Annotated in this window: 111 protein-coding genes (2 of these 111 running past the window's edge); 66 read left to right on the top strand and 45 right to left on the bottom strand. The window is 70.4% G+C overall.

Annotated features, from left to right (window positions below; genetic code table 11):
* Positions 1-54, bottom strand: partial view of a bacteriorhodopsin gene (locus ABNG04_RS13220; RefSeq protein WP_371162870.1) — the 5' end (the start) only. Its footprint begins 726 nt before the window's first position; only the first 54 of its 780 coding nucleotides appear in the window; its start codon is at positions 52-54; the stop codon falls past the left edge of the window.
* A 178-nt stretch (positions 55-232) separates the two neighbouring features.
* Here ABNG04_RS13220 and ABNG04_RS13215 point away from each other — a divergent pair, with 178 nt between their 5' ends.
* The 3 genes from ABNG04_RS13215 (at position 233) to ABNG04_RS13205 (ending at position 2764) form a co-directional block, all read left to right on the top strand.
* Positions 233-613 carry a SlyX family protein gene (locus tag ABNG04_RS13215; protein ID WP_371162869.1) on the top strand — a complete coding sequence of 127 codons (381 nt, stop codon included), beginning with the start codon at positions 233-235 and terminating at the stop codon, positions 611-613.
* A gap of 255 nt (positions 614-868) precedes the next feature.
* A complete protein-coding gene (locus tag ABNG04_RS13210; protein ID WP_371162868.1) occupies positions 869-1921 on the top strand; it encodes a Brp/Blh family beta-carotene 15,15'-dioxygenase in 1053 nt (350 codons plus the stop codon).
* Positions 1922-2023: 102 nt separating this feature from the next.
* Positions 2024-2764, top strand: a complete 741-nt coding sequence (locus ABNG04_RS13205; protein ID WP_371162867.1) for a protein sorting system archaetidylserine synthase — start codon at positions 2024-2026, stop codon at positions 2762-2764.
* Positions 2765-2893: 129 nt separating this feature from the next.
* Here the strand turns inward: ABNG04_RS13205 and psmB are convergent, their stop codons facing one another.
* Both psmB and ABNG04_RS13195 read right to left on the bottom strand, forming a co-directional pair.
* Positions 2894-3625 (bottom strand): archaeal proteasome endopeptidase complex subunit beta, encoded by a 732-nt coding sequence (gene psmB, locus ABNG04_RS13200; RefSeq protein WP_371162866.1) that lies wholly within the window; start codon positions 3623-3625, stop codon positions 2894-2896.
* 257 nt (positions 3626-3882) lie between these two features.
* Positions 3883-4050 carry a hypothetical protein gene (locus ABNG04_RS13195; RefSeq protein WP_371162865.1) on the bottom strand — a complete coding sequence of 56 codons (168 nt, stop codon included), beginning with the start codon at positions 4048-4050 and terminating at the stop codon, positions 3883-3885.
* Positions 4051-4410: 360 nt separating this feature from the next.
* Between ABNG04_RS13195 and ABNG04_RS13190 the strand changes: the two genes are divergently transcribed.
* Entirely contained in the window at positions 4411-5091 is a 681-nt protein-coding gene (locus ABNG04_RS13190) for a uracil-DNA glycosylase family protein (RefSeq protein ID WP_371162864.1), read from the top strand.
* A gap of 259 nt (positions 5092-5350) precedes the next feature.
* Here the strand turns inward: ABNG04_RS13190 and ABNG04_RS13185 are convergent, their stop codons facing one another.
* From ABNG04_RS13185 to ABNG04_RS13170, 4 genes are all read right to left on the bottom strand, one after another.
* Positions 5351-6577: an asparagine synthase C-terminal domain-containing protein gene (locus ABNG04_RS13185; RefSeq protein WP_371162912.1), complete on the bottom strand. Its 1227-nt coding sequence runs from the start codon at positions 6575-6577 to the stop codon at positions 5351-5353.
* 5 nt (positions 6578-6582) lie between these two features.
* The gene (locus ABNG04_RS13180) at positions 6583-7266 is read right to left on the bottom strand and encodes a PHP domain-containing protein (protein ID WP_371162911.1); all 684 of its coding nucleotides are present in this window, start codon (positions 7264-7266) and stop codon (positions 6583-6585) included.
* 499 nt (positions 7267-7765) lie between these two features.
* Positions 7766-8038: a DUF7513 family protein gene (locus ABNG04_RS13175; protein WP_371162863.1), complete on the bottom strand. Its 273-nt coding sequence runs from the start codon at positions 8036-8038 to the stop codon at positions 7766-7768.
* Positions 8035-9600 carry a Na+/H+ antiporter NhaC family protein gene (locus ABNG04_RS13170; RefSeq protein WP_371162862.1) on the bottom strand — a complete coding sequence of 522 codons (1566 nt, stop codon included), beginning with the start codon at positions 9598-9600 and terminating at the stop codon, positions 8035-8037. Before ABNG04_RS13170 ends, ABNG04_RS13175 begins: the two co-directional genes overlap by 4 nt.
* A 354-nt stretch (positions 9601-9954) precedes the next feature.
* On the opposite strand from ABNG04_RS13170, the gene ABNG04_RS13165 reads away from it, so the two are divergent.
* The 4 genes from ABNG04_RS13165 to ABNG04_RS13150 are packed head-to-tail and all read left to right on the top strand — an operon-like array spanning position 9955 to position 12648.
* On the top strand, positions 9955-10422 hold the full coding sequence (locus tag ABNG04_RS13165; protein ID WP_026046173.1) for a 30S ribosomal protein S15: 468 nt from the start codon (positions 9955-9957) through the stop codon (positions 10420-10422).
* 36 nt (positions 10423-10458) lie between these two features.
* The gene (locus ABNG04_RS13160; protein ID WP_371162861.1) at positions 10459-11652 is read left to right on the top strand and encodes an exonuclease RecJ; all 1194 of its coding nucleotides are present in this window, start codon (positions 10459-10461) and stop codon (positions 11650-11652) included.
* A gap of 1 nt (position 11653) precedes the next feature.
* Positions 11654-12010: a KEOPS complex subunit Pcc1 gene (locus tag ABNG04_RS13155; protein WP_371162860.1), complete on the top strand. Its 357-nt coding sequence runs from the start codon at positions 11654-11656 to the stop codon at positions 12008-12010.
* Positions 12007-12648: a 30S ribosomal protein S3ae gene (locus tag ABNG04_RS13150; protein WP_006114322.1), complete on the top strand. Its 642-nt coding sequence runs from the start codon at positions 12007-12009 to the stop codon at positions 12646-12648. The genes ABNG04_RS13155 and ABNG04_RS13150 overlap by 4 nt, the downstream gene beginning before the upstream one ends.
* 61 nt (positions 12649-12709) lie before the next feature.
* On the opposite strand, the gene ABNG04_RS13145 is transcribed toward ABNG04_RS13150, so the two are convergent.
* On the bottom strand, positions 12710-13207 hold the full coding sequence (locus ABNG04_RS13145; RefSeq protein WP_371162859.1) for a GNAT family N-acetyltransferase: 498 nt from the start codon (positions 13205-13207) through the stop codon (positions 12710-12712).
* A gap of 5 nt (positions 13208-13212) precedes the next feature.
* Positions 13213-13782, bottom strand: coding sequence for a GNAT family N-acetyltransferase (locus tag ABNG04_RS13140; RefSeq protein WP_371162858.1), 570 nt, complete (start codon positions 13780-13782; stop codon positions 13213-13215).
* A gap of 113 nt (positions 13783-13895) precedes the next feature.
* On the opposite strand from ABNG04_RS13140, the gene ABNG04_RS13135 reads away from it, so the two are divergent.
* Positions 13896-14174, top strand: a complete 279-nt coding sequence (locus tag ABNG04_RS13135; RefSeq protein WP_149797199.1) for a DNA-directed RNA polymerase subunit L — start codon at positions 13896-13898, stop codon at positions 14172-14174.
* A 125-nt stretch (positions 14175-14299) separates the two neighbouring features.
* Positions 14300-15328 carry a glycosyltransferase family 4 protein gene (locus tag ABNG04_RS13130; RefSeq protein WP_371162910.1) on the top strand — a complete coding sequence of 343 codons (1029 nt, stop codon included), beginning with the start codon at positions 14300-14302 and terminating at the stop codon, positions 15326-15328.
* A gap of 33 nt (positions 15329-15361) precedes the next feature.
* On the opposite strand, the gene ABNG04_RS13125 is transcribed toward ABNG04_RS13130, so the two are convergent.
* Positions 15362-15685: a DUF7510 family protein gene (locus ABNG04_RS13125; RefSeq protein WP_371162857.1), complete on the bottom strand. Its 324-nt coding sequence runs from the start codon at positions 15683-15685 to the stop codon at positions 15362-15364.
* Between the two features lie 125 nt (positions 15686-15810).
* On the opposite strand from ABNG04_RS13125, the gene ABNG04_RS13120 reads away from it, so the two are divergent.
* The 4 genes from ABNG04_RS13120 to ABNG04_RS13105 all read left to right on the top strand — a co-directional run bounded on the left by ABNG04_RS13120 (position 15811) and on the right by ABNG04_RS13105 (position 20250).
* Positions 15811-17085: a Single-stranded DNA binding protein gene (locus ABNG04_RS13120; RefSeq protein ID WP_371162856.1), complete on the top strand. Its 1275-nt coding sequence runs from the start codon at positions 15811-15813 to the stop codon at positions 17083-17085.
* On the top strand, positions 17082-18821 hold the full coding sequence (locus ABNG04_RS13115) for an RPA family protein (RefSeq protein ID WP_371162855.1): 1740 nt from the start codon (positions 17082-17084) through the stop codon (positions 18819-18821). Before ABNG04_RS13120 ends, ABNG04_RS13115 begins: the two co-directional genes overlap by 4 nt.
* Complete coding sequence (locus tag ABNG04_RS13110; protein ID WP_371162854.1) at positions 18821-19594, top strand: metallophosphoesterase; 774 nt, start codon at positions 18821-18823, stop codon at positions 19592-19594. The genes ABNG04_RS13115 and ABNG04_RS13110 overlap by 1 nt, the downstream gene beginning before the upstream one ends.
* A gap of 77 nt (positions 19595-19671) precedes the next feature.
* Positions 19672-20250: a putative phosphothreonine lyase domain-containing protein gene (locus ABNG04_RS13105; protein ID WP_371162853.1), complete on the top strand. Its 579-nt coding sequence runs from the start codon at positions 19672-19674 to the stop codon at positions 20248-20250.
* A 33-nt stretch (positions 20251-20283) separates the two neighbouring features.
* Here the strand turns inward: ABNG04_RS13105 and ABNG04_RS13100 are convergent, their stop codons facing one another.
* From ABNG04_RS13100 to ABNG04_RS13075, 6 genes are all read right to left on the bottom strand, one after another.
* Entirely contained in the window at positions 20284-20760 is a 477-nt protein-coding gene (locus ABNG04_RS13100; protein WP_371162852.1) for a Zn-ribbon domain-containing OB-fold protein, read from the bottom strand.
* Entirely contained in the window at positions 20757-21917 is a 1161-nt protein-coding gene (locus ABNG04_RS13095) for a thiolase family protein (protein WP_371162851.1), read from the bottom strand. The genes ABNG04_RS13100 and ABNG04_RS13095 overlap by 4 nt, the downstream gene beginning before the upstream one ends.
* A gap of 121 nt (positions 21918-22038) precedes the next feature.
* Positions 22039-22782 carry a bacteriorhodopsin gene (locus ABNG04_RS13090; RefSeq protein ID WP_371162850.1) on the bottom strand — a complete coding sequence of 248 codons (744 nt, stop codon included), beginning with the start codon at positions 22780-22782 and terminating at the stop codon, positions 22039-22041.
* Positions 22779-24326, bottom strand: a complete 1548-nt coding sequence (locus ABNG04_RS13085; protein ID WP_371162849.1) for a methyl-accepting chemotaxis protein — start codon at positions 24324-24326, stop codon at positions 22779-22781. Before ABNG04_RS13085 ends, ABNG04_RS13090 begins: the two co-directional genes overlap by 4 nt.
* Positions 24327-24445: 119 nt before the next feature.
* Complete coding sequence (gene mutL / locus ABNG04_RS13080) at positions 24446-26788, bottom strand: DNA mismatch repair endonuclease MutL (RefSeq protein WP_371162848.1); 2343 nt, start codon at positions 26786-26788, stop codon at positions 24446-24448.
* A gap of 260 nt (positions 26789-27048) precedes the next feature.
* Positions 27049-28182: an ABC transporter ATP-binding protein gene (locus ABNG04_RS13075; RefSeq protein ID WP_371162847.1), complete on the bottom strand. Its 1134-nt coding sequence runs from the start codon at positions 28180-28182 to the stop codon at positions 27049-27051.
* A gap of 218 nt (positions 28183-28400) precedes the next feature.
* On the opposite strand from ABNG04_RS13075, the gene ABNG04_RS13070 reads away from it, so the two are divergent.
* Genes ABNG04_RS13070 through ABNG04_RS13060 form a run of 3 tightly spaced genes read left to right on the top strand, consistent with a single transcriptional unit; the run spans position 28401 to position 31787 of the window.
* A complete protein-coding gene (locus tag ABNG04_RS13070) occupies positions 28401-29696 on the top strand; it encodes an extracellular solute-binding protein (RefSeq protein WP_371162846.1) in 1296 nt (431 codons plus the stop codon).
* A gap of 16 nt (positions 29697-29712) precedes the next feature.
* Complete coding sequence (locus ABNG04_RS13065) at positions 29713-30708, top strand: carbohydrate ABC transporter permease (RefSeq protein WP_371162845.1); 996 nt, start codon at positions 29713-29715, stop codon at positions 30706-30708.
* Positions 30705-31787: a sugar ABC transporter permease gene (locus ABNG04_RS13060; RefSeq protein WP_371162844.1), complete on the top strand. Its 1083-nt coding sequence runs from the start codon at positions 30705-30707 to the stop codon at positions 31785-31787. The genes ABNG04_RS13065 and ABNG04_RS13060 overlap by 4 nt, the downstream gene beginning before the upstream one ends.
* 81 nt (positions 31788-31868) lie before the next feature.
* On the opposite strand, the gene ABNG04_RS13055 is transcribed toward ABNG04_RS13060, so the two are convergent.
* Complete coding sequence (locus ABNG04_RS13055; RefSeq protein ID WP_371162843.1) at positions 31869-32900, bottom strand: glutathione S-transferase family protein; 1032 nt, start codon at positions 32898-32900, stop codon at positions 31869-31871.
* A gap of 332 nt (positions 32901-33232) precedes the next feature.
* Between ABNG04_RS13055 and ABNG04_RS13050 the strand changes: the two genes are divergently transcribed.
* Positions 33233-34516 carry an NAD(P)/FAD-dependent oxidoreductase gene (locus ABNG04_RS13050; RefSeq protein WP_371162842.1) on the top strand — a complete coding sequence of 428 codons (1284 nt, stop codon included), beginning with the start codon at positions 33233-33235 and terminating at the stop codon, positions 34514-34516.
* Between the two features lie 40 nt (positions 34517-34556).
* Here ABNG04_RS13050 and ABNG04_RS13045 read toward each other — a convergent pair whose 3' ends face one another.
* The 3 genes from ABNG04_RS13045 to ABNG04_RS13035 form a co-directional block, all read right to left on the bottom strand.
* The gene (locus ABNG04_RS13045) at positions 34557-34973 is read right to left on the bottom strand and encodes an Hsp20/alpha crystallin family protein (protein WP_371162841.1); all 417 of its coding nucleotides are present in this window, start codon (positions 34971-34973) and stop codon (positions 34557-34559) included.
* A 3-nt stretch (positions 34974-34976) separates the two neighbouring features.
* Positions 34977-35132, bottom strand: a complete 156-nt coding sequence (locus tag ABNG04_RS13040) for a DUF7559 family protein (RefSeq protein WP_017342671.1) — start codon at positions 35130-35132, stop codon at positions 34977-34979.
* Between the two features lie 74 nt (positions 35133-35206).
* Positions 35207-35656: a hypothetical protein gene (locus tag ABNG04_RS13035; protein ID WP_371162840.1), complete on the bottom strand. Its 450-nt coding sequence runs from the start codon at positions 35654-35656 to the stop codon at positions 35207-35209.
* A gap of 93 nt (positions 35657-35749) precedes the next feature.
* Between ABNG04_RS13035 and ABNG04_RS13030 the strand changes: the two genes are divergently transcribed.
* Positions 35750-37603, top strand: a complete 1854-nt coding sequence (locus ABNG04_RS13030; protein ID WP_371162839.1) for a radical SAM protein — start codon at positions 35750-35752, stop codon at positions 37601-37603.
* 3 nt (positions 37604-37606) lie between these two features.
* The gene (locus ABNG04_RS13025) at positions 37607-38473 is read left to right on the top strand and encodes an MBL fold metallo-hydrolase (protein WP_371162838.1); all 867 of its coding nucleotides are present in this window, start codon (positions 37607-37609) and stop codon (positions 38471-38473) included.
* A 36-nt stretch (positions 38474-38509) separates the two neighbouring features.
* Here the strand turns inward: ABNG04_RS13025 and ABNG04_RS13020 are convergent, their stop codons facing one another.
* Both ABNG04_RS13020 and ABNG04_RS13015 read right to left on the bottom strand, forming a co-directional pair.
* Complete coding sequence (locus ABNG04_RS13020) at positions 38510-39130, bottom strand: HAD family hydrolase (RefSeq protein WP_371162837.1); 621 nt, start codon at positions 39128-39130, stop codon at positions 38510-38512.
* Between the two features lie 86 nt (positions 39131-39216).
* On the bottom strand, positions 39217-39699 hold the full coding sequence (locus ABNG04_RS13015; RefSeq protein ID WP_371162836.1) for a DUF7321 family protein: 483 nt from the start codon (positions 39697-39699) through the stop codon (positions 39217-39219).
* Positions 39700-39838: 139 nt separating this feature from the next.
* Between ABNG04_RS13015 and ABNG04_RS13010 the strand changes: the two genes are divergently transcribed.
* The 9 genes from ABNG04_RS13010 to ABNG04_RS12970 all read left to right on the top strand — a co-directional run bounded on the left by ABNG04_RS13010 (position 39839) and on the right by ABNG04_RS12970 (position 45590).
* On the top strand, positions 39839-40684 hold the full coding sequence (locus ABNG04_RS13010; RefSeq protein WP_371162835.1) for a DUF7319 domain-containing protein: 846 nt from the start codon (positions 39839-39841) through the stop codon (positions 40682-40684).
* Positions 40685-40779: 95 nt separating this feature from the next.
* Positions 40780-41430 carry a halocyanin domain-containing protein gene (locus tag ABNG04_RS13005; protein WP_371162834.1) on the top strand — a complete coding sequence of 217 codons (651 nt, stop codon included), beginning with the start codon at positions 40780-40782 and terminating at the stop codon, positions 41428-41430.
* The gene (locus ABNG04_RS13000) at positions 41427-41816 is read left to right on the top strand and encodes a DUF7318 family protein (RefSeq protein WP_371162833.1); all 390 of its coding nucleotides are present in this window, start codon (positions 41427-41429) and stop codon (positions 41814-41816) included. The genes ABNG04_RS13005 and ABNG04_RS13000 overlap by 4 nt, the downstream gene beginning before the upstream one ends.
* A 7-nt stretch (positions 41817-41823) precedes the next feature.
* Positions 41824-42633 (top strand): cytochrome b, encoded by an 810-nt coding sequence (locus ABNG04_RS12995; protein ID WP_049931295.1) that lies wholly within the window; start codon positions 41824-41826, stop codon positions 42631-42633.
* 4 nt (positions 42634-42637) lie between these two features.
* Positions 42638-43426 carry a cytochrome b family protein gene (locus tag ABNG04_RS12990; protein WP_371162832.1) on the top strand — a complete coding sequence of 263 codons (789 nt, stop codon included), beginning with the start codon at positions 42638-42640 and terminating at the stop codon, positions 43424-43426.
* Between the two features lie 75 nt (positions 43427-43501).
* A complete protein-coding gene (locus tag ABNG04_RS12985; RefSeq protein ID WP_371162831.1) occupies positions 43502-43933 on the top strand; it encodes a DUF7315 family membrane protein in 432 nt (143 codons plus the stop codon).
* 4 nt (positions 43934-43937) lie between these two features.
* Positions 43938-44216, top strand: coding sequence for a DUF7314 family protein (locus ABNG04_RS12980; RefSeq protein WP_371162830.1), 279 nt, complete (start codon positions 43938-43940; stop codon positions 44214-44216).
* Positions 44217-44328: 112 nt separating this feature from the next.
* The gene (locus tag ABNG04_RS12975; RefSeq protein ID WP_371162829.1) at positions 44329-45075 is read left to right on the top strand and encodes an NAD(+)/NADH kinase; all 747 of its coding nucleotides are present in this window, start codon (positions 44329-44331) and stop codon (positions 45073-45075) included.
* A gap of 71 nt (positions 45076-45146) precedes the next feature.
* Complete coding sequence (locus ABNG04_RS12970) at positions 45147-45590, top strand: DUF7313 family protein (protein WP_371162828.1); 444 nt, start codon at positions 45147-45149, stop codon at positions 45588-45590.
* 45 nt (positions 45591-45635) lie between these two features.
* On the opposite strand, the gene ABNG04_RS12965 is transcribed toward ABNG04_RS12970, so the two are convergent.
* The 5 genes from ABNG04_RS12965 to ABNG04_RS12945 all read right to left on the bottom strand — a co-directional run bounded on the left by ABNG04_RS12965 (position 45636) and on the right by ABNG04_RS12945 (position 50699).
* Positions 45636-46958: a M28 family peptidase gene (locus ABNG04_RS12965; RefSeq protein WP_371162827.1), complete on the bottom strand. Its 1323-nt coding sequence runs from the start codon at positions 46956-46958 to the stop codon at positions 45636-45638.
* A gap of 108 nt (positions 46959-47066) precedes the next feature.
* Entirely contained in the window at positions 47067-47726 is a 660-nt protein-coding gene (locus ABNG04_RS12960) for a DUF420 domain-containing protein (protein ID WP_371162826.1), read from the bottom strand.
* Between the two features lie 117 nt (positions 47727-47843).
* Positions 47844-48896 carry an NAD(P)-dependent glycerol-1-phosphate dehydrogenase gene (locus tag ABNG04_RS12955; protein WP_371162825.1) on the bottom strand — a complete coding sequence of 351 codons (1053 nt, stop codon included), beginning with the start codon at positions 48894-48896 and terminating at the stop codon, positions 47844-47846.
* Between the two features lie 91 nt (positions 48897-48987).
* Positions 48988-49686 (bottom strand): LysE family translocator, encoded by a 699-nt coding sequence (locus ABNG04_RS12950; protein WP_371162824.1) that lies wholly within the window; start codon positions 49684-49686, stop codon positions 48988-48990.
* Between the two features lie 197 nt (positions 49687-49883).
* On the bottom strand, positions 49884-50699 hold the full coding sequence (locus ABNG04_RS12945) for a DUF2103 domain-containing protein (RefSeq protein ID WP_371162823.1): 816 nt from the start codon (positions 50697-50699) through the stop codon (positions 49884-49886).
* A gap of 133 nt (positions 50700-50832) precedes the next feature.
* Here ABNG04_RS12945 and ABNG04_RS12940 point away from each other — a divergent pair, with 133 nt between their 5' ends.
* Together ABNG04_RS12940 and ABNG04_RS12935 are read left to right on the top strand one after the other, a co-directional pair.
* A complete protein-coding gene (locus ABNG04_RS12940; protein ID WP_371162822.1) occupies positions 50833-51522 on the top strand; it encodes a hypothetical protein in 690 nt (229 codons plus the stop codon).
* A complete protein-coding gene (locus tag ABNG04_RS12935) occupies positions 51519-52154 on the top strand; it encodes a DUF2238 domain-containing protein (protein ID WP_371162821.1) in 636 nt (211 codons plus the stop codon). The genes ABNG04_RS12940 and ABNG04_RS12935 overlap by 4 nt, the downstream gene beginning before the upstream one ends.
* A gap of 25 nt (positions 52155-52179) precedes the next feature.
* Here ABNG04_RS12935 and ABNG04_RS12930 read toward each other — a convergent pair whose 3' ends face one another.
* A complete protein-coding gene (locus ABNG04_RS12930; RefSeq protein WP_371162820.1) occupies positions 52180-53331 on the bottom strand; it encodes an ArsA family ATPase in 1152 nt (383 codons plus the stop codon).
* A 446-nt stretch (positions 53332-53777) separates the two neighbouring features.
* Positions 53778-55175 (bottom strand): 3-phosphoshikimate 1-carboxyvinyltransferase, encoded by a 1398-nt coding sequence (gene aroA / locus ABNG04_RS12925; RefSeq protein WP_371162819.1) that lies wholly within the window; start codon positions 55173-55175, stop codon positions 53778-53780.
* A gap of 125 nt (positions 55176-55300) precedes the next feature.
* On the opposite strand from aroA, the gene ABNG04_RS12920 reads away from it, so the two are divergent.
* Positions 55301-55828, top strand: coding sequence for a multiprotein bridging factor aMBF1 (locus ABNG04_RS12920; RefSeq protein WP_371162818.1), 528 nt, complete (start codon positions 55301-55303; stop codon positions 55826-55828).
* 45 nt (positions 55829-55873) lie between these two features.
* On the opposite strand, the gene ABNG04_RS12915 is transcribed toward ABNG04_RS12920, so the two are convergent.
* A complete protein-coding gene (locus ABNG04_RS12915) occupies positions 55874-56653 on the bottom strand; it encodes a DICT sensory domain-containing protein (RefSeq protein WP_371162817.1) in 780 nt (259 codons plus the stop codon).
* A 150-nt stretch (positions 56654-56803) separates the two neighbouring features.
* Here ABNG04_RS12915 and tpiA point away from each other — a divergent pair, with 150 nt between their 5' ends.
* The 5 genes from tpiA (at position 56804) to ABNG04_RS12890 (ending at position 62058) form a co-directional block, all read left to right on the top strand.
* Positions 56804-57448 (top strand): triose-phosphate isomerase, encoded by a 645-nt coding sequence (gene tpiA, locus ABNG04_RS12910; protein WP_371162816.1) that lies wholly within the window; start codon positions 56804-56806, stop codon positions 57446-57448.
* A gap of 213 nt (positions 57449-57661) precedes the next feature.
* A complete protein-coding gene (gene dnaK / locus ABNG04_RS12905; protein ID WP_371162815.1) occupies positions 57662-59578 on the top strand; it encodes a molecular chaperone DnaK in 1917 nt (638 codons plus the stop codon).
* Positions 59579-59660: 82 nt separating this feature from the next.
* Positions 59661-60827, top strand: coding sequence for a molecular chaperone DnaJ (gene dnaJ / locus ABNG04_RS12900; protein WP_371162814.1), 1167 nt, complete (start codon positions 59661-59663; stop codon positions 60825-60827).
* Positions 60828-60900: 73 nt separating this feature from the next.
* The gene (locus ABNG04_RS12895) at positions 60901-61221 is read left to right on the top strand and encodes a cupin domain-containing protein (RefSeq protein WP_371162813.1); all 321 of its coding nucleotides are present in this window, start codon (positions 60901-60903) and stop codon (positions 61219-61221) included.
* 84 nt (positions 61222-61305) lie between these two features.
* The gene (locus ABNG04_RS12890) at positions 61306-62058 is read left to right on the top strand and encodes an acyl-CoA synthetase family protein (RefSeq protein WP_371162812.1); all 753 of its coding nucleotides are present in this window, start codon (positions 61306-61308) and stop codon (positions 62056-62058) included.
* A gap of 27 nt (positions 62059-62085) precedes the next feature.
* Here the strand turns inward: ABNG04_RS12890 and ABNG04_RS12885 are convergent, their stop codons facing one another.
* From ABNG04_RS12885 to ABNG04_RS12865, 5 genes are read right to left on the bottom strand one after another with little or no spacing between them, the layout of a single operon-like run.
* Positions 62086-63420: an ABC transporter ATP-binding protein gene (locus ABNG04_RS12885; protein WP_371162811.1), complete on the bottom strand. Its 1335-nt coding sequence runs from the start codon at positions 63418-63420 to the stop codon at positions 62086-62088.
* Positions 63413-64477, bottom strand: coding sequence for an ABC transporter ATP-binding protein (locus ABNG04_RS12880; RefSeq protein ID WP_371162810.1), 1065 nt, complete (start codon positions 64475-64477; stop codon positions 63413-63415). Before ABNG04_RS12880 ends, ABNG04_RS12885 begins: the two co-directional genes overlap by 8 nt.
* Positions 64477-65661, bottom strand: a complete 1185-nt coding sequence (locus tag ABNG04_RS12875) for an ABC transporter permease (protein WP_371162809.1) — start codon at positions 65659-65661, stop codon at positions 64477-64479. Before ABNG04_RS12875 ends, ABNG04_RS12880 begins: the two co-directional genes overlap by 1 nt.
* A 14-nt stretch (positions 65662-65675) precedes the next feature.
* On the bottom strand, positions 65676-66650 hold the full coding sequence (locus ABNG04_RS12870) for an ABC transporter permease (RefSeq protein ID WP_371162808.1): 975 nt from the start codon (positions 66648-66650) through the stop codon (positions 65676-65678).
* 42 nt (positions 66651-66692) lie between these two features.
* Positions 66693-68591: an ABC transporter substrate-binding protein gene (locus tag ABNG04_RS12865; RefSeq protein ID WP_371162807.1), complete on the bottom strand. Its 1899-nt coding sequence runs from the start codon at positions 68589-68591 to the stop codon at positions 66693-66695.
* A gap of 687 nt (positions 68592-69278) precedes the next feature.
* Between ABNG04_RS12865 and ABNG04_RS12860 the strand changes: the two genes are divergently transcribed.
* The 6 genes from ABNG04_RS12860 to ABNG04_RS12835 all read left to right on the top strand — a co-directional run bounded on the left by ABNG04_RS12860 (position 69279) and on the right by ABNG04_RS12835 (position 76193).
* On the top strand, positions 69279-71036 hold the full coding sequence (locus ABNG04_RS12860) for an ABC transporter substrate-binding protein (protein ID WP_371162909.1): 1758 nt from the start codon (positions 69279-69281) through the stop codon (positions 71034-71036).
* An 87-nt stretch (positions 71037-71123) separates the two neighbouring features.
* Positions 71124-72080, top strand: a complete 957-nt coding sequence (locus ABNG04_RS12855; protein ID WP_371162806.1) for an ABC transporter permease — start codon at positions 71124-71126, stop codon at positions 72078-72080.
* A complete protein-coding gene (locus ABNG04_RS12850; RefSeq protein WP_371162805.1) occupies positions 72073-73125 on the top strand; it encodes an ABC transporter permease in 1053 nt (350 codons plus the stop codon). The genes ABNG04_RS12855 and ABNG04_RS12850 overlap by 8 nt, the downstream gene beginning before the upstream one ends.
* The gene (locus tag ABNG04_RS12845; RefSeq protein ID WP_371162804.1) at positions 73125-74201 is read left to right on the top strand and encodes an ABC transporter ATP-binding protein; all 1077 of its coding nucleotides are present in this window, start codon (positions 73125-73127) and stop codon (positions 74199-74201) included. The genes ABNG04_RS12850 and ABNG04_RS12845 overlap by 1 nt, the downstream gene beginning before the upstream one ends.
* A complete protein-coding gene (locus ABNG04_RS12840; RefSeq protein WP_371162803.1) occupies positions 74194-75519 on the top strand; it encodes an ABC transporter ATP-binding protein in 1326 nt (441 codons plus the stop codon). The genes ABNG04_RS12845 and ABNG04_RS12840 overlap by 8 nt, the downstream gene beginning before the upstream one ends.
* Before the next feature lie 134 nt (positions 75520-75653).
* Complete coding sequence (locus ABNG04_RS12835) at positions 75654-76193, top strand: DUF7974 family protein (RefSeq protein ID WP_371162802.1); 540 nt, start codon at positions 75654-75656, stop codon at positions 76191-76193.
* Between the two features lie 69 nt (positions 76194-76262).
* Here the strand turns inward: ABNG04_RS12835 and ABNG04_RS12830 are convergent, their stop codons facing one another.
* The 3 genes from ABNG04_RS12830 to ABNG04_RS12820 are packed head-to-tail and all read right to left on the bottom strand — an operon-like array spanning position 76263 to position 79908.
* Positions 76263-77588 (bottom strand): ABC transporter ATP-binding protein, encoded by a 1326-nt coding sequence (locus ABNG04_RS12830; RefSeq protein ID WP_371162801.1) that lies wholly within the window; start codon positions 77586-77588, stop codon positions 76263-76265.
* On the bottom strand, positions 77585-78700 hold the full coding sequence (locus tag ABNG04_RS12825) for an ABC transporter ATP-binding protein (RefSeq protein WP_371162800.1): 1116 nt from the start codon (positions 78698-78700) through the stop codon (positions 77585-77587). Before ABNG04_RS12825 ends, ABNG04_RS12830 begins: the two co-directional genes overlap by 4 nt.
* Complete coding sequence (locus ABNG04_RS12820) at positions 78697-79908, bottom strand: ABC transporter permease (RefSeq protein WP_371162799.1); 1212 nt, start codon at positions 79906-79908, stop codon at positions 78697-78699. The genes ABNG04_RS12825 and ABNG04_RS12820 overlap by 4 nt, the downstream gene beginning before the upstream one ends.
* Before the next feature lie 259 nt (positions 79909-80167).
* Here ABNG04_RS12820 and ABNG04_RS12815 point away from each other — a divergent pair, with 259 nt between their 5' ends.
* Complete coding sequence (locus tag ABNG04_RS12815; RefSeq protein ID WP_371162798.1) at positions 80168-81109, top strand: ABC transporter permease; 942 nt, start codon at positions 80168-80170, stop codon at positions 81107-81109.
* 16 nt (positions 81110-81125) lie between these two features.
* Here ABNG04_RS12815 and ABNG04_RS12810 read toward each other — a convergent pair whose 3' ends face one another.
* Both ABNG04_RS12810 and aglJ read right to left on the bottom strand, forming a co-directional pair.
* Positions 81126-82172 (bottom strand): DUF8054 domain-containing protein, encoded by a 1047-nt coding sequence (locus ABNG04_RS12810; RefSeq protein WP_371162797.1) that lies wholly within the window; start codon positions 82170-82172, stop codon positions 81126-81128.
* Positions 82173-82262: 90 nt separating this feature from the next.
* Positions 82263-83297, bottom strand: coding sequence for an S-layer glycoprotein N-glycosyltransferase AglJ (gene aglJ / locus ABNG04_RS12805; RefSeq protein ID WP_371162796.1), 1035 nt, complete (start codon positions 83295-83297; stop codon positions 82263-82265).
* Positions 83298-83404: 107 nt separating this feature from the next.
* On the opposite strand from aglJ, the gene ABNG04_RS12800 reads away from it, so the two are divergent.
* Positions 83405-83785 (top strand): DUF7522 family protein, encoded by a 381-nt coding sequence (locus ABNG04_RS12800; protein WP_371162795.1) that lies wholly within the window; start codon positions 83405-83407, stop codon positions 83783-83785.
* A gap of 51 nt (positions 83786-83836) precedes the next feature.
* Here ABNG04_RS12800 and ABNG04_RS12795 read toward each other — a convergent pair whose 3' ends face one another.
* Positions 83837-84196 carry a response regulator gene (locus tag ABNG04_RS12795; protein WP_371162794.1) on the bottom strand — a complete coding sequence of 120 codons (360 nt, stop codon included), beginning with the start codon at positions 84194-84196 and terminating at the stop codon, positions 83837-83839.
* A gap of 182 nt (positions 84197-84378) precedes the next feature.
* Between ABNG04_RS12795 and ABNG04_RS12790 the strand changes: the two genes are divergently transcribed.
* The 6 genes from ABNG04_RS12790 to ABNG04_RS12765 all read left to right on the top strand — a co-directional run bounded on the left by ABNG04_RS12790 (position 84379) and on the right by ABNG04_RS12765 (position 89161).
* On the top strand, positions 84379-85410 hold the full coding sequence (locus ABNG04_RS12790; RefSeq protein ID WP_371162793.1) for a PhoU domain-containing protein: 1032 nt from the start codon (positions 84379-84381) through the stop codon (positions 85408-85410).
* 124 nt (positions 85411-85534) lie between these two features.
* Complete coding sequence (locus ABNG04_RS12785) at positions 85535-85717, top strand: DUF7525 family protein (RefSeq protein WP_297886673.1); 183 nt, start codon at positions 85535-85537, stop codon at positions 85715-85717.
* A 147-nt stretch (positions 85718-85864) separates the two neighbouring features.
* Positions 85865-86092 (top strand): DUF7123 family protein, encoded by a 228-nt coding sequence (locus ABNG04_RS12780; RefSeq protein WP_004598402.1) that lies wholly within the window; start codon positions 85865-85867, stop codon positions 86090-86092.
* 114 nt (positions 86093-86206) lie between these two features.
* Positions 86207-86638: an SRPBCC family protein gene (locus tag ABNG04_RS12775; RefSeq protein ID WP_006112983.1), complete on the top strand. Its 432-nt coding sequence runs from the start codon at positions 86207-86209 to the stop codon at positions 86636-86638.
* Positions 86635-87441 (top strand): carbon-nitrogen family hydrolase, encoded by an 807-nt coding sequence (locus ABNG04_RS12770; RefSeq protein ID WP_371162792.1) that lies wholly within the window; start codon positions 86635-86637, stop codon positions 87439-87441. The genes ABNG04_RS12775 and ABNG04_RS12770 overlap by 4 nt, the downstream gene beginning before the upstream one ends.
* 676 nt (positions 87442-88117) lie before the next feature.
* Positions 88118-89161 carry a presenilin family intramembrane aspartyl protease PSH gene (locus ABNG04_RS12765; protein ID WP_371162791.1) on the top strand — a complete coding sequence of 348 codons (1044 nt, stop codon included), beginning with the start codon at positions 88118-88120 and terminating at the stop codon, positions 89159-89161.
* A 366-nt stretch (positions 89162-89527) separates the two neighbouring features.
* On the opposite strand, the gene ABNG04_RS12760 is transcribed toward ABNG04_RS12765, so the two are convergent.
* Together ABNG04_RS12760 and ABNG04_RS12755 are read right to left on the bottom strand one after the other, a co-directional pair.
* Positions 89528-90037, bottom strand: a complete 510-nt coding sequence (locus tag ABNG04_RS12760) for a PUA domain-containing protein (protein ID WP_371162790.1) — start codon at positions 90035-90037, stop codon at positions 89528-89530.
* Positions 90038-90086: 49 nt separating this feature from the next.
* Positions 90087-93905: a tetratricopeptide repeat protein gene (locus ABNG04_RS12755; protein WP_371162789.1), complete on the bottom strand. Its 3819-nt coding sequence runs from the start codon at positions 93903-93905 to the stop codon at positions 90087-90089.
* Positions 93906-94022: 117 nt separating this feature from the next.
* Between ABNG04_RS12755 and ABNG04_RS12750 the strand changes: the two genes are divergently transcribed.
* Positions 94023-95528, top strand: a complete 1506-nt coding sequence (locus tag ABNG04_RS12750; protein ID WP_371162788.1) for an aldehyde dehydrogenase family protein — start codon at positions 94023-94025, stop codon at positions 95526-95528.
* A 30-nt stretch (positions 95529-95558) separates the two neighbouring features.
* Here ABNG04_RS12750 and ABNG04_RS12745 read toward each other — a convergent pair whose 3' ends face one another.
* Positions 95559-96446: an HD domain-containing protein gene (locus ABNG04_RS12745; RefSeq protein ID WP_371162787.1), complete on the bottom strand. Its 888-nt coding sequence runs from the start codon at positions 96444-96446 to the stop codon at positions 95559-95561.
* A 127-nt stretch (positions 96447-96573) separates the two neighbouring features.
* Between ABNG04_RS12745 and ABNG04_RS12740 the strand changes: the two genes are divergently transcribed.
* From ABNG04_RS12740 to ABNG04_RS12710, 7 genes are all read left to right on the top strand, one after another.
* The gene (locus ABNG04_RS12740; protein ID WP_371162786.1) at positions 96574-97257 is read left to right on the top strand and encodes a haloacid dehalogenase type II; all 684 of its coding nucleotides are present in this window, start codon (positions 96574-96576) and stop codon (positions 97255-97257) included.
* A gap of 326 nt (positions 97258-97583) precedes the next feature.
* On the top strand, positions 97584-98585 hold the full coding sequence (dapA, locus tag ABNG04_RS12735) for a 4-hydroxy-tetrahydrodipicolinate synthase (protein ID WP_371162785.1): 1002 nt from the start codon (positions 97584-97586) through the stop codon (positions 98583-98585).
* On the top strand, positions 98582-99391 hold the full coding sequence (dapB, locus tag ABNG04_RS12730; protein WP_371162784.1) for a 4-hydroxy-tetrahydrodipicolinate reductase: 810 nt from the start codon (positions 98582-98584) through the stop codon (positions 99389-99391). The genes dapA and dapB overlap by 4 nt, the downstream gene beginning before the upstream one ends.
* Positions 99392-99448: 57 nt before the next feature.
* Entirely contained in the window at positions 99449-100288 is an 840-nt protein-coding gene (locus ABNG04_RS12725) for a 2,3,4,5-tetrahydropyridine-2,6-dicarboxylate N-succinyltransferase (RefSeq protein ID WP_371162783.1), read from the top strand.
* A complete protein-coding gene (lysA, locus tag ABNG04_RS12720; RefSeq protein WP_371162782.1) occupies positions 100285-101631 on the top strand; it encodes a diaminopimelate decarboxylase in 1347 nt (448 codons plus the stop codon). The genes ABNG04_RS12725 and lysA overlap by 4 nt, the downstream gene beginning before the upstream one ends.
* Complete coding sequence (dapF, locus tag ABNG04_RS12715) at positions 101628-102572, top strand: diaminopimelate epimerase (RefSeq protein ID WP_371162781.1); 945 nt, start codon at positions 101628-101630, stop codon at positions 102570-102572. The genes lysA and dapF overlap by 4 nt, the downstream gene beginning before the upstream one ends.
* On the top strand, positions 102569-103795 hold the full coding sequence (locus ABNG04_RS12710; RefSeq protein ID WP_371162780.1) for a M20/M25/M40 family metallo-hydrolase: 1227 nt from the start codon (positions 102569-102571) through the stop codon (positions 103793-103795). The genes dapF and ABNG04_RS12710 overlap by 4 nt, the downstream gene beginning before the upstream one ends.
* An 81-nt stretch (positions 103796-103876) precedes the next feature.
* Here ABNG04_RS12710 and ABNG04_RS12705 read toward each other — a convergent pair whose 3' ends face one another.
* A complete protein-coding gene (locus tag ABNG04_RS12705) occupies positions 103877-104374 on the bottom strand; it encodes a LabA-like NYN domain-containing protein (RefSeq protein WP_371162779.1) in 498 nt (165 codons plus the stop codon).
* Between the two features lie 107 nt (positions 104375-104481).
* On the opposite strand from ABNG04_RS12705, the gene ABNG04_RS12700 reads away from it, so the two are divergent.
* The 7 genes from ABNG04_RS12700 to ABNG04_RS12670 form a co-directional block, all read left to right on the top strand.
* Positions 104482-105585 (top strand): AI-2E family transporter, encoded by a 1104-nt coding sequence (locus tag ABNG04_RS12700; protein WP_371162778.1) that lies wholly within the window; start codon positions 104482-104484, stop codon positions 105583-105585.
* A gap of 114 nt (positions 105586-105699) precedes the next feature.
* Positions 105700-106848, top strand: a complete 1149-nt coding sequence (locus ABNG04_RS12695; RefSeq protein ID WP_371162777.1) for an FtsZ/tubulin family protein — start codon at positions 105700-105702, stop codon at positions 106846-106848.
* A 75-nt stretch (positions 106849-106923) separates the two neighbouring features.
* Complete coding sequence (locus ABNG04_RS12690; protein WP_371162776.1) at positions 106924-107658, top strand: profilin-fold protein; 735 nt, start codon at positions 106924-106926, stop codon at positions 107656-107658.
* 135 nt (positions 107659-107793) lie between these two features.
* Complete coding sequence (gene purK, locus ABNG04_RS12685) at positions 107794-108972, top strand: 5-(carboxyamino)imidazole ribonucleotide synthase (protein ID WP_371162775.1); 1179 nt, start codon at positions 107794-107796, stop codon at positions 108970-108972.
* Positions 108973-109083: 111 nt separating this feature from the next.
* Complete coding sequence (purE, locus tag ABNG04_RS12680) at positions 109084-109692, top strand: 5-(carboxyamino)imidazole ribonucleotide mutase (RefSeq protein ID WP_371162774.1); 609 nt, start codon at positions 109084-109086, stop codon at positions 109690-109692.
* Between the two features lie 202 nt (positions 109693-109894).
* A complete protein-coding gene (locus tag ABNG04_RS12675; RefSeq protein WP_371162773.1) occupies positions 109895-110311 on the top strand; it encodes an NADH-quinone oxidoreductase subunit A in 417 nt (138 codons plus the stop codon).
* On the top strand, positions 110311-110675 hold the 5' portion of the coding sequence (locus tag ABNG04_RS12670; protein WP_371162772.1) for an NADH-quinone oxidoreductase subunit B. It continues 334 nt past the right edge of the window; only the first 365 of its 699 coding nucleotides appear in the window; the start codon lies at positions 110311-110313; its stop codon lies off the right edge, out of view. The genes ABNG04_RS12675 and ABNG04_RS12670 overlap by 1 nt, the downstream gene beginning before the upstream one ends.

Genomic DNA, 110675 nt, shown 5'->3' with positions numbered 1-110675 from the left:
GGGACGACCATCGCCGAGGAGGTCGAATCCCGCCTGTAGCGCTATCGGGTCCATACCCACTTCTACATATAGCATATACCCTATTTAGATCGATGCCAACCCAGTCAGGTATGGCCGTCCCCCGGCGACCGATCGCGGGGGTGCTTCGGCGGTCGCGTCCCCCGGCGCACCACCTACCGAGGGGAACGTAGTCGGCCCGAAAGTAATGACCCTGGGGCACATCTACTCTCGTATGGCAGACAACGACACCGAGGCGGAAGCGGAATCGACCACGGAGACTACCACGGAGCGAGAGGCCGAGACGGAGACGGCCGACGACGTCACCATCGACGTCGAGGCGATCGACGCGTACGAGCAGCGCATCGACGAGCTGTCCACCGCGGTCGAAGAGCGCGACGAGACCATCGAGGAGCTCCAGTCCGTCGTCGAGGAGCAGTCGGAGCAGATCGACAAGCTCGAAGACCAGTTCCTCGACCTGTCCGCCCGCGTCGCCGACGGTCGGAACCTCGGCGTCTGCCCCGAGTGTAACGGCCCCACCGAGAAGAAGGAGCGCCTGTTCAGGTCGGACACGATCGAGTGTAACCGCTGCGGCGAAGTGATCCATACGTACTGATCGCGTCCGCGTGTGGCGTTCAAACGAGGACCGCTCGATCGACCAGTACCCTCCGTCGACTAGCACCGTCCTTTCGGGCCGTCGGCCGCTCCAACTCGGCCGATCGACTGTCCCGACTGAGGTCATCGACCGTCCCGACTGAGGCCGTCGACCGTCCCGGTTCGGGCTCTCGGCGTTGACCACCGCGGCGCAGTCTTATAAAAAACCGAATAATGGCGACGAGGCCCTAACCCCGTAACGACCGTACGTGCGACCATGGCTACGTCGACGGCGAGTCCGGTGCGGCGGCTTCTCGGAGAACCGGAACGGACGGCAATCGGCGCGTCGCGCGCGGCGTTGCTCCTGCTCGCGGTCGGGTTCGGCGCGCTGTCCGCGGCCGGGACCGAACTGTCGCTCCGGACCCAGATGATCGCCTACCTCGTTGGGATGGTCGCCCTGAACCTCCCGCACGGGGGATACGAACACTTCTCGAACCTCCGCCGGCGGGGGCTCCCGTTCGGCGCGCGGTACGTCGGGCTCTACATCGGCTTCGTCGCGTCGTTCGTGGCGCTGTTCGTCGTCGCGCCGCTGCCCGCGCTCGCGCTCGCGTTCGGCACGGCGGTCGCGAAGGGAGGGCACGGCGACCTCCGCGTGATGGACGCGCTGGTCGGCACCGAGCACCTCCCGACCAAGCCGCAGCGGGCGCTTGCCGCCCTGATCCGCGGCGGGGCCGTGATGATCGTCCCCGCCGTCTTCTGGACCGAGACCTACTACAGCTTCACCGGCATCATGCTGGGCGTCTTCGACGGTCGGCTGGCCGGCCCGGCCGCCTCAAACCCCGAGACCTTCACCACCGCGCTCGGCGCGGTCTTCGGGCTCGGCGTGGTCACGCACCTCGGCGGCGGCCTCGTCACCAGCCTGCGCTCGACCGGGGGCGTCAGCCGGTCGTGGCTCCTCGACGCCGCCGAGACGCTGCTGCTCGTCGCGTACTTCGCGCTCGTGCCCGTCGTGGTCGCCATCGGGCTCTACTTCCCGCTGTGGTACTCGCTCCGGCAGTCGGCGCGGAGCATGGTCGTCGAACAGGAGCAGCCGGACCGGACCGAGGGCGTCTCGCTCGTCGTCGCGTGGGGGGTCCTCGTCGTCGGCGCGCTGGTCACGGCGACCGTCGCAGCCGCCCTGTGGACCGTCGCGCCGAACCCCCTCGCCGGCGGGTCGCTGCTCTCCGGCGCGGTCGCCTTCTACACCATCTTCGTCTGCGTCATCGCGATGCCGCACGTCGTCGTGGGCGAGTGGCTCGACTTCGGGCGCGGCATCTGGTACGTGCCCTGAACGCGGACGGACGCGCCAGCGGAACGCGCGTTCCTCCGACGCGAACGGCCCGCGGTCGACGAGATAACAAGCCCTAAAACCCGGCTCGTCGACCGATACGGTATGCCTCTGCGGTTCGCTCGGCGGCTCGGGCTCGCGGACGCGGTGACCGTGGCCAACGCCGCCGTCGGCTTCCTCGCCGTCGTCGCCGCGACGGTCGACGTCGCGCTCGCGGCCCGGCTCGTCCTCCTCGCCGCGGTCGCGGACGGGCTCGACGGCGTCGTCGCCCGCCACCGCGGGTCGACGCCGGCCGGCCCGTACCTCGACTCGCTGGCCGATGTGGCTTCCTTCGGTGTCGCCCCCGCCGCGCTCGTGGCGGCGGTCGTCCGCGACGGGCGCTCGTTCGCGACTGACCCCGTCCTCGTCGCCGCCGGCCTCGGTGCGGGCGGCCTGTTCGTCGCCGCCGCTGTCGCCCGGCTCGGGCTCTACACGGTCGACGAAGACGGGGCGCGAGAGACGGTCGGCGTTCCCACCACGCTGGCCGCGACGGTGCTCGCGGCGGCCGTCATCGCGGGCTACACCGCCCCGCCGCTCCTCGTCGCGGCGACGGCGGCGTTCGCGCTGCTCATGGGGTCGACGGTGCGGTACCCGGACCTCCACGCGCAGGACGCGCTCGTGATGGGCGTCGTCCAGGCGGCGGTGATCCTCACCCCCGCCGGCCACATGGCGACGAGCGCGCTCCCGGCGTGGATCGGCGAGGGGTTCGCGTTCGCGCTGCTGTTCCTCTCTTCCGGCTACCTCCTCCTCGGCCCGCGCTTCTACTGGGGCGACGGCATCCAGGCCCCGCCGAGTCTCCGCCGGTGAGCCCGGTCCGGTGCGGCGACCGGCATTTGTCGGCGTCGATACAGCGCAGAAATGGACGGCGCTTCCGCTCGTCGGAGTAAATCAAAGATCGAAGAGACGGGGATTCGACGGGTCTGCGTCGCCGAGCGCTTACAGGAGGTCGTCGAACTCCTTGTACCGGGTGATGTCGACGCCGTCGTCGGTGACGACCGCGACGTTGATCCCGTTGCCGGAGGCGAGGTCGCGCTCGACGGCGGACTGGATCGCCTTCGCGGCGATGGTCTTCGCCTCGTCGATGGTGACGTCGTCGTCGTACTCCTGCTCTAAGACACCGAGCGCGTACTGGGAGCCGGAGCCGGTGACGGTGTACTCCTCCTCGGTCGTGCCGCCGAGGGCGTCGATGGAGTAGATGTGCGCGCCCTCGTCGTCGACGCCGCCCAGGATGGGCTGGACGACGAAGAAGGCCCCGGAGCGGAGCAGGTTCCCGGTGAGGGTCGACAGCGCCTCCATCGACATGTCTTTGCCGCGGCGGGCCTCGTAGAGGCTCGTCTCGGCGCGGAGCGTCGAGATGAGGTTCTGGGCCGCCGAGACGGAGCCGGCGATGGTCAAGGCCCCGCGCGGGTGGATCTCCTCGACCTTCTGGACGTCCTTCGAGGAGACCATGCCGCCGAGGGAAGCGCGCATGTCGGTCGCCATCACGACGCCGTCTTCGGCCTTGATGCCGACGGTCGTGGTCCCCGTCTTCATCTCGCCTTCGCCGTCCGCCTTCGCGGCGCGGCGTTCGCTGTGTTCGAACTCGCCGAGCTCAGGTCCGAAGACGGGCTGGTCGCGGCCGAGGTCGGCTGCGGGCCCGTCGGAGAGGTCGCCAGTCGGTGTTCGCATTACGCCTACATTCGCCCGGCGCGCTGATAAAGGCAACCCTTCGGGGACCGCCGACCGGTTCCGACGGGCCTATCCGTCGCCGGGTGAGGACCGGCGGACTGCGGCGGGAGAGGCCGGAGCACGGCGGACCTCGGAGCGGGCGCTGTGGGGGCACGGCGGGCGCGAGGAGCGCGGTGTGGGATCGCGGCTCGAAGAACGGCTTCGCGGTCGCTCGGCGTTGGGTCGGTCGCGGAGAACGAGCTACTGTCGGCGCGGGGTCACTCCTCGTCGACGGCCTCGGTGGTCGTCTCGACAAGCCGACCGATGGGGACGTTGACGCCGAGGTGCTGACGCGCGAAGACGGCCACCGGGAACAGCGAGATTCCGACGGCGACGGACGCTTGGTGCAGCCCGAAGAGGGCCGCGGTACGGATGCGGTCGAACATTGAACTTCTGTCACACCCCAGTGGAGGGGTATATAAATATCTTCCGTGCCCGGCGCCGCACTCGATCCGCCGCTGTCTTGCGGTTTCCGGTCGTTGATTAACGATCCTGAAACTTCCATCGCTCCGGGCCGATCGACGCGTACCCCAAGCCGGTCGGACGACGTTCATTCGCATAACTTATGAGAATCCACGAGGGCTCATGCGCCTCGCATCAGCGTCTCTGGGACGGCGCGGTGGGACCCGGTCTAGCGGGTGCGGAGCGACCCGCCTGGCGGGCCCGGCGCGACCCGCTGAGCCGGATGCGGACCGGGTCGCCCCGGACCGAACGGGATTTAACCGAATGCGCACCTACCGTGTCGCGTGAAGAACGTCACGGACCAGATCCGGAACCCATTCGGGATGCGTCCCGACTGCCCCTCGTTCGTCCCGGGCTACGGCGACGCCAACGCCGACTTCCACGTCGTGGGCGACCGTCCCGGCGTCCACGGTGGGACCGCGGCGGGAGTCCCCTTCACCGGCGAGCCGTGGTCGCCCGCGTTCCTGTCGGCGCTCTCCGAGGCCGGACTGATCGCGGGGCTCGCCCCCGGCGTCGCCCCCGACGGCGTCGCGACCGACGGCGACCCGACCGCGGTCGACCCCGTCCGGACCGACCGGACGTTCCTCTCGTACCTCCACATGTGCGCGGGCGAGTCGGCCCCGGACGAGGAGTCGTACGACGACATGGAGCGGTTCTTCGACGCGGAGCTCCGCGCCATCGCGGCCCACGTCCTGCTCCCGGTGGGCGCGCGAGCGACCGAACACGTCTTGGAGAGCTACACCGCGCGGGCGTGGAAGACCGAGGTCGACATGGACGCGCTCCACGGCGACGAGCTGCTCGGCGCGGGCTGGCTCGTCGTGCCGGTGAAACACCCCGGCGACTGGACCGACGGCGACGCCGACCGGCTCGTCGACTCGCTCCGGGAGCTCCGGTCGACGGACTTCCGCCGCGAGAGTGACCTCGGTCGCTTCGTCGCGGGCCACGACCCGTACCTCGTCCGCTGACGCCGCGATCGCCTCAGGTCACCGCGGACCGGTCGGTTTCCGCTCGGATGGACGTGCGCTTTCTCCGGCAAAGGGTGTCGCCAATGCGCCGATCCGGCAGTAATCGGTCGGCTCCGCGACCGATCGTTTTCTGCCTGCCGCCGAACGTGTCATATTTGTCGCTACTGCTCGGATTTTATATCCGTCCTGTCGATCTGTACACAGACGCCCGAACGATCGGGCGTCGGCCGCAGGACTGGTACTCCCCGCGGCGACTTGGTCAGTTCCGGCCCTCACCGGCCGGTTTTTCCTCGCTACACAGCGCGTCGATGTACTTGCCGACGTGGTCGTCTATCCGTCGCTTGTAACCGGCCCGCCGCGCGAGCCGGTCGAGTTCGCGGGAGACGTACGTGCCGTACTGGACCGCCTTCTTATCCGCGGTCCGGACGGACTCCGGGACGCGCCCGGCCGCGACGCGCCGGAGCGCGACCTTGCGCTCGTCGCCGTCGACGAGCAGGTCGTCCGGGAGCGCCAGCGCGGCGGCGACCACGCGGTCGTCGAGCAGCGGCGTCACGGGCTCGACCCCGGCGGCGCGGAGCGCGAGCACGTCCCGCGCCAGCTGGTCGGGCAGCGTGCGGACGGTCTCGGTCCGCGCGCCGCGGACCGTGTCGGCCTCGACGCGGGGGTCCTCGGCGGGGTCGACGACCTTGCTGTAGCCGCCGAACAGCTCGTCGGCGCCCTGGCCGACGGCGAGCCGGTCGAACCCGTCGGCCGCGGCCGCCTCGGCCGTCAGGAACAGCGGCACCGCGATGGCGACGTCCATCGGGTTCCGCCGACCGGTCGCGCCCGCGACCGCGCGGACGGCGCGGGTGAGGTCGTCGTGCGTGATATCGACGACCCGGAGGTCGCGCTCCATCGCCTCCGCGGCCGCGCGCGCCGCATCGACGTCGTGGCTCCCCTCGAAGCCCGCGACGTAGCAGGGTGCTTCGGGCGCTGCGGCCGCGACGAGCCCGGAGTCGACGCCGCCGGAGAAGGCCATCGCGAGGTCGCCGCCGTCGGTCTCGGCGGTATTCGCTCCGGGGACGAGGTCGTCGAGTGCCGCGCTCACGGCGTCCTCGACCGCCGCCAGCGCCGACTCCCGGTCCGCGGTCGCCGCCGGCTCCGGGAGCCGCCAGACGCGCTCGGTGCCGGCAGTCGAGACGACGCCGCCGGCCGGGACCGGCTCCGGGTCGTCGAGCGCGTCGCGGTCGAAGTCCCACGCGCCGGGCGCGGTCGGCCGGTGCTCAGTCGCCGGATCCAGAGCGTCACGCTCGACGAACAGCGGCTGGCGGCCGAGGACGTCGCGGACGAGGACCGGTCCCTCGCGGTCCGGCGGGTCGGCCAGCAGCCCGGCGAAGCCGCATCCTCCGGGGAGGGGGTCGCCGTCGCGGAGGGCGGCGCGGACGCGGTCCGGGGGGAGTCCGCGGAGGGTCGAGCCGCCGTCGGCCGCGAAGTGCTGCGGCGACATCGGGGTCACCGGATCGCGTCGATGGCGCGGAGCGCGCGGCGCTTCGCTCCCCCGCCAAACTGCCGCAGCGAGACGCGCCACGGTGTGCGCTTGCCGACGACGCTCGTCCGGCCGTCGGCGATGCCGTCGAGGATCGCGGCCGCGGAGCGCTCGTCCGCGCCCACTTCCGTCACCGCCTGACCGACCATCTCGGAGATGTGGGCGTCGCTGCCGGCGGTCATCGGGACGCCGTTGCGCACGGCGAACTTCTCCGCCTGCCGGTTCGAGCGCCCGGTGAACAGCCGGGAGTTGTACACTTCGAGGGCGTCGGCGCTCGCGAGCTGCGCCTCGCTGATGTGCGCGGCGACGCCGTGGCGGGACTTCTGGAAGGGGTGGGGGACGACCGCGATCCCGCCCTGCTCGCGGATCCGGTCGAGGGTCTCGTCGAAGGGGAGGCCGCTCTCGACGCGCTCCTCGATGCCGAACGCGAGGACGTGGCCGACCGCCGAGGTCACCTCCATGCCGACGATGCCGACGAGGCCGTAGTCGGGGGCCTTCTCGGCCGCCTCGACGCTGGCGTCGATCTCGTCGTGGTCGGTGACGGCGAGCGCGTCGAGCCCGACCGCGGCCGCCTGCTCCAAGAGGAGGTCGACCGGGTCGCGCCCGTCGTACGACAGCGCGGAGTGCGCGTGGAGCTCGACCGATAGCACGTCCGTTAGTTCGAGCGTGGTCATAAAAAGCGCCCCGGTTCGAGCCCGTTCCGGTCGGTTCGCGGCGGCTGAACCCCAATACGACGATGTGATAGTTAAGCGTCCATCGCGGTGGCGCGTGCCGCCGAGCGGCCGTCGAAGGCGGCCGTGAGGAGCACGCGCGCGGTCGCCGGCGCGTAGCGCCGGCTGCCAGAGGGACCTCTGGTCCCTCGCTGGACGCGGTGAGCGCTCGCAGAGCGCGAACCGCGAGGTTGGGGCGGCGCGAGGCGCGGTTGCTGTGCGGTCGCGGTCGGGGTGGGACTCGAAGGGGCAGCCGCGAGAACGAAGACGCGCGACGCAAGGACCGCAGGCGCGAACACAGTGAGCGCCGAGGACCACGGCGAGCGCATCGAGTCCTCACGGCTGGGGCTTTGGCGGCGTTCGCGGTCGATCCGCAATCGGCCATCTACAAGGGAACCGCGAAACCCACGAGACGAAATCCAAAAATGTCGAATCTCGATTAGAACGCGCTCTCGCCCACGGTCTTCCGGTACGTCGCCCGCCCGGCGTGCGCCGAGCCGTCCCACGACTCCACCTCGACGACGACCCGCGTGTTCACCGCGTCCGCCGGCGCGTCGGCGATCCGCAGCGTCGAGTCGCCGATGCGGGCGACGACCTCGTCGGGTCGGTCGCCGTCGCCGGTCACCATCACCTCGATCACGTCGCCGGCGGCGTACTCCGGCGTCGACCCGCGGAACGACCAGCCCGCGAGGAACTTGTCGAAGACGCTCACGCGCGCGACACCTCCTCGGAGGCGCGGTCGGGAATGTACTCCCGCCCGAAGCCGGTGATCGCGGCGAGGATGAAGATGGCGAGGAGGAACCAGCCGTGGAAGACGTACGGTACGACCTCGATCGGGTTGACGACCATCTCGGGGCCGTACTCGGCCCCGAGCCCGTCGGGGCCGACCATCACCTGATACCCCACCAACACGCCGCCCGCCCACGGGAAGATGTAGCCGAGCGCGGAGGTGTTGGCGTCCAAGATGTTCGCGCGCCGGTAGCCGTTGATGTTGAACTTCTCGCCGATACGGGCGACGTACGGGGCGATCGCGATCTCCGCCGCGGTGTTTATCGTGATCATTCCGTTGATCGTCGCGGTGCCGAGGACCATCGTCAGCTCCGCCCGGCGGACGGTCGTCGCGACGCGGTCGAGGAGCGCCGTCTGGATCGCCTCGAAGCCGCCGCCGCGGATCATGATCTGTGCCATCGCGACGATGAGGAGGGTGAGGACGATGAGCGGGAAGAACCCGACCGCGCCGGCGTAGAGGCTGCCACCGACGCCGGCCGTCTCGCCCACCTCGACGACCGGGAGCCCGGAGAGCGCGCCGGCCTCCGTGACGGTGAACGCGACGATGTCGCTCGCGCTCGCGAGGCCGAACAGGAGGTTGAACGCGATCGCCACGAGCAGCCCCCACGAGATCGCCTCGACGATGTGGCGGCCCGCGACCGCGGTGACGATGACGGTCCCCATCGAGAGCAGGTGGACCAGCCCGAGGGCGTTCGCGGACTCGCGGAGCGCGACGGCCCCCTCAAGAGCCACGCCGGACATGACCGACCCCGCGATCAGGTACGCGGCCAGCGCGGGGACCGCAGCCGAGATGGCGTACTTGAACCGCGAGGCGACCACCCCGCCGATGTCGGCGTCCTGCGTGACCGCGCTCACGATCGTCGTGTCGCTGACCGGCGCGAGGTTGTCGCCGAACACGGCCCCGGAGAGGATGGCGGCGAACAGCAGCACCGGGTTCGCGCCGATGAGGACGCCGGCCGGGAAGAAGAGCGTCACGAACGCGACGGTCGCCCCGTACCCCGTCCCGATGCCGGTCGCGAGGAGCCCGCAGAGGACGAACGCCGCCGCGGGGAACGTCGCGGCCCCGACGTTGAGCGCGTCGGCCGCGAAGATGAGCCCCTCGACGAAGCCGCCGACCTGGAGCGTCTCGGCGAACATCCCGGCCCACAGCCACGCCACGATGGCGGTCGCGGCCACGCGTTGGGTCATCCCCTCGAAGATCGTGTCGGCGTACGCCTTCCAGTCGCCGCGGACGAGGAACATCCCGAGCGTCGTCCCGACCAGCGCGCCCACGACGAGCCCGTTGGTGTCGCCGATCCCGAGGACGCCGCTCTGGAAGATCGCCCAGCAGATGAAGAAGACGAGCGGGACCGTGCTCGCCCACTTCCCCCCGCGGAACTCGATCCGCGGGTCGTCGCTCGCTTCGTCGCCGACGCCGAACTCGCTGCCGTCCGGGGGGTCACCGCCGTCGGTCGCGGGCGGGGCCCCGGCTCTCGTCTCAGTCATTTGTCGCTCACACCCCTCCGCAGACCGACGCCCCACGTAAATCCCTGTGTCCGCTCCGTCAGACGGTATGGGGGACGGTCGCCCGACGGAGCCGCTCCGCCGCGGGACAAGAACACGCTTAAGACCCCCGACGGCGACCGTCTCAACGGGAACAGCACAGCTGTAGATCCGACTCGCCGGGGCCCTTTCGCCCGCGGCTTGGGAATGTAGCAGTGCGCCGACGCCTCCGGCGTCGCGGTCGGGCGGCCCGCTCGCGCGGGTCGTCCGGTCGGATCGCTCGTCCGCGAGCGGTCCGTAGCCGCGCCGCGCGGAGTCGCGGTCACGTTGCGGTTGTGCCGTTCCAACCAACAGACAATGGCACGAATGCACACGCGCCGTCGCGGTTCGTCCGGTTCGGACAAACCGGCGACGGACGAGACCCCGGAGTGGAGCGACGTCGACGCCGAGGACATCGAGTCCCGCGTCGTCGAACTGGCGGAGCAGGGCCACGACCCCAGCGTCATCGGCCTCAAGCTGCGCGACGAGGGCGTCAAGGGCGTCCCGGTCCCCGACGTGAAGCTGGCGACCGGCAAGAAGGTCACCGAGATCCTCGAGGAACACGACGCCGACGCCGACATCCCGGAAGACCTCCGCAACCTCATGTCGCAGGCGATCCGCCTGCGCGAGCACATGGAGGAGAACGGGCAGGACCACCAGAACAAGCGCGCGCTCCAGAACACGGAGTCGAAGATCCGCCGCCTCGCGAACTACTACCGCGGCGACGAGATCGACGAGGAGTTCACGTACACCTACGAGAACGCCGTCGAGTACCTCGAGGAGTAAGCGGCCAACGCGGCGACAGGAGATCACGACACCACCATGACCGAAGCGACGTCCGCCACGCCCGCCCCCGACGCGCTCGCCGGCGTCCTCGCAGACGCGCCGTTCGTCCGGCTCGTCGCGACCGACGACGGCGACGCGCTGGCAGCCGCGGGGCTGCTCGCGCGAGCGCTCCGAGCGGCCGGCACGCCGTTCCAGGCGCGGGTCGACCGCGATCCGGTCCCGGCGGACGTCGACGACGGCGTCGCGGTGACGGTCGGCGTCGACCGCGGCCCGCACGCGATCCCCGGGACGGGGCGACCGGCGAGCACGGCGGCCTTCGCGGTCGCCCGCGCGCTCGGCGTCGACCCCGACCCCGTGGTCGCGCTCGCCGGCGTCGTCGCGGCCGGGTCCATCCCCGGCGCCGACGGCTCCGGTGACGCGCTCGACGCCGCGGAACGCGCCGGTCGCGTCGAGCGACGGCCCGGCGTCGCGCTTCCGGTTTCGGGCGACGACGGCGCCGAGGCCACGCCCTCGCGGCCCGAGGCCCTCGCGGCCTCGACGCTCGCTCGCACGCGGTACTCCGGCGACCCCGAGGGGGCGCACGACGCACTCGCTCCCCTCGGACTGCCCGCTGACCCGGACGCCGACGACCGGCGGCGCTTCGCGTCGCTGGTCGCGGTCGACGCGGTCGACGGCGACGACGCGAGCGAGCGCTCGGCCGCGGCGGTCGAGCGCGCGCTCCGCCCGTACGCGACGGACGGCCCGTTCGAGACGGTCGGCGGCTACGCCGACGTGCTCGACGCGCTCGCTCGGGAGGCGCCCGGGACGGGCGTCGCGCTCGCGCTCGCGAGCGACCCCGACCCGTCGCTCCGGACGGCCGCGCTCGACGCTTGGCACCGCCACGGACTGGCGGCGCACCGGGCGCTCGACGACGCGACGATCGGCCGGTACGACGGCTGCGTCGTCGCCCGCGTCGACGCGGTCCCGGTGGTCCTGCCGACGGTCGCCCGGCTCGTCCGGGACTTCCGGTCGCCGGAGCCCGTCGCGGTCGCGCTCGACGAGGGCACGGGCCGGCTCGCGGCCGGAGCCACCGAACCGGTCGGGCTCGGCGACGCCTGCCGGACCGCCGCCGGCGAGGTCGGCGGCGACGGCTGGGGGACCCCCGCTCGCGGCGGGATCGCCGTCGAGACCGACGCACCCGGCGACACCGACATCACGGCGGCGCTCGCCGCGCTCCGGGAGGCGATCTGAGATGGGCGACGACGCCCCCGGAACGGCCGACGACGCCGACCGGACCGCGACGGTCCGCACCGAACACGCCGACGCCGCGACCGTCGCGGCCGCGCTCGGCCCGGACGAGACCGACTCGATGCGTACACGCGTCGACGGCGACGTCGTCGCCTGTACCGTCGCGCGACCGACGACCGGCGGGCTCCAGTCGACGCTGGACGACCACCTCGTGAACCTCCGCGTCGCGGACCGCGTCGTCGAACGCGCACGGGCACACGCCGCCCGCGACGACGCGCACTCCGACGCCGCGAACGAACCGCACTCCGACGCCACGGACGAACCGCAGACGACCGACACCGACACACACACCGACACATGAGCGAACGATCCGTATCCAAGAGCAGAGAACAGAAGCGCTGGTACTCCGTGCTGGCGCCCGAACAGTTCGACCGACAGGAGCTCGGGGAGACCCTCGCCGAGGAGCCCCAGCAGGTCGTCGGCCGCACGATCACGACGACGCTCGACGAGCTGACGGGCGACTCCAACGCGAACAACACGAAGCTGACCTTCAAGATCACCGACGTCGGCAGCGACTCGGCGTACACCGAGTTCATCAAGTACGAGCTGACGCGCGACTACCTGCGCTCGCTCGTCCGCCGCGGCGCCTCGAAGGTCGAGGCGTCGATCACGGTGCTGACGACGGACGACTACCGCATCCGCGTCCAGCCCGTCGCCCTGACCACGAAGAAGGCTGACCGGTCCCAGGAGAAGGCGATCCGGCGCGTCATGATCGACAAGGTCCACGCGGCCGCCGAGGAGCGCACCTTCGAGGCGTTCGTCGACGCGATCGTCGACGGGAACCTCTCGTCGGCCATCTACGGCGACGCCAAGGAGATCTACCCGCTGCGCCGCGTCGAGGTCCAGAAGCTGACCCTCGAAGCGCGTCCGCGCGAGGTCGCCGCAGAGGAGGAGGCGTCCGTCGACGTCGACGCCGACGAAGTCGCGGTCGACGAGTAACCGCGTCGCCCGCCGCAGGCCGTTCTCCGTTTATTCCCGCCGCCAGCGGCGGCGCCGTGGCTCACGCCTCGTCGACGCGGTCGACCATCCGGTGGCGCGCCACGGAGAACCCTAGCTTCTCGTAGAACGCCTTGGCGCGCTCGTTGCCGACGTCCACGTCGAGCGTCACGCGCTCACAGCCGCGGGCCGCGGCCGCCGCGTCGACCCGGTCGAGCAGGTCGCCGGCGACGCCCTCGCCGCGGTGCGGCTCGCGGACGTACAGCTCGCCAACGTGGAGCCGGTCGCCCGCCGCGAACACGGGCGCGGACGACGCGACGCTTGCGGCGATGTAGCCGACGAGGCGGCCGTCGTCGCCCGTTCCGCCCTCGGCGACGGCGACCCACGTCACCGCCTCGTCGTCGTCGAGCCGGTCCCGCCGGTGCTCGACGCCCGCCGCGACGAGGTCGACGTCGTCCGCGAGCGCGTTCCGCTCGGCGATCGGTTCCATCTCCCGGGCGAACGGCAGCCACAGGTCCTCGACCAGCGGTCGCACGTCCCCCTCGCGAAGCCGCCTGACCATCGGAGTCACTGGGCCTCCACCCCCATCATCATCTGCTTGCGGTAGTCCTCGAACCCCATCCGCTCGTAGAACGCTCGGGCCCGCTCGTTGTCGACGTCGACGTCGAGCCGGAGCTGTTCGCAGCCGTGGTCGTGGGCGTCGGCGACCGCGCGCTCGACGAACCGGTCGGCGAGGCCGGTGCCGCGGTACGGCTCCGCGACGTATATCTCGCCGATCACCAGCCGGTCCGGGCGGTCAAACGGGTCGGGACACTCGTCGACGCTCGTCATCAGCAGTCCGACGAGGTCGAGGCCGGGGTCGGTCACGTCGGCGGTCGCGGGGTCGACCGCGGCGCCGTCCGCGCACTCGGCGGCGGTCACGGCGATCCAGCCGCGACTCCCCACCTCGTCCAGTCGGTTCCGCGCGAACTCCACGTGTCGCTCGACGAATCGCTCCTCGGGCCAGTCCGCGAGGTCGTGGGCCGCCACGGCGTCGGCGAGGTCGCGGTTGTACGGGAGCCATAGGTCGGCCGTATACCGGCGGAGGGCGCCGTCATCGGACGGCAGGCGTCGGATCGCGGGTCGATCGGTGGACATACCCGGCGTCTCGGTCGGCGATGGAAGTGTTTTCCGGCCGCGTGCGATCCGTCCGCATCCGGCGAGAACCGGGAGACGAAACCTTGAAACGCCGCTCGCCCGACCTCACGGGTATGGAACTGCGGGTCATCGAGAAGACCGACACGGAACTCCACATCGAGATCGCGGGCGAGGATCACACGTTCATGAACGTGCTAAAGGGCGCCCTGCTGGAGTCGGACGACGTCGCGGCCGCGACCTACGACATGAACCCCGAGCAGTCCGGGGGACAGACCGAGCCCGTCCTCACGGTCAAGGCCGCCGAGGGCGACCCGCTCGACGTGCTCGCGGACGCCGCCGGCTCTATCACGGAGCGTACGGACGCGCTGCGCGACGCGGTCCGCGCGGCCTGACCCGGTCTCCTTCTCTCTCCGAGCGGTCGCGCCGCCCGAGCGCCCGCCGCTGCTCCCCGCATCTCACGAGGGGCATACCTAAGTAGCGACTCCCGAAACGGGGGTGTATGCCGCCGAGCGTACTCATGCTGGGGTGGGGGTTCCCGCCGAACATCACCGGCGGGCTCGACGTCCACGTAGGGGAACTGTTCACCGGGCTCCGCGACGAACTCGGCGTCAACGCCACGCTCGTGTTGCCGGCGGAGTTCGCCCCCGACGACGAGCCGGGGCTCGAACCCGTCGAGACCGGCGGGGGAGACGTCGCGGCCCGCGTCGGGGAGCTCTCCGATCGCTTCGCCGAGCTCGCGCCCGAGCACGACGTGATCCACACGCACGACTGGTTCGGGTACGGGCCCGGCCGCGCCGCCGCCCGGGAGTCCGACGCGACGTGGGTCTCCTCGTTCCACTCGCTGGCGAGCGACCGCAACATCGACCCGCCGAGCCGCGAGGTCGAGACCGAGCGCCGGCTCGCGAACGCCGCGGACACCAACATCGCGGTCAGCGAGCTCGTCCGCGAGGACATCCGAGAGCTGTACGACGCGGATTCGCGGGTCGTGTACAACGGCTTCTCGACGCCGACGTTCTCCGGCAAGGACGTCCGCGAGGACCTCGGCATCGACGGCGAGATGCTGTTCTTCGTCGGCCGCCACACCGACCAGAAGGGGATCTCGCACCTCCTGTACGCGACCAAGAAGCTGCGCGGCCGCGACGTGACCCTCGTCGTCGGCGGGTCGGGCCACCAGACCGAGCAGCTGAAGCGATTCGCCGAGCTCCTCGGCATCGAGGACCGCGTCGAGTTCGTCGGCTACGTCCCGGAGGCGGAGCTCGGCGACTACTACGCCGCCGCGGACGCGTTCGTCTCGCCCTCGTACGCTGAACCGTTCGGGATCACGATCACGGAGGCGCTGGAGGCGGGCACGCAGGTCGTCGCGACCCCGTCGGGCGTCGCCGAGGTGCTCCCCGACGGCTGCCTCGTCGAGGTCGAAACGGACTCGGAGTCGATCGTCGACGGGCTCATCGAGGCGCTCGACCGCGAGGAGCCGCCGGAGTACGAGCGCCGCGAGTGGCTGGACGTGGCCGAGGACACGCTCGCCGTGTACGAAGACGTCGCGTAACCCGTCCGAACCTCTTCTCCCCGAGACCTTCCTTCAGTCCCCGTCGCCCCGGAACACGTCGAACTCGCTCACCGGCTCCGGGTGCGTGACCCGGAACCCGTCCGCGGTCTCCATCACGCCGCGCGTGCTGGCGGTCGCGCCGCCGTAGGGGCTCTCCTCGCCGCCGGCGCCCGCGCCCTGGTACGGCGACGTGTACGGCGACCCGCCGACCGGGTCGTCGAACCCCTCCGGCGGGAGGTAGACCCGCTCGCCGCCCTCGGACCGCACGACGACCGCGACGTCCCTCGTCCCGGTCACGTCGATGACCGTGCGGTCCTCGGCGATCCGCGCGTCGACGTCGATGTCGGTGTCGTCCATGTAGGGGCCTGCGACGGGGAGCGGTTTAGCCCTACCGGCGGCGCGCCGGCGGTCGCGGCGCCTCGGACTCGGGCCAGCCGGCCGGTGGTGAATCCTTTTGTGCGGCCGCGCCGAATCTCGCACCGATGGACGTCAACAGCCATGCCGAGGAACTCGCCTCCGACCTCGGCGTCGACAAAGAGGAGGTCAAAGCCGACCTACAGAATCTACTGGAGTACAGCGTCCCTGTCGATGAGGCGAAACAGAGCGTCCGTCGGAAACACGGTGGCGGCGGTGGCGGGTCGACCCCGACGCCCGACGCCGTCGACGTGGACGAGATCACCACCGACCACGACGGCGTGACGGTCACCGTCCGCGTGCTGACGCAGGGGACGCGCACGATCCGGTACCAGGGCGACGACCTCACGATCCGGGAGGGAGAGATCGCCGACGAGACCGGCGTCATCTCCTACACCGCGTGGCAGGACTTCGGCTTCGAGCCGGGCGACTCGCTGACGATCGGCAACGCCGGCGTCCGCGAGTGGGAGGGGGAGCCGGAGCTGAACCTCAACGACTCGACGACGGTCGCCATCGCCGACGAGGAAGTGGATGTCGACCGCGAGGTTGGCGGCGACCGTAGCCTCGTCGACATCGCGGCGGGCGACCGCGGGCGCAACGTGGAGGTCCGCGTGCTGGAGGTCGACGAGAAGACCATCTCCGGGCGCGACGGCGAGACGGAGATCCTGGAGGGCGTCGTCGGCGACGAGACGGCGAAGCTCCCCTTCACCGACTGGCAGCCGCGCCCCGAGATCGAGGCCGGTGCGGACCTCCGGATCGAGGACGTGTACGTCCGCGAGTTCCGCGGCGTCCCCTCGATCAACCTCACCGAGTTCTCGGCGGTGACCCCCCTCCCCGACCCCGTCGAGGTTGCCGAGGACGCCCCGCGGCTGTCTGTCGCCGACGCGGTCGGCTCCGGCGGGATGTTCGACGTTGAGGTCGTCGGAAACGTGCTGGAGGTCCGCGACGGCTCCGGGCTCATCGAGCGCTGTCCGGAGTGCGGCCGCGTCGTCCAGAACGGCCAGTGTCGGAGCCACGGGGACGTCGACGGCGAGGACGACCTGCGGGTGAAGGCGATCCTCGACGACGGCACCGACACGGTCACCGTCGTCCTCGACGACGAGCTCACCGCCGAGGTGTACGGCGGCGGCCTCGACGACGCGCTCGCGGCGGCGAAGGACGCGATGGACAAGGCGGTCGTCGCCGACGACATCGCCGACTCGCTGGTCGGGCGCGCCTACCGCGTCCGCGGGAACCTCTCGGTCGACGACTACGGCGCGACCCTCGACGCGGTCGAGTTCGAGATCGCCGCCGACGACCCGGCCGCCCACGCCCGCGCCGCGCTCGCGGAGGTGGGCGAATGAGCGACGACGGCCCGGGCACGCGGGAGGTCGCCTACCGGGTGTTCGCCGCCGAGTTCGACGACGCCTCGCTGTCGTCCTCCGAGAGCGACGAGGAGCGCGCCCCGAACTACGTCGTCACGCCGACCGGCGCGCGGGTGAACCGCCTGTTCACCGCGGGCGTGCTCACCGAGGTCGAGCGCGTCAACGACGAGACGCGGCGCGGCCGCGTCGTCGACCCCTCCGGCGCGTTCGTCACCTACGCGGGCCAGTACCAGCCGGAGGCGCAGACCTTCCTCGAACGCGCCGACCCGCCGGCGTTCGTCGCGCTCACCGGCAAGGCGCGCACCTTCGAGCCCGAGGACTCCGACCGCGTCTTCACTTCCGTCCGCCCGGAGAGCCTCAACGAGGTCGACGCCGACACCCGCGACCGCTGGGTCGTCTCCGCCGCGGAGGCGACGCTCGACCGCCTCGCGGTGTTCGCGATCGCCCTCGATTCCGACTTGCGTGGCGACGACCTCCGCGCAGCACTGGAGACGGGCGGCGCGCCGGCCCCGCTGGCCGCCGGGATCCCGAGGGTGCTCGACCACTACGGCACGACCGCGGCCTACGTCGAGGCGGTCCGCCGGCTCGCGGTCGACGCGCTGGAGCTGATCGCGGGCGACCGCGACGAGGTGCGGTCGCTCGACCTCGCGCCCGACGAGGGGGACGCGACCGCGATCGGTCCGCTCCCCGACACCGACGTGACGATCGCTGAACCGGCGGCGACGCCCGAGGCCGACGCGGCCACGGCTGCGGACGTCGGCTCCGACCCGGAACCCGCCGCCGGCGAGAGCGAGGCCGAACCGACCGCTGACGCTACCCCGTCGACCGCGGATGCCGACTCGTCGGCCGGTGCCGCCGGATCGACCGCCGAGGCCGAGTCGCTGCTCGACGACGCGGCCGACACGGAGAGCGCCGGATCCGCGGAATCCTCGGAAAACGAGACGGCCGAAGCGGAGGCGACCGCGACCCCCGACACGGAATTGCTCGGCGATGCGGGCGACTCCACCGAGCCGATGGAAGAGCGTACCGCGACAGACGACAGCGTCACCACCGACGAAGGTGCCGTGGCCGACGACGGCGGCCTCGGCGACTTCGACGCCGGCGACGACGGAGACGACATCGGTGACTTCGACGCGGGCGGCGATGACGACATCGGGGACCTCGAGGCCGGGGGCGACGAGGGCGCGAGCGCCGCCCCCGATCCGGACGCCGACCCGGACGACATGTACCAGCTCGACGACGAGGAGCGCGAGGAGATCGAGTCGGAGTTCGGCACCGACTTCGCGACCGGGACCGAGGTCGACGAGCCGGGCGAGGCCGACATCGATGTCCCCGAGCCGGAGGAGATGGTCGAGGAGCCGGTCGGCGACGCCGCGGCGGCCGCGGCCGACGAGAGCGAGACCGCTGCGGTCGCGACCGGCGAGGACGACACGGTCGACTCCGCGACCCAAGCCGACGACCCGGCCGACGGCGACGCCGGAGCCGACGCGGACGCGGCGTCCGACGGCGACGCCGAGGACGTCGACCTCGAGGCCGCGGCGGTCGCGGCGATGGACGATCTCGACGACGGCGACGGCGCGCCGCGCGAGGCGGTCGTCGAGCGCGTCGCGGGCGACCACGGGGTCGAGCCCGACGCGGTCGAGGACGCCATCCAGGACGCGCTGATGAGCGGGCAGTGTTACGAGCCCGGCGACGGGCTGCTCAAGCCGATCTGATGGCGCGGGTCGAGCCGGTCGTCGGCGAGCCGGCGGCCGTGGCCGACCTCGGCGGGGAGCGCGCGCTGCTCGTCGCCGACGTTCACGCCGGCATCGAGGTCGGTTTGCGCTACGAGCGCGGCGTCGAACTCGACTCCCGGGCCGACGCCCGCCGCGAGCGCCTCTGCGGGCTCGTCGCGGAGACCGACGCCGACCGGCTCGTCGTCCTCGGCGACCTCGCGCACCGCATCTCCGCGCCGGACGGCGACGAGCGCGCGGAGCTGGAAACCCTGATCCGGGCCGTGACCGACCGCGTCCCGATGACGCTCGTCGAGGGGAACCACGACGCGGGCGTCGCGGAGGCGTTCGCGGACGACATCGACGTGATCGGGCCGACGGGCGCGACGCTGAGCGACGGCTCGGCGTCCGCCGTCGCGGTCTGTCACGGCCACACCTGGCCCGACCCCGCGCTCGTCGAGGCCGACGTGATCTGTACCGGCCACGAACACCCGCAGGTGCGGCTGGAGGACGCGGTGGGCGGCTCGCGCGTCGAGCGCGCCTGGCTCCGCGGAGCGCTCGACCCCGCGGCGTTCACCGAGTCGGGCGAAACGCCCGACCGGACGGGGGACCCCCCCGAGCTGGTCGTCTTCCCGGCGTTCAACGAGCGGTCCGGGGGGACGTGGGTGAACGTCGACGGGCAGTCGTTCCTCGCGCCGTACCTCCCCGCGGCGCTGCCCGACGCGGACGCCTACCTCCTCAATGGGACGCGGCTCGGCGACTACCGGCGAGTCTGATCGCCGATCGCCGCGGGCAACACCCGCAGTCCCCCGACCGGCGAGACAGTTTTGACCGCCGACCCGGAACCGACATCATGGTCACCGACCGCTCGCCGACCGCGATTGACGACTCCGGATGGAACTGGCTCCGGGTCAAACACGCGACCGGGTTCCCGCGGCAGGCCCGTGACGGCTACTTCCCGGAACACGGCGTGACGCGGCCGGCGGCGACGACCGAGACCGACCTCCCTCCGGTCGATGCGGAGGCGGCGTCGTCGCCTGTGGCCGACCCCGAGACCGTCCGCGACGCCGACCCGCTCGCGCTGGAGACGACCTACCTGAGCGGGAAGTGGCTCGCCGAGCGGCCGCCGGAGACGGTGGACGACATCTGGGAGGCGGTGGTCGAAGACGTCGCGGCCGGGCAGTTCTGGGACGCGAAGGTCACGACCGCCGCCGGCCGCGAGGCGTTCGGCGAGACCGACCACGCGGTGCTCGTGTTCACGCCGAACTACTTCGACCACGAGGACGTCGACCGCGTCCGGCGTCGGCTCAGGGAGGGACACGGCGTGACCGAGCCGATCCGCTACCGCCCTGACGTGTACACGCTCGACGGGGTCCACGAGGAAGTCCTCGGGGAACTCACCGATTCCGACGCGTCGCGGTTCCGGGTCTGACCGAGCAAAAACGAGACCGGGGCGGCAGGCGGACTACTCGACCGGCCGGAACCGGAACCCGTCCCAGTCCTGGCTGGCGGGCTCGCGGATGCCGGCACCGGGCTCGCGGAGCTCGTCCCCGTACACCGGCTCGACGCGGTCGCCGATCTCGACGTCGAACTGCTCGCCGCCGTCGCCGCCGTCGGTCTCTTCGGCTTCGCCGCGCTCGGCAATCTGGCCGAGCGCGCGGACCGGCGGCCCGTCGTAGCCGTCGCCCATCTCGAACTCAACGATCGCGAGGGTGTTCGGCTCGCGGACGCCCGGCGGCGTCGCGGTCGAGGTCGTCCACGTGACGACCCGCCCCTCGCGCTCGCGAAGGTCGACCGTGCCGACGCGCTCCGCGCCGTTCGGGCTCACGGTGTGTGGCGGGTGCGTGACGGTGCCGTCCGCGTACTCCGCCGCCTCGAAGGTCGGTTCGGCGCTGTCCCCCTGCCCGTCCGCGTCGGTGTCGGTCGTCTCGTGGTCGCTCATTGGCTTCCCTCCAAGATGGTGGTGGTCACGCAGTTCCCGAACCCGCCGACGTTACAGGCGAGCCCCGTGCCGGCCTCGACCTGCCGCGGCCCGGCGTCGCCCGTGACCTGCTTGAATATCTCGTACACCTGCGCGACGCCGCTGGCCCCGAGCGGGTGCCCCTTCGATTTGAGTCCGCCGGAGGTGTTGATCGGGAGCTCGCCGTCGCGGTCGGTGACGCCCTCCTCGACCGCCTTCCACCCCTCGCCCTTCTCGAAGAAGCCGAGGTCCTCGCTCTGGAGGAACTCCAGGATGGTGAACATGTCGTGGAGCTCGGCCACGTCGACATCGTCCGGACCGATCCCGGCCATCTCGTAGGCGACCTCGGAGGAGTCGACGACGCCGCCCATCGTCGTCGGGTCCGCGCGCTCGTGGACGACGTGGGTGTCGGTCGCGCCGCCGATGCCCGAGATCACGGCGTAGCTTTCCTCGGGCGCGTGCTCCTCGGCGACGGACTCCGGACAGAACACGAGCGCCGCGGAGCCGTCCGTGATCGGACAGAAGTCGTACAGCCGGAGCGGGTCGGCGACGATCGGCGAGTCGAGGACGGTGTCGAGGTCGACCTCCTTCCGGAACTGCGCGTGAGGGTTGTCCACACCGTTCTCGTGATTCTTCACCGCGACCTTGCCGAGGCTCTCGCGGGGCGCGTCGTACTCGTCGAGGTACAGGCGCGCGGTGAGCCCCGCGAACGAGGGGAGCGTCACGCCGTGTTTGTACTCGACCGGATGGGTGAGCGACGCGATCACGTCGGTCGCCTCCGACGTGGTCCGGTGGGTCATCTTCTCGCCGCCGACGAGCATCGTGAGGTCGCTCGCGCCGGAGGCGACCGACTGCCACGCGGCGTACACGCCCGCCCCGCCCGACGAGGAGGTCTGGTCGATCCGCGCGGTGTAGGCCGGCTGGGCCGCTAGGTCGTGGGCGAGCGCGTTCGGGACGCCGGTCTGTCCCTCGAACTCGCCGCTCGCCATGTTCGAGACGTACAGGTGGTCGAGGTCGTCGCCGTCGATGCCGGCGTCGTCGAGCGCGGCCGCGCCCGCCTCCGCCAGGAGCTCCCGCACCCAGGCGTCGCGCTGCCCGAACCGGGTCATCGACGCGCCGACGATCGCTACACGTTCCATACGAGCGGGTCCGTCGCGGTCGCCTAAAACGTACCTCTCTGCGGTCGGGCGTTCGAAACTCGCCCACTCTCATCGGCGACTCGTCTCGCACCGGGATCGGTATAAAAGTGGTCCGTTCCGCTCAGTCGGCCGTAGTCGGCGCGTCGTCGCGGAGCGCGTCGGACGCGTCGTCCTTGGCCGCCGCCCGCGACGCCGTCACGTCGATGAACGCCTGCCGCCGGGCGTAGAAGAAGTAGACGTACGGCACCTTCGCCAGCACGTCGAGGAAGGCGTACGTCAGCGCCGTGCCCACCGCGCCGGTGAAGGCGATTCCTGCCGGGCCCATCAGCCAGACGAACGGGTACGCGAGCCACAGCAGGCCGACGTGGTTCTTCAGTAGGCTGAACAGCCCTCGCTGCATCGGGTCGTCCGGGAGTCCGCGCGGGAAGATGACGTACAGATACGCGAACAGCGAGAGGTGGAACAGCGAGGAGACGCCGAACAGCACCCACTTGAGCGTCCCGCCGGTCGCGACCGCGGCCGCCCCGAACGCGATCATCAGCGCGTCGGCGACCATCACGCCGGCGATGGCGCGACGCGACGCGCCGGCGGCGTAGCCGATGAACCCGACCAGCAGCGGCGTGGTGACGATCCAGTCCACGTAGCGGAGGCCGACCAGTTCGCTGCCGTTGATCGTCACCGTCCCGATCCCGAGCGCCATCCCGACGTAACAGATCCCGGCGAAGCCGGGGATCGCAGCCAGCGCGGCCAGCCGGCTACGCTCTCGCGACCCCTCTAGTTTCGTGTACAGGACCGCCGTGATCCCGACGCCGACGAGGAAGGCGACCGCCGCCAGCCAGTACGCGCCGCTGACCGGGTCGGTCATCGCGCACCCCCGTCAGTCGTCGCCCGCGAGTGCGGGGTTCCGCTCCCCGCGGCCGGGGCGTCGGGCGCGGACTCTCCCTCCTCGACGGTGAACGCCGCGACGCGGTCTTGGAGGGTCGTCACGGCGTCGGTCTGGAACTCCCGCAGCGAGTCGGAGACCGCCTCGACCACCGACTGTCCCTCCTCTATCTCCGCCGCCACCTGCTCCGCCGTCTCGGCCGTCTCCGTGCTGAGGTCCGTGATGCCGTCGACGGAGCTCGCCGTGTCCTGTACGGTGTCCGCCTGGTCAGATGTCGTCCGGCGGATCTCCGCGAGCGACCCGCTGATCTCGTCGACGGAGTCCGCGATCGCCTCGATGTCGCTCAGGGTCGACTCGACCGTGTCGGTCCCGGTCTGGACGCGCTCCTGCGTCGACCGGATCGACACGGTCACCTCCTCGGTCTGGTCGGCGATGTCGTCTATCATCTTATCTATCTCGTTCGCGCGCGACTGGGTCTCCTCCGCGAGCCCCTTCACCTCCTCCGCGACCACGCTGAAGCCGTCGCCGGAGCCGTCCGCGCGGGCCGCCTCGATCGAGGCGTTCAGCGCGAGCATGTTGGTCTGTTCGGCGATCTCGCCGATGATGTCGACGATCTCGGTGATCTCCTCCATCCCGTCTTGGAGCTGCTCGACGCGGTCGACGGCCTGCTCCGCCTCCGCCTCGACCTCCGCCATCTCGTCGAGCGCGCTCTGCGAGGAGCTGCGGGCGTCGTCGCTCGTGGCCGCGACGGTCTCGCTCCGCTCAGACAGGTCGTCGACGGTCGCCGCGATCTCCTCGGCCGACGCGCTGACCGTCTCGATGTCGGCCGCGATGGACTCCAGCTCGGCGCGCTGGTCGCTCGCCTGCCCGCGGATCGACCCCGCGCTCCCCGTCGCGCTGGCGACGCGCTGCTCGACCTCGTTGCTCATCTCCGCCATCTCGCCCGCGTCGGCCTCGATCCGGTCGGCCATCTCCCGGACCGTCTCGACCGTCCCCTGGAGGTCGTCCATCATCCGGTTGAACGACTCGCCGACGGTCGCGAGGCTCTCGTCGGTCTCGTCGACGTCGACGCGGCGCGTGAGGTCGCCGGTCGCCGCCTCCTCCATCACTTCGGCGTACCGCTCGGCGGTCCGTCGGTACCGGTCCGCCATCTCTGTCGCCTCCGTCCGCGCGTCCTCCAGCTCGTCTTGCGTCCGTTCCATCTCGGCCAGTCGGTCCTTCAGCGACACGCGCATCTGCTCGATCGACCCCGCCAGCTCGCCGAACTCGTCCGTCCGGGTGGATCGTACTTCGTTGTCGATATCCCCGTTCGCGACGCGGCGGGTCTGGGCCCCGATCTCGGTGACGCTGGCGAGCGTCTCGGCCGCGTTGATCGATCCCAACGTCAGGAGTCCCGCGACGGCCGCGACGATCGTCGCGTTCGCGTCGTTGGTGACCAGCCCGACGGCGACGATGAACGCCCCTGTCGCGACGTACCCGACGCCCAACTTCGCCCCGTAGCTGTTTTTCACCGCTGTGAACGTCATATGTAATTCAATATGAGAAACCACCGTGTTAAACGGCCCCCCGCTGCTATCAGACATGATATCTGTGGCTGGCCGGGTGCCAATTCGCCCGAATGGAGCGGGGGAGCGTCCTCGAACTCTCACTCCGCTCGTCGTCCGCCGTGACCCGGATAGTCGCGTTCGAACCGCGATTCGATCTCCTCGCGGTCCAGCCGGATGATAACCGGTCGCCCGTGCGGACAGGCGTAGGGGTTCTCGCAGTCGTCGAGCCGTTCGAGGAGGTCGACGACCCGCCCCTCGGTCAGCGAGGTGTTCCCCGTGACCGAGGGGTAGCAGGCGAGGTCGGCGAGCAGCTCGTCGACGACGTCCGCGACCGGCTCGTCGCCGGCGGCGGCGTCGTCGACCAGCGCCGACAGCACGTCCCGCAGGAGGTCGGGGTCGAGCGCGGCGTCGAAGACGGCCGGCACCGCCGTCACCGCGACCGCGCGGTCGCCCGTGCGCTCGGCCCGGAACCCGATCTCGGCGAGGTCGTCGACGAACTCTTCGAACAGCGCCGCCTCGCGCGCGGTCAACTCGATCCGGACCGGCTCCGCGAGCGCCTGCGCGTCCGCCCCGTCCGCGAAGACCGCCTTCAGCCGCTCGTAGTTGACCCGCTCGTCGGCCGCGTGCTGGTCGATCAGCGCGAGCCCGTCCGGCCCCTCGGCGACGACGTACGTCTCGTGGAGCTGTCCGAGCACCCGCAGCGACGGCAGCGAGTCGAACTCGCGCTCGCTCTCGGTCGACTCACCGTCGAGGGTCCGCTGCCGCGTCGGAGACCGAGTCGAGGAGTCCGCCCGCGTCGCGGTCGACCGCGGGCCCCGTTCGTCGCTTCCCCTCGCTTTGTCGCTGCCGGTGTTCGTTCCGCCGGCGGCCGGGGAGTCGCTCTCGATCGGCGCGTCTCGCACCGTCGACGCGCGCGAGTCGCGGTCGACCGCGTCGGCAAGCGTCTCGGTCTCATCGTCGGCCTCGGCTTCTGCGTCGCCCGTCTCGGCCACCGGGGACGCGTCCGCCGCCGGGGACTCCGCCTGCCAGCTTCGCGGAGATGGTCGCGCGTCGCCGCCCGCGTCGGCGTCTTGCTCGTGCGCCGTCGGTCCGTCGGTCGGATCGCGTTCCGCTCCTCCCTCGCCGCCCACGCCCTCGACGGCCCACGCGTCGTCGTCGGCCGGATCCGCCTCGGTCGGCACCGACGGGTCATCGTCATCGCCGCCGACCCCCACAGTTCCATCCCCCTCGCCGGCGGTCGACTCGGGGTCCGCCGACTCCGCCGACGGCGCGGGCTCGCGCCCCTCGCGCGCGGCGCGCTCGTGGTCGGTGCTCGCCCCGCCAACTGCCTCGGTGTCCGGCGTCTCGGGCTGGACGACCGTCTCGTCGGGCGCGGACCGCCCCCGGGGCGCCGTCGACCGGATCAGCCCGTAGTCGAGCAGGGCCTCCTCGACGGCCGATTCGACCGCGTCCCTGACGGCAGGCTCCTCGTCGAAGCGGACCTCCAGCTTCCGGGGGTGGACGTTAACATCCACGTCGCCGGCCGGCACCTCGACGAAGAGGACCGCGAAGGGGTAGCGGTCGGGGGCCAGCTGGCCGCCGTAGGCCGCTAGCGTCGCCTCGCGGAGCGCGCTCGCAGTGACATACCGCCCGTTGACGTACGTCGAGAGGTACTCGCGGGTGGAGCGGGTCGTCTCGGGGTGGGAGACGAGGCCCGTGACCCGCTGGACGGGCGCGTCGTCGACGACGCCTCCCGCCTCAGCTCCGTCCGGCGTCCACGCCACGTCGATCATCGACTCGGCGACCTCCCGGCCGTAGACGGCGAGGACGGCGGAGCGGAGGTCGCCGTTCCCCTCGGTCGCGAACGTCTCGCGGCCGTCGTGCTCCAGCGAGACGGCGACGTCCGGGTTCGCCAGCGCGTAGCCCGTCACCACGGTGTTCACGTGGTCGAACTCGGTCGCCGTCCGCTTGAGGAACTTCTCGCGGGCGGGCGTGTTGTAGAAGAGGTCGTCGACCTCGACGGTCGTGCCGGCGGGGCAGCCCGCCGGTCGGACCTCTCCCACGTCGCCGCCCGCGACGGTGATCTCCGCGCCCGCCTGGGCGTCCGGGGGGCGTGACCGGACGGTGAGCCGCGAGACGGCGCCGACGGTGTACAATGCCTCGCCGCGGAAGCCGAGCGTGGCGACGCCTCGGTCGAGATCCTCGATGTCGCCGATCTTCGAGGTGGCGTGCTCCGCGACGGCCGCCTCCAACTGGTCGTCGGGGATGCCGACGCCGTCGTCGCGGACGCGGATCCCCTCCGTCCCGCCCGCCTCGACCGAGACGGCGACGCGGCTCGCGCCCGCGTCGAGGCTGTTCTCGACCAGCTCCTTCACGACGCTCGCGGGCCGCTCGACGACCTCGCCCGCCGCGATCCGCTGGACGGTCCGCTCGTCCAACCGCTCAATGTCTGGCGGCTCCATTCGTACGCTCCGTCTGACGAGCGCGCACTTGAAGCCGTTGTCGGGCGGGGTGGCACCGTGGCAGGAATTCTGACGGCGCTCATCACGGCCGGATCACGACGGTGCGCGCCGACGAGCGCCCGTAGGCGCGAGCCGCACGCGTGGTGCGGCATGGCTTCGGTGGTGCCCGCCGCGATCTATTGACCTCCGAGCATGGCACGCAGAGAAAGTACGAACGATCGGTTCACAGCCGAGAGGGCCGGCTCGGAGACCGGCTCTAATTACGCGATCGCCGCCGCGATCTCCTCGTCGGTGAGGAACACGTCCTCGCCGGTCTCGGCGTCGAACAGGTGGAGGTCCGCCTCGTCGAAGACGACGCCGACCTCGTCGCCGGCCTCGGGCCTGACGTCCGCCGGCGAGCGCGCGAGGAAGTCGTCGTTCACGCTGAGGTGGACGTAGTTGTCGGAGCCGATCGGTTCGACGACCTCGACCGTCGCGGTGAGCGTCTCGTCGCCGGTCGGCTCCTCGACGACCCCGATGTTCTCGGGCCGGATGCCGAGCGTGTACGGGGCGTTCTCGACATCGTGGCCCGCCACGTAGTCGCGGCTGAGCGTGAGCGCGAGCCCCGACGACTCGTCGCGGATCGTCGCCGTCGTCCCGTCGGTCTCCACGTCGACGTCGAGGAAGTTCATCGACGGCGAGCCGATGAAGCCGGCCACGAACTCGTTGACCGGGTTCTGATACACCTCGGTCGGCTTCCCGACCTGCTGGAGCTCGCCGTCGTTGAGGATCGCGAGGCGGTCGCCCATCGTCATCGCCTCCTCCTGGTCGTGGGTTACGTACATCGCGGTGACGCCGAACTCCTTCTGGAGCTTCTGGATCTCTGCGCGCATCTCCGTGCGGAGCTTCGCGTCGAGGTTCGAGAGCGGTTCGTCGAAGAGAAACACCTCGGGCTCGCGCGCGATGGCGCGACCGAGGGCGACGCGCTGCTTCTGTCCGCCGGAGAGCTCGTCGGGCTTGTCGTCGAGGAGGTCCTCGATGCCCATCATCTCCGCCATCTCGCGGACGCGCTCGTGGCGCTCCTCCTTGGTCATCTCCGTGCTCATCTTGAGCCCGAACGCCATGTTCTGCCGGACCGTCTTGTGCGGGTACAGCGCGTAGTTCTGGAACACCATCGCGACCGGGCGCTCCTTCGCGTGGATGTCGGTGACGTCCTCGTCGTCGAAGCTGACGGTGCCCGACGTCGGCTCCTCGAGCCCGGCGACCATCCGGAGCGTCGTCGTCTTCCCGCACCCGGAGGGCCCGACAACGGTCACGAACTCCCCGTCGTCTATCTCCAGGTCCAGATCGTCGACGGCGACGACGGTTCCTCGGTCGAACTCCTTCCGGAGCGTATCGAGCGTGACGCGTGCCATTTCCCTGAAGACGGGTCCGATGGCATATGAGTTCTTTGCTGTTTTCTTGATATATGGTGAAAAATCTCTTCTCAAATGTCGGCCGTTCAGTGCGGCCGCAACGACGGGTTCGATCGACGATGAATCGTTCCGGATCGACCCGGATCAATCCCGATCGATCGGAACGTACCCCAAATACTAAATGTATGAAAATATAATTCATCATTTGTTCTAGCCACATGAACGAGAAACGTAGAACGCTGCTCAAGGCGATGGGGGGAACGACTGCGCTCGCGGGCCTCGCGGGCTGTATCAGCACCGGCGGCGACGGAGGCGACGGGTCGGACGGCTCCGACGGCTCCGACGGTGGCGACAGTTCGGACGGATCGGACAGCTCTGACAGCGGGTCCACCGGGTCCTCGCGGCTGTGGGTGGACCTCTCCGACGCCGAGGACGAGGCGCTGACCGGCTACATCGATCAGTACGAGTCCGACACGGGCAACACCATCAACAAGGAGGCCCCCGGCGGGGACCTCGACCAGCAACTCGAGACCGCGATTCCGGCCGGCGACGGCCCCGACTCGTGGATCTGGGCGCACGACTGGGTGGGCCGGTTCGCCGTCCGCGAGGACCCGCCGTTCCTCTACGACGCGAGCGACGACGTCGATGTCTCGCTCGATAGCTACACGCAGGCGGCCCGCGAGGCCGCACAGTTCAACGGCTCGCTGTACGGGCTTCCGTTCGCCTCCGAGACCGTCGCGCTGTTCTACAACGAGGACATGGTCGACGAGCCGCCGGAGACGATGGAGGAGATGGTCTCGATCATGGAGGAGTACCACGACCCGGAGAACGGGGAGTACGGACTCTCCTACCCCGTGACCGACCCCTACTTCACCAGCGGCTTCATCCAGGCGTACGGCGGGGACATCTTCGACGAGGGGAACCTCGAAGTCGGCGTCGACAGCGACGCGTGTAAGAACGGGATGGACGCGCTCGAGACCCTGTCCGACTACGTCCCCGCCGACCCCGGCTACGAGTCGCAGATCGTCGCGTTCGCCGACGGGCTCGCGCCGTTCGCGATCAACGGTCCGTGGGAGCTCGGCAACCTCAACGAGGAGATCGAGAACCTCGGCGTCACGACGCTGCCGACCGTCGACGGGAACCACCCGCGCTCGTACTCGGGCATCCAGCTGTTCTACTTTAGTTCGATGCTGGCGGACGCGGACCAGTCCACGGTCGACGCCGCGACCGGACTCGCCGAGTGGTACACCACCAACGAGGACGTCGTCCAGACCAACGCCGAGGAGCAGGGGTACATCCCCGTGCTCGCCGACGTGGTCGAGAACGACGACCTCTCCAGCGAGGTCAAGGCCTTCGCCGAGCAGGTCAACCACGGGGTCCCCATCCCGACGCACCCGGACATGGACAGCGTCTGGACGCCCGTGACCGACGCGCTCGAGCGCGTGTTCAACGACGAGCAGGACAGCGACGCCGCGCTCGACCAGGCCGCCTCCGAGATCCGGGAGGCGCTGTAGGCCCCTTCTCGGAGCGATGGCCTCTTCGCAACCCGGAACCGGCGTGAGCGGACTGGCGCGCCTCCGGTCGGCGCTGCCGTTCACCAGTCGCGACTGGGGGCTGCTCCTCGTCGCGCCCGGCGTGCTGCTCTTCTCGAGTTTCATGCTGTACCCCATCTTCTACCTCTTCTACATCTCGCTCACCGACGCGACGTTCGCCGGGTCGGTGATCGGGGGCGGCGCCGAGCTGATCGGGCTGGCGAACTACGTCCAGCTAATCGGCGACTCGCAGTTCTGGACGTCGATGACGACGACGTGGCTGTTCGTCGCCGTCTCGCTCGTACTGAAGGTGATCCTCGCGGTGGGGATCGCCCTCCTGCTGAACCACGTGCGCGTCGCCGGGAAGCGCTACATGCGCGCGGCCGTGATCGTCCCGTTAGGGTTCCCCGGCATCTTCACGATCACCGTCTGGCGCGGCATGTTCAGCGACGCGCGCTTCGGCGTGTTCAATACGATCCTCGGCCGGTACAACGACCTCATGGCGTCGCTGTCCGCGCCGCAGAGCCTGCTCTTCGACGTACCGGTCGGCTTCCTCAGCGGTCGGTGGGAGGCGTTCTTCGCGTACGTCACCACGGAGGTGTGGCTGGCGTACCCCTTCATGGTGATCATCATCGTGAGCGCGCTCCAGGACGTTCCTCGGTCGCTCCACGAGGCCGCGATGGTCGACGGGGCGGGGGCGCTCCAGCGGTTCCGCACCGTGACGCTGCCGGCGATCAAGGGGCCGGTCCTGTTCGCGTCGATCCTCACGGCGGCCACGTCGTTCCAGCAGTTCCTGATCCCGTGGGTGTTCAACCAGGGCGGGCCGTCGAGACAGAACGAGCTGATCATCGTGTACGGCTACCGCGAGGCGATCACGTTCAACCAGTTCGGCCTGTCGGCGGCGATCCTGATCGTCGGGATCTCGTTCGTCGGGCTGTTCATGTACGTCGCCGTGCGCTACGGCGGCCTCGCCGAGGGGGTGGGTGACGAATGAACCCCCTCGACTCCGCCGCCGCGCTGGTCGGCTCGGTCGCGGCGCTCGTCCGCTCGAAGCTGACCGCGCTCGCGACCGCGCCGAAGCGACTCTCAGTGCTGATCCGGCGGGCGGTCTACGACGTCCGCACCGGGAAGCGAAGCTCGTGGGACGTAACGAAGAGCGTCCTGATGACGCTGTTCGGGCTCGGGATGGTGCTCGTGTTACTGTTCCCGCTGTTCTGGATCACGACCGCGTCGCTCGCGGAGGGGACTCGACTGTTCAACACGAGCGGCATCTTCCCGGACCCGTCGACGTACAACCTCGACGCGTACCGGTGGGTGATCTTCGAGTCCGACTTCTTCTTCGTCGACGGCGACTGGGGGTACCCCCAGCTCGTCCTCGGCGGGAGCGGCGGTCTGGTCAGCTTCCGATGGGCCGGCACCGAGACCGGTCCGGGCGCGGTATTCAACAGCCTCTACATCGTCAGCGTGACGCTCGCGGCCGGGTTCGGCATGATCGTCCCGGCGGCGTACGCGTTCTCGCGCCGGCAGTTTGTGGGACGCAAGCGCATCCTCTACGGCTACGTCCTCTTCACGCAGATCGGTGCCGGACTGTCGATCGCGACGCTCGTGGCGCTGTACTCGCTGTTCAGCTCCTACGGGCTCACGAACAACCTGTTCGTCCTCGGGTTGTTCTACGCCGCGTCAGCGATCCCGTTCAACACCTGGCTGCTGAAGACGTACATGGACAACATCCCCGTCTCCTACGAGGAGGCGGCGATGGTCGACGGCGCGAGCTTCCTGGAGACGATCCGGGAGGTGATCATCCCGCTGACGAAGCCGGGGCTCGCCGTCGTGCTCATCTTCGTCTGGCTGGCCGGGTGGAACGAGTTCATCATCGCGCAGACGCTGCTGCGCCCGGAGAACTACCCGCTCTCGGTGGAGCTGTACAACATCGCGACCGAGGGCCGGTTCTCGACGCCGTGGACCCGCTTCGCGGCGTTCGCGAACCTGTTCGCGCTGCCGGTCGCGATCGTCTACTTCGCGGCCCAGCGCTCCGTCGAGGACGGTCTCTCGTTCGGCGGGATGGAAGGCTGAGACGCTTTCCGACTCGTCTTCCCCCTTCTCTCGTTCCGCTCTTTTTGATCACCCGGTACGCGCTCCCGAGCCCGCTCGCGATCAGTCGTCCGCGGTCGGCGTCGGCGGCGTTCCGGTGAGCCGGCCGCGGTCGTGTTCGGCCTCGAAGTCGAGCTCCGGGCCGCGCGCGATGATTCCCGTGGGGGTCACGTCGGGGTGCGTGGTGTAGTAGTGCTCCTTGATGTGGGCCATGTTCACCGTCTCGGCGACGCCGTCGGTCTGGTAGACGTCGCGCAGGTACGGCCAGAGGTTCTCGTACTGGTGGATGAACTTCCGGTTACACATGAAGTGCGTGTGGTACACCTGATCGAAGCGGATCAGGGTGGTGAACATACAGATATCCGCCTCCGTCAAGGAGTCGCCGACGAGGTAGCGCTGATCGGCGAGGTGCTCGTCGTAGCGGTCGAGCGCGTCGAAGAGGTCGTCGATCGCCTCGTCGTAGGCGCCCTGCGAGGTGGCGAACCCTGCGCGGTAGACGCCGTTGTTGATCGGCTCGTAGATGTCGGTGATGACCTCGTCGACCTCGGCGACGGTCGCCTCGTCGTCCGCGTCGGGGAGCAGCGAGACGCCGTTGCCGAGGTCCGCGAACGCGGTCGAGAGCATCCGGAGGATCTCCCGCGACTCGTTGTTGACGATGGTCTCCTCCTCGGTGTCGTACAGCACGGGGACGGTCACGCGGCAGGTGGCGTCGGGGTCGGCCGCGACGTACAGCTCGCGCAGGTAGTCGCTGTCGTGGAGGTGGTCGCGCGTACAGCCCGCCTTCTCGGGGCTGAACTGCCAGCCGCCCTCGCCGCGCCACGGGTCGACGACCGAGACGCCGATTGCGTCTTCGAGGCCCAGGAGCGACCGCGCGAGCAGGGTGCGGTGCGCCCACGGGCACGCGTACGAGACGTACAGGTGATAGCGGCCCGCCTCCGGCTGGAAGCGCTCGTCCGGCTCCGCGTCGACGTGATCCGGCACGTCGCTGCCGGTGACCCAGTTCCGGAACGTGGTCTCGCCGCGCTGGAACGCGCCCTCCTCGTCGGTCGTCTCGTAGGTGTCCGTTCGCCACTCGCCGTTCACGAGCTGATTCATACGCGATCCTTGGGCTTCGACCCCTATAACGTGGCCGGGGACACGCGTGTCACCCGCTATATGTTGTGTGTGAGGGCATATCCCGATCTGCTCATTCACAACCGAGAGGCGGTGGATCGACGGCGAACACCTCCAAAGCCCCACCCACCGCGACCGCAGCCTCACGCCTCCCCAGCCTCGCGGTTCGCGCTCTCCGAGCGCTCACCGCTCCCTCGCGCGTGCTCCTCGCGGCCGCCGCTTCGCTCCGGCCGCTCGCACGTACGCGCCATTACAGCCGGTCTATCCTCTCGTCGTCCCGGTGGCTTTTCCTCGTCGCTCGCGTGTCCCGACGCATGACCAACGCAGACGAGGCAGCGCCGACGGTCGCGGTCGTCGGCGGCGGCGCGGTCGGCGTCACGACCGCGCACGACCTCGCGGCGCGCGGCGCTGACGTGACCCTCTACGAGCGCGGTGGCCTGGCGGCCGCGAGCTCCGGCCGCGCGGCCGGGCTCCTCTACGACGCCTACGCCGAGGACGTCGACGCCGCGGTCGGCGCCCGCTCGATCGAGCGGTTCCGCGCGTTCGATCGATCGCTGCCCGGCTTCTCGTTTTCGCCGTGCCCGTACGTGATCGCGGTGCGTGAGGGCGACCCCGACGCCGACGCCGTCCCGGCGATGGTCGATCGCATGCGCGACCACGGCCGCGACGTCACGCTCGTCGACCCCGCCGCGCTCGGCGAACGGTTCCCGTCGCTCCGCACCGACGACCTCGCCGTCGCCGCCGTCGCCGAGGGGGCCGGCTGGACCGACCCGCCGAGTTACGTCCGCGCGCTCGCCGAGCGCGCCGCCGGCGAGGGGGTCGCGGTCGAGACGGACACCGCCGTCGCGCTCGGACCATGGACCGACGCGGGACGGGAAGTCCGAGTCCGCGACGCTGGAACCGACGAAAGTTCGGGGGCCGAAACGCGCGCCTTCGACGCGGTCGTCGTCGCCGCCGGGGCGCACACGCGGTCGCTCCTCGCGGACGCCGGCGTCTCCGTCCCCGTCGTGTCCTACCGCGTTCAGGCGCTCGTGGCTCGGAGCGACTACGCGGGGCCGATGGTCTACGACGCCACCGCGGAGGCGTACCTCCGCCCGCACCCGGAGGGTCTGCTCGCGGGCGACGGCACCGAGCCGGTCCCGGCCGACCCGGACGACTACCGCCGGGAGGCGGACGACTGGTTCCGCGAGGACGCTGCCGGCGTCCTCGACGAGCGCCTCGCTCGCGTCGCCCGCCCCGACGACGCCGGACAGCCCGACCGCGGCGAACGGATTGGCCACGACCTCGACGACGCGCGGGCGTGGGCCGGGCTTTGTACCGCGACGCCCGACGGCGACCCGCTCGTCGGGCCGGTCGACGCAGAGGAAGGGGACGCGACGCTCTTCGTCGCCGCGGGCTGGCAGGGCCACGGGTTCATGCGCGCGCCGGCCGTCGGAGAGGTGGTCGCCGAGGGCGTGCTCGCGTCGCTCGCGGGCGTCGCGCTCGACGGTCCGGACTCGCCGTGGACCGGCGCGTTCGACCCTCGGCGGTTCGACGGGACCGAGTCGTTCGAGATCGTCGAGGGGATGTCGCTGTCGAGCCGGACCGAGGAGGAGTGAAAAAAGCGGAGTCGGCGGGGCGAGGCCGGCCAAGCGGCGGTCAGTCGTCCTCTTCGACGACGTCGACGTCGCCGGAACCGCCGCGTTTGGGGATCTCGACGTGGAGCGTCCCGTTGCGCGTGAGCGTCGCGTTCGCGCCCTCTGGCGTCACGTCGGCGTCGCGGGGGAGGTCGACGCTGCCGGACAGCGAGACGCCGCGGCCCGGGAACACGAGGTCGTGGCCGTCGTAGAAGTCGCGGAAGCGTTCGAGGGAGACCTCGACGGTGCGGTCGAGGAAGGTGACGTCGACGTCCTCGCCGCGGACGCCGGGGGCGTCGAAGACCACGAGGTAGGCGTCGTCGCTCTCGAGGAGGTCGTGCGAGAGCGGGCGGCGCTCCTGGACGCGGCCCCACCCGCGACCGAGGCGTTCGAGGGCGCTACGGAGCGCGGACCGACCGCTTTCGACGAGTCCGCTCACCGCTCACACCTCGATTTCGACGAGGTCGCTCCCGCCGCAGTACGGACACGAGAGGTCCTCGACCGCGTGGTCGTCGGGCACGTCGTACGTGTAGTGATTCTCGAACATGTCGAGCTCGCAGTCGTCGCTGACGCACTTGACCTCCATCGTCGATGGCATGCGCAGACGTAGTATCGGCGACGGCTTAAACGGCGTGGCGGCGGCGAGGCGGGACCCGGACCGCGGCGCGGTGATCAGACGCCCGCACCTCGCATTCGCTCCGGAACGACGGTCCGCTCGGCGACAGCGACGACCCCCATGCCAAACGTGACGCCGGCGAGGAACCCGGGACCGTACGGGCGATACGGGACTCCGAACGCAAGCGCGACGCCCAACCCGGCCGAGATTCCGAGGATCGCCCCACCGAAGGCGACGTACGTCAGCGTCTCGTAGCGCTCCGGCGAGAGACGGTTGCGGACGAGCCACGCGACCGGTCCGAGGGCGACCGCGGTCGCCGCGGCCCAGCCGGCGGCAAGCCCCCACGGCTTGGGGTCGGTACCTAGGAACTCCATCGCGGCGAGCGCAACGACCGCGGCGAACGAGACGTAATTTCCGGCTCGCTGCCAGCGGGAGGGCTCGTCGCCGGCGGCGGGCGCGTCGCCGTCCGATCGCGTCTCATCGGTCGCGCGCGTCTCGAAGGGCACAGCCGACGTGTCAGCGCGTTCACGGATAAGTGATGGGGCGTCCACTAGCTGTTCCGCACGCTTTTCCCCCCTCGGCCGCCTACTCCGGGTAACATGACCGATTCGCCCGCGTCGGCCCGGGGGTCGCTCCCGGCCGACCCGAACGACCTCTCCGTCACCGTCGTCGACGGGTACGTCGACGAGCCGGCCCACTTCGGCGTCCCGCCGTACCTCTCGACGTACCCCCGGTACACGGCGGGCGCGCTCGTCGACGCCGGCGTCCCGGAGTCGCAGATCACCTACCACACCATCGACGAGCTCCGCGACGACCGGAGCAAGCACGCCGACGTGGCAGACGCCGATCTCATGGTCTACGTCGGCGGGATGACGGTCCCCGGAAAGTACGTCGGCGGCACCCCCGCCGAGCCGGACGAGGTGCGCGAGCTCGGCTGGACCGCGGACGGCGTGACGCTGCTCGGCGGCCCCGTGCGGTTCGGCGTCGGCGAGGAGAACGCGGGCGCACAGGAGACCCAGCGCGACGACCTCGACTACGACTTCGTCGCGATGGGCGACGTGGAGGCCGCGGCCCACGACCTCGTCCGCGAGGGGTTAGAGGGGTACGGCAACCGGATGCGGACGAACGAGGAGGTCGACCGGTGGGCGCGGCAGGGGGCGTTCGTCGTCGAGCAGCACCCGAACCACCCCGACTACCTCATCTGCGAGATGGAGACCTCCCGCGGATGCGCGTACCGCTGCTCGTTCTGTACGGAGCCGCTGTACGGCGACCCGGCGTTCCGCGCGGCGCGGTCGGTCGTCGACGAGGTCGACGCGCTCTCGAATCGCGGTGTCAGACACTTCCGGCTCGGGCGCCAGGCCGACATCCTCGCGTTCGGCGGCGACGGCGAGGCGCCGAACCCCGACGCCCTCCGAGAGTTGTACGGCGGGATCCGCGAGGTCGCGCCCGACCTCCGGACGCTCCACCTCGACAACATGAACCCGGTGACAATCACGGACTACCCGGAGACGTCCCGGGAGGCGATCCGCGTCATCGCCGAGCACAACACGCCGGGCGACACGGCCGCGTTCGGGCTCGAGTCGGCCGACCCGGTCGTCCAGGAGGAGAACAACCTCCTCGTCACCGCCGAAGAGTGCCTGGAGGCCGTCCGCGTCGTCAACGAGGAGGGCGGCTGGCGGCCGGGCGACGGTCCCGAGACGACGCCCGGCGACGCGAGCCGCGTCACGGGGCCGTCGACCGGGCCGGACGCCTCGCCGCGGCTGCCGAAGCTCCTCCCGGGTATCAACCTCGTCCACGGGCTGACGGGCGAGCGGCCGGAGACGTACGAGCACAACAAGCGCTTCCTCCAGACGGTGTACGACGAGGGGCTGATGCTCCGCCGGATCAACATCCGGCAGGTGATGGCGTTCGCGGGCACGGAGATGGCCGAGACCGGGGCCGAGGTCGCTCAGGAGCACAAAGACCAGTTCCAGGCGTACAAACGCGAGGTGCGCGAGACCATCGACAACCCGATGCTCGACCGCGTGGTGCCGCCGGGGACCGTCCTCCCGGACGTGTACCTGGAGTACCACCAGGACGGCAAGACGTTCGGCCGCCAGCTCGGTACCTACGCGCTCCTCGTCGCGGTCCCGGGCGAGCGCGAGCTCGGCACCAGCATCGACGTGGCGATCACGGAACACGGCTACCGCTCCGTCACGGGCGTCCCGTACCCGCTCGACGTCAACAGGGCGTCGATGGACGAGCTCACGGCGATTCCGGGGATCAACCGGAGCCGGGCCGGCGATATCGTCGTCGGCCGCCCCTACGACTCAGTCGCCGCGGTCGACGCCGGGGTCGCCGACCTCGGGGCGTACGCGGTCGCCGGCGACACCGACGTGCCGATCCCCGGCCGCGAGCGTCCCGGGTCCGGCCCCGGCCCGGCAGCGCGGTCGTCGCTCGGTCGCGGGGACTGAGCGATGTCCGGCGACGATCCGGCCGACGCCGACCGCCTCGACGACCCCGCGGTCACCCGCGTCGAGGTGCCGGTCGACACACGCGCCCCGGGCGGCACGACGAACGCGTACCTGCTCGACGGCCTCCTCGTCGATCCGGCGGCTCGGACCGACGCGCTCGACGCAGCGCTCGCGGAGCGCGGCTCGGCCGACGCGGACGCCCCGTCCGTCGAGGCGATCGCGGTCACCCACGCCCACCCCGACCACGTCGGCGCGGTCGCCGACTACGCCGCACTGACGGACGCGACGGTCGTCGCCCGCGAGGGCCACGCGGACCGGTTCGCCGCGGCCGCCGGGATCGACCCGGACGAGACGGTCGCGCCGGGCGAGACGGTCGCCGACACGGCGGTTCGCGCGGTCGACACGCCCGGGCACGCGCCCGACCACCTCGCGTTCGCTGCGGGCGGCGACGCGGCTGCGGGATCGGAGCGATCGGTGCTGTGTTGCGGCGACCTCGCCGTCGCCGAGGGGAGCGTCGCGGTCGCCGCGCCCGAGGGGGACCTCGCCGCGTACTTCGCGAGCCTCGAACGCGTGCTTGACGCCGGCTACGACCGCCTCCTCCCCGGACACGGCCCGGCGATCGACGACCCGACGGCGACCTGTCGACGGCTGATGGAGCACAGGCTGGACCGCGAGCGCGACGTGATCGCCGCGATCGACGGCGGTGCCGCGGACATCGACGCCGTCGTCGACGGCGCCTACGAGAAGGACCTCTCCGGCGTGCGGGACCTCGCGCGGGCGACGGTCGCCGCGCACGTCGAGAAGCTGGTCGTCGAGGGGCGGATCGACGGGGCGTGGCGCGCCCGCCTGACGGACGCCGGTCTCGACTGATCCGCCCGTCGTTCCGACCGCTTCCGCGGGACCGGGCTACGGTTCCGCTTCGAGCTCGCTAACGACCTCAGAAAGCGGCGTCTCCGTCACGTCGACGAAGCGGCCGCCAGCGGCGACGATCCCCCCGTCGGTCTCCGCGTCGTCGCCGACGTGGACGAGCCCGGTCGTCGTGGTCCCGAGCGCCTCCGCCCCGGCCTCGAACGCGGAGGGGTGCGGTTTGCGCCAGCCGCAGCCGACGCTCGTCGTGACCGCGTCGAACTCGCCGCGGAGCCCGGCGCGGATCAGCGTCCGCGGGACGAGCTCCGGGACGGCGCAGTTGGAGAGTAGCCCGACCGGCCCGCGCTCGGCCGCGCCGCGGACCGCGTCGAGCGCGCCGTCGCGTCGGGTCACGTCCGGGTCGAACGCCGCGATCACGGCGTGCCTGGCGACGTTCCGCTCCGCGTCGACGTCGCGGGAGTCGAGCGCGCGGGCGACGTGCGGCGGGAGGGGGACCTCCGCGCCGGCCGGCGCTTCGACGTGTTTCTCGCCGTACGCGACGTGCCAGTCGTCGGGGACCGCCACGCCGCGGGACTCCAGTTCGCGCGCGACCGCTTCCGCCGGGTCGGACGGGTACTCGACGTCGACGAGGGTCCCGAAGAGATCGAAGGTGACTGCCACGATACCACCGTTAGGGACAAACCCGGATTGAACCTGTCGGTCGGCGGAACGCGTGCCGACGCCGGTCGTTCGCGGCGCCGTCGCCCTCAGAACAGGGAGCCGAAGTGGAGCGTGACCAGCCGGTAGAGTCCGGTCACCCACGCGCACAGCCACAACAGCATGAAGCCCGCGACGCCGGCCCGGAGCCGCTTCCGCCAGTGGCCCATGTCCTCGTGGATCTCGTCGATGTCGACGTCGAGGTCCTCGTAGGCGTCGGCGTTGCGCTTCGCTTGGAAGATGCGCACGATCCCGGTGAGCGCGAACGCGAGCAGGGCGTACGCCTGAACGCCGAAGAATGCGTGGAGGATCGCCAGCCCGCTCACCTGCTCGAGGACCCGCGGGACCATCCACGTGACGATCGGCGTCGTCGTGAGGACCAGTCCGACGACGATGTACCGCAGGTGTCGCATCAACACGTTCCACGACACCGTCTCCGCGTCGATCATGATCCAGGCGCCGTACAGCAAGAACGGGAAGCTCGCCGTCACGGACAGCCCGGCGACCGCCGCGATGACCGACTCGTCGACCATATCGACGGTACGTCCTCCGGCGCGTAAAGCCCCCCGATCCGCGTCCGTCGAGGGGTCCGCCCGACGCGCGGTGCCCGGGTTCCCGACCCCGGAGCGCGGACGAAAACAGTTAGCGTCAGGAGCACGTACCGACGACGTAATGGAAGACACCTCGACGCGGTCGGAGCCGGAGTCGCCGCCCCCGGAGTCCGCCGACCCGGCGGCAGACGGCCCGGACGGCGCCGATCCGGAGGCCGAAGCCGGCGACGACGACATCGAGGCGCTCCGCGAGCGGGTCGAGTCCGAGTACGACTTCGACGACTTCGGCCCGTCGGACATGGCCCAGATGAGCGCCGAGGAGTGGGACGCGGCCTTCGACCCCGACACGTGGATCACCGGCGACCGGCTCCTCGACCGGGTCGACGCCGAGCTGAAGTCGCGGATCGCGACCCGGGACGTGTTCGGCGTGTTAGAGCGGGTCCGCGAGGACGGGGAGGAGCGCATCCTCGTCTACTCCGACGAGGGGTACGCGATCATCCGCCCCACGGGCGAGGTACGCGGCGAGGGGACGGTGCTCCGGGACATCGAGCCGGTCGTCGCGCTGGCGGCGATGGACTCGTACGAGGTCCCCGAGCCGCCGGACAACTGGTCGCTCCCCCACCCCGACAGCGTTCCGGAGGGGTCGGGCGAGTTCGGCAACCTCCTGATACAGGTCGTCGCCGGGGTCCAGGTGCTCGCCGGCGCGGCGCTCCTCGTCGCGACCGCCGTGACCGACCTCGGGACCATCGTCGCGCCGGCGATGGGGATCGTGTTCCTGCTCGTCGGCGTCTTCCTGTTCGCGATGGTGGCGAACGCGCGGCTCTCCGACCGGTTCCGATCGGAGGAGTACCGGGACCGGCTGCGGGCGCTCCGCGAGGCGAAAGAGCGGCCCGAGTTCGTCCCCGTCGAGGACGGCGTCGTGACCGACGAGAAGGGCGCTGGGACCGACCGCGACCGGGACAAGTAATCCGCCGATTTCGACGGTCTCAGGCCCTACAGACACCTCCACGTCGGCGGGTTCAGTCGGTGGGTTTAAGCGCACCCCGTCCTGAGTAAAACTGTATGAAAAGGCGGGACTTCGTGCGGACGGCCGGCGGCGCGACCGCCGCCGTCGCGGCCTCCGCCGGGGCGACCGGAACGGCGGCTGCGCAGGAGGTACAGCCCGACTGGCCGAGCGGCGCTTCGAGCGGCAACGGCGGGTCGTACACCGACGCCCGCGGCCAAGACGAGGTAACAATCTCCGTCGGGGCCGGGAGCAACGGTCTCGCGTTCGACCCGACGCTGGTGTGGGTCGACGAGGGGACGACGATCACCTGGGAGTGGACCGGCGCCGGCGGCGACCACAACGTCCAGACGGTCGACGATGGCGGCCCGGCCAGCCTCGACAGCGGGAGCCCCGTCGGCGAGGAGGGAGCCACCTACGAGTACGAGACGTCGAGCGAGGACGCGGGTATCACCCACTACCACTGCGTCCCCCACACCGCAGTCGGCATGCACGGCGGCATCGCCGTCGGCGAGGACGTCGCCACCGTTGAGGTCGGCGGCGGTGCCAACACCGGGTGGCCCGAAGACATCGCGCACGTCGGCGTCCCGCTTCACGCCCACTGGGTCGGGATCTCCGCGATCCTCGGTATCGGCCTGACGTTCGTCTTCACCTTCTACATGCTCAAGTACGGTGAGTCGGCCCACACCGGCCACGGGGGTGCCAGATGAGCTCCGGAAACTCGTCGTACGGTGACATCCACCGGTACGAGCCGGCCCGCGAGAGTACGGCGGCCGCGATCGCGATCGTCCTGCTCACCGTCATCGAGGTCGTGTTCGTCGCGCTGTTCACCTACGGACTGATGTCGGCGTGGGCGTCGACGGAGGCCGGGAACATGTTCGTCGGCGCGCTGCTGGCGCTCATCTTCATCGACCTCGCGTTCATCCTACTGCTCTACCGGAAGGAGTTCCTGCCGGACGTCATGATCGTGAAGAAACGCCGCCGCAAGTGGGAGGACCTGTACGTCCGCGAGGAGGACAAGGACGGCAAGACCTTCGACACCGGCGGTCTCGCGGACACGCTGAAGCGCGCGGTGTACCCGTACTACAAGAAGTGATTCGACAATGAGTCTGAAAAAACAAGACGACATGGACCACAACGCGTGGCTCAAGAGTCAGGACCTCACGGCCATCGAGACGGCCTTCCTGACGACGCTCATCTGGCTTGACAAGCGGCTCCGCATCGTCGACTACCTCGAGCTGCTCGAGACGATGTACTACCGCGCGAACCTCCAGATGCCGAAGAGCCACACCGAACAGTACGACCTCGACAACAAGTTCTGGTACTGGTACCCGCTGTACTCCCTCGGGTCTCTCTCTATCATCGCGTACCTGCTCGCGGCGGTGTCCGGGGCACTCCTCGGCTTCTACTACGCGCCGTCGACCGCCGGCGCGGCCGCGCAGGGCGACCCGACAGCCGCGTACGACTCGATGGTGATGATCATGACGGACGTCCAGTTCGGCTTCATGCTCCGGGCCATCCACCGCTGGGCGGCGCAGTTCATGGTGGCCGCGGTGTTCCTCCACATGCTCCGGGTCTACTTCACCGGGGCGTACAAGGAGCCGCGCGAGGTCAACTGGATCCTCGGCGTCGTGCTCATCGCCCTGACGCTGCTGTTCGGCTTCTCCGGGTACGTCCTCCCGTGGAAGCAGCTGTCCTTCTGGGCGGCGCAGATCGGCGTCGAGCTGGCTCTCGCGACCCCCATCGTCGGCGAGTGGGCGGCCCAGCTCCTGTTCGGCGGCTTCACCCTCGGACAGGCGACGCTCGTGAGAATGTACATCCTGCACGTGTTCGTGCTCCCGTTCGTGGTCACCGCGCTCATCGCGGTCCACGTGGGCATCGTCTGGGTGCAGGGCATCGCGGAACCGCACTAATCCGATGACCGACGACACCACTCCCATGACCGACGGAGGCACCGACGACGAGGCGCGGACCGACGGCGGCCCGCCGGCGACCGTCCCGCCGGACGACGAGACGCCGACCTGGTCCGAGCGCAAGGAGCGCAGCCAGGGGCTCGCACAGCTCACCTACCAGTACTTCGAGCGCTCGCGGCGCGAGGACGAGGACCTGCGCACGGAGTCGACCTACGTCGAGCGCGACGTGCTCGGCTTCCCGACGTGGCCCCACGAGACGATCCGGAACCTCGCGATCACGTCGTTCTTCCTCGGGATCATGCTGCTCGTGGCCTCGATCCTGCCGGGCCACTTCGGTGACCCGGCGAACCCCGGCTCCACGCCGGCGATCATCCTGCCCGACTGGTACCTTTACTGGTCGTTCGGCCTACTGAAGCTCGACCCGATCAACCCGGACCTCGCGGTCCTGGGCGGGGACATCATCATGTCCAACGAGCTGCTGGGCCTCATCGCGCACGGCGCGATCTTCGGCGTCATCACGCTCGTGCCCTTCCTCAACAAGGGGAACGCGCGGCGTCCCGTCGAGGAGCCGGGCTGGGCGGCGCTCGGCGTGGCCGGGGTCATCCTCGCGTTCACGCTGGCCGTGCTCGCCATCCAGAACTTCTTCCCGATCCAGCTCGAGCTGCTGTTCTCGCTCACGTTCATGCTGCCGATCGCCGGGGGCGTGATCACCTACGCGGTGTTGAAGACGATGCGGGAGGGGTACATGTACGACCTCAACCGCCGCTACTTCATGCTGCGGCCGCCGAAGTAACGCCGACGAGACCCCCGCCGCGGCCGTGCGACCGACGCGCGGTCGCGGCCGCCGTTCCCGACGTTCCGTAACCTCATGTCATCATCAACAGACGGCAACGCGTCGCAGTCGTTCGACGAGACGGGCGACCCGATCGCGGCCGACGACGACGCCGACCCGCGAAACGAGCCGACGGGCCCGCGCGACGGACCGAGCGGCCGGGAAGTGGTCGTGCCGTTCCGGCTGTACAAGGCCGTCACCGTCTTCTCGACGCTCGCCGCGGTCGTCACCTACTTCGTCGGGTTCACGCTCATCGACGCCGCGACGCTCCAGATCAGCTTCGTCCGGGTGACCATCGTCTACCTGCTCGACAGCGCCGGAATCCTGCCGCCCGAAGACGTCTTGGTGGCGTTGTTAGCGATCACCGGCGTCGGCTTCATTATCCTCGGGACCACGGTGTACGTGCTCGGGACCCGGTTCCGCGGACAGGGGATGGGAAAGTCTCAAGACGACTCCAGCGAAACGTGAGATAATGGCAGACGAGTTCATCAAGGGCTTCGCCTTGTTCGCGATCGGCGGCCTCGGGTGGATCACCTTCGGCGGCTGGTACCGCACGCCGTCGTACTACGACGTGGTACAGCTCGTGAACCCGGCGGAGGGCGTGGACACGGCGTACGGCGAGATCGGCCTCGTCGCGGGCGACGTGTTCTTCTGGCTGATGGTCCTCGGCGCGTTGACGTTCTGGGTCCTCATCCCGGTCAGCCGGCAGCTCCGGGACGCGCTCAACGACGACGACGCGACCGCGAACTGAACTCGACCCTTTCGTCTCGCTTCTGCGGTCCCTCTCGACGATCGCCGAGCGACGCGTCCGCACCCGCCGACGAACCGGGAGCTTTTCACCGCCGCTCGCCCGAGGCTGGCGCATGAGCGAGCCGACGCCCCGCCTCGCTATCCTCGGCGACGCCGACCCGACGGCGGTGGTCCGATCGGCGGTGAGCGCCGCGGATGCCCGCCTCGCGGACCCCGCCGAGGCCGACGGAATCGTCGCCGTCGGGGACGCCGCGTTGCGGGAGGCGATGCGCGCGGTCGCGAGCGGCGAAGTGCGGTCGGTGCCGATCCTCCCGATCGGCGACGGCCGTCACGCGCTCGATCCGGAGTCCGCGACCGAGCTGCTCGCGGACGTCGTCGACGGGTTGGGGGCGTCGCCCGCCGCGATCGACGGGTTCTCTCGCGTCGCGCACCCGGTCCTCTCGGTCGAGGCGGGCAGCGACGACACTGGGCCGCTTGCGGCCGCGGACGTCGCGTTCGTGACGGCGGAGCCGGCCCGGATCTCGGAGTACGGGATCGCCTTCTCCGACGGCGACGAGGTCTCGATGCGGGCGGACGGCGCGGTGGTCGCCACGCCGCTCGGCAGCGGCGGCTATGCGGCGGCGGCCGGCGGTCCCGTGGTGTCGCCCGGCGGCGGGCTCTCGGTCGTCCCGATTTCGCCGTTCACCACCCGCCCGGACACGTGGGTCGCCTCCGACGGGCTCCGGGTCACCGTCAAGCGCGGCGAGGAGCCCGTCGCGCTGGTGGTCGACGGCGTCCGCAGCGGGACCATCGCGCCGCACTGCCCGGTCCGGATCGAGACCGCGGCGACGGTCGAGCTGCTCGCGCCGACGGCCGAGTGAGGCGGTCCGGGCCGTCTCGCGGGCGCGGCGATCGGAAACACTCTAATACGTCGTGAACGGAAGTGGTGGATATGGACCCACTGCAGTTCCTCGTTCCCCTCGACTGGCTGGCCGCCGTCGGGCCGGTGCTGCCGTACGCGATCTTCGTGATGACCGTCGCGAACCTCGCCACGCGCCACCTCGCGCACAGGCGGCACGTCGAGGAGGGGCAGGAGGCGGACAGCGTGGAGGCGTACACGCCGCACGTGTTCACCAACGTCGGCCTCGTCCTCCTCTCGTTCCTGTTCATCCTCGACTCGCCGGTGAGCGGCACGATCCTGTCGGTGCTCGTGCTCGCGATGTTCATCGCCGACTTCTTCGAACTGGAGGCGCGCAACGTCGAGGCGCGCAACGACATGACGATCGAGGCGCCGAAGAGCTCGATCGCCGCCTCGCTCGTCGTGCTGGTGTGGTCGTCGTACTACGCGCTGTTCTTCGTCATCGAAGGGATCTGGAACCAGTTCGTCGTCGCCTGACGACCCCCGCCCCCGACCGCGGTTTCTCCGGCCGCTCGCCGCTCGCTAGAACGGCCAGTCGCCGGTGAGCTTCATTCCCGTCGCCTTCCCCTCCGCCTCGAGCGCCGCGGCGATCTCGTCGGCGTCGCGGCGCGGGATCGACACGTCGGCGGCCGCGAGGTCGACGACGAGCTCGGTCAGGAGGATCGCCTGCTCCCGGAGGTTCCGCGACTCCAGCTTGTCGAGCGTGTCGGCGTGGGTGTGGCCCCAGCCGCGACCGCGGCCCTCGGTCTCGCCCGAGATCATGTACCCCGGGATCCCGCGCTTCACGAAGGGCCAGTGGTCGCTGTGGGGAACCAGCTCCTCGCCGGTCGCGATCGGGTGGTCGAAGCGGTCGCTCACGCGCTCGGCGGCCGCCGCCAGCGCGTCGAAGTCGTGGTGGTCGAGCCGAAGCGTCCGGCCGAACACGTTGCTGTCGACGTTGACGACGGCGCGGACCGCCTCCCTGTCGGCCGCCTCGGCGGCCACCGACGAGCCGACGAGGCCGACCTCCTCGGCGCCGAACGCGGCGAACCGGACCTTCACGTCGAGTTCGTCTTCGCGCGCCGCGAGCGCCCGCGCGATCTCGACGATGGTCGCGGTCCCGGCGCCGTTGTCCATCGCGCCCTCCGCGAGATCGTGGGCGTCGACGTGCGAGGAGACGATCAGATGTTCGTCGGTGTCCGGCCCAAGCTCGGCGACGGCGTTCCCGCTCGTCGCCGCCGGCGTCTCGCAGTCCACCGCGACAGTCAGCTCGTCGCCCTCGCGCCGCCGCGCGAGGCGCGCGCCGGCCTCCTTCGAGACGCCGACCGCGGGAATGTCGCCGATGGGCGCGTCCGCGGTCCCGACGCTTCCGGTCGGCGGGAGCGTCCCCTCGACGTGGTTGACGAAGACGAAGGCGGCCGCGCCGGCGTCGACCGCGCGGTAGTACTTCTCCCGACGGTGGACGAACCGGTCGACGGAGTCGGGCGTGTCCGACGACACCATCACGACCTTCCCTTCCACGTCGGCATCGAAGTCCTCGGGGATCCCGTACCCGAGGTCGACGAACTCGCCGGTCGCCTCGGCGCTCGGGCTCCGCGGCAGCGCGATACAGGCGTTCGGGCCGACGGCGACGGCGTCGCCGGTCGCCGCGTCGCGGATCGCGCTGTCGCCGCGCTCCCAGCCCTGGATATCGAACTCCTCGACGGTCGCGTTCCGCGCGCCCGCGTCGGCGAACCCGTCGCGGGTCAGCTCCAGCGCCTCGCGCTCGCCCGGCGACCCGGCCATCCGATCGCCGACGTCGACGAGGTCGAGGAGGTGGTTCCAGCCCGCGTCGCTCGTGAACGTCTCGCCGATCCAGTCGGTCATGCGTGTGCGTGTCGCGGCCGCCGGTCAAGCGTTTCGGTGGCGGCGGGGGCGGCCGGAAGCGGGCGGGAGGGGAATCGACGGCTTGCGCCGGGAGCGGTGGTCGAGCGCTCAGACCGGCACGGCCGGCAGGAGGACCGCCGCGGCCTCGGCGGCCGCGAACGTCGAGTCGTACAGGTGGTTGAGGAGGAGGTAGGTGACGACCCCGAGGACGAGCGAGAGGATCCACGCGCTCGCCGCGATCCGCCCCACGCGCCGGTGGGGCGTCTCGTTCCGCAGCTCGCGTTCGGTGTGGGTGAGCCCGAGGACGATGGCGTAGAGGACGACCGGGACGGAGACGACGGAGAGGACGATGTGGATCGCGAGCATGAGCAGGTACGCCGGGTACACCCAGTCCCACAGCGGGACCCACGCGTACGCCGAGTCTAACACGAACTCCTTGGTCCCGCCGCCCGCGACCTTCGGGAGGTACATCGCGAGGAAGAGGAGGATGAGCCCGAACGACGTCGTCATCGCCGCGGCGTGCTTTTTCACCTCGTCGTTGCGGATCCAGTACCACCCGAGCGAGAGCGTGATCACGGTGACCGTGTTGACGGCGGCGATGGCGTGCGCGAGGAGGTCGACGGTCCCCTTCGTGAGCGTCGGGAATAGCGCCTGGAACTCGGGGACGAGGAACACCCCGCCGACGGCCCCGTAGCCGACGACCGTGAGGAGGGCGGTTATCGCCCGCGGGTGGTCTCCGGCCCTGTCGCGAACACTGGCGGTGGACATACCAGACCTACTGCCGGGAGCGTTATTGTCCTTTCGAGGTCGCCTCGACCGCGGGGCTTGGTCGGTGCGATCGGCCCGCCGCGAGCGGCTCGGCGACGCGCCGCGTCGAGCGCGCGATCAGTTCTCGATGACGCCCGTCGCGGTCGCGACCTCCACCGCCGCCTCCTCGTTGATCCCGCCCTGGAGGATGGTGTAGCGGTCGCGGATCTCGTGGGCACTGGTGAGGGCGGCGATCAGCTCGGCGTCGTCGACGCCCAGCTCGGCCGCGGTCGTCGGGGCGTCGAGCTCGGCGAGCGCGTCGCGGATCGCCGCCCACCGCCCGTTCTCGCCGCTGTGGAGGAACTCCGTCATGATCGACGCCACGCCGACCTGGTGGCCGTGAAGCGCCTTCCCCGGCGCGATGCGGTCGAGCTGGTGCGAGATGAGGTGTTCCGCGCCGGAGGCGGGCCGCGAGGAGCCGGCGATCGACATCGCGACCCCGGAGGAGACGAGTGCCTTCACGACGACCCACGCCGACTCCTCTAAGCCCGGGCGAATCATGTCGGCGTTCTCGACGAGCAGCTCCGCCGTCATCTCCGAGAGCGCGCCCGCGTACTCGCTGTACTCGACGTTGCGCAGGCGGCGGGCCAGTCGCCAGTCCTTCACCGCGGTGTAGTTGGAGATGATGTCCGCACAGCCCGCGGTGGTGAGCCGCCACGGGGCGTTCGCGAGCAGCGTCGTGTCCGCCACGACGGCCAGCGGCGGGTCGGCGGCGACGGAGTGGCGCGTGTCGCCCTCGGGGATCGAGGAGCGCCCCGAGACGATGCCGTCGTGGGAGGCGACCGTCGGCACGGAAACGAAACCGACATCGAGGTGGTCGGCGGCCATCTTCGCGATGTCGATCGGCTTTCCGCCGCCGAGCGCGATGAGGTAGCCGGGGTCGACCGCCTCCGCTGTCTCTTTCAGGTCCTCGACGGCCGCGAAAGAGGCGTTCTCCACGACGGCGGTCGCGGGGTCGTCGAACTGGGCTCTGACGCGGTCGCCGGCGATCTCGTTCGGCGTCGGGCTCGTCACGATCAGCGGCCGCCCGGTGAGGTAGAGCTCGCCGACCGCCTCCCCGAGGTCGTCGAGGACGTCGTGTCCCACGAGGACGTTCCGCGGGAGCTTGATCCACGTCGTCTTCTCGAACATACGGGACGGTCACGCCGACGGGTCAAAGCCGTTGTCCATGTGGATCGCACGCGGCCGCCACGGGGCCGCCGTCTCCCCGCGCCCGCTCCGGCTACGCCCCGAGCGCCGCTAGGGTCGTCGCCGCGTCGTAGAGGAAGTAGACGCCGGAGCCGGCGAGCACGACCGCGGAGGCGACGGCGACGAGCGGGGCGAACGTCTCGATCCGGCGCTCGGCGGCGACGAGCCCCGTCGGGAAGCCGACGATCCAGACCAGCACGCCGAGGAAGAACCCGCCGATGAGCGCGGGCGAGCCCGTGGCGACCACGAGCGCCCCGGCGAGGTCGGCCCCGACGACCGGGAGCCGAGACAACACGTCGAGCTCGCCCGGCCGGAGCAGGCCGACGCCGATCGTCAGCCAGAACAGCACCTGGTACGGGTTCGTCAGGGCGAGTACCAGCGCCTTGCGGAACCCCTTCCCCTCCGCCGCGATCGTCTCCTCTCCGGATGTCGGGCGAAACGACGCCCGCGCGCCTTGGGCCGCGCCGACGGCGAAGTACAGCATGAGGACGCCGCCGATCGCGACCATGGCGCCCTGTAACAGCGGGAACGACTCCACGACCGCGACGACGCCGATGTACGCGAGAACAAAGAAGATCGCGTCGGCGGTCGCCGCGCCGAGCCCGGCGCGGAAGCCGGCGAAGCGACCGCGGAGGACGGCCTCCTCGGCGATCACCGCGTTCATCGGACCGGGCGGCGCGGCGAGCGCCAGTCCGAAGACGACGCCCGCGCCGAGCGTGACGAGGGTACTCACACCGCCCGCAACGCCCGGTTTCGTGAAAAACCCCGCGACAGTAGCGCGCCCGAGAGTGACCGCTTCCGGACGCTGCGACCGGGATCTAGACACCGGGCGCCAGACCCGCACACGCCCGGTGCGCCCGGAGCGACGACCCGCGGGCGGGGACCGGCGATCACGGCGGAGCGAGCGCGTCCGTCCCGAGACGCCCGGGGCTAGACGTCTTGGAGCTCCGCGTCGCGGAGCGCCTCGTTGAGGTCCTCGCGGACGCGCTCGCCGGTCTCGCGGTCCATCGCCGTGGTGACGATCCGGTTCTCCTGGACGCTGGAGCCGTCCCGTAAGAGCAGGCGGACGTTGCCGTTGGTCCCCGCCCGCGTCGCCTTCGCGCGGAGGCCGGTCCGCGACCCCGTCCCGCCGGCGTCGATGGGGCCGGGGACGATCTTCTTGACGTGCGGGTGTTCCGCGACCGTTTGGACGGCCTTCCGCCCCTTTCGGTCGCCGATGAGCGTCGAGTGCGACCCGCCGATCTTCTCGCGGGGCGGGGTCTCGACCACCGCCAGCGACCGGTCGCCCCGGCGGTCGAGGACCCACTGAACGACCGGGCTCGCGTCCGCTCCGTCGTCGTCGGGAGCGCTGTCGCTTCCCGTACCACCGCTTCCTCCGGTTGGTCCGCCGCCGCTCCCGCTCGCGCCCCCGTCGGGGACGCGGTAGAACTCGTGGTGGAGCTGGGCGCGGGTCTCGCGGAGGGGTTCGCGCTCGCCGGCGGCGTAGACGGTCTCCGGGCGCTTCCGCCGGATCTCGTCGGCGACGCGCCCCGCGAAGTTCCGCAGCTGGACCTCGGTCAGCCGCTCGGCGTCCTCCGGCCGCGTGGTGATCGTCGTCTCGCCGACGACGGCGTCCTCGTCCAGCATCGTCAGCCGCGCGCGGTCGACGTCGAACTCGGCGACGACCGCGTCCGCGTTGGCGGTGTTACAGGTCAGACAGTAGTCCCCCGGCTTCTGTAACGGGGTCCCACACCGCCGGCAGTTCATATCGATCAAACGGTCGTGGAAGATAAAAGGGCGTCCGTTCGGCGGCCGTTTCGGCCACCTCCGGTGACTCGGCCGGAGTTCCCCGCCGATCCCGAGCGACATCTTATAACCCTCCCCGTCCCCCGTACTGGACATGGACGGAGATCGCCGCCGCGACGCCGAGACCGGCTCCGAGGCGGACGTCGGCGACGGGGAGTCCAGCGAGGATCTGGCCGGCACGCTGGGGGCCGTCGAGGACCGACTGACGCGGCTGGTCCGCGACGGCCGGCTCAACGCGGTCGCCGCGTGGGCGATGATCGCGGTCCTGGCCGGCGTCCTCGTCGAGAGCGCGCTCGACTACGACGTGCTGTCGGCGGTGATTATCAGCGGCCTCGGCGCGGTGGTGCTCGCCCCGACCGCGGCGGCCCGGGACTGGCGGGCGATGCTCCCGGCGGAGCTGGTCGGTCTCGCGCTGCTTCCGGTCCTCGTTCGCGCGCTTTTCGGCGGCGAGCCGGGGACGTTCGCGACGTACGTCGCCATCGCGGCGCTGGCGCTCGTGATCGCCGTCGACCTCCACATGTTCACGACGCTGCGGCTCACCCACTGGTTCGCGGTCGGCTTCGTCGTGATGGCCACGCTGGCGACGGCGGCGGTGTGGACGGTGCTGCGCTGGAACCTCGACCAGCGCGTCGGCACCGCGTACCTGACGACGAACGACGCGCTGATGATCGAGTGGATGTACGTCACGCTGGCCGGGCTCGTGGCCGGACTCCTCTTCGACGGCTACTTCCGGGGGCGGGGACGCCGCCTGCGTCGGGTCATCCGCCGGGTGGTGCGGCGATGACGCTGCTCCCGCGGCCGTCGCTCACGTCGCAGCGCCGGCTCACGGGCGCGATGCAGGTACTCCTCGTCGCCATCGTTATCTACGGGTACCTCGCGGGCGAGCAGAAGGCGATCAGCAACGGGATCATCGCGCTCCTCGTCACGCTGGTCCCCGCGACGCTCGAACGTCGGTACGACCTCCCGCTCGACCCGTGGCTGGCCCTGTGGATCACGACAGCCGTGTTCCTCCACACGGTCGGGTCGGCGGGGTTCTACGCCCGGGTCGAGTGGTGGGACCACATGACCCACGCGCTATCGGCCTCGCTGGTCGCCGCGGCCGGGTACACGACGCTCCGGGCGGTCGACCTCCACAGCGACGGGATCCGGATCCCGTCGCAGTTCGCGTTCGTCTTCATCGTGCTCATCGTCCTCGCGTTCGGCGTGCTCTGGGAGCTGTTCGAGTTCGGCTTGGACGTCGTCGCGACCGAGACCGGCATCGACATGCCGCTCGCGCAGTACGGGCTCGACGACACCGTGCTCGACCTGATGTACAACACCGCGGGCGCGGTGCTCGTCGGGCTCTTCGGACAGGCGCATCTCACGGGCGTCGCTGAGTTGGTCCGAGACCGACTGCTGGGGAGCGCGGCCGAGTAAGGTCAGCGCGCCGGTGTCGGGACGCTCAGTCCAGACAGGCCGCCACGACCCGCAGCGCGGCCTCGCCCCGCACTTCGTTCGCGAGCAGCGGGACCCGCTTCACCTCGCGGGCGCGGAACAGGTCGGTCGCCTCCCGGAGCGCGTTCTGTTGGACTTCCCACCGTCGCGCGCAGAACTCGCAGGTGTCGGGGTTCGGCTCGACCACCCAGTCGGGGTCGATCCCGGCCCCGTCCTCGCCGGTGACGTCGCCGACCCCCTCCATCACGCGGTTGACGACGAGCGTGTTCACCGGAATGCCGAACTCGTCGAGCCGCGCGACGAGCCGCTCGGACTCCACGACGCTCATCTCTTCGGGGATCATCACGACGCGGAAGTCGGTCTTCGCCGGGTCGCGCAGGACCGCGCGGAGCCGCTCGATGCGCTCGCGCAGCTCCTCGAGGTCGGCGGAGGGGTCTGGGTCGTCGTCGCCACCGCCGAACATCCCCTTGATCCCGTCCATCATCCCGGAGAAGCGCTGGCGGAGCTTCATCACGCGGCCGAGCATCGAGTCCATGATCTCCGGCAGCTGGAGCAGGCGGAGCGTGTGGCCGGTCGGCGCGGTGTCGACGACGACGCGGTCGAACCGGGGGTCGTCGAGGTACTCCAGCAGCTGGCGCATCGCCGCGGCCTCGTCCGCGCCGGGCATCGTCCCGCCGAGGAGCCCGCCGAGCCCCTCCTCGCCGTCAGCCGCGCCGTCGCCGCCCATGCCGCCCATCGCGTCGCCCATCTCGCCGAGGCCGCCGAGCGGGTCGCCGTCCGCCCCGAACATCCCCTCGTCGACCGCAGCGTCGGGGTCGATCTCGGCGGCGTACAGGGGTACGTCCTCGCGGATCCGCGCCGGCTCGGCCGGGATCTCGGTCTCGTAGGTGTCGGACAGCGAGTGGGCCGGGTCCGTGGAGACGACGAGCGTCCGGACGCCGCCCGCGGCCGAGGCGAGCCCCGTCGCGGCCGCCATCGTCGTCTTCCCCACGCCGCCCTTCCCGCCGTACAGCACGTAGTCGGGTGCGTCGACGCCAGCGGGGAGGTCGGCGAGCTCATCGTCGACGGTCAGTGCCTCGTCCGTCTCCGCGGGCTCGACTGTGCCCTCACCTTCGGGCTCGTCGACGCGGTCGACGGGCTCGACGTCGATGTCGTCCATGTCTGCGTGTCGTTCCGGCGGGCTTGTGTACCCGTCGGTCCCGATGGGACGCGGTCCCCGTAGTAACGGTATTCGAGTTTCCAGCCGGTCGGCCATAGGCAGTGGCGTGCGGATCGACGGAGAACACTGCCAAAGCCCCAGCCGCGAGGCGGGCACACGCTCGCTGTGCGCTTCAGTCGCTCACTGCGTTCGCTCCCTCCAGTGCTTGCGTCGCCTGTGCCCGCCTCGCGGTTGCCCCTTTCAGTCCACCCCCCACCGCACAGCAACCGCACCTCACGCCTCCCCAGCCTCGCGGTTCGCGCTCTTCGAGCGCTCACCTCGTCCAGCGAGGGACCAGAGGTCCCTCTGGCAGCCGGCGCGTAGCGCCGGCGACCTCGTGCGTGCGACTCGCGCCCTGTGGGCCCTCGTCGGCACGCGCCATTGTACTTCAGTTTAGCTCCCGGTCGTTACTCGCCCGCGCCGTCGCGCTCCACGCCCATCCCGAGGTCGGCCACCGCGTCGAAGAAGCCGGGGAACGAGACGTCGACGTGCTCGGCGCCCCGGACCATCGTCGTCCCCTCCGCGGCGAGCGCGGCGACGGACAGCGCCATCACGATCCGGTGGTCGGCGCGGCCGTCGACGGTCGCGCCCCGGAGGTCGCTCTCGCCGCCGTGGACCGTGAGCACGTCCCGCTCCTCGGTCGTCTCGGCGCCCATGGCCGCCAGCTCCTCGGCCATCGCGGAGACGCGATCCGTCTCCTTGTAGCGGACGTGTTCGCAGTTCTCGATGCGCGTCTCGCCGTCGGCGACCGCACCGAGCGCGGCGATCGTCGGGAGCAGGTCGGGCGTGTCACCCACGTCGACGGTGACCCCGGAGAGCTCGGCGCGCTCGACCGCGATCTCGCCGGCCTCCCGGTCCCACTCCACGGGCGCGCCCATGCGCTCAACGATCTCGACGATCGCGGCGTCGCCCTGCGCGCTGGGCCGCGCGCCCTCGATCCGAAGCGACTCGCCGGGGGCGGCCGCGACCGCGCCCGCGCCGAGCAGGTACGAGATGGAGGAGAAGTCGCCGGGGACCGCGTACGTCCCGTCAGTCGGGGCGTACGTCTGGCCGCCGGGGACGGTGAAGCCGGCGGCCCCCGCGGCCCCGTCGAGTGGGTCGCCCGCCTCGTCGACCGGCGTCGCCTCGACCCCGAAATCGGCGAGCAGTTCGAGCGTGATGTCGACGTACGGCGCGGACTTGAGCGGCGTCGTGAGGTCGACTTCGACCCCGTCGTCGGTGACCGCGCCGGCCATCAGCAGCGCGGTGACGTACTGCGAGGAGACGTCGCCCGGGATCGCGACCTCGCCGCCGCCGAGGGGGCCGGCGACGACGAGCGGAGCCTGCCCGTTCGACCGCGTCGACTCCGCGCGGACGCCGAGGTCGGCGAGCGCGTCGAGCAGGGGGCCCTGCGGCCGCGAGCGGAGCGACCCGTCGCCGGTCAGCACCGTCGCCCCGTCGGCGAGCGCGGCCGCGGCGGTGACGAGCCGCATCGTCGTCCCCGAGTTCGCGCAGTCGATTACGTCGTCAGGGACCGCGGGCCGGCCGCCGAACCCCTCGACCGCCAGCGCGTCGGCGTCCGTCAGATCGAGGTCGGCCGCCTGGGTCGCCGCCGCGCCGTCCCCGGCACCGTCGGCGGGCGCGACGGACCCGCCGAAGGCGGCCACGGCCCGGGCAGTCGCCCGCGTGTCGGCGGAGACCAGCGGCGATTCGACGGTCGCCCCGTCGCTGTAGCCCGCCGCGAGCAGCGCGCGGTGGGTGTAGCTCTTCGACGGCGGCGCGCGGGCGGTCCCTCTGAGCGTCGAGCGCGTGACGCGGACGTCCATACGCTCCTTGCCCGCCGCGGCGACAAGTCGGTACCGACCGCGGCACGATTGCGACGCCGGCCGGGCGGGCCGCGCCGCGAGGCCGCGGCACACCCTTTATACCACCGGGAACGTTACCCTCGCGTATGCCCCAGTGTGAGATGTGTGGCGCCGAGGAGGCCTCGCTGACGACGACGAAGGTCGAAGGCGCCGAACTGGAGCTCTGTAGCTCGTGTACGGACTTCGGCACCGAGGTCCGCGACGAGTCGACGAGCTCCGGCGGCGGCAAGTACTCCACCAGCTCCAGCACCGGGAAGTCGTCCTCGTCGTCCGGGTCCTCCGGCTCCGGCGGCTCGTCGGGGAGCTCGACTCGCCCCCGCGACATGTTCGACGACATGGACGAGATCGCCACCGACTACGACGAGCTGATTCGCGAGGCCCGCGAGTCGCGGGGGTTGAGCCAGGAGGAACTGGCCGACCAGCTCAACGAGAAGGCGAGCCTCATCCGCAAGCTCGAACGCGCCGACACGCTCCCGACCGACGAGGTCCAGCGCAAGCTCGAGCGCGCGCTCGACATCTCGCTGGTCGAGGGGCAGTCGACCGACGACGCCGACTGGGAGACGGACGACGCCGGCACGATGACGCTCGGCGACGTCGTCAAGCGGAAGGACTGAGCCGCGACGACGCTCCGACCCTGCCGTACTCGTTATTCCCGGTCCTCAGACGGTCGCGCCGCCGTCGTCCGTCTGCTCCGATCCGCCGTACCGCTCGGTCAGGTAGTCGATGATGTAGTCGACGGTCTCGGGATCGTAGCTCCAGAACCCGTAGAACTCGCCGGGCGCGCGCTCCTCGGCGAGCAGCGCGCACTTCGCGTCCTCGTAGCCGCCCCCGTCGTACGCGACGAACCACGTCTCGCGGATCTCGGCGGTCTCGCCGACGTGGACGGTGTAGGTGCCGACGTCCGGCGCGTCGCCCTCGCCGGCGGCGTACGCGTGGACGTCGAGCCGGTCCTTCTCGCCGAGCAGGTCGTAGGTGTCCGCCTCCCCGGTGAGGACGTCGAGGGTCTGGAACCCCGCGTGGAGCTCCCCGTCGCCGACTCGCCAGGCGCGGTCCTCGATCTCTCTCGAGGCGGCGACCATGTCCTCGCGGGAGTAGGAGGTAAACATCGTCTCGTCGAGGTGGTCCAACACCGGGCTCCCGACGCGCTCGCCGCCGTGTCGTCCGGTTTCGGACTCGTCGCCTCCCTTGGACGACCCGGCCTCTCCGTCGTCGCCCCGGCCGGGCAGCAGTTCGTCGACGGTCACGCCCGTGACGAACTCGCCGTCCCGCGCCAACACGGCGAACTCCTCCGGCCCGGAGGCGGTCTGGTCGTCGACGATCCGGACGTTGCGGTCGGCGAAATACTCCCGGAGCTCCTCCGTAACCGCCGGATCTGCGTTGAACACGGTCAGCGTGGCCTCGTGGGCTTCCACGCCGGCGATGAGCTCGATGAGGGACATCCCTTGCCGGACCCACAACAGCGGGGTATAAGGTCGTTTCTGCTCTCCGGGCCGTGAGCGCGCCTCCGGCTCCGGGGCGCGCCGCAGGTGTCGACGGGGAACGCGCCGCGAAGCACGAACATATTTGCGCTGCGCCGTCCGAGTGAGCGTATGTTCATCCTGGTGAACCTCAAGGCGTACCCGTGCGATCCGATCGAGGTAGCGACCGCGGCCCGCGACGTGGCCGAGGCGTCCGGCGCGCGCATCGCCGTCTCCCCGCAGGCGGCCGACCTCGCTCGCGTCGCTGAGACGGGCGTCGAGACGTGGGCGCAGCACGTCTCGCCGAACGAACACGGGTCGCACACGGGGTCGACGCTCGCCGAGGCAGCGGCCGACAACGGCGCCGAGGGAACCCTGATCAACCACTCGGAGAAGCGCCTGAAGCTGGCCGACATCGACGGCTCCGTTCAGGCGGGGGAGCGCGCCGACCTCGAGACGATCGTCTGCGGGAACAACCCCGCCCAGATCGGCGCCGCCGCCGCCCTCGGTCCCGACGCGGTCGCCGTCGAGCCGCCGGCGCTCATCGGCGGCGACGTCTCCGTCGCCACCGCCGACCCCGGGATCGTCGAGGACGCGGTCGCGGCCGCGGAGGCGGTCGACGACGACGTCGACGTGTTCTGCGGCGCGGGCGTCTCGACCGGCGAGGACGTCGCGGCCGCCGGCGACCTCGGCGCGGCCGGCGTTCTGCTGGCCTCCGGCGTCGCGAAGGCCGACGATCCGGCGGCCGTGCTCGAGGACCTCGTTTCCGGCATCTGAGCCGGCGATCGCGGGTCGGTTCGCGTCCGCACTCCGGTGCGATCCCCCATCAGTGAGTTCGGACCGGCGCTGCCTTTGCGGATCGGCATAAAAACATCGATGTGAGCGAGTCACACGATCGAGAAACCGCACGACTGCGGCGGCTTTCTTCTCCCGGAGAGATCGCGGCGTCTAGTAACCTTTAACCGAAACAAGCCGCTATCTGTGACCAAGATGGCGAGCAACAAAATTCTCGGTATCGACCTCGGTACCACCAACTCCGCGTTCGCGGTGATGGAGGGCGACGAGCCCGAGATCATCGCCAACGCCGAGGGCGACCGGACGACGCCCTCGGTCGTCGCGTTCGCCGACGACGACGAGCGTCTCGTCGGCAAGCCGGCGAAGAACCAGGCCGTCCAGAACCCGGACCGCACGATCCAGTCGATCAAGCGGCACATGGGCGAGGACGACTACACCGTCGAGATCGGCGACGAGGAGTACACCCCAGAGCAGGTCTCGGCGATGATCCTCCAGAAGATCAAACGCGACGCCGAGGAGTACCTCGGCGACGATGTCGAGAAGGCGGTCATCACCGTCCCCGCGTACTTCAACGACAAGCAGCGCCAGGCGACGAAAGACGCCGGCGAGATCGCCGGCTTCGACGTCGAGCGCATCGTCAACGAGCCGACGGCCGCCTCCATGGCGTACGGGCTCGACGACGAGTCCGACCAGACCGTCCTCGTGTACGACCTCGGGGGCGGCACGTTCGACGTGTCCGTCCTCGACCTGGGCGGCGGCGTCTACGAGGTCGTCGCCACCAACGGCGACAACGACCTCGGCGGCGACGACTGGGACGAGGCGCTCATCGACCACCTCGCCGACGAGTTCCAGAACGACCACGGGATCGACCTCCGCGACGACCGGCAGGCGCTCCAGCGCCTGAAGGACGCCGCTGAGGAGGCGAAGATTGAGCTGTCGAACAAGAAGGAGACCACGGTCAACCTCCCGTTCATCACCGCGACCGACAGCGGCCCGGTCCACCTCGAGCAGTCCGTCACCCGCGCGACGTTCGAGAACCTTACCTCCGACCTCATCGACCGCACCGTCGAGCCGACCGAGCAGGCGCTCGCCGACGCCGACTACGCGAAGTCGGACATCGACGAGGTCATCCTCGTCGGCGGTTCGACCCGGATGCCGCAGGTCCAGGAGAAGGTCGAGGAGCTCGTCGGGCAGGAGCCGAAGAAGAACGTCAACCCCGACGAGGCGGTCGCGCTCGGCGCGGCGGTCCAGGGCGGTGTGCTCTCCGGCGACGTCGACGACATCGTGCTGCTCGACGTGACCCCGCTCTCGCTCGGGATCGAGGTGAAGGGCGGCCTCTTTGAGCGGCTCATCGAGAAGAACACCACCATCCCGACCGAGGAGTCGAAGGTGTTCACCACGGCCGCGGACAACCAGACCTCCGTCAACGTCCGCGTCTTCCAGGGCGAACGCGAGATCGCCGAGGAGAACGAGCTGCTCGGCGCGTTCCAGCTCTCCGGTATCCCGCCGGCGCCGGCCGGGACCCCGCAGATCGAAGTCTCGTTCAACATCGACGAGAACGGCATCGTCAACGTCGAGGCCGAGGACCAAGGCTCGGGCAACGCCGAGTCGATCACCATAGAGGGCGGCGTCGGCCTCTCCGACGACGAGATCGAGGAGATGCAAGAGGAGGCCGAGAAGCACGCCGAGGAGGACGAAGCCCGCCGCGAGCGGATCGAGGCCCGCAACGAGGCCGAGACGACGATCCAGCGCGCCGAGACCCTCCTCGAGGAGAACGAAGAAGAGCTCGACGACGACGAGCTCGTCGCCGACATCGAGGCGGCCATCGAGGACGTCGAGGACGTGCTCGAAGACGAGGACGCCGAGACCGACGAGATCGAGTCCGTCACCGAGGCGCTCACCGAGGAGCTCCAAGAGATCGGCAAGCAGATGTACGAGGGACAGGCCGCGCAGGCCGGTCCGGGCGGCGCGGGCGGCGCCGGCCCCGGCGGCATGGGCGGTGCCGGTCCGGGCGGTGCGGCGGGCCCCGGCGGCGCCGGTCCCGGCGCCGACGCAGACGACGAGGAGTACGTCGACGCCGACTTCGAGGACGTGGACGACGACGAGGAGTAACCCCCTCCGACCCGCTCCCCGGACGTCCGACCCTGCCGCTTAAACCGACCCGTCGATCAACACAACCTAACGAACGTAACGCATGAGCGAAGATTTCTACGATGTCCTCGGCGTGTCGCGGGACGCCAGCGAGGAGGAGATAAAGAAGGCGTACCGCAAGCAGGCCGCAGAACACCACCCCGACGTCAGCGACGACGAGAACGCCGAGGAGCGATTCAAGAAGATCCAGAAGGCCAAGGAGGTGCTCACCGACGAGCAGAAGCGCCAGCAGTACGACCAGATGGGCCACGATCGGTTCACGCAGGCCGACAAGCGCGGCGCGACCGGCGGCGGCGCCGGTCCGGGCGGGGCCGGCGGTCCCTTCGGCGGCGCCGGCGGGGCCGGTGGCGCCGGCGGGTTCGAGGACATCTTCAACCAGTTCTTCGGCGGCGGTCGCGGCCGCGGCGGCGGTGGCGGCGGCAACCGCCCGCGGCAGGGCCGCGACCTCAAGACCGGCCTGACGATCGACCTCGAGGAGGCGTTCCACGGGGCGACCAAGGAAGTCACGCTCACGCGACCGACCGAGTGCGACACCTGCGACGGCGCGGGCCACCCCCCGGACGCCGACGTCGAGACGTGTCCGCAGTGTAACGGTCGCGGACAGGTCCAGCAGGTCCAACAGACGCCGCTCGGCCGCGTCCAGCAGACGTCGACCTGTCCCCGCTGCGAGGGCGAGGGCGAACTGTACAGCGAGGACTGCGCCGACTGCGGCGGCGACGGCGTCGTCCGCGAGGAGGCGACGCTGTCGGTCGAGATCCCGGCGGGGATCCGCTCCGGGCAGAGCCTCCGCATGGAGCGCGAGGGCGCGCCGGGCGAGAACGGCGGCCCGAAGGGCGACCTGCTCATCGAGGTCGACGTCGACGTCGGCGACCGGTTCGAGCGCGATGGCGACGACCTCCGCGTCAACGAGGCAATCTCCTTCCCGCAGGCCGTCTTCGGCGACACGGTCGAGGTGGAGACGGTCGACAGCACCGTGGAGATGGACGTCCCCGCCGGTACACAGAGCGGCGAGACGTTCCGGCTTCAGGGCAAGGGGATGCCGCGGCTTCGCCGTCGCGGCCACGGCGACCTCTACGTTCAAGTCGCCGTCGTCGTCCCCGAGTCGCTCAACGACGAACAGCGCGAGGCGCTGGAGACGTTCGCGGAGGCTGGCGGCGAGGACATCGATGTCGGCGGCGGCTTCTTCGAGAAGCTGAAGAGCTCTTTCTGAGCACCGTTCGCGGCGTCGCGCCTCTTCTCCCGCGGCCCGTAGCTTTTCCGTCCCTCGCGACGACGGCCGACGCATGGGCTACGACACGACGGCCTACAGCGACGTGGGACCGCGCGCGCCCGGGATGTTCTTCCTCCGGGAGGCGCTCGACTGCGAGCGGCTCGGCGCGACCGTCGTTGAGGCCGACGATGGCTGGGAGGGAGTAGAACACGATCACGGCGACGCCGACCACGAGGAAGTGTACCTGCTGCTCCACGGGGAGGCGACGCTCACCGTGGACGGGGACGCCGTCGACCTCGCGCCCGGCAACGCGGTCCGGGTCGACCCGGGGTCCACCCGCGACCTCGCCTTCTCGGCCGACGGCTCGAAGATGGTGATCGCCGGCGCGCCCTGACGGCGCCCCGACGCGGTCCGGCCGGGCCGCGGGGTCCCTCCGCGACGCCGTAGCGTTAAGACGCGCGGCGTTCGAAGATCGGACATGGACCTCGTCGGCGATCTCCTCGCGCGTGACCGGCGCACCCGCGACCCGGCGCTCGTGACCCCGGACGGCCGGGAGCGGACCTACCACGATCTGATCACGAACGGCTACAAGGCGGCGAACGTGCTCCGGTACCTCGGCGTCCGGGCCGGCGCGACCGTCGCTGTCGAGCCGACGGCCGGGTTCCACACGACCCTTGCGTTCCTCGGCGCCGCCGCCGTCGGCGCCCCGGTCCGGTTCGACCCGGAAGCGGGAATCGACGCTGGCGACCGCGTCGTCCTCGCTCCGGTCGCGACCGCCGACGCGCTCGATCCGGCCCCCGGGACGAACCTCGCCGCGTTCGGCGGCCCGCCGGACCGCCCCGACACGACGCACTGGGAGAAGGAGCTGTGGAGCGAGAACCCGGGGATGCCGCCGAGCGAGGTCGCCCCCGACGACCCCGCCGTCCGCGGCGCGGACGGGGACGTCAGCCACCGCGACCTGTGTTCGCTCGCCGCCGCCGCGGTCGAGACCGCCGACATCGGCGACGAGACGCACGTCGTCCTCAGAATCCCCTTCTCCGACCCCTCGGCGCTCGCCGCCGGCCTCGTCGCCCCGCTCTCCGCCGGCGGAACGGCGGTGCTCGCGGCGGCTGGTGACGAAGAAGCGAAGAGCGACGACTCCCGCGGCGACGTGGCGATCGCCCCGGCGGCCGCGACGGTGCCGGAGCCGCGGCGGCTCGACCCCGCGTCGATAGCGCCGACAGCGGAGTGACCGGCCTCGACTCCGGCCGGCGTCGAGTCAGTCGTCCGCCGGGTTCGGCTCCGCGGCCGCCCGTCCCTCGTGCCGGAGACAGGCGGACTCGTGGCCGGGCGCGTGGACCGTCTGTTCGGGTTCGCGCTCGGCACACGGCGTCGTGATCGCGTCTGACAGAATCGTTCCGGCCTGCTCCGAGTCGCCCTCGATCAGGAGGTCGAGCGCCTCCGAGAGCGTCCGTTCGAGGTCCGGGTCGCTGACCGTCTCGCTGATGTCGAACTCGCGGCGGATCTCCGCTCGGACCTCGGAGTCGGTCGGCTCGGCCCCAGATCCGGCGATGTTCTCTCGCACCTGTTCGACGTCGACCTGGTCGATGCCGACCTTGTCGCGGAAATTCAACAGCCCCCGCCAGTCGTCCTGATCGATGTCCAGCCCGTCGGGCTGGATCACCTTGTGACACCGCGTGTGGAACCGGCAGCCGCTCGGCGGGTTCGTCGGGCTGGGGACGGTGCCCTTCAGCTCGATGCCGCCGACGCTGGCCCGCGGGTCCGGCGTCGGAATCGAGGACAGCAGCGCCTCGGTGTAGGGGTGTTGCGGGTCGGTGAAGATCTCCTCGACCGGCCCGATCTCGACGATCTCGCCGAGGTACATCACCGCCACGCGGTCACAGACCTGACGGATCACGGACATGTCGTGGCTGATGAACAGCAGCGACAGGCCGAACTCATCTTGAAGATCGTTGATGAGCGAGAGGATCTCCGCCTGGATGGAGACGTCGAGGGCGCTCACCGGCTCGTCGGCGATGATCAGGTCCGGGTTCAACACCAGCGCCCTGGCGAGCGCGATCCGCTGCTTCTGCCCGCCGGAGAACTCGTGCGGGTACCGGTCGAGGTCGTTCGCCGAGAGCCCGACGCGCTCGAGTAAGTCCTCGACGATGGCGCGACGCCGGTGACGGTCGCTCATCCCGTGGATCTTGAGGAGCTCGCCGACCGCGTTCCCCACAGACACCCGCGGGTCGAAGCTCGAGGACGGGTCTTGGAAGATCATCTGGGCGCCCCGCCGGAACTCCATCATCTCGTCGTCGTCGAACTCCGTCACGTCGTTGGGGTGGGTTCCGTCGGGGTCGCGCGTCGCGCCCTCGCGACCGTTCCCGTTGAAGATGACCTCTCCCGCGGTCGGCTTCTCCAAGTGGATGACGGAGCTCGCGGCGGTCGACTTCCCGCAGCCGGACTCGCCGACGAGCCCGAGCGTCTCGCCCTCCTCGATGTCGAAGCTGATCCCGTCGACGGCGCGGGCGGCGCCGACCTTCCGGTTGAACAGCCCCTTCCGGATCGGGTAGTGCTTCTTCAGGTCGCGCACCGAGAGCAGCGGCTCAGTCATCGGCGGAACCCACCTCGCTGTCGCCGTCGGCCGCTCCCGTCTCGTCGCCGGGGCCGAGCCCCTCGCTGCGGACTATCGAGGGGTTGCCGCCCGGTCCGTAGTGGACGCAGGAGACCTCTTGGCCCGGCGCGACCTCTATCCCCTCCGGCTGCTCGCCGGTGCGGCACGCCTCCTCGGCGTACTCGCAGCGGGGCGCGAACCGACAGCCGTCCGGCGGGTCGTGCGGGTCGGGGAGCGTCCCCGGTATTCCGCCGCCCGTGCCGCCGAACTCCGGGAGACACTCCAACAGCTGCTGGGTGTACGGGTGTCCCGGGTGGTCGAAGATGTCGAGGACGTCGCCCCGCTCCATCACCTTCCCGGCGTACATCACGACGATCCGGTCGGCGATCTCCGCCACGACGCCGAGGTCGTGCGTGACGAACAGGACCCCCATCTCGAACTCCTCTTGGAGGTCGTCGAGGAGGCGCAGGATCTGCGCCTGGACGGTCACGTCGAGCGCGGTCGTCGGCTCGTCGGCGATGAGCAGGTCTGGGTCCCCGACAAGCGCCATCGCGATCATCACGCGCTGTTTCTGCCCGCCGGAGAACTCGTGCGGATAGTCGTCGAACCGCGAACTGGCGTTCGCGATCCCGACGCGGTCCATCAGGTCCACCGCCTTCGCGCGGGCCTCGTCGTTGGAGACGTCCTGGTGGATCTGGAGCGCCTCGGTGATCTGCCACCCGACGGTGTAGCAGTGGTTCATCGCCTCCTGCGGGTTCTGGAAGATGTGTGCGATCTCGTTGCCCCGGATCTGCCGGAGCTCCGACTCGGGGATCGACAGCAGGTCGCGGCGCTTGTACCGCACGGTGCCCTCGATCTCTCCCGGCGGCGTGTTGATGATCTTGGTGATCGACTCCGTCGCGACCGTCTTGCCGGAGCCCGACTCGCCGACGATACAGACCGTCTCGCCGGTGTTGACGGTGAAGCCGACCCTGTCGACGGCGGTGAGGGTTCCGTTGTCGGTGCTGAACTTCGTCGTGAGGTTCTCGACCTCGAGTAGTGGTTGGTCGTCGGCCATTATTCGCTCTCAGCCTCCGCTTCGGGGTTCAGCGCGTCCAACAGCGCGTCGCCGAGGAAGTTGAACGCGAGGATGGTGAAGAACAGCACGATACCGGGCGCGAGCACGATCCACGGGGCGAACGAGAGGTCGCTCCGGCCCGCGGAGATGAGCTGTCCCCACGAGGGGACCGCCGAGTCGCCGATCCCGAGGAAGGCGAGCTGCGCCTCGGCGAGCAGGAAGCCGGGGATGAGCAGCGTGAGCTGCGTGATGATGCTGCTCGCCGCGTTCGGCACGACGTGTCCCCGGATCACTTGATAGGTGCTTGCGCCGCTGATGCGGCTCGCCTTGATGAACTCCTCCTCGGATATCGACAGCGACTTGCTCCGGATGTAGCGCGCGGTCCCGCCCCAGGCGAACAGCGAGAACACGACGATGAACATCCCGAGCCCCGCGCCGTAGATGTACAGGATGAGCAGGAACATCAGGAACGTCGGGAACGAGAGGATGATGTCGACGAACCGCATCATGATCTCGTCGATCCATCCGCCCGCGTACGCGCTCAGCGTCCCGAACGAGATTCCGATCGTGGCAACGATTGTCGTCGTGATGAACGCGATCTGCATGCTGATCGTCATGCCGTAGACGATCATCGTGAACACGTCCTTCCCGCCTTGCGTGGTCCCGAGCGGATGCTGCCACGTGCCGTAACACCGCCCGTTCATCACCTCGCCGACGCAGGTCGCCGGCGTCGTGTCGACGACGGAGGTGAACACCGGCGGCTGGTAGCCGATGAGCAGTTGCTGCTGGGGCGGGTCCATGATCAGCGGGCCGACGAGCCCGCCGACGAACACGATGCCGAGCCAACCGAGGCTCACGACCGCCGGTCGGTTCCGCTTGAACTCCTTCCAGTAGTACCGCGTCATCCGCGGGTTCTGGTACAGCGGCAAGGCGAGGTACCAGAAGGCCAACAGCAGCGTGAAAATGAAGAAGAAGTCAAGACTCTCCAAGTTCCGCTCGAGGCCGATGAACTCGAAGGTCGCGGTGCGTGGCCCGGTGAACCCCCAGCTGTACACACCGAGCAGCGTGAGCGGGAGGGCGGTCAGCAGCATCCCGATCGAGTTTATCGATAGATCGAACCGTCCCGACCGCGAGAGGTCGTTCCAGTCCACGTTGTCGAACCGTTCGGACTCTTCAGTTGCCATTGTTCTCGGTTATGTTACCTGTCATCGTAGCTGATCCGCGGGTCGAGTACGGTGAACACGAGGTCCTCGATCAGGTTCCCGATGACGGCGACGAAAGTGAAGAACAGCGTCGTCCCCAACACGAGGTTCGTGTCCTGTGCGAGCAGCGCCTCGTATGTCATCCGTCCGAGCCCCGGGATCGAGAACACGACCTCGACGAGCAGCGACGCGCCGAGGAACAGCGCGAGGAGCTGCCCGACGAGCGTCGTCGAGAGCGGGACGAGCGTCGGCCGCATGACGTGGTACGCGTACGCGCGGAGGGGTGAGACCCCCTTCGCTTTCGCGGTCTTCATGAAGTCGGCGTTCTGGAACTCCGCGGACTCGTTCCGCGAGACGCGCATCACAGCGCCGATCGACCCGGTGACCAACACGAACACCGGGATCGCCAACTGGATCGCGTTCTGTATGCTGAACACTGGGACGCCCGTCTTGTAGGTGATCGGGATCCACTCCAGCCACACGCCGAAGATCAGCAGCAGAATGATCCCGAAGAAGAAGTTCGGGATGGCGTAGCCGAAGAACGCGAACCCGGTGGCCGCGTGGTCCTTCCAGCTGTACATGTTCGCGGCCGAGTAGACGCCGACGAGCGGCCCCAAGATGACCGTGAGGATCGTCCAGGGGATCGAGTACTGCGCGGTGTAGTACAGCGCCTGCGTGACGGCTTCCATCACCGGCTGACTGCGGCTCACGGACCAGCCCCACTCGAGCGTGTACACGTTCCGGATGAAGTCGAAGTACCGGACGTAGAGCGGCTGGTCGAGCCCGCGTAGCTCGCGTACCCGCTCGGCCGCCTCCGTCGGATCGCCGCCTTGGAGCGCCGCCTGCGTCGCCGCCCGCTGGACGGCCGGGTTCGGCGCGGCCGAGAGCAGCAGGAACGTGACCGTAACGATGATGAGCGATACAACTGCTGCCCAGAGAACCCGAGCGGTGACGTACCTTCCAAATCCCATGTGATGTGTAAGTCGATAGGGTGAGAACGGGGTGGCTCGATCTTACTCGTCCGTCGACGGGTAGAACTCGGACCAGCGGGGCTGCCAGGTGAAGTGAGAGGAGGCGAGTCCGCGGTAGACCCCTTGGATCAGCTCCTCTTTCCCGATCGCCGCCGCCATCGCCTGACGGAACGGAACGAGCTGGAACATGTTTCCCGGACCGGTGTTCCACCCGTTCGCGCGCTGGTTCACGGAGATGATCGTGTTGTACGGCGTGGGAACCTGTCGGACCGTCACGTTATCGTCTTCGCTGTACGACTCGTACTGCTCGGGCGGGATCGCGGCGGAGTCGGCCTCGCCGGTCTCCAAGGCACCGAGACGGGACGCCTGCTCCTTGACGACGCTGATCGACGCCTCCTCGAACAGCGGCCCCTCGGAGAACAGGTCGGGCCCCTCGTCGATGTCACGGAGGTAGTACTCGTCGTTGCGGACGTACTCGGTACCCGAGCCGCGGTTCCACTCGGTGAGCTCGAACGCGCCGAGGTTCCCGGTGAACTGGAGTTCGAGCAGCTCCTCGTCCTGCTGGAGCCCCTCGACGTCCTCCTCCTCCACGTACGGTTCGAGGAGGTCGCGCGGAATCGGGTAGAGGTACGGGTCGTACGTCTGGGGCCACAGCACGTTCGACGTTTCCAGCGTCGCCTCGAATTCGAGTTCGCCGGTCTGCTCGACCTCGACGCCCTCCCAGCTGTCCGAATCGGCGGTGTTCGCCCAATCGGCCTGCTGGACCTCCTGGATCTGATAGACGAAGTCTTCGGCGGTGACCTGCCCGTACGGCTCGCTGAACTGGAGGTTATCGCGGAGTTCGAACGTCCACACCTTGCCGTCCTCCGTGGACATGTCGTACAGCAGCGGGAAGTACTCCTGATCCTCGTCGAATGTGTAGCCAGGGTCAATCGCGCGCTCGATGGCCGTTCCGGCCCCGGACTCGTTGTTGTACAGCGGATTCAGCGTGTTGAAACTGGCTCCCGTGACCGTGTCGTACGAGCCCGACACGCTGGGGTCGTCGATGTGCCACGCCGGAAGGTTCCAGCCGTTCGAGAAGTTCTCGATCGGACCGGTAAGGTCGGGGTTGTACCCGATGAGATCGTCGCCCAGCGTGAGCATGATGTAGGGCTGTTCGCGCGCGAGGTTCGCGAAGATGTCCACGAACGCCTGCCGGATCTCGTCCCGACTCGTCGCCTGCCTCGCCTGCTCAAACAGAGACTCGACGTCGAACTGCGGGTAGTAGCCGACCGGGTTGAAGTTTGCGTTCGCCCCGTCGAAGAACGTCTGGTTCGTGAGGGGGTTGAGCGGGTACGTGTTCAGCCCGAAGTTGACCGACATGTCCCACGCCTCGTTGCTCGTGACCGAGCGCGGTCCCGGATTCCGCGGTCCGGGGTTCGACCACTCCACCTCTTCGCCGTTAACCGTATCCGTCCCGCCCTGGGGCTCGCCTGAGTAGTACTCGTTACTGAACCGAGTCCCGTCGATCGCTTCCGGAGTGACGCTGGCCCCGAGGTTGTTCTCGAGCTCCTGTGCGATGAACTCCGCGAGGAGCTTGTTGGTCTCTGAGGCGGCGCTGTGATAGATGTCGATCTCGACTTGGTCTCCTTCGGGGTTGATCATGGTGTCCCCGTCGAAGCCGTAGTCGTATTCCGACTCCTCGAACGCCTCCCGCGCCAGGTTGCGGGCGACCTCCGGTCCGTAGAGGTCGCCGACCCCGAACCGGGGGAAGTCGGGAACCTCGACTTCGCCGCCCTCGCCGCCACCGCCGTCGCCGCCGTCCGTTCCGTCGGAGCCGTCGCCGCCGTTTCCGGAACAGCCGGCCAGCGTCACCGCGCCCGCGAGGCCGAGTGCGGAGAGCCACTGTCGCCGGCCGACGTGCCGGGAATCGTTGCGATCTTCCATGCCGCGACGTAACATACCACATGCTATGGACGAGCATACAAAAAGCTTCAGACACCGTACCATATACCCGTCATATCCGTCGAATTCGGCCAAACCTGAGCACTCAGTAGCCTCAGTTCGACGTTTCGAAGCTGTGTTGTGTGGGGAACTCTCACATCGGCCGTCTCGAACCGCACGACGGGGCGCCTGCCAGTACGGCCGTCTTCGCTCCCCCCGAACCCGACATCGCCACACACCACCCGCGTCAGACAGAAATCAGGTGGCGTCACGCTCGTGACCGCACCGCTCTCATTTCAGATCGTAAATATTATTTCAATCCGTAATTATTGTTCATGTTTTATTTTCACTCTGTGAGTACAAAAGATTGTACTTCAAAACCATAATTGGAGAATAAATTGAACTTATCCAATTATGTGCCCCTCACGCCGTTCACCGACGTATCGCAACATATTACAACAATCAGTTGTAGCATGTTGTATGCCAAGCCGGCACAACTCATCGGACAGTAATCGACAGATAAATCGCCGAAACGTCATCGCCACCATCGGAGCGGCCGGGGCGGCCAGCCTGGCCGGGTGCGGCGGCCAGTCGGGCGGTGACGGCGGCGACGGTTCCGACGGCGGCGACGGCGGTGACGGGAGCGAGCTCTTCCCCCTCGACGTTCAGCTCGAGGTCAACGCGGACAACAGCGACCGGCTCCAGATGGTCGAGCTGATCGCCGAGTCGATGGAGCAGACCGGGTATTTCAACACGACCGTCGAGACGTACGAGTGGAACACGTACGTCGGCCGCGTGCTCGACCCTGAGTACCAGAACAAGGGGTTCGTCCCCTGTATCGGTCTTTCCGGGACGTTCAACCCCGGGAGCTTCTGTAACGCTCTCCACCACTCAAGCAACATCGGCGCGTGTTGTAACCTCAACGGCATCTCCGACTCCGAGCTCGACGAGCTGATGGACTCCGCCCGGTACGGCGTCGACGTCGCCGAGGACGCCTCGCTGCGCGCGGAGCGGTACGACGAGGTCTGGAACTACCTCGCCGAGGAGCGGTACAGCTCGATCACCCACTTCAACCTTGAGACCTCCGTCTCGAACACGGACCTCCACGGATTCGAGATGTGGCCCTTCCAAGAGGGAATGTACAGCTACAACATGTTCGCCCCGCAGGACGAGCAGATCATGTGGGTCGACCGCGACAACGTCGCGGGCGACTCCGACCTCTCGGACCTCAGCGACGGCGGCACGCTCTCGCTCGCGGTCGGCGCGAACATCGAGTCGTTCGACCCGCCGCACAGCAGTGACACGACGTCGACGCTGGCGCAGAACTTCCTCTTCGAGGGGCTGACCACCAGCGACACGCAGGGGAACGTCTACCCGTGGCTCGCCGAGAGCTACGAGCTGCTCAACACGAACAGCATCGAGCGGACGGCGTACGCGGACTACATGTCGACCGTCGGCACGACCGAAGAGGGTGCCATCGACACGGACGAGCAGGTCATCATCCAGCACCCCGAGGACAGTCCTGCCGAGGACGACGAGGTCCGCGTGCTGCTCCCCGAGGACGCCACCGAGGCGGCCGAGGACGGCACCTTCGGCATGCAGTACCGGTACAACCTCCAGGAGGGCGTCGAGTTCCACAACGGTGACGAGCTCACCGCGGACGACGTTATCGCGACGTACGAGTACGTCGAGAACTCCGTGCTGGCCCCGCAGACGTTCGACTCGCTGCTGACCGCGGTCAAGGTCGACGAGTACACGGTCGACCTGTACGCGCAAGTCCCCGACGCCGAGGCCGAGCGCGAGCTCCCCGGACTGCTCATCCTCAACGCCTCGCAGATCGAGGCGGTCGAGAAGGGCAACATCGACCCGCGCGAGGGTAACGTCCCCGTCGGTACGGGCCCCTACGAGTTCTCCGAGTTCGAGGACGCCCAGTACTACGAGGTCACGAAGTTCGACAACTACTGGACCGAGCAGAAGGGCGTCAGCGAGGCGTTCAGCTGGTTCGACGGCTCCGACGAGTTCCCGGACGGCCCCGTCATTGACGGCTTCGAAGTCGAGATCGTCCCCGACAACTCCACCCGCTCGGGTGCGCTCCAGAACGGGGAGATCGACTCCACGTACGGGCTCAACACGTCGACGCTCGACGACTTCGACTCCTCCGAAGAGTTCCTCGTCTACAGCGTCGAGACCGGCGGCTACGAGTACATCCAGTACCCGGTCAACGTCGCGCCGTTCGACGACGCCCGGGTCCGCCAGGCGATCAACCACCTGATCCCGCGCGAGCGGATCGTCGAGAACGTCTTCAGCGGCTACGGCCGTCCGGCGTGGACCCCCATCCCGCAGCTGGCACAGGGGAGCGGGACCGTCGACGCCGAAGCGCTCGAAGAGGATCTCAAGCCGATGAACGAGTACGACATCGAGCGCGCTGAGGAGCTGCTCGAACAAGTCGCCGCGGACAACTGAGGCGCTCCGCGGACACCCCGTTTCGACACAACAAATGACTCTGTTCCACTTACTGACAACTGAACCCCCCACGGCAATCACGCAACGATGAGCCTCCAACGTTTCATCCTGAAGCGAACGCTGTCGATAATCCCGATCATGTTCGGGGTATCGGTGATCACGTTCGGGATGTTCCACCTGACCCCCGGTGACCCGGTCACCCAGCTCGTCGCACTGAACCCCGACGTGACCGCGGCCGAGGAGGCCGCGCTCCGCGAGCGGTGGGGACTCTCCGGCCCGGTGTGGCAGCAGTACCTCGACTGGATCTCGAACGTGCTCGTGGGCGACTTCGGGCTGGAGCTCCAGACGGGCCGCGAAGTGTCCGACATCATCTGGAGCCGGCTCCCGGAGACGATCGCGCTCGGGCTCTTCGGGTGGGCGTTCGCGCTCGTCATCGCCATTCCGGCTGGGATCTACGCGGCGATCAACAAAGACAGGCTCGGAGACACGATCAGCCGCTTCCTCGCGCTGTCCGGGATCTCGATCCCGAACTTCTGGCTCGGGCTCATGCTGATCCTGATCTTCTCGCTGTACTTGGGGTTGTTCCCGGTGCTCGCGCCGTCGCGGCAGTCGCTGCTCTCCCCGGAGATGCTGTGGTACCTGACCCTCCCGGGAGTTACCATCGGGACCGCGTCCGCGGCGAGCATCATGCGCGTGATGCGGACCTCGATGACGGAGGAACTGAACAAGGAGTACGTCACCGCCGCCCGCGCGAAGGGGCTCCCCGAACGGACGGTGATTCTCAAACACGTCCTGCGGAACTCCCTAATCTCGGTCGTCACGCTCGCGGCGACGCTCACGGCGTCCATCGTGGCCGGTTCGGTTGTCGTGGAAGTCGTGTTCAACTGGCCGGGGCTCGGGCGGGAGTTCATCGACGCGATCAACCAACGCGAGATCAACGTCGTCATGGCGATCACCCTGTTCACCGGGTTCTTCGTCATTCTCGCGAACCTCGTCGCTGACATCGTGTACGCGGCGCTCGATCCGAGGATCCGATATGACTGACAGGAACATACACGAGGACCGCGGTCGGATCCAGGTCTCCGGCTTCGACTCGGACCGCGTCCGAAACCGGGACCAGATCTCCGACTGGACCGACGAATCGAGCGGCGAAACGGTCGGCCGGTGGCGGCGCGGGTTCCGCAAGTTCAAGCGGAACCGCTCCGCGATGGGCGCGCTCGTCATCGTCGCCGTGATGGCGCTGGCGTCGTTCTTCGCGCGTCCCGTCGAGATGTTCGGCGTGGTCGTCCAGCCGTTCTCGCTGGCCCCGTACGACCCCACGACGATCCTCTACCTCGGAGTCGACTCGAGCGTGAACGTGTACGACCCACCGTCGTGGCAGTACCCGATGGGCGTCGACGGCTCCGGCCGCGACCTGTTCTCGCGGCTCCTCGTCGGCGGCCGGTACAGCCTCTCGATCGGCTTCATCGTCGTCGGGCTCACCGCGTCGTTCGGCCTGATCTACGGCTCCATCTCCGGGTACTACGGCGGGAACGTCGACGAGCTGATGATGCGGATCGTCGACACGATCTTCGCGTTCCCCGGCCTCATCCTGGCGCTCATCATCGTCGCCATCCTCGGCGGCGGGTACTGGCAGCTCGTCTTGGCCTTCAGCCTCTTCGGCTGGGCGGGGTACGGCCGCCTCGTGCGCGGGGAGGTGCTGAAGATCAAGGAGAACGAGTACGTGCTGGCGGCGAAGGCGCTCGGCGCGCGCGACCGCTCGGTCGTGTTCAGACACATCGCGCCCAACGCGATGCCGCCGCTCATCGTCCTTGCCTCGCTGCGGATCGGCAGCGTCGTCATCGGCGTCGCGGCGCTCGGCTTCCTCGGGCTCGGGTTAGACCCCAGCTCTGCCGAATGGGGGACGATGCTGAACGCCACCCGGTCGACGCTCATCCAAGGGCCGGGCGGACAGATCCCGTGGTGGGCGACCGTCTACCCCGGTGCGGCCATCTTCATCTTCGTGATGTCAATGAACATGATCGGCGACGGTATCAACGACGCACTGGACGCACAGCAGACGGGTGTCGGTCGCGGGGGTGAGGACTGATGTCCCTGCTTGAAGTGAAGGACCTCACCGTCCGCTTCTACACGCAGGAGGGCGTGGTGACCGCCGTCGACGACCTCTCGTACCGCATCGAGCGGGGCGAGAAGTTCGGCGTGGTCGGCGAGAGCGGCGCGGGCAAGAGCGTGACCGCCCTCTCGGTGCTGCGACTGATCGAGAGCCCCGGACAGATCGAGAGCGGGGAGATCCTGTTCAAGGGCGAGAACCTGCTGGAGATGTCCGAGTCGGAGATCCGCTCGATCCGCGGCAACGAGATCTCGATGATCTTCCAAGACGCGCAGACGGCGCTCAACCCAGTCTACACCGTCGGCGGGCAGATCGCGGAGGCGATCGAGCACCACATGGACTACTCCAGCGAGGAGGCGAAGGCGCGAACCATCCAGCTGCTCGACCGCGTCGGCATCCCGGAGGCCGAAGAGCGGTTCTCCGACTACCCGCACGAGTTCTCCGGCGGGATGCAACAGCGGGCGATCATCGCGATGGCGCTGTCGTGTGACCCCGACCTGATCGTCGCCGACGAGCCGACAACCGCGCTCGACGTGACGATCGAGGCGCAGATCCTCGACGAGCTCACGGAGCTGGCCGACGAGTTCGACACGTCGATCCAGCTCATCACCCACGACCTCGGCGTCATCGCCGAGGTCTGTGACCGCGTCATGGTGATGTACGCCGGGAAGCCGGTTGAGAAGGCGCCAGTCGAGGAGCTCTACTACGACCCCAAACACCCGTACACGGTCGGACTCATGAGTTCGATCCCCCGCGTGAACGACAAGCGGGAGCGGCTCCAGACGATCCCCGGGGTGATGCCCGACCTCGTCGAGCTCCCGTCGGGGTGTAGCTTCCACCCGCGCTGTCCGTTCGCCGAGGAGAAGTGTACGCGGACGGAGCCGTCGCTCACCGACGTCGAGACGGGCGAGGAGGCCACGCTCGACACCGAGCACTCCGCCGCCTGTCTGGAGTACACCGAGGGGCTCTCGCAGGGGCTCACGTACTCCGTCGAGACGACCGGCCCGGCGGACGGCGCCGCGGCGCAGTACGTCGAGGGTGATCGCGATGAGTAGCGCCGAGCCGATCCTCCGGGTCGAGGGGTTAGAGAAGTACTACGACTCGACCGGCGGGTTCATCGACACGCTCCTCGGTCGGTCGCAGTGGGTGAAGGCGGTCGACGGCGTCGACCTCGAACTCCACGAGGGCGAGACGCTCGGCGTCGTCGGCGAGTCCGGGTGCGGGAAGACCACGCTCGGCCGGAGCATGCTCCGGCTGATCGAGCCCACGGGCGGCTCCGTCTACTACAAGGGCGAAGACATCACGGACCTGTCCAGCTCGGACCTCCGGAACCTTCGGAAGGACATCCAGTACATCTTCCAGGACCCGTTCTCCAGCCTCAACCCCCGTTTGACTGTCGGCGACATCATCGGGGAGCCGCTCGACATCCACGACATCGCGTCGGGCGAGGAGCGGCAGGAGCGCATCTACGAGCTGCTCGAGACGGTCGGGCTGAACCCGAGCCACGCGAACCGCTACCCGCACGAGTTCTCTGGCGGCCAGCGACAGCGGATCGGGATCGCGCGCGCACTCGCCGTCGACCCCGAGGTGATCGTCTGCGACGAGCCCGTGTCGGCGCTCGACGTGAGCGTCCAGGCGCAGATCCTCAACCTCATGGAGAACCTCCAAGAGGAGTTCGGCCTCTCGTACGTGTTCATCGCGCACGACCTCAGCGTCGTCGAGCACATCTCCGACCGGATCGCGGTCATGTACCTCGGCGAGGTGGCCGAGATCGCTCCGACGGAGGAGGTGTTCCAGCCGCCGTACCACCCGTACTCGGAGGCGCTCCTCTCCGCGATCCCCGAGCCGGACCCGCTCTGGGAGGGCGAGCAGATCTTCTTGTCCGGCACCGTCCCCTCCCCGCTGAACCCGCCGTCCGGCTGTCGGTTCCACACTCGGTGTCCGAAGGTGATCCGCGACGCCGACTACGACCTCCCGCAGGAGACGTGGCGGTCGATCATGGACCTGAAGCTCCGGACGGGAGAGTCGGACTCGGTGGGATCGGTCACGGCGGAGATCGAGACCGAGGGCGGGTCGCGGCTCGACCCGACGGACGCGTCACGTGAGGAGTTCGGCCGGATGGTCCGGACCGAGTTCGACCTCCCGGAGAGCCTGTCGGACGCCGACGCGGAGGCCGCGGTGTCGGAGGCGATCGACCTGCTCCGCGACGAGGACCTCGCCGCGGCGGCGACGACGCTGGACGACGCGTTCACCTCGCCCTGCTCGACGCACGAGCCGGACGCCTACGAGGCGGGCGAGGATCATCACATCTCCTGTCTCCGGTTCGACGAGCGGTTCGACTCCGAGCGGGAGCTGTTTGGTAACGCGGCGTAGTCGGCGACCGTCCGGGCTCGCTCGGCTCCGACGCGCCGACGGTCCGGTTCCGGCGCGAAGTCCCGCACGCGGCGACGCGCAGACGGTTCACTCGTGACGTAACGCTTTATCCTTCGCTCCTCGTTGTACGCCTAATGCGCCGGATCTACGAGTCGAACGCCCTCCATCGCGACGACGAGGAAGCGCACGCCCCGTCGGAGAAGGAGCGGAAGACCAAGCTCCAAGCGCTGCGATCGGTCCCGTCGTCGACGCTGAGCGACGTCCTGATCCCGCGACGGTTCCGCCACCTCCCGGTGTCGGTCGGCGTGGAGACGCCGGACGACGAGTACGAGGCCGGCGAGCCCGTCCCGTTCCGCGTGACGCTCCGCAACCGCCTGCCGGTCCCGATGTCGATCCCGACCCGCTCCCCGCTCCTCTGGCGGTGGACCGTCGACGGCAACGTCGAGGCGGCCGAGGTCCCCATCCGGGACCCGCCGGACGAGGAGGGACGGCTGTCGTTCGACCGCGGCGAGCGGAAGGAGTTTCGGAAGCGGTGGGACCAGCTGTTCAGGGTCTCGGAGAGCGAGTGGGAGCCCGCGGCGGCCGGGACCCACACAATCGGCGTCACGATCAACGCGACGGACGCCGAGGAACGCGGCCTGACCGACGAGACGACGGTTCGGATCGTCCCATAACTCGCCGCGCTCTCTCGGCCGAGAGGCCGACGCTCTCCTCGTCCAGCCGACCGTCGCCTCGAACTCGTTTCACCGCCTCTCGTCGACACCGGTGGACTCGACCGGTTCCGCGCCGCCGTCTCGACCGTGTCGGAGACAGCTGACGGCCCCCGTCGCCGCCCCGTCCCTCTCTTCGCCGTCCGGTCTGTCGACGGCCGCCGGCGTCTCTCGTTCGCAGACGCTGGTGAACGCCGCGGCCAGCGTCTCGGCCGCGGCGGCCGCGTCGCCCGCGGCGAGGCTCGCGGCCGCGTCGCCGACGGCCTGCTCCGCGTCGGGGTCCGCGAGCTCCTCCTCCAGCCCGACGGCCCGCCGGACCTGCGTCGCCGTGCGGCGCTCTCCGTCCCGGGCCGCTCCGGTCTCGGCTCCGACCGCTTCTTCGGGAAGCTCCCCCGCGCGAAGCGAGAACCTGAACCGCGCGATCGCCCGCCAGGTCTCCGTCGACACCGACAGGTCGTCCGGCGGGATCACGTCCGGACACCGGGGGTGGAACCGACAGCCCGCCGGGGGGTCGCTCGGGTCCGGGACCGTGTCGGTCAGCGGTCGGCCGAGCTCCCGGTCCGTCGGGTCGAGCGAGGGGACAGACGAGAGCAGTACCCGCGTGTACGGGTGCGCCGGGTCGGCCAACACGTCCCCGGTCGCTCCCCGTTCGACTATCTCGCCGAGGTACATGACCGCGACCCGGTCGCAGCTCCGCCGGACGACGTCGAGGTCGTGGCTGACGAACAGGAGGGCGACGTCGAACTCGCGGCGGATCCGATCCAGCAGGTCGAGTATCTCGGCGCGGACGCGTGCGTCGAGCGCGCTCGTCGGCTCGTCGGCGACAATCAGGTCGGGGCTGACGACGAGCGCCCGCGCGATCGAGATCCGCTGCTTCTCGCCGCCAGAGAACTCGTGCGGGTACCGCTCCACGTCGTCCCGCGAGAGCCCGACCCGTTCGAGGACGTCCGCGACGACCGCGCGCCGCCGGTCGGCGTCGTCGAGGCCGTGGATGCGCAGGGGTTCGGCCACCGCTTCCCCGACCGTCATCCGCGGGTCGAGGGCGTCGTTGGGGTCCTGAACGACCAGTTGCGCGCGTCGCCGGAACGACCGTCGCTCGCTGCCGGTCAGCTCCGCGACCGGCTCTCCGTCGAAACACACCTGCCCGGCCGTCGGCTCCTCGAGCCCCAAGACTGTGTGAGCCGTGGTCGTCTTCCCGCTCCCCGACTCGCCGACGATCCCGAGGGCCTCGCCGCGCTCGATGTCGAAGCTCACCCCGTCGACGGCGCGGACTCGGCCGACCTCGCGGCGGAGCAGTCCGCTGGTGATCGGGTAGTGCTTCTCCAGGCCGCGGACCGAGCAGATCGGCGCCTCGCTCATCGCCGCTCGCCCTCCGCGTTCGCGGTCGGCCCCGCGGGCGGACCCGTGGAGCCGCACTCTGCCTCTCCCGGGTCTCGGCCGTCCGTCGGCGACGTCGCGTTCTCGCGGATCGGGGCCGGATCCCCGTTCGGTCCGTAGTGAACGCACGACGCCGCGTGGGCCGCCGACGCGTCCACCGCGTGGAACGCCGGCTGCGCCCCGCCCGCGCACTCGTCGACCGCGTGCGGGCACTCCGCGCGGAACCGGCAGCCGTCGGTCGGGAGGTCTCCGCGAGCGCTTCGGTCCGCGATCGACGGGCCGCCGGTCCCCCCGTAGCTGTCGAACAGCGCTTGCGTGTACGGGTGCGAGGGGGCGTCGAACACCGCCTCCACGGGGCCGCGCTCGACGATCGTCCCGCCGTACATGACCAACACGCGGTCGGCCGCGGCGGCGACGACTCGCAGGTCGTGGGTGACGAGCAGCGCGCTCGTCCCGTCGCCGACGATCGACCGGAACAGGTCGAGCAGCCGCGCCTGGACGGTGACGTCCACCGCGGTCGTCGGTTCGTCGGCGATCAGCAGGTCCGGATCCCCGGCGAGCGCGATCGCGATGGCGATCCGTTGTTGCATCCCGCCCGAGAACTCGTGTGGGTAACCGTCGAGGCGTTCGTCCGCGCGCGGGATCCCGACCCGGCGCAGCAGGTCGACGGCCCGGTCCCGCGCCGCCGACCGGCTCACGTCCTCGTGGATCCGGATCGGCTCCGTCACCTGTCGCCCGACGGTGTACACCGGGTCGAGCGCGCTCTGCGGGTTCTGGAACACGTGGGCGATCCGGCTCCCCCGGACGGAACGCAGTTCCGCCTCCGAGCGGCCGGCGATGGGCTCGCCGTCGAACTCGACCGCGTCGGCGGACACCTCCGCCGGCGGCCGCGGGACGAGACCGGTGAGCGACTCGCAGGTGACGCTCTTGCCGCTGCCCGACTCGCCGACGAGACACACCGTCTCGCCGCGGCCGACGTCGAAGCTCACCCCGTCGACCGCGTGGAGCCACCCGTCGTCGGTCCGGATCCGCGTCCGGAGGTCGCGCACGGAGAGGATCGGCGGCTCGTCGTCCCCGGTCGACCCGTCGCTCACGGCCGATCACCCTTGGGGTCGAGGGCGTCCCGCACGCCGTCGCCCAGCGTCTTGAACGCGACGAGCGTCGCTGTCAGCGCGGCGGCCGGGAGCGACGACACCCACCAGATCCGGTAGGCGGGGTGGTCGGCGCGCTCCTGTAACTGCCCGGCGACCGCCGCGTTGATCGACTCGCTGATCGTCGACCCCCACGAGTACGTTCCCACTTCGTGGAACCCGAGGAATGCGACGCCGGCCTCGATGAGCACGAACAGCGCGAGCAGCTGGAACGCCGCCGGGACGAGCGTGTTCGTGCTGTTGGGGAGGAGGTGTCGCCGGGCGACGTATGCGCCCGACGCCCCGAGGCTCCGAGCCACGAGGACGTATCCCTCCTCGCGCCGCTGAATCACCTCGCTGCGGACCAGCCGAGCGATCCCGCCCCAACTGAGCAGTCCGAACGTGGCGAGCAGCAGCAGCAGCGAGGGGCCGTAGGAGGCGTAGCCGACGAAGTACAACAGCAGCGCCGGGATACACAGCTGGACGTCGACGTACGACGACAGTAGGTCGTCGACGGCGCCGCCGCGGAGCCCCGCGACGACGCCGACCGCCATGGCCAGCGGGACGACGAACGCTGCCGAGATGACGGTCACGTACGCTGCTGTCCGGGCGCCCGCGATCAGGAGGTAGCCGAGCGGGTGGCCGCGCTCGTTCGTGCCGAGCGGATACTCCCACGTGCCGTGGCAGACGCGGTCGAACGGGCCGCCGGTCTCGACGCCGAGGCACTCCTGTGGCGGGACGGTGCTGGCGAACCCAACCGGCGGGTGGAAGGCGTGCTGGAACCGGAGCGGGGGCGATTCGAGCAAGACCGGGCCGACCGCGCCGACGGCGACGAGTCCGACGACGAACGCGCCCGAAAGCGCGACGGCGGGCCGCCGCCGAGCGAACGCCCGGAGCGAAACCGGTCGCCGGCGAAGCCGCTTCGCGAGCGGGACGACGCCGTACGCCGCGACGACCGTCCCGGCGAGCAGGAACACCCAGTCGATCGCGGCGAGACGCCAGTCGCCGACGGGAGAGAGGCCCGCCGACCACTCCTGATACGCGCGACCCAGGCCGAGGAGTGCGACGCCGATCGCCAGCGTCGCCCGCTCGGCCGTGACGTTTCGGCGCGAGCGCTGGATCTCGTCCCAATCGAGGTCTTCGAAGCGGGGACCGTCTTCTGTCGGCGGCATGCGGAGGGTGGCCGTAGTATCGACGGGTGCCGGTTAAATCCACCTGACCTGTCCGCGACGCGCCGGCGAGCATCGCCCGTCGCCCGGAGCCGGCCGGCGGGGAACGCCCGTGATTTAATAGCTCCCGGATCGCGATGCTGGCACGCGTGTCCTCCGAACTGATCTCGAGCCGCGGATCGCCCCCGAACGCCGGATCGGCGCCGCCCAGTAAGACAACCGGCCGCGCAGCGGCGCGGACTCCCCGCTCCGACGAGGCCCGATGAACCCGCTGCGGATTCTCGCGAAGCGGGCGACGATGGGGCTCGTGACCTCCTGGGCCGTCCTCACGACGGTGTTCGCGCTGTTCACGCTCACCGAGGACTGGGTGCTGTCCGGGCGGATCGGGGCCGCCCGGTTCGCCGGCGAGAACGACCCCGAGGCGCTCGCGGCGATCAGGGCCGAGTACTTCGCGGCGCGGGGGCTCGACAGGCCGCTGACCGACGCGTACGTCGACTGGCTCGGCAACATGGCCACGCTCGACTGGGGCAGTTCGCTCTCCACCGGCGAACCGGTGTTCCCGCTCGTGATGAACGCGGCCGCCCGGACGGCCGCCTACGTCGCCCCCGCGCTCGTCTTGGCCGTGGTCTGCGGGGTCTCGCTGGGGGTGTTCACCGCGCTGTATCCGGAGCGTCGCGTCGGGTCGGGCGGCGTGGGTGCGGCGTACCTGCTCTTCGCGGTCCCCGGGTTCTGGCTCGGCGGGATGATCCTGTCGCTCACGCTCGACGGGCGACTGCCCCGTTCGCCGGTCGTCTTCGATCACCTGCTGCCGATCGGACTGACGTTCAGCGCGCTCCTCGGCGGGTACGTCAGCTACTCGCGGGCCCATTCCCGCGAGTACGCCGCGGCTGAGTTCGTCTCGCTGGTCAGGGCCAAGGGCGGTTCGGGCTATCGCGTCGCGGCGCACGTCCTGCGGAACGCCGCGATCCCGTTCTTCTCGATGCTGTTCACCGAGGCGCTCGGGCTCCTCGTCCTCGCGACCTTCGTGGTCGAGGTGCTGTTCGGTATCGACGGCTTCGGCCTGCTGCTCCTCCGGGCGGTCGCCGACCGCGACCTCCCCGTGCTCCTCGGCGGGACCGTCGTCGTGATCGGGGTCGGCGTGATCGGCAACGTCGTCCAAGACGTCGCGTACGGCTACCTTGATCCGCGAGTCGAGATGGGGTGACGCCGTCCGGACCGGATTACGGCGTGATGCCCGTGTCGTCGCCCGGCGTCGCGACCTTCTCCGGTTCGAGTTCGAGGACGTGCTCGCCGCAGTCCGCACAGCGGATCGCGACGACCTCGTGGGCCATACAGCAGGACTCGACGGTGTCCGCGGTCGCTCCGATGTCGCCGCCGCACACCGGACACGACGAGAGGAACGAGCGGAGCGACTGGAGGATCGAGAGCCGCTGCTCTGGCGGGACGTCGAGCCAGCGGTCCGTGCGTTCGACGAGGGCGAGGTGCGACGCCACGTCGGCGAGGTACGCGCCGTCGCCGGGCCACTTCCGCACGCGACGTAGGACGGTCACCGCGGGGTACGACCGGTCCTCGAACGTCACGTCGTCGGGATCCACGCCGAACATCTCCCCGAGCGTCTCCGCACCCACGTCGCCGCGTTCGAGCGACGAGACGTTCGACTCCACCGCCCCGGCGAACTCGTCTTCGAAGACGACGTCCTCGCCGTCCTCGGTGGCCTCGACGACGCCGACGTCGATGAGGAACTCGATCGGGTCGACGGCGTTCTCGCGCTGGTCGCGGATCCGCTCGACCGTCTCGAACTCCGGTTCGTCGTCGGCCGCCTCGTCGGCGTCGGCCGCCTCGTTGGCGCCTGTCCCGTCGGTGTCCTCCGCGCCGGCCCGGCCGGGGTCCTCCGCGTCACTCCGCCCGGGGGTCCTGTCGCCGTCCGCCTCGAAGGTGGTCACCGTCACGTCGCCCGAGCGCGTCGCCGACCCCTCCCAGCCGTCCCGGGGCCCTTTGGGGGCCTTCCCAAACAAGCGGAGCACGCGGTCGGGGAGGTACCGCTTCGTCAACTCCGGCGTTCCGGGGACCAGATAGCCCCGGTAGTAGATGCTCCCCATCGACGCGACCAGCACGACCGCCGCGATCACCGGTCCGAACACCATGGCCGCGGCGGTGAGCGCGACGGCGAAGACGCCGTTCACGACGGTACACGGCAGACACCGGTTCTCGCCGGTGTACGCCGGTTCGCGGATCCTGTCTCGTAACGACGCGTCGCCGGAATCCATATTCTAGGGATGTTCTCGGACCGATAAAAGCGGCCGGTATCCGGGACCGCGCCGCGCGGGACTGGCTCGAAGCCGGGCTCCGTCTCCCGGTCAGTTGCGGGCCTCTTCGGTCGTCCCGCGCCGCGTCGATCCGGCCTCGTCGTCCCCGGACCCGGGGTCCGCGACCGCCTCTGGTTCCTTCCTCTCGGACGGTCGCCCCGTCGCCTCGTCGCCGAGTGCGCGTTCGTATCGGGCCATCTGCTCGCGGTGGAGGGAGTAGATCATGTCCGCGAGCACGCCGAACACGAACAGCTGGATCCCGAGGATCGTCGCGCCGACCGCACCGACGGCGACCACCTCGTGGCTGATACCGAACGCGAGGTACCGGTACAGCACGAACGCTCCCATCGCCAACCCGGCCGCCGTCGCCGCCGTGCCGGCCCCGCCGAAGTAGAACAGCGGGTTGTTCGTCTTCGCCTTCCGGTACAGCTCGAGGAAGATCACGCCGCCGTCGCGGATCGGGTGGAGGTTCGTCGCCGAGCCGCCCGGCCGCTCCCGGTAGGTGATCGGCACCACGGCGACCGGGATCCGATTCTTGACGCACTCGACGGCCATTTCGGTCTCGATCCCGAACCCGTCGGCGGTAAGGTGGAGCCGCAGGAACGACTCCCGGGTGAACGCGCGGTACCCCGAGAGGATGTCCCGGTAGCTCTCGCGGTGGATCCCCCGGAACGCGAGGTTGATGATCCGGTTCCCGATCCGGTTGAGCCGAGTCATCGCCCCCGAGCGCATGTCCGCGAAGCGGTTCCCGATCACGTGGTCGGCCTCGCCGTCGAAGAGCGGGTCGAGCATCGCCGTCGCGTCCGCGGCGTCGTAGGTGGCGTCGGCGTCCGCCATCAGCACGTACCGCGCGTCGACGTGGTCCCTCACCGCCTCCCTGACCGCCTGTCCCTTCCCGCGCCCCGACTGCTCCGCGACGCGGGCGCCGGCTTCCCGGGCGATCGACCGCGTGTCGTCCGTCGACCCCCCGTCGATCACGAGCACGTTCTCGAACCCGACGTCTCGGAAGTCGGCGACGACGCGTGCGACCGTCTCGGCCTCGTTCATCGTCGGCAGCAGGACGCAGACGTCGTCGTGGTCGCTCATCAGGCGAGCGATCACGGGGCAGTCGGTAAACTCTGTCCCTCCCGGCTCGCCGGGCGAGGCGTGCGGCCACCCACACGCTCATGTATGTGAGCATTGATCGTGGGTGTATGTCTCATCCACTCGCCGAACACACCGACGAGCTACTGAGCGCCGCCCGCACGGCGACGGGCGACGAACTGCGGAGTCTCACCTACTTCACGCGGGAGACCGTCGAACAGCTCTACCTCCGGAGCGACCTGAACCGGACCGCCGACCTGATCGGCTTCGCGGAGAACGAGCGGCAGGGGTTCCACGCGCAGTCCATGTACGCGGACACCCAGCTTGGCGACTACCAGTTCACGGTCCGCGTGTTCAAGAACGGCTACCTCACGCGGGTGATCGCGAACGACCACGGCGTCTGGGTGACCACCGACTCGATGGAGATCGACCGGTTCGAGGAATTGGCGAGCGCGCTCGCGACGATCCTCCGATCGTTCGACCCCTCCTGATGCCGCCGCTCGTCGGACTTCCGGTCGCTTCCCGGCCCGCCTCGGGCGGCGCTACCCGAGGTGGCTCTCGAACTCGCTGACCAGCTCCGCGGCGTCGACGGGCTTCGTCACGTAGCCGTCCGCACCCGCCTTCACCGCCTCCATCATCTTCTCCTGCTGGTCGACGCTCGTACACATCACGATCACCGCGTCGGGCCAGCGGTCCTTGATCGCAGCGGTCGCTTCGATCCCTGTCATCTCCGGCATCACGACGTCCATCGACACCGCGTCCGGCTCGTACGCCTCGAAGAGTTCGACCGCCTCTGCGCCGTTCTCCGCCTCGTCGACGACCTCGAACCGCTCCTCCAGCGCGTCCCGGACGACAGTCCGCTGGAAGGAAGAGTCGTCGACGACGAGTACCCGCTCGGTCATACCAGTTATCCCTGCCTGACCGACATAAGCGCGCGGATCGCTCGGCAGGACCGGAGAGGGCGCGACCGGTCCGGACCCGGCTGGCGGGTGACGTCGCCACGGAAAATATCCCTTGTATATTCAAGAAAGCATATAATGAACATGGGAATAAGGTTAAGGTGTATCCCCCGATATTGTCGCGTATGGAAACGCGGAAGGTCCAACGGTTGGGGCCGTCGACGCTGGCGATGACGCTCCCGGCCGAGTGGGCGCAGGAACACGGCGTGAACAAGGGCGACGAGGTATCGCTGCGAATGGGCGGGAAGGGGACGCTCACGGTGCTCCCCGAATCGGTGAGCACCGAGGAGTCGGAGGCCGTCATCAACGCGGACGGGCTCGACGCCAGGTCGCTGGAGCGGGCCATCGTCGCGCAGTACGTGCTCGGGCGGCGCGTCATCCACGTCCAGAGCGAGGGGACCCTCGACAGCGAACACATCAACGCGGTGTACAAGGCGGAGACCCAGCTGATGGGGCTCGGCGTCATCGAGGAGACGCCGGAGGACATCTCCATCCGCTGTTCGGTCGACCCAGAAGACTTCACCCTCGACAACCTCCTCGAGCGGCTGGAGAACACGGGCTCGACGATGCGCGGCGAGGCGGTGAAGGCGCTCGCGCACGGCAACCCCGACCTCGCGCAGCGCGCGCTCAACCGCGAGCGGCAGGCGAACAAGATCTTCGTCCTGCTGCTCCGGCTGATCTTCACCGCCTACCAGAACCCGAACCTCGCCCGCGCGGTGGGCCTCGAGGAGGGGTTCCCGCTCATCGGCTACCGCTCCGTGGCGAAGAACCTCGAACTCACCGCGGACAACGCCGAGGACATCGCCGAGATCGTGATGGAGGCCGACGGGCACACCCTCAACGTCGACAGCGCGACGATGCGGCAGATCCGCGAGTTCACCGATCAGGTGGACGACCTGACCGTGCTCGCGGTGCGGGCCGTCGTCGAGCGCGACTACGACCTCACCGTCGAGTGCCGCGACGTGTTCTCGCGGCTTGAGGACCGCGAACAGGAGATCCTCGACGAGCTGCCGAACGACCTCGACAACGAGACGCTGCTCATGACCCGCGAGGTGCTCGTCAGCCTCCAGCACACCGCGGAGTACGCCATGCGGAACGCCGAGATCGCGGCGAACCTCGCGCTCAACGAGGAGTCGGAGCACGTCGAGATCATCTGATACCCCGGTTCCGGGTCTCCAGTGCCCGTTCGCCGCCGTCGGAGTGCGTGGGTTCCCCGGCTTCCGGCGCCGGGCGCGTCGCGCGGTTCGCATGAACTAAGTGGCCCCCCGCGAAGCGACTCGTATGAGCGAGGGTTCCATCGAATCAGACAAGGAGGTCGGCGTCGCGCTCGCGCTCGGCGCCATCGCGGTCGTCGGGGCCGTTGTGATGTTCGCGTACCCGGGACAGCTCGGGAAGGCGTGGGGGTTCGCGGGCGCGTTCGTCTTCGCGATGCTCGCGGTCGGCGCGGTTCAGCTGTTCGACTGATCGCGCCCGTCGACACACCGGCGGATCGTTCTCCCGGACGCACCGTGTCGCTTCGCCCGTCGCGCTCGGTCTGCGTCCAAACGCTCTCCGGCCGACGAGCCCCGCGGACGAGAAACCGTTAAGAACGTCAGACGCGTATGTATGATAATGAGCGAGTATACCGAGGAAGAACAGCGGATCCTCGCGTACCTCACGGACAGCGTCACCCGTGGCGAGCGGTACGTTCGCTCGAAGACGATCGCCGACGCGATCGGTCTCACCGCGAAGCAGGTGGGGTCGCGCCTCCCGCGCCTCGCCGAGAAGTCCGACGACGTCGACATCGAGAAGTGGGGCCGCGCCAAATCGACGACCTGGCGCGTGACCCCGGACGGGTGAGGCCGAGACGCGCGACCGGCGCGTCGTCCCGCGAACAGCCGCGCCTCGGCGCGTTCCCCGACCTCGACACCGCCGACGCGCATTTTTAACCCCCGTAGCCCCAAACAGGAACGTATGACCGTTCGAGTCTCCCGGACGTTCGAGTTCGACGCGCCGCCGGCCGACGTGTGGGCGTTCATCTCGGACGCGGAGCAGCGCGCGGGCGCCATCAGCGTGGTCGACTCCTTCGACGTTCACGACGACGGGACCGCGACTTGGCACGTCGCGCTCCCGATACCGATGATCCGCTCCACGATCGACGTCGAGACGGAGGAGGTCGCGCGCGACCCACCGAACCGAGTGAAGTTCGTCGGGAAGTCGCGGGCGTTCCGCGTGACCGGCGAACACGAGATCACCGAGACCGATGACGGCGGCTGCCGGCTCGCCAACGAGTTCGTCGTCGACGGGAAGCTCCCCGGCGTCGAGTCGTTCTTCAAGCGGAACTTCGACGCCGAACTCGACAACTTGGAGGCGGCGCTCCGCGCCTCGCTGGCCTCGCCGGCATGAGGGTCGCGGGGGTCCAACTGGCGGTCGAGGGCGGCGCCGTCGAGGCGAACGTCGAGCGGGCGCTCGACCGTGTCCGGGAGGTCGCCGCCGAAGGGGCCGACCTCGTTGTCCTCCCCGAGCTGTTCGACGTCGGGTACTTCGCGTTCGACGCGTACGACCGCGCGGCTGAGAGCCTCGCCGGTGAGCGCCTCGGTCGATTCGCTGCCGCGGCCGCCGAGCACGACGTGGCCGTCCTCGCCGGCACGGTCGTCGAGGACCTGTCGGCGTCGACTGCCGACGGCCTCGACACCCCGGCCGACGCCGGCCTCGCGAACGCCGCGGTGCTGTTCGACGCCGACGGCGAGCGTCGGCTCGTCTACCGGAAGCGGCACCTGTTCGGGTACGGCTCCGAGGAGACGGACCGGATGGTCCCGGGCGAGCGGACGCCGGTCGTCGACCTCGCGGGTGTCACGGTCGGCGTGACCACCTGCTACGACCTCCGGTTCCCGGAGCAGTTCCGCGTGATGGTCGACGCGGGCGTCGAGTGTGTGCTCGTCCCGAGCGCGTGGCCGTATCCTCGCCTCGAGCACTGGCGGACGCTCGGCCGCGCGCGGGCTATCGAGAACCTGACGTACGTCGTCGCGGTCAACGGGAGCGGCCGGTTCGGCGACGAGGCCCTCTGCGGGCGGAGCGCGGCGTACGACCCGTGGGGAACGACGCTCGCGTCGGTCGGCGACGAGCCCGGGGTCGTCACGGCGACGGTGGACCCCGAGCGGGTCGCCGCGGTCCGCGAGGAGTTCCCCGCGCTCCGGGACCGTCGGTAACGGCGTCTGCCGAGGTGCGAGGGACGTACGGCTCAGCGGGGTAGAGACGCCCCGTGACAGATCCGGATCTAACATATTTATACGCCTGAAGGACATATACATACCTGCCGAAGACCGACGCTTTTCTCGTTGGAATTCGGCGCTAATCGATCCGCGCCCGTCCCGACCACCCGGGCGGCGACGCCGACGACAGCCTGGGGGTCCGCTGTCCGGCAACCGCCGCCCGCCGCCTCTCGCCGCCTCGCCTTTCGCCCACCTCCTCGCTCCCACCCTTTCGTTCGCGTTCGGCCTCGACTCCTCCAGCGCTTAGCCGGGCACCGGCACGAGCGGGTTTCACCGCCGCAAATCGGCGTATGCGTGGTGACGATGCGAGACGAACACCCTCCGTCTCGACGGGAATATCTGTACTGATAACTCGGTCGGTAGGTTCTTACGTCGCTCGCGGAAGTGAGTAAATGCCGCGGACGAATCCGGTTGGCCCCATCCCGCTTCGGGCGGGCCGGCCGGCACTCGCTTCCACCGTCCGTCGTCCGTCGGCTTGGGTTCGGGCCCACCCGCTCCCACACCGAGCCCGAACCCGTTTCTGTTCGTCTCACCCCGAGAGCGACGCCCCTCGTCGGCGTCGAGCGTCGCGAAGCGCAAGGACGAAACCCCCGGCCGCCGAACCCGCGGTCGAATGTTCCCCCGCGAGTACCGCGGCGTCGCCTTCGTCGTCGGGCTGTTCGTGATCGTCCAGCTGGGCGCGCTGGCGCTGGTCCCGGAGTTCGCCGCGAGCGGGTACCAGGCCGTCGAGAACCCCGACAACCCCGCCAACAGCGTGCTGTACGTCGTCGCCATCGTCGCGATGACCGGGCTGATGCTCGCGGCGTTCCGGTACGACTTCGACGGCGCGATCCGCCTGCTGATCGTCGGCGTGTCGGCGTGGCTCTCCTGGTACGTCTTCTCCGCCATCGTCCCGCCGCTCGCCGCGGCTGTCCCCGCGGTCGCGGTCGCGGTCGGCCTGCTGGTCCACCCCGAGTGGTACGTGATCGACACCGCCGGGGTGTTGATGGGGGCGGGCGCGGCCGGGCTGTTCGGCATCTCGTTCGGCCTCCTGCCCGCGCTGATCCTCCTCGCTGTCCTCGCCGTCTACGACGCCGTCTCCGTCTACGGCACCGAGCACATGCTGTCGCTCGCGGAGGGCGTGATGGACCTGAACATCCCCGTCGTGCTGGTGATCCCGCTGTCGCTGTCGTACTCGCTGCTCGACGGGGAGTCCGCGAGCGACGAGGCCGCCGGCGTCGGCGCGGACGAGGAAGTCGAAGGGGACGCGAACACCGACGCGGACGTGGGGGTCGACGCGGATGCGAACGCGGAGGTCGACAACGATGCGACCGACGCTGAGAGCGAGGTGGCCGAATCCCCCGAGCCCGGCGACCGCGACGCTTTCTTTATCGGGCTCGGCGACGCCGTCATCCCGACGGTGCTGATCGCGAGCGCGGCGACGTTCTCGCCGGCCGCCGACCTCTCCGTTCCCCTCCTCGGCGTCAATCTCCCCGCGCTGCTCGCGATGGTCGGGACCCTCGGCGGGCTGCTCGTGCTCATGCGGTGGGTGATCCGGGGGCGGGCGCACGCGGGACTCCCGCTGTTGAACGGCGGGGCGATCGGCGGCTACCTGATCGGTTCGGTCGTCGCCGGCGTCCCGCTCCTCGAGGCGCTGGGGCTCGCGACGTTCTTCTAGGTCGGTTCGGGCGCGGTGGTTCGATCTTTTACTGAGCCCGCCGCAGGCTCGATTTCCCGACCGAACGGTGGCTCTGCCGATGACTAAGTGGTCGACACGAACACTCCCGAAGCCCCAGCCGCGGGGGCTCGCGCGACTCGCTGCGCTCCTCGGTCGCTCGTTTCACTCGCTCCCTACGGTGCTTGCGTCGTCGTGCGTCGTCCCCGCGGCTGCCCCTTCGAGTCCCGCCCCACGCAGCACAGCCCCGCACCTCACGCCGCCCCAGCCTCGCGGTTCGCGCTCTTTGAGCGCTCACCGCTCCCTCGCGCGTGCGACTCGCGGCCGCCGGTGGCGGCCGCTCGTAGGCACGCGCCACCGAAAAGTCCGTCAGTCGTCGTCCGCGGGGTTCCCGTCGCGCGTCTTCACCGCGACGCCGGAGCCGAGCGCCTCGGCCTCCGCCCCGGAGAGCTCGGCGCGCCCGACGCCGAATATCTCGTCCGACTCGTCGACCACCAGCACCTCGTCGCCGGGGCGGATCCCGTCGTCGGCCGCGGTGACGAACTTCGCGAACGCATTACGCCCCTCGCGCACGAACGGCTCGCTCTCCTCGCCGACGACCACCCGGTGTCGCGGGGCCGCGAACGCCTCGTGGACCCGCCGCCCGCCCGCGAGTCCGAGCGTGAACCGCCCGTCGGTGCTGTACGAGACGAGGCGGTCGCCCTCGCTGCTTCCGGGGGTGTCGTCGACGTCGCCGTCGATCACCTGCCGCGGCCGGCCGCCGCTCGACCGCCGCACCGTGAGCGGGTCGTCCGGCGGGAACAGCGCCGCTCCCGCGCCGGCACCGAACTGGTAGTCGGCGGCGGTCCGCAGGTCCGCGAGCGTCTCGGCGTCGGTCATACCGGCGGTTCCGACCGCGCGGGGAAAGCGATTGCGACACCGACCGGACTCAGCCGACCGGGGGGTAGGCCGCGTCGACCTCGTCTCCATCGACGCGCCAGCGGTCGGCGACCGCCCGATACGCGGCCGGGTCCGCCGCCGACTCGGCCCCGATCGGTTCCGGCGGCGACTCGCGAAGCGCCGCGGCCAGCGCGTCGCGGTCGAGCGTGGCGGCCGAGTCGGACTCCTCGCCGAGCAGGTCGGCGAGACGATCGGCCGCGGCGACTATCGCCCGCGCGTCCTCGGTCCGACGACCCATGTTGATGGCCGCGCGCAGGTGGTCAGCCGCCGCGGCTGCGTCGCCGCGCTCCACCTCCGCGGCCCCCAGCACCGCGAGCGCCTCCGCTTCGACCTGTCTGAATCCGCCCGCCCGCGCGGCGTCGACCGCGGACCGCAGCGCCGCCGCCGCGTCGTCCCCGTCGCCGCGCGCGAGCGCCAGCAGCCCCCGGACGCGGTCCAGCTCCGCCAGCCGCTTATACCCCTCGTGGTCGTCGAGCAGCGACGCGGTCCGCTCTACTCGCCGTTCGGCCTCGGTTAGGTCGCCGCGATCGATCGCCACCTCCGCTTGGATCGTCGTCACCATCGCGCACCGGGCGTCGGCGTCGAGCGCGTCGAGGCGCTCGGCCGCGCTCGCGAGGAACCGCTCCGCGCGCTCGAGATCGCCGGCGAAGTGCGCCGCGCTGCCGAGGTGGCTCAGCGCGAACGCCTCGTACATGTCCGACCCCACGCGCTCGGCGACCGTTCGCGCCTCGGACGCCCGGGCGACCGTCTCCGCGACGTCGCCGCGCTGTTCGGCGAACGCCGCGAGGTTCAGCAGCGAGATCGCCTCCCGATGTTCGTCCCCGACGGTCCGGTAGCCGTCGAGCGCGCGGCTCGCCGTCCGCGTGGCGGCGTCGAGGTCGCCGCGCCGGCGCAGCGCGACAGCGAGGTTCGTCCGGACGTTCGCCTCCCCGTGGGTGTCGTCGTGGGCCCGGAACAGGTCGCCGGCGACGCGGTAGTGGGCGAGCACCGCGTCCGTCGCGTCGAGCGCGTCGAGCGCGTTTCCGATATCCATCAGCGCCTTCGCCATCGCGATCGGGCCGTCGAGCGCCGCGGCGACGGCGTACGCCCGTGAGGCCGCCTCGAAGGCGACCTCGTAGTCCCCGTCGAAGTGGGCCGCCTGCGCCCGCCCCCGGACCGCCGCCGCGAGGCCGCCGCGGTCGCCGGCTGCCTCGAACAGCTCCGCCGCCCGCTCGTACCACTCTCGCGCTGCGTCGTACTCCCCGCGGCGTCGCGCGACGTCGCCGTACCCCCGTTGACGCTCGGCCGCTCCGGCCTCGTCGACCGGTCGCCACGCGTCGAGCGCCGCGATCGCACCGTCGAGGTCGCCGGCGTCGACGTACATCCGCGCGACCCACTCGGGCGGCCGGTCGCGGAGGTCGGCCGGGCACGCGTCCGGGAGGTCGATCCAGGCGTAGCGGACCCGGCCGTACAGCCCCGCGAGCCGCGGGTAGCGTCGGCCGACGCCGTACACCGCGCGGACCGTCTCGGCCACCCACGCGCCCGGGTCGCGCTCGATCCGATCCACCGTGGGGGCGTCCCCGCCGACGGCCCGACGGACACGAGCGCGCCGCACGGGGTCGTCCGCGAGCGCGAGCACCTGCGAGACGCCCCGACCGACGTATCTGGCGACGACCGGCTCCGGCTCCCGCTCCAGAAGCCGCTCTAAGAACAACACCGACCACTCGTCGTGGACGGTCCGGTACTCGCCGTCGCCCGACCCGACGAGCGCCGTCCCGACGAGCCGGTCGAGCGCGCGGCGGACCGCGTCGACGCTCGGCGAAGCCCCCTCGTCCGCACCCGCCGCGCCGCCCTCCTTCGGGCTGTCGACGAGCGCGTACGCCAGCGTCCGGGCGTCACCCACCCCTGCGACGTTGAGGAGGTTCACCAACACCGCGACGCCCACGGTCGGCGGCGGGCGGTTCCGGAGCTCCCGGACCGCCTCCTCGACCGCCGTCTCCAGCCCGGACCGGAGGCCCGCGTCGCCGGCGCGAGCGGCGTCTCGGTCCGCCACCGTACCTTTCTCCGCCGCCGCGTCCCGGTCCGTCTCCGGGTCGTTACTGGAGGCCCCGCCCGCCTTGTCGACGCCGCTGGGCCGACCCTTGCTCGCGCGCACGAGCCGGTGAACGAGCGCGAGGAGCTCGCCGACGCGCTCGTCGTCGGCGCGGCGCACGTCGGCGAGCAGCGCCGCGGGGTCGGCCGCGGGTGCCTTCCCGGTACGGTCGGCGACGTGGCGGACGAACCGCTCCACCTCGCGCTCGTCGAGCCGCGGCATCCGGACGGTCTCGATCGACCGCCGGTAGCGGAGGTCCGCGGGTGAGAGCGGGAGGCCGTCCGGGTCGTCGTACGGCTTCTCGCACGCGTCGAACAAGAAAGAGACGTCGTCGCGGTCGGCCAGATCGCGGGCGACCGCGACCGCCTCCGCGGCCTCCGGGTCGACGACGTCTTCGACGACCACGAGGTGATGACCCTCCCCGTCGACGACGCGCTCCCGCAAGCGTTCCGTCGCGGTGAACGCGTCGCCGCCGTCGCTCCGTCGGTACGTCACCGGGCCGCGTCCCGACCGGAACCACTCGACCGCGACGCTACGACAGACGGTGCTCTTCCCGCTGCCCGGCGGTCCGACCAGCGCTTGGTCGGTCCCCGCTGCGAGCCCCTCAACGAGCAGTCCGGCGATCGAGCGCCGCTCGCCGTCCCGCACCATGGTCCTGTCGAGGACGTGTCCCGCGTCGACCTCGGGGAACGACGCCGTGGCGCGCAGCGGGCCATACGGGTCCGGGTCGCCCGCGAGGCGCTCCTCATCGACCGCGTGGAACCCCTGCGCCGAGAGCGCGCCGCCCCCCTCGTCGCCCGACCCGATCCGACCGAAGAGCCCCCCGGCGTCGCTCCGCCCTCTTAGTTCCGCGCCGCCGTCGCGACTCGCCCGATCGGGCGCGTCCGGGGTATCGTCGCCCGGCGCTCCGCCCGAACCGTCGCTCTCGGATCGCTCACCGCCCGCCGCTCCGGTCTCGGTGCCACCGATCGCGGCGAGCGCCTCGCCGGCTTCGCGCCCGCGATCCACTAGCTCGCCGACCGCGGCCTCGGCCCACGCGACCGCGTCCGGGTCAGTCGAGGCCGCCGCGCCGTGGAGCGTGCCGTCGTCGTCGAAGGTGAGCAGCAGCGCGGTGTCGTCGGCCGCGACCACCCCCGCGTCGACGGCGTCGACCGCGGCGACCCGGCAGTCGTCCCGCCGCGCGACGACCGCGAGGTCGTCGGCGAAGCGCTCGGTCGCGTGCCGGTACGCCCGCTCCGCCAGCGCGAGGTCGACGGTCCCGCCGCCGGCGGCCGCGCGCCGGAGCCGGTCCGCGACCCGCGGGTACGGGAACCCCGGCAGCGCGGCCGAGACCGCTTCCGCGTCGGCGAGCGCGTCGTCGAGCACCTCCAGCGGTCGGTACGGGTCCGGGGCGGCGGCCCGGTACGTCTCCGCGCCGCGGAGGATCGCCGGCGAGACGTCGACGTCCGCGCCGAGGGGGTCGAGCACGTCGCCCGCGGCCGCGAGGTCGTCGGCGACCGTCAGGAACTCGCGGTAGCTGTTCGCGAGCAGCCGACCGGAGAGCGTCGTTCGGTAGCCGTCCGTCTCGCCGGCGACCAGCCCGGTCGCCTCCAGCTCGTCTATCGCGCGGTTCACCGTCGACCGGGAGTGCCCGAGCGCGTCGACGAGCTCGTGCTTGCGGAGCGGCTCCGCCGCGAGCCGTTCGAGGAAGTCGAGGCGACGTTCGACGACGCCCACGAGTTCCGACGGCTCGCTCATACGTCCGTCCGCACCGCAGCCACCGATATAATTGTTTCTTCGATGACGACTTGCCGCGCGTGGTGACACAGTGTCCCACGGGGTGAGAATAAGACGGATGCCGCCGCAGTGGACTCCATGGACGGGGACCCCACCGGCGAGAGCGACGAGCCGGGCTCCGCGGACGGGCTCGGCGGGGCGGCGACGGACGAGCGCGCCGAACCGAACGCGACCGGTTCCGAGGGCGCGACGCCGGCGGAGGCGCGACGCGCAGCGGGTACCGCCGACCTCCCGGATCGCGCGTCGCGCGCGGTCTCGGCGGCGCGGGCGGCGGCGGACGAGCTGGTGACGTGGGGCCCCGAGGACGCGGCGTCCCTTGTGCGCTCGGTCGGCGAGCGGCTGGCCGACAGGGAGACGGTCAGCCGCCTCGCGCGGTCGGCGGCCAACGAGACGGGGCGCGGCCACCCGGGGACGAAGGTGGAGAAGATCGCGACGGCGCTTGACGCCGCCCGCCGCTCGCTCCGCGACGCGCCCACCGCCGGCGTGGTCGAGCGCGACGGGGCGGCCGGCACGGTGACGATCGCCGGCCCGATCGGGGTCGTCGGCGCGGCGGTCCCCGCGACGCACCCGGTCGTGGTCCCCGCGGTTCTCTCGCTGTACGGGCTCGCGGCCCGGAACGCGGTCGTCTTCGCGCCGTCGCCCTCGACCGTCGAGACGTGCGACGTGGTCGTCGAGACCGTCCGCCGCGCGCTCGCCGACGCCGGCGCGCCCGCCGGCTCGGTGTCGATGCTCCCGGCGCCGGCCTCGAAGCCCGCGACGGACGCGCTGTTCGAGCGGGCCGACTTCGTGGTCGCCGCCGGCTCCGAGGCGACGGCCGCCGCGGGACAGCGCTGCGGGACGCCGAACGTCGCCACGAGCGCCGACGGCGTCGTCGCCGTCGCCGACAGCTCGGTCCCCGCCGCGGCCGTGGCGACGCGGGTCGCCGTCGGGGCGACCTACGACTTCGGCGCTCACCCCGCGGGCGACGCCGCGGTGGTCACGGTGTCGCAAGCGGTCGACCCGCTGTGCGCCGCGCTCGAAGACGAAGGGGGGTACGTCCTCGACGCGGACGAGAGCGACCGGCTCCGCGCGCTCCTCGACGGCGACGACGAGACCGACCTGCGGGGGAACTCGCCGCGATGGTTCGCGTCGGCGCTCGACCTCCCGAACGCGGCCAGCGACGCCGCCTTCCTCGTCGCCACTCCCGACGCCGCCGACGGACCGCTGGCGACGCTGCCCGGGATCCCCGCGGTGGCGGTTCACGGCCGCGGCGGGTTCGACGCCGCGACCGCGCTCGCGGTTGAACTCGGCTCGCCGCACGCCGCGGCGGTCCACACCACCCAACAGCGCCGCGCGCGCCGGGTCGCGGAGCGGCTCTCGCCGGGGCGTCTCGTCGTCAACCAGCCCGGCGTCGCGGCGGCCGGCTGGCGGACGAACGGGTTCGATGCGGCCCCGATACTGGGCGGTGGCACGGCGGAGGAGAGCCAGCTATGCGGGGGACTCACGCCGGACCGATTCGCGCGGACCGCGACTGTCGCGGCGACGAGCACCGCGGACCGGGCGCCGCACCGCAACGGCGCGGGGGGCACGCTCCGGGGTCCCTGAGCGCGGCGTGGTTCCGCTCCGGGCCGGTCCTCAGAGCTCGATCCGGTCCACGATCGAGCCGTTGCCGTCCGTCCCGTCGTTGTGGGTGTTGATCGCGACGGTCCGGATCCGGTCTTCGAGGAGCGACCCGTCGATCTTCGCCTTCAGCAGCGAGTCAACCTGGTAGACGCCGGCGGCGTTGTTCATCCGGATCACGACCTGGACCGGTGTCTCGTCGCCCTCCCGAAGCGAGACGCGCTCGATGGCCTGCGAGGAGACGGTGTTGATCCCGCGGCCGCCCTCCTCGTAGGGGACCCGCGAGCGCCCGCGCTCCATGTCGAGCCCGTCGGCGATCCGGACGACGCCCGCCTCCAGCGTCAGCGGCTGTTCCTCGGTGTGGTGACAGAGGATCGCGTGGAGCACCTCCGCCTTCACGCGGACCCGGTCGGCGACGCCGTAGAACGAAGGGAGGAGGTCGTTCAACAGGTCCGCCGCGAGCGGGATCGAGTAGTACGGGTGGTCGTGGCGGTGGACGACGTGGCCGATGTCGTGGAGCGTCGCCGCCAGCGCGACGATAACCGCCTCGTCGGCCTCGTCGAGCCCCTGCTGACGCGCGCCGTTGAACTCGACGCCGCCGGACTTGAGCAGGTCGTACAGCCGGAGGGCGCGATCGCGGACGATCTCGACGTGCTTGGCCCCGTGGTCGTTGTACCCCTTCCTGGCGACCGGGTTGACGTTCTGCGCCTCCAGGTAGGTGACGACTTCCTCGTCCGACGTGAGCCGCGCGAGGACCTCGTTGAGCCGCTCGTCGGGGAACGCGTGCGCGGCGTCCGGGTCGTACTCGTGGCGGCCCGCGTCGGTGTCGTCGGCGATATCGTCGCGCCCGGCGGGCGCGCCGCTCGCGGTCGGATCGGGGGCGTCGTCGGCAGGGTCGCTCATGCGTCGCACAGAGTCGCCCGGCCGACATAAATGTGCGAGGCGTGCGGGTCGGCGGTCGCACGGCTGCCCGGGGGTGGCGTCTTCGACGGCCCGGCCGCTTATCACGCCGCCCGCTGTGGGCACAGGCATGGCGCTCGACGCCGACCGCGTCTCGACGGTCACGTTCGACTCGTACAGCACGCTCGTGGACGTGGAGGCCGCAGAAGCCGCGCTCGCGGACCGCGTCGCCGACCCCGAGCCGGTGTCGCGGCTGTGGCGGTCGCGGTCGCTGGCGTACACGTTCGTCGCGAACGCGGTCGACGCCTATCAGCCGTTCTACGAGATGAACCGCGACGCGCTGACGTACGCGCTCGCCGCGCACGGCGTCGACCTCCCGGAGGCCGAGCGCGACGAGATCCTCGCGGTGTACCACGAGCTGGAGGTGTTCGACGACGTGCGCGACGCGATCGGTCGGCTCCGCGAGGCGGGGTACGACTGCTACGTTCTCTCGAACGGCGACCCGGCGATGCTTGCGTCGCTCGTCGACCACGCCGACATCGCGGACCTGGTCGTCGACACCGTCAGCGCCGACGAGGTGGAGACGTTCAAGCCCGCGGCCGAGCTCTACCGCCACGGCGCGGCCCGGACCGGGACCCCGATCGACGAGGTGGTCCACGCCACCGCCGGCTGGTTCGACGTGTTGGGCGCGCGCCACGCCGGAATGCAGGCCGCGTGGGTCGACCGGAAGGGGACGCCGTGGGAGCCGTTCGGCGGCGACCCGGACGCGACCGTCGAGACGCTCCACGAACTCGCCGACCTGCTCGGGGCCTGACCGGAACGCGGCGGGGAACGCGCGGAAACGCCCTCGCGCCCGCCCTGTGGCAGTTTCGGCCCGAGACACAACGCATAAGCGCGTAACCGTCGCATATGTCGGTGTGATCCGACCCGCGTTCGCCCGCGGTCAGCCGTCCGCGCCAGCGACGCGGCTCTTCTCGAAAAAACGCGCGTGAGCCGTCCGCCGGCGGGAGTGGCGACCCCGTCCCGGACGACCCCCGACTCGCGGCGCGCCGGGCGCGCAGGCGCCTCGCCTCGCGACCGGACCCCGCGACCGTCTCGTCTCACGACCGACACCGTATCCCACCCACCCACACCGAACCCATGACGGACACGACGACAACCACGCCGTACGCGACGACCGACGCGACCGACAGAGAACCGACCGACGCGCCCTTCGAGGGCGTCTATCCGGCGATGACGACCCCGTTCACTGACGAGGACGCGGTCGATCACGACCAGCTCGCCGAGAACGCGCGCTACCTCGAACGCGCGGGCGTCGACGGCGTCGTCCCCGTCGGCTCGACCGGCGAGTCGGCGACGATGAGCCACGACGAACACGTCGCGGTGATCGAGACCGTCCGCGACGCGCTCGACGACATCCCCGTGATCGCGGGGACCGGTTCGAACAACACCGCCGAGGCGCTCTCGCTGTCGCGGCGCGCGGCCGACGCGGGCGCCGACGGGCTCCTGCTCATCTCGCCGTACTACAACAAGCCCGAACCGCAGGGGTTCCTCGACCACTACCGGACCGTCGCCGACGCGGTCGACCTCCCGCAGATCGTCTACAACGTGCCGAGCCGCACCGGCGAGTCGATCCCGGCGGACGTGACGGTCGAACTCGCCGAGCATCCGAACATCCGCGGGTACAAGGCGGCGTCCGGCGACCTCAATCTGATCAGCGAGGTCGTCGAGCGGACCCGCGACGAGGAGTTCGCGGTCCTGTCGGGCGACGACGGGCTCACGCTCCCCGTCCTCTCGATCGGCGGGACGGGCACGATCAGCGTCGTCGCCAACGTCGAGCCCGAGCGCACCTGCGCGATGGTCGGCGCGGCGCTCTCGGGCGACTACAGCCGGGCGCGGGCGCTCCACCACGAGCTCTCGCCGCTCGTCCGCGAGCTGTTCGCCGAGACGAACCCCATCCCGGTGAAGGAGGCGATGTACGTCCGCGGGCGGGGCGGCCCCCGCGTCCGCTCGCCGCTCTCGCGGCTCTCCGCGGACCGCCGCGAGTCGCTCCGCGAGCTGCTGGCCGCGTACGACGAGCACGCGCCGGGCGCGCTCGACCCGACGGTCGCCGACCCCGCGGCGACGGGGGACGCGGAATGAGCGACTCGGCCGACCCGACCGCCGCCGGCCTCCGAATCGCCGTCACGGGCGCGGGCGGCCGCATGGGCCGCGAGGTGATCGAGGCCGCCGCCGACCGCGATGGCGTCGCGGTTGCTGTCGCCGTCAACCGGACCGCGACCGACCCGGTGGCGGGCGTCGCGGTCGAGGACGCCGACCGCCTCGACGACCTGCTCGCGAGCGAGGCGCCGGACGTCTTGGTCGACTTCACCGGCCCCGACTCGGCGGTCGCGTACGCCGAGGCCTGCGCCGATGCCGGCGTCCCCCTCGTCACCGGAACGACCGGGTTCACCGACGCCCAAGTCGACGCGCTCCGCGCCGCGAGCGACGCGGTCCCCGTGCTCAAGGCGTCGAACTTCGCGCGGGGCGTGGCCGCGCTCCGCCGGGCGGTCCGCGAGGCCGCCGCGGCGCTGCCGGGCTACGACGTCGAGCTGACGGAGACGCACCACAGCGGGAAGCGCGACGCCCCGTCCGGCACCGCGAAGTCGATCCTCGACGACGTTGAGCGCGTGCGCGACGACCTCGACGAACGTGTCCACGGTCGCGAGGGCGACGCCCCGCGGGAGTCCGGAGAGATCGGCGTTCACGCCCGCCGCGCGGGCGACGTGACCGGCGAGCACGAGGTTATGTTGGCGGGGAACCGCGAGACGCTCGAACTCACGCACCGCGCCGGCGACCGCGGGGTGTTCGCCGAGGGGGCGCTCGACGCGGCCGCGTGGCTCGCCGACCGCGACCCCGGCTGGTACGGGTTCGACGACGTGTTGGACGCCGGAGGGGCCGATGGATAACTCCGGAACATCCGAGTATCGACGGGTAAATACCGCCACTCATCCATACACCAGCCAATGAGCCTCGAATCCGACGTCGCCGACCTCTGGAACCGCTATCAGGACGGGTTGACCGCCGCGGACGCGACCGACGCCGACGCGGCCGTCGTCAATGAGTTCCTCGCCGCCCTAGAGACCGGCGAGGTCCGCGCCGCGGAGAAGACCGGCGACGACGTGACCTCGTGGGAGGCCAACGAGTGGGTCAAGCGGGGCATCCTGCTCAACTTCGGCCTGCGCGAGACGGAGCCGCGCGAGTACGGCGGCGTCACCTACTACGACGTGCTCCCGCTGCGCGACACCGAGGACCTCGCGGCGCGCGGCACGCGTAACACGCCGGACGGAACCGTCATCCGCCGCGGGGCGTACCTCGGGAGCGACTGTATCATGATGAGCCCCTCGTTCGTCAACATGGGCGCGTACGTGGGCGACGGCACGCTCGTCGACTCCTGTGACACCGTCGGCTCCTGCGCGCAGCTGGGCTCGGACGTCAAGCTCGGCGCGAACACGCTGATCGGCGGCGTGCTCGAACCCGTCGAGGACGCGCCAGTAATCGTCGAAGACGGCGTCTCGTTGGGCGCGGGCTGCCGGGTCACCTCGGGCTTCCGCGTCGGTGAGAACTCAGTCGTCGGCGAGAACACGCTGCTCACGCCGCGGATCCCGGTCTACGACCTCGTCGAAGAGGAAGTGATCTACGGCCACCTCCCGGCCGAGCGCCGCGCGTTCACTCGGATGGTGGAGTCGTCTGTCGGCGACCACGACCTCTTCGAGGGCGGCGCGTACAAGCCCGCGGTGGTGGCGACGCACGTCGAAGCGGAGACGCTGGAGGCGACCCGGCGGGAGGACGCGCTCCGCGAATGAGCGACTCCGACGCGGCCGCGGCGGCGACGGGCGGGGAGACCGGCGACAACCCCTCGGTCCGTCGCGTGAGCGACTGGGACGCCGCCAGCCTCCGCGGGCTGGCCGACGCCCACGAGACGCCCCTGTACGTTCAGGACCTCGACCGGGTCCGCGAGAACTGCGAGCGCCTGCGCGCGGCGTTCCCCGACGCCGACGTGCGGTACGCGGTCAAGGCGCACACGGGCCAAGCCGTCTTGGAGGCCGTCCGCGACGCCGGTCTCGACGCCGAGTGCGCCTCGGCGGGCGAGGTCGACCGCGCGCTCGCGGCGGGCTTCGACGGCGCGCGGCTCCACTACACCGCGGTCAACCCGCCCGCCCGCGACCTCGACTACGTCGTCGGTGTCGCAGAGCGCGACCCTGCCCTCACCGTCACGGTCGGCGCGGTCGACACCCTCGACCGGCTGGCCGAGCGCGGCTACGACGGCCGGGTCTGCGTCCGCGTGAACCCCGGCGTCGGCGCGGGCCACCACGAGAAGGTCACCACCGGCGGGGCCGCGAAGTTCGGAATCCCCTACGACCGCGCCGCAGAAGCGGCGCGGGACGCGGCCGAGCGCTTCGACGTGGTCGGGGTCCACGCCCACGCGGGCTCCGGCATCGACCCGGACCAACTCGACAGCCACCGCGAACTGGTCGCGCGGATGGGCGAGCTGGCGCGCGAGCTGACCGACCCGGACGAGGCCGGGGCCACGTCCCTCGATCTTGAGTATGTCGACGTCGGCGGCGGGTTCGGCGTCCCCTACCGGGAGGACGCCCCGGCGCTCGACCTGCCGGCCGTCGCCAACGCCACTCGGGACGCGGTCGCGCCGCTCCCCGAGGGCGTCGAGCTCGCGGTCGAACCCGGCCGCTACGTCGCCGCGGACGCGGGCGTCCTCCTAACCCGGGTAAACACCGTGAAGCCGACGCCGGACGAGACGGTCGTCGGCGTCGACGCGGGGATGACGGACCTCCTGCGCCCGACGATGTACGACGCGTACCACCCGATCCGAAACCTCGGCGGCGCCGAGGGGGAGCCGGCGGTCGACGAGCGGGAGGCAACCCCTGTCACGGTCGCCGGACCTATCTGTGAGACCGGAGATACCCTCGGCAAGGACCGCGCGATCGCCGCGCCGGCCCGCGGGGACCGCCTCGCGGTCGGTGTCGCGGGCGCGTACGGATACGAGATGGCGAGCCAATACAACTCACGACCGCGGCCCGCGGAGGTCGCGCTCGACGACGGATCTGTGACCACGACCCGACGCCGAGAGACGCTCGGGGACCTCCTGACGGTCGAACGCGAGGCGGGGCGACCGGGGGGCGAGCGATGAACACGCACGCCGTCCCGGTGGAGAAGTACCACGGCACGGGCAACGACTTCCTCGTCGTCGACGCGGCCGCCGAGAGCGTCGGGGACCGCGCGGCGTTCGCGCGGGCGCACTGCGACCGCGAGACGGGCGTCGACGGCCGCGACCTCGACGCCGACGAACGCGGCGCGCATTCCGACCGACGCGGCGCGGACGGCGTCCTCTTCCTCAGCGTGGCGGAACGGTTCGATCCGACCCGCGTCGTGATGACGTTAGTCCAGCCGGACGGCTCCACCGCGACGATGTGCGGCAACGGCGCGCGGGTCGTCGCGCGCTGGGCCCACGACCGGACGGGCGACCACGAGTTCATGATCGACACGCAGGCCGGCACCCGCCGCGCCACCGTGACCGCGGACGCGACCGCGGCCACCATCGAGATGGGCGTGCCGACGTTCGACCCCCGTCGCGTTCCGGTCGCTCGGGAGGGCCACGACGCGGACGACCCCCTGGTCGACGAACGGGTCGAGGGACTGACCGTCACCGCCGTCAACACCGGCGTCCCGCACGCGGTCGCGTTCGTCGACGGCGGGCGCAACGACTCCGACGGGATCGACGCCGTCGACCTCGACGTGGTCGCGCCCCCGGTCCGACACGCCGACGTCTTCCCGGAGGGGGCGAACGTGAACCTCGCGGCGGTCGTCGACGACGGGAGCGGCGACGGGCCCGCGGTCGTCGACCAGCGCACCTTCGAGCGCGGCGTCGAGGGCGAGACGCGCTCCTGCGGCACCGGCGCGGTCGCAGTCGTCGCGGCCGCCCGCCGGCTCGGGCTGATCGACGGCGAGGCCGCGGTGAGTCGGCCCCCGGGCGGCGAACTGGAGATCACCGTCCCGGACGCGGGCCACGCCACCCTGACCGGGCCCGTCGCCCACGAGTTCTCGGGAACCATTCCCGCAGACCCGCAATGAGCAACGGGAGCGACGCCGACTCAGGCCGTGGACCGACGTTCGATCCGGTCTCGTTCCTCGAAGACGCGGTCGCGATCCCCTCTCACGAGTCGGCCGACGAGATGCGTGACTTCGTTGTCGAGACGCTCGAACGGCGCGGGGCCGATCCCCGAGTCGTCGCGGACGGCTGCGTCCTCGCGGAGACGCGCTCCCCGGCCCCCGAAGCGGGTCCGCACCTCGTGTTGAACACGCACCTCGACACGGTGACGCCGCACGTCCCGTTCGAGCGGGGCGAGGCGACCGCCGACGAGCGCGGCGAATCCGAGTCGGACGCCGCGGCCGGCGGGGCGGTGATCCGCGGTCGCGGGGCGTGCGACGCGAAGGGGCCGCTGGCGGCGCTCCTCGCGGGCTTCCTCACCGCCGATCCGGACCGCGGCCGGATCACGCTCGCGCTCACGCCCGACGAGGAGGCGCTGTCGCTCGGCGCTGCGGCGCTGACCGGGCGGCTTCCGGGGACCGACGACCGCCTCGACGGCGACCTGTTTCTGGTCGGGGAGCCGACCGGGCTCGACGCCTGTACCGCCGCGAAGGGGCGGTTCCAGGCGACCGTGGCTCTCTCCGGGACCGCCGCCCACGCCGCGGAGTTCGCCGGCGCGAACGCGGTCGCGGCGGCCGAGGACGCGCTCGCCGCGATCCGGACGTTCGACGCAGACGCGACCGTTCACCCGCAACTTGGATCCCCGAAGCTCACGCCGACCGTGATCGAGGGCGGCGCGGCGACGAACCAGGTGCCGGCCGACTGCGAGATAACGGTCGACCGCCGGAGCGTGCCGCCGGAGGGCGCCGCGGAGTTCCGGAAGTCGCTCGCGGACGCGGTGCGGGCTTCGCTCGCTCCCGACCGCGACGTCGACGCCGCGGTCACGCTGACCGACCGCGAGTCGCCGTTCTTGGAGGCGTTCGCGACGGACACGGACCACGAACTCGTCCGGACCGTCGCGGACGCGGCACGCGACGCTGGCGACGCGGTCGGCCTGCCGGGAGAGCGGGGCGGTGACGTGCGCCCCTTCGGCGCGGCGACCGAGGCGTCGTACTTCGCGCCGGCGCCGACGGTCGTGTTCGGCCCCGGCGACCTCGCCGACGACGCCGGCGCGGTCGCGCACGCCGAGCGGGAGTACGTCCGGGTTCGCGAGGTCGAGGCGGCCGCGGCGACCGTCGAGCGTGCGGTGGCGGCGCTGCTCGGCTAGCTCTCGGGGTACGGTGCCGGTGGCGGCCCTTCGGCCGCGCCGCCGTCGGTGGCTCCTCTAGTGCGGTCCGCTCGGCGACTCCTACAGCAGGTACTTCTCCTCCTCCTCGGCGAGGTCGACGAAGTCGTCGGCGGCCTCGATCAGTTCGTCGGCGGCGGAGTTACCGAACCCCATCGCCTCCACGCGGACGCCCTCGTGTCGGAGGTGCGAGCAGAGGCGCGCGAAGTCGCCGTCGCCGGTACAGAGGACGACCGTGTCGACGTGGCTCGCCAGCGAGACCGCGTCGAGGCTCATCCCGAGGTCCCAGTCGGCCTTCTTCGAGCCGTCGGCGAACGTCTTGATCTCCTTGATCTTCGTCTCGAAGCCGATGTCGCGGAGCGCCTCGAAGAAGCTCTCCTCCTCGGGCGAGTCCGCGCGGATCACGTACGCGATTGCGCGGACGAGCGACCGGTCCGCGACGGCCCCGTCGAGGAGCCCGGAGTAGTCGATGTTCCGCGAGTAGACGCTCTGCGCCGAGTGGTAGAGGTTCTGCGAGTCCGCCAGCACCGCGACGCGCTGGTCCGGGTGAATGTCGGTCATACCCCCCACTTCAGCGCCCGCCGTTAGGGGCTTTGGGATCCGCGCGACGGGGTCGGTGGACCGCGGTGACCACCATAGTTTATACCGGACGCTGGAGACCGTGGCCCATGGACGAGAAGCGGTTCGTCGTCGCCCTCTTCGGCATCGCGGTCGCGGTCGTCGCCGGCTACGTGGCCTATCGGTTCGTCGCCCCGCTCACGGTCGCCGTCTTCCTCTACTACTCGACGCGGCGGTTCTACCAGCGGCTCGAACGCTTCCGGCTGCCGACGCGCGTCCGCGCGGTGGTGTCGCTGTCCGTCATCGGTCTCCCGCTCATCGGGCTCGTCAGCTACACGTTGGTGCTGCTCGTCTTGGAGGCCCGGCGGTTCATCGAGGCGTACCCGGTCGCGGACACCATCGGCGCGGAGAACTCGGTGATCGGCGACCTGGCGACGCTGTCGAACCCGACGACGGACGAGCTGCTCGCGGCGTACCGCTCCGGCCAGTTCGACCCCCTCATCGAGCTGGTCTCCGAACAGGCGTCGCTGCTGGCGAGCACCCTCTCGGGGCTCGCGCTGAACCTCCTCATCACCGCCGTCGTCACCTACTACTTGTTGATCGACGGTTCCCAGTTCCACGAGTGGCTCCTCCGGTTTGACGACGACGCGGTCGTCCGCGAGTACCTCGAGACCGCCGACGACGAACTGGAGGCGGTGCTGTACGGGAACCTGCTCAACGTGATCGCCATCTCGATCATCGCGGTGGTCACCTACCTCGGGTACAACGCTGTCGTCCCCGCGGCGGTCGAGATCCCCTACCCGACGCTCGCCGGCGCGCTCACCGGCGTCGCGAGCCTGATCCCGGTGATCGGGATGAAGATCGTCTACGTCCCGGTCGCGGCGGCGATGTCGATCCCGATCGCGCTCGACGGCGACGTCTCGCTGCTCGTGTACGTCGCCGGCTTCCTCGCCGTCGCGGCCGTGGTCGTCGACACCATCCCCGACATCGTCCTCCGGCCGTACTTCAGCGGCGACACGACTCACGTCGGCCTGCTCATGCTCGCGTACATCTTCGGTCCGGTCGTCTTCGGCTTCCACGGGCTGTTCCTCGCGCCGATCATCCTCGTGTTGGCGCTGACGTTCGCGAACACCGCGCTGCTGCGCCTGCTCGGCGTGGAACCGGACCCATGTCCGGAGATACCCGACCGACAGCGCCGCATCGACGAGTTCTGAGGCGATCCGCGGTCGCCGCGCCGCGGCTTCTGCCCGGATCCGCGACGCCGCCCGCCGGGCGCTCGTTCGCGGCGAGCCGAAGTCATATATCCCCGCTCGCCGACCGGGCCACGTATGCGACTACACGTCATCGGCCTCGGCGGGGCCGGCGGGCGGATCGCCGACCGGCTCGCCGCCGCGCACGACGCCGACCCGTTCCTCGCGGGCGTCAACGCCTTCGACACCGACATGGACGCGCTCGGGGCGCTGGACGCGCTCGGCGCGGAGCGGCGGTACCGGTTCGGCGACGCCGCGGGCGGGGACGGACTCGAGGGCGACCTCCACGCGGGACGCCGCCTCGGCGACGCCCACGCCAGCGAACTCGGCAGGGCGATGGACGATCAACAACCCTTCCTCACGGAGGCGTTCCTGATCGTCGTCGGCCTCGGGGGCGCGGCCGGCGCGGGTGCGGCCCCCGCACTCGCCGAGGAGCTCTCACGGCTCTACGACGCCCCGGTCTACGCCTTCGGGTTCCTCCCAGTCCCGGCCGAGACGGAAGCGCCGGACGACGACGGCCCGGCCGGCGGGCCCCGAGAAGGCGAGTCGCCGCCGACCCCTCACCGTCCGCTGGCCGAGCGGAACGCCGCGCGGACCCTCGACGCGCTCTCGGACCGCTGTGCGGCGGTCTTCCCGTTCGACAACGCGGCGTGGCTTCGGCCGGGCGAGACGCTTCCCGGAGCCCGCGACCGGCTCGACGAGGCCGCGATCGAGCGGATCGCGGCGTTGTTCGGCGCCGGCGAGACGCCGGACGGGACCGAGACGCCCCAGCAGGTGCTCGACGCGAGCGACGTCGCCCGCGCGGTGGGGAGCGACGGCGAGATCGCGGCGATCGGCCGCGCGACGCAGGCGGTGGAGCCGCCGGACTCGGGGTCGCGGTTCGGGCTCGGGCTGTTCGGCTCCGACGAGCCGGCCGAGGTGGACACGAGCGCCGCAGTGTCGGCCATCGAGACGGTCATCCGCAAGGCGGCCCGCGGGAAGAGCACCGTCGAAGTGCCGGACGGGCGCGCCGACCGGACGCTGCTCGTCGTCGGGGGGCCGCCCGCGTGGCTCAACCGGGAGGCGATCGCCGGCGGGCGGCGCTGGCTGGCCGAGGAGACGGAGTCGGACGCGATCCTGAGCGGCGACGCGCCGGTCCGCGACGGCGACGCCGTCTCCGCGGTCGTGATCCGGTCGGGAATCGACGAGCCGGAGCGGGTGCGCGAGCTGCGCGAGACGATCGCCTGACGCCGGTCGGTCGGGCTCGGCCTGCGACCCGTGGGCACCCGAACCGATTAACCCCGTGGCGCGCCGAACGATCCCGTGACGACGCAGGCAGACCTCGGGATCGACGTCGACGTGCGGGACGCCGCGGCCGTCGCGGAGCACCGCGACGAGCTCGTCGCCGCCGTCCGCGACCACGCGGGACAGATCGCCTACCAGCTCGCCCGGCTCCAAGGCGGCGACTACGGCCGGGAGACCCTTTCGACGCCGGGCGGTGAGTGGACGGTGAAACACGAGGCGGGCGAGCTGGAGTTCCTGCTGTTCTCGCCGAAGTCGGGCTCGGACACGTACGTGATCTCCACGAAGCAGCCGCCGGAGCCGGCCGCGCTGGCGACCGCGCTCGACGACTACGCGGCGTTCGTGGCGGCGTGGAACGACCACGTCGACTCCCTGTCCGGCGTCCTCGACGGCGTGAGCGCCGAGTTCCCCGAGCCGGCGACGACCGACGGCGTTGTGGCCGAGCGCGACCGCGTCCTCGACGCGATCCGCGACGTCTGCTCGGTGATCGCTGGGGAGATATACCGTTACGAGAGCGACGACTACGGGACGTTCGCGACGCGCGTCGATGGCGACCGGTGGGAGCTGAAGTACGACGAGGGGGCCGTCTCGTACCTTCGGGTTGGCGGCTCGGGCGGGTTCTACCTCCTCTCGCAGTACGAGGCGCCCTCCGCGGCCGACGTCCGGGCGTACGCCGACCGGTTCCGCGGGTTCGTCGACGCGTACAACGAGTTCGTCAATGAACTGGAGGCGGACCTCGAACGCGTCTCCCTCTGAGTCGGGGGTCTACCCGCCCACCCGGTTTCATGCCCCCCGTGGAGGGTTCGCCCTCGGCTCGCTGATCCGTGTTCACGCATATCTGCTTCGCATTTTGGCAATACTTATTCATCTCTGTTGGGTAGCGGCTCTCACATGCCGATCACTCTTCCGGGACCGACGCTCGGCGTCGTCGGCGGCGGCCAACTGGGCCGAATGCTGGGCGAGGCGGCCGCGCCGCTCGGCGTCGACCTGGTCGTGTTGGACCCGACCCCCGACTGCCCGGCCGCGCCCGTCGCGACCGACCAGATCGTCGCCGACTTCGACGACGCGGACGCGATCGACGAACTGGCGGCCCGCGCCGACGCCCTGACGTTCGAGATCGAGCTCGCGGACCCGGACCGCATGGCCGCCGCGGCCGCGGCGCACGACGTGGCGGTCCATCCCGACCCGGCCACGCTGGAGACGATTCAGGACAAGCTGGTCCAGAAGGAGGCGCTCGCCGACGCCGGGATCTCCGTCCCCGAGTTCGTCGCGGTCGCGACCGCCGAGGGGCTCGAACGCGTCGTCGAGGAGTTCGGCGGCGTCATGCTGAAGGCCCGCGAGGGCGGCTACGACGGCCGGGGCAACGTCCCGGTCGAGTCGCCGGATGAGGCCGCCGCCGCGCTCGACGAGATCGGCGGGGCCGCAATGGCCGAGGAGTTCCTCGACTTCGAGCGGGAGGTCGCCGTGATGGGGCTGAAGGGCGCGGACGGCGAGACGCGGACCTACCCCGTCACGGAGACGGTCCACCGCGAGGAGATCCTCCGCGAGAGCGTCAGCCCCGCCCGGGCCGACGACGCGGTCGTCGCCGAGGCCGAGTCGGTCGCCCGCGACGTGCTCGACGTGCTCGACGGCCGCGGCGTCTACGGGATTGAGCTGTTCGAGACCCGCGAGGGCGACGTGTTGGTCAACGAGATCGCGCCGCGCCCGCACAACTCCGGCCACTGGACCATCGAGGGCGCGCGCACCTCGCAGTTCGAGAACCACGTCCGCGCCGTCCTCGGCTGGCCGCTCGGGCCGACCGACCTCGTCGCGCCCGCGGTCACGGCCAACGTGCTTGGCGACGTGGACGAAACCGAACCCGCCACGCTCCGGAACGTCGAGTCCATCTTCTCCGCGCCCGACGCCGACCTCCACTGGTACGGGAAAGAGGACGTGTACCCGCTCCGCAAGATGGGGCACGTGACGGTGACGGACCCGCACGCCGACGCACCGGACGACGGTGCGGACCGCGACGCGCTGCTCTCGCGGGCGCGAGCCCTCCGTGACAGGCTGACGTTCCGCGACGCGTAGCCGGGGCGGGACCCCCTCGTCGCGAGCGGCGTTCGGACTCCTCGCCTTCCACCTCGCCCCGGCGTCGCCGCATCCGGGAGTTCCTTGTAGCCCTCCGCCGAACGCCCGACCATGACGACGGTTGACGACCTGATCGAGCGGCTCGAATCGGAGGCGGCGGCCGACGCCAACCCGGCGACCACGCCAGACGTGGGGATCATCATGGGGTCCGACTCGGACCTCCCGACGATGGAGGGGGCGTACGAGGCGCTCGACGACCTCGGCTTCGCGGAGCAGACCGACTTCGCTGACCCGCCGGACGCGCGGTTCACCTACGAGAGCTACGTCGTCTCCGCGCACCGGACGCCGGAGCTGATGTACGCGTACGGGGAGACGGCGACGGCCCGAGGGCTGGACGTGATCGTCGCGGGCGCGGGCGGGAAGTCCGCCGACCTCCCCAACATGACCGCCTCGATCGCGTACCCGGTCCCCGTGATCGGCGTGCCGGTCCAGGAGAAGTCGGTCGACTCCGTGATCGGGATGCCGACCGGGGCCCCTATCGTCGCGGTCGACGCCGGCAAGTCGTACAATGCAGCGCTGTCTGCGGCGCAGGTCCTCGGGCGCGAACACGAGGTCGTCGCCGAGCGTCTGATCGACCTCCACGACGAGCAGAAGGCCGGCGTCGCGGACGTCTCCGTCGACCTCCACGACCTCGGTCTCGACGGGTTCCGCGAGCGGTAGCGGGCCCGCGGTTCGAGAGCTCCCGCCGCAGGACCGCATCGCCCCCGTTTTGTGCCTCCCAGCGAGCCGGACGGCGGAGGCTCCGTCGCTTGGCAGGCGCTTCGACCGCGAACGGCCGGTACCGGCCCGCTCGCCCGCGGACGCACAAGACTCAACGCTTATGAGGGGGCGGTCCAAACCCCAGCACGTTACGGAGACCTATATGAGCGATTGGATAGCGATTGGCGCCTTGGCGGTCGTCGGCCTGCTCATCCCGATAGCGATGATGACAGTGTCGGCGCTGCTCCGTCCGAGCGTGCCTGAGACCGGTAAAAGTACCACCTACGAGTCCGGCGAGACCCCGACGGGCGGGACGCGGATCCGGTTCAACATCCAGTACTACATGGTCGCGCTGTTGTTCGTCGTGTTCGACATCGAGACCGTGTTGCTGTTCCCGTGGGCGGTCATCTACCGCCCGGCCGTCCAGGCCGGCGTTCCGATGGCCGACCTGCTGTGGCCGATGTTGGCCTTCGTCGGAATCCTCGCGGTCGGACTCGTCTGGGCGTGGCGGTCGGGGGCGATCAGCTGGGCCCGTAGTCCGCGCGCGACCAACAGAAAAACCACCGAGGACATCAACTAATGAGCAGCGATCAACCGTTTATCACCGACGAATCGCAGGTCGTGACCGAGACCAGAGACGCCCGGATGACCGGGCAGGGAGACCGGTTCAATTCCCGGCTCCGGGAGGCGTTCGGCTCCTCGCCGTTCATCCTCACCAAGTTCGACAAGTTCCTGAACTGGTGTCGGGGCTCCTCGATGTTCATGCTGCAGTTCGGCATCGCCTGCTGTAGCATCGAGATGATGCACACCTACGCGGTGAAACACGACCTCGACCGCTTCGGGTCGGGCGTCCCCCGCGCCTCGCCGCGGCAGGCCGACGTGATGATCGTCCCCGGGACGATTGTCTCGAAGTTCGCCCCGCGCATGAAGCGCGTCTACGACCA

Source organism: Halorubrum miltondacostae, assembly GCF_041379815.1.
GTDB classification, from domain to species: Archaea; Halobacteriota; Halobacteria; order Halobacteriales; family Haloferacaceae; genus Halorubrum; species Halorubrum miltondacostae.
The sequence above is the reverse complement of the archived record's forward strand: the minus strand, read 5'-3'. Positions and strand labels throughout refer to the sequence as shown.

What these genes read in the sequence shown, in the direction of transcription:
- ABNG04_RS13215 (WP_371162869.1), top strand. Translation starts at nt 233, where the DNA reads ATGGCAGACAACGACACCGAGGCGGAAGCGGAATCGACCACGGAGACT.
- ABNG04_RS13210 (WP_371162868.1), top strand. Translation starts at nt 869, where the DNA reads ATGGCTACGTCGACGGCGAGTCCGGTGCGGCGGCTTCTCGGAGAACCG.
- ABNG04_RS13205 (WP_371162867.1), top strand. Translation starts at nt 2,024, where the DNA reads ATGCCTCTGCGGTTCGCTCGGCGGCTCGGGCTCGCGGACGCGGTGACC.
- psmB (WP_371162866.1), bottom strand. Translation starts at nt 3,625, where the DNA reads ATGCGAACACCGACTGGCGACCTCTCCGACGGGCCCGCAGCCGACCTC.
- ABNG04_RS13195 (WP_371162865.1), bottom strand. Translation starts at nt 4,050, where the DNA reads ATGTTCGACCGCATCCGTACCGCGGCCCTCTTCGGGCTGCACCAAGCG.
- ABNG04_RS13185 (WP_371162912.1), bottom strand. Translation starts at nt 6,577, where the DNA reads ATGTCGCCGCAGCACTTCGCGGCCGACGGCGGCTCGACCCTCCGCGGA.
- ABNG04_RS13170 (WP_371162862.1), bottom strand. Translation starts at nt 9,600, where the DNA reads ATGACTGAGACGAGAGCCGGGGCCCCGCCCGCGACCGACGGCGGTGAC.
- ABNG04_RS13165 (WP_026046173.1), top strand. Translation starts at nt 9,955, where the DNA reads ATGGCACGAATGCACACGCGCCGTCGCGGTTCGTCCGGTTCGGACAAA.
- ABNG04_RS13160 (WP_371162861.1), top strand. Translation starts at nt 10,459, where the DNA reads ATGACCGAAGCGACGTCCGCCACGCCCGCCCCCGACGCGCTCGCCGGC.
- ABNG04_RS13155 (WP_371162860.1), top strand. Translation starts at nt 11,654, where the DNA reads ATGGGCGACGACGCCCCCGGAACGGCCGACGACGCCGACCGGACCGCG.
- ABNG04_RS13150 (WP_006114322.1), top strand. Translation starts at nt 12,007, where the DNA reads ATGAGCGAACGATCCGTATCCAAGAGCAGAGAACAGAAGCGCTGGTAC.
- ABNG04_RS13145 (WP_371162859.1), bottom strand. Translation starts at nt 13,207, where the DNA reads ATGGTCAGGCGGCTTCGCGAGGGGGACGTGCGACCGCTGGTCGAGGAC.
- ABNG04_RS13140 (WP_371162858.1), bottom strand. Translation starts at nt 13,782, where the DNA reads ATGTCCACCGATCGACCCGCGATCCGACGCCTGCCGTCCGATGACGGC.
- ABNG04_RS13135 (WP_149797199.1), top strand. Translation starts at nt 13,896, where the DNA reads ATGGAACTGCGGGTCATCGAGAAGACCGACACGGAACTCCACATCGAG.
- ABNG04_RS13130 (WP_371162910.1), top strand. Translation starts at nt 14,300, where the DNA reads ATGCTGGGGTGGGGGTTCCCGCCGAACATCACCGGCGGGCTCGACGTC.
- ABNG04_RS13125 (WP_371162857.1), bottom strand. Translation starts at nt 15,685, where the DNA reads ATGGACGACACCGACATCGACGTCGACGCGCGGATCGCCGAGGACCGC.
- ABNG04_RS13120 (WP_371162856.1), top strand. Translation starts at nt 15,811, where the DNA reads ATGGACGTCAACAGCCATGCCGAGGAACTCGCCTCCGACCTCGGCGTC.
- ABNG04_RS13115 (WP_371162855.1), top strand. Translation starts at nt 17,082, where the DNA reads ATGAGCGACGACGGCCCGGGCACGCGGGAGGTCGCCTACCGGGTGTTC.
- ABNG04_RS13110 (WP_371162854.1), top strand. Translation starts at nt 18,821, where the DNA reads ATGGCGCGGGTCGAGCCGGTCGTCGGCGAGCCGGCGGCCGTGGCCGAC.
- ABNG04_RS13105 (WP_371162853.1), top strand. Translation starts at nt 19,672, where the DNA reads ATGGTCACCGACCGCTCGCCGACCGCGATTGACGACTCCGGATGGAAC.
- ABNG04_RS13100 (WP_371162852.1), bottom strand. Translation starts at nt 20,760, where the DNA reads ATGAGCGACCACGAGACGACCGACACCGACGCGGACGGGCAGGGGGAC.
- ABNG04_RS13095 (WP_371162851.1), bottom strand. Translation starts at nt 21,917, where the DNA reads ATGGAACGTGTAGCGATCGTCGGCGCGTCGATGACCCGGTTCGGGCAG.
- ABNG04_RS13090 (WP_371162850.1), bottom strand. Translation starts at nt 22,782, where the DNA reads ATGACCGACCCGGTCAGCGGCGCGTACTGGCTGGCGGCGGTCGCCTTC.
- ABNG04_RS13085 (WP_371162849.1), bottom strand. Translation starts at nt 24,326, where the DNA reads ATGACGTTCACAGCGGTGAAAAACAGCTACGGGGCGAAGTTGGGCGTC.
- mutL (WP_371162848.1), bottom strand. Translation starts at nt 26,788, where the DNA reads ATGGAGCCGCCAGACATTGAGCGGTTGGACGAGCGGACCGTCCAGCGG.
- ABNG04_RS13075 (WP_371162847.1), bottom strand. Translation starts at nt 28,182, where the DNA reads ATGGCACGCGTCACGCTCGATACGCTCCGGAAGGAGTTCGACCGAGGA.
- ABNG04_RS13070 (WP_371162846.1), top strand. Translation starts at nt 28,401, where the DNA reads ATGAACGAGAAACGTAGAACGCTGCTCAAGGCGATGGGGGGAACGACT.
- ABNG04_RS13065 (WP_371162845.1), top strand. Translation starts at nt 29,713, where the DNA reads ATGGCCTCTTCGCAACCCGGAACCGGCGTGAGCGGACTGGCGCGCCTC.
- ABNG04_RS13060 (WP_371162844.1), top strand. Translation starts at nt 30,705, where the DNA reads ATGAACCCCCTCGACTCCGCCGCCGCGCTGGTCGGCTCGGTCGCGGCG.
- ABNG04_RS13055 (WP_371162843.1), bottom strand. Translation starts at nt 32,900, where the DNA reads ATGAATCAGCTCGTGAACGGCGAGTGGCGAACGGACACCTACGAGACG.
- ABNG04_RS13050 (WP_371162842.1), top strand. Translation starts at nt 33,233, where the DNA reads ATGACCAACGCAGACGAGGCAGCGCCGACGGTCGCGGTCGTCGGCGGC.
- ABNG04_RS13040 (WP_017342671.1), bottom strand. Translation starts at nt 35,132, where the DNA reads ATGCCATCGACGATGGAGGTCAAGTGCGTCAGCGACGACTGCGAGCTC.
- ABNG04_RS13030 (WP_371162839.1), top strand. Translation starts at nt 35,750, where the DNA reads ATGACCGATTCGCCCGCGTCGGCCCGGGGGTCGCTCCCGGCCGACCCG.
- ABNG04_RS13025 (WP_371162838.1), top strand. Translation starts at nt 37,607, where the DNA reads ATGTCCGGCGACGATCCGGCCGACGCCGACCGCCTCGACGACCCCGCG.
- ABNG04_RS13015 (WP_371162836.1), bottom strand. Translation starts at nt 39,699, where the DNA reads ATGGTCGACGAGTCGGTCATCGCGGCGGTCGCCGGGCTGTCCGTGACG.
- ABNG04_RS13010 (WP_371162835.1), top strand. Translation starts at nt 39,839, where the DNA reads ATGGAAGACACCTCGACGCGGTCGGAGCCGGAGTCGCCGCCCCCGGAG.
- ABNG04_RS13005 (WP_371162834.1), top strand. Translation starts at nt 40,780, where the DNA reads ATGAAAAGGCGGGACTTCGTGCGGACGGCCGGCGGCGCGACCGCCGCC.
- ABNG04_RS13000 (WP_371162833.1), top strand. Translation starts at nt 41,427, where the DNA reads ATGAGCTCCGGAAACTCGTCGTACGGTGACATCCACCGGTACGAGCCG.
- ABNG04_RS12995 (WP_049931295.1), top strand. Translation starts at nt 41,824, where the DNA reads ATGAGTCTGAAAAAACAAGACGACATGGACCACAACGCGTGGCTCAAG.
- ABNG04_RS12990 (WP_371162832.1), top strand. Translation starts at nt 42,638, where the DNA reads ATGACCGACGACACCACTCCCATGACCGACGGAGGCACCGACGACGAG.
- ABNG04_RS12985 (WP_371162831.1), top strand. Translation starts at nt 43,502, where the DNA reads ATGTCATCATCAACAGACGGCAACGCGTCGCAGTCGTTCGACGAGACG.
- ABNG04_RS12980 (WP_371162830.1), top strand. Translation starts at nt 43,938, where the DNA reads ATGGCAGACGAGTTCATCAAGGGCTTCGCCTTGTTCGCGATCGGCGGC.
- ABNG04_RS12975 (WP_371162829.1), top strand. Translation starts at nt 44,329, where the DNA reads ATGAGCGAGCCGACGCCCCGCCTCGCTATCCTCGGCGACGCCGACCCG.
- ABNG04_RS12970 (WP_371162828.1), top strand. Translation starts at nt 45,147, where the DNA reads ATGGACCCACTGCAGTTCCTCGTTCCCCTCGACTGGCTGGCCGCCGTC.
- ABNG04_RS12965 (WP_371162827.1), bottom strand. Translation starts at nt 46,958, where the DNA reads ATGACCGACTGGATCGGCGAGACGTTCACGAGCGACGCGGGCTGGAAC.
- ABNG04_RS12960 (WP_371162826.1), bottom strand. Translation starts at nt 47,726, where the DNA reads ATGTCCACCGCCAGTGTTCGCGACAGGGCCGGAGACCACCCGCGGGCG.
- ABNG04_RS12955 (WP_371162825.1), bottom strand. Translation starts at nt 48,896, where the DNA reads ATGTTCGAGAAGACGACGTGGATCAAGCTCCCGCGGAACGTCCTCGTG.
- ABNG04_RS12945 (WP_371162823.1), bottom strand. Translation starts at nt 50,699, where the DNA reads ATGAACTGCCGGCGGTGTGGGACCCCGTTACAGAAGCCGGGGGACTAC.
- ABNG04_RS12940 (WP_371162822.1), top strand. Translation starts at nt 50,833, where the DNA reads ATGGACGGAGATCGCCGCCGCGACGCCGAGACCGGCTCCGAGGCGGAC.
- ABNG04_RS12935 (WP_371162821.1), top strand. Translation starts at nt 51,519, where the DNA reads ATGACGCTGCTCCCGCGGCCGTCGCTCACGTCGCAGCGCCGGCTCACG.
- ABNG04_RS12930 (WP_371162820.1), bottom strand. Translation starts at nt 53,331, where the DNA reads ATGGACGACATCGACGTCGAGCCCGTCGACCGCGTCGACGAGCCCGAA.
- aroA (WP_371162819.1), bottom strand. Translation starts at nt 55,175, where the DNA reads ATGGACGTCCGCGTCACGCGCTCGACGCTCAGAGGGACCGCCCGCGCG.
- ABNG04_RS12920 (WP_371162818.1), top strand. Translation starts at nt 55,301, where the DNA reads ATGCCCCAGTGTGAGATGTGTGGCGCCGAGGAGGCCTCGCTGACGACG.
- ABNG04_RS12915 (WP_371162817.1), bottom strand. Translation starts at nt 56,653, where the DNA reads ATGTCCCTCATCGAGCTCATCGCCGGCGTGGAAGCCCACGAGGCCACG.
- tpiA (WP_371162816.1), top strand. Translation starts at nt 56,804, where the DNA reads ATGTTCATCCTGGTGAACCTCAAGGCGTACCCGTGCGATCCGATCGAG.
- dnaK (WP_371162815.1), top strand. Translation starts at nt 57,662, where the DNA reads ATGGCGAGCAACAAAATTCTCGGTATCGACCTCGGTACCACCAACTCC.
- dnaJ (WP_371162814.1), top strand. Translation starts at nt 59,661, where the DNA reads ATGAGCGAAGATTTCTACGATGTCCTCGGCGTGTCGCGGGACGCCAGC.
- ABNG04_RS12895 (WP_371162813.1), top strand. Translation starts at nt 60,901, where the DNA reads ATGGGCTACGACACGACGGCCTACAGCGACGTGGGACCGCGCGCGCCC.
- ABNG04_RS12890 (WP_371162812.1), top strand. Translation starts at nt 61,306, where the DNA reads ATGGACCTCGTCGGCGATCTCCTCGCGCGTGACCGGCGCACCCGCGAC.
- ABNG04_RS12885 (WP_371162811.1), bottom strand. Translation starts at nt 63,420, where the DNA reads ATGACTGAGCCGCTGCTCTCGGTGCGCGACCTGAAGAAGCACTACCCG.
- ABNG04_RS12880 (WP_371162810.1), bottom strand. Translation starts at nt 64,477, where the DNA reads ATGGCCGACGACCAACCACTACTCGAGGTCGAGAACCTCACGACGAAG.
- ABNG04_RS12875 (WP_371162809.1), bottom strand. Translation starts at nt 65,661, where the DNA reads ATGGCAACTGAAGAGTCCGAACGGTTCGACAACGTGGACTGGAACGAC.
- ABNG04_RS12870 (WP_371162808.1), bottom strand. Translation starts at nt 66,650, where the DNA reads ATGGGATTTGGAAGGTACGTCACCGCTCGGGTTCTCTGGGCAGCAGTT.
- ABNG04_RS12865 (WP_371162807.1), bottom strand. Translation starts at nt 68,591, where the DNA reads ATGTTACGTCGCGGCATGGAAGATCGCAACGATTCCCGGCACGTCGGC.
- ABNG04_RS12860 (WP_371162909.1), top strand. Translation starts at nt 69,279, where the DNA reads ATGGTCGAGCTGATCGCCGAGTCGATGGAGCAGACCGGGTATTTCAAC.
- ABNG04_RS12855 (WP_371162806.1), top strand. Translation starts at nt 71,124, where the DNA reads ATGAGCCTCCAACGTTTCATCCTGAAGCGAACGCTGTCGATAATCCCG.
- ABNG04_RS12850 (WP_371162805.1), top strand. Translation starts at nt 72,073, where the DNA reads ATGACTGACAGGAACATACACGAGGACCGCGGTCGGATCCAGGTCTCC.
- ABNG04_RS12845 (WP_371162804.1), top strand. Translation starts at nt 73,125, where the DNA reads ATGTCCCTGCTTGAAGTGAAGGACCTCACCGTCCGCTTCTACACGCAG.
- ABNG04_RS12840 (WP_371162803.1), top strand. Translation starts at nt 74,194, where the DNA reads ATGAGTAGCGCCGAGCCGATCCTCCGGGTCGAGGGGTTAGAGAAGTAC.
- ABNG04_RS12835 (WP_371162802.1), top strand. Translation starts at nt 75,654, where the DNA reads ATGCGCCGGATCTACGAGTCGAACGCCCTCCATCGCGACGACGAGGAA.
- ABNG04_RS12830 (WP_371162801.1), bottom strand. Translation starts at nt 77,588, where the DNA reads ATGAGCGAGGCGCCGATCTGCTCGGTCCGCGGCCTGGAGAAGCACTAC.
- ABNG04_RS12820 (WP_371162799.1), bottom strand. Translation starts at nt 79,908, where the DNA reads ATGCCGCCGACAGAAGACGGTCCCCGCTTCGAAGACCTCGATTGGGAC.
- ABNG04_RS12815 (WP_371162798.1), top strand. Translation starts at nt 80,168, where the DNA reads ATGAACCCGCTGCGGATTCTCGCGAAGCGGGCGACGATGGGGCTCGTG.
- ABNG04_RS12810 (WP_371162797.1), bottom strand. Translation starts at nt 82,172, where the DNA reads ATGGATTCCGGCGACGCGTCGTTACGAGACAGGATCCGCGAACCGGCG.
- aglJ (WP_371162796.1), bottom strand. Translation starts at nt 83,297, where the DNA reads ATGAGCGACCACGACGACGTCTGCGTCCTGCTGCCGACGATGAACGAG.
- ABNG04_RS12800 (WP_371162795.1), top strand. Translation starts at nt 83,405, where the DNA reads ATGTCTCATCCACTCGCCGAACACACCGACGAGCTACTGAGCGCCGCC.
- ABNG04_RS12795 (WP_371162794.1), bottom strand. Translation starts at nt 84,196, where the DNA reads ATGACCGAGCGGGTACTCGTCGTCGACGACTCTTCCTTCCAGCGGACT.
- ABNG04_RS12790 (WP_371162793.1), top strand. Translation starts at nt 84,379, where the DNA reads ATGGAAACGCGGAAGGTCCAACGGTTGGGGCCGTCGACGCTGGCGATG.
- ABNG04_RS12785 (WP_297886673.1), top strand. Translation starts at nt 85,535, where the DNA reads ATGAGCGAGGGTTCCATCGAATCAGACAAGGAGGTCGGCGTCGCGCTC.
- ABNG04_RS12780 (WP_004598402.1), top strand. Translation starts at nt 85,865, where the DNA reads ATGAGCGAGTATACCGAGGAAGAACAGCGGATCCTCGCGTACCTCACG.
- ABNG04_RS12775 (WP_006112983.1), top strand. Translation starts at nt 86,207, where the DNA reads ATGACCGTTCGAGTCTCCCGGACGTTCGAGTTCGACGCGCCGCCGGCC.
- ABNG04_RS12770 (WP_371162792.1), top strand. Translation starts at nt 86,635, where the DNA reads ATGAGGGTCGCGGGGGTCCAACTGGCGGTCGAGGGCGGCGCCGTCGAG.
- ABNG04_RS12765 (WP_371162791.1), top strand. Translation starts at nt 88,118, where the DNA reads ATGTTCCCCCGCGAGTACCGCGGCGTCGCCTTCGTCGTCGGGCTGTTC.
- ABNG04_RS12760 (WP_371162790.1), bottom strand. Translation starts at nt 90,037, where the DNA reads ATGACCGACGCCGAGACGCTCGCGGACCTGCGGACCGCCGCCGACTAC.
- ABNG04_RS12755 (WP_371162789.1), bottom strand. Translation starts at nt 93,905, where the DNA reads ATGAGCGAGCCGTCGGAACTCGTGGGCGTCGTCGAACGTCGCCTCGAC.
- ABNG04_RS12750 (WP_371162788.1), top strand. Translation starts at nt 94,023, where the DNA reads ATGGACGGGGACCCCACCGGCGAGAGCGACGAGCCGGGCTCCGCGGAC.
- ABNG04_RS12745 (WP_371162787.1), bottom strand. Translation starts at nt 96,446, where the DNA reads ATGAGCGACCCTGCCGACGACGCCCCCGATCCGACCGCGAGCGGCGCG.
- ABNG04_RS12740 (WP_371162786.1), top strand. Translation starts at nt 96,574, where the DNA reads ATGGCGCTCGACGCCGACCGCGTCTCGACGGTCACGTTCGACTCGTAC.
- dapA (WP_371162785.1), top strand. Translation starts at nt 97,584, where the DNA reads ATGACGGACACGACGACAACCACGCCGTACGCGACGACCGACGCGACC.
- dapB (WP_371162784.1), top strand. Translation starts at nt 98,582, where the DNA reads ATGAGCGACTCGGCCGACCCGACCGCCGCCGGCCTCCGAATCGCCGTC.
- ABNG04_RS12725 (WP_371162783.1), top strand. Translation starts at nt 99,449, where the DNA reads ATGAGCCTCGAATCCGACGTCGCCGACCTCTGGAACCGCTATCAGGAC.
- lysA (WP_371162782.1), top strand. Translation starts at nt 100,285, where the DNA reads ATGAGCGACTCCGACGCGGCCGCGGCGGCGACGGGCGGGGAGACCGGC.
- dapF (WP_371162781.1), top strand. Translation starts at nt 101,628, where the DNA reads ATGAACACGCACGCCGTCCCGGTGGAGAAGTACCACGGCACGGGCAAC.
- ABNG04_RS12710 (WP_371162780.1), top strand. Translation starts at nt 102,569, where the DNA reads ATGAGCAACGGGAGCGACGCCGACTCAGGCCGTGGACCGACGTTCGAT.
- ABNG04_RS12705 (WP_371162779.1), bottom strand. Translation starts at nt 104,374, where the DNA reads ATGACCGACATTCACCCGGACCAGCGCGTCGCGGTGCTGGCGGACTCG.
- ABNG04_RS12700 (WP_371162778.1), top strand. Translation starts at nt 104,482, where the DNA reads ATGGACGAGAAGCGGTTCGTCGTCGCCCTCTTCGGCATCGCGGTCGCG.
- ABNG04_RS12695 (WP_371162777.1), top strand. Translation starts at nt 105,700, where the DNA reads ATGCGACTACACGTCATCGGCCTCGGCGGGGCCGGCGGGCGGATCGCC.
- purK (WP_371162775.1), top strand. Translation starts at nt 107,794, where the DNA reads ATGCCGATCACTCTTCCGGGACCGACGCTCGGCGTCGTCGGCGGCGGC.
- purE (WP_371162774.1), top strand. Translation starts at nt 109,084, where the DNA reads ATGACGACGGTTGACGACCTGATCGAGCGGCTCGAATCGGAGGCGGCG.
- ABNG04_RS12675 (WP_371162773.1), top strand. Translation starts at nt 109,895, where the DNA reads ATGAGCGATTGGATAGCGATTGGCGCCTTGGCGGTCGTCGGCCTGCTC.